We start from the raw sequence: 115,343 nt of genomic DNA on the forward strand, positions 1-115,343 counted from the left end.
ACCATAATGGAGCAGATTCATATTACGGAGCTAGAGGATTTAGAGGCCTGTTGAGAGTTTAATTTCCCCCAAAAAAAGCTTCCATCAGGAAAAAATTTCCTGATGGAAGCTTTTTTATTTATCGATTAAGAAACACGCTTGTAAATATAAGCATCATTTTCAATTCGGTCTAAACTTACTTTGTCACCAATCTTCACGTCTTCCTCGATTCGTGTGGTAACTTTAGCATTCGCTTCATCTAATTCGACTAACACTACATTATAGGGAGCAATATCTGCAAATTCAGCTGGAGCGATATGAATTTTGGTAAAACTATAAACCGTCCCTGAATCAGATACTTCTTTTTCTTCAAATTCAGATTTCCCACATTCTGAACAGAAATATTTTTTCGTAATAGATTCATTGCCACAACAAGAGTAAATTTTCATGAATTACACCCTTTCTAAAATATGGACAGTTGAGTACGAACCTGTTCCACCCAAATTTTGTGCCAAAGCGAGACGTGGCGTTTTCTCTAATTGATTTGCCGCATTCCCTCGCAATTGACGAACCAATTGATAGATTTGTGCGATTCCCGTTGCGCCAATTGGATGACCTCGAGACAGTAACCCACCACTCGTATTGACAGGCTTATCCCCCGTCACTTGCGTGCGTCCTTCTTCTACGGCTTTCCAACCTTCTAATGGATTAAAAAATCCAAGTTCTTCTGTGGCGATAATCTCAGTCATTGAGAAGCAGTCGTGAATTTCTACTACGTCAATATCTTCTGGCCCTACCCCGGCTTTCTCGTAAGCAAGACGCCCTGATTCGCCAATTGCTGGTAACGACAACAAATTAGTAGCATCTTGCATTTTAGTTGGTCCTGAAACTTGTGATGATGCTTTTACATAAATCGGAGATTTTTTACGTGAAATGACAATAGCAGACGCACCATCAGTCATGGGTGAACAATCAAACAAACCGAGTGGATCTGTAATCATACGCGCTCCCATTATTTCCTCCAGCGTCGCAGGTTTAACAAATTGAGCGAGTGGATTGTTTACTGCATTTTGACGATTTTTTAATGCTACACGTGCTAAATGCTCTTTAGATGCACCCGTTTCATGGAAATAGCGATTTGCTAAAACCCCAAAAAATCCTGGGAATGTTAGACCCGCATATTTTTCATTGGTCGTTGTATCCATCGCCGCATTGATTGCCTGTGTGACATCTGGTGTAGTAGCGTGCTTCATCTTTTCAACACCTGCTACTAATACCGTTTCATATTCTCCACTCATAATGCCTAGCAATCCTTGGCGGAAAGCAATACCACCTGAAGCACAAGCTCCTTCGACTTTTGTTGAAGGAATGTAACCAAGTCCTAACTCATTTGCAACAATAGCACCTAAAATCTCTTGGTTGGCAATGCTGCCCCCCATAAAATTACCAACAAATACAGCATCTATTTTCGGACGTCCTGCATCGATCAAAGCTTCAGCACTTGCTTCTAATAACAACTCTTTCAATGAAGACGTTAATGTACCAAATTTCGTCATGCCAATACCATGAACATAAACGTTCGTCATTGGCTCACCTCCGTGTGTTGTGTTTTCATTTCACGTTTCAGAATTTTTCCATACGAACTTTTCGGCAATTCCTCGACAACAAATACTTCTTTAGGTTTTTTGAAACTTGCTAAATTTTCTTTACACAAGTCAATCAAGCTCTCCACCGTTACTTCTTCTCTGCCATTTGGGACGACAAAAGCAACGATGTTTTCTCCCCATTTATCATCAGGAACGCCGACTACACAGGTTTCTTTAACCCCTGCATGTAGATTCAATACTTCTTCCACTTCGCGCGGATAGATATTAACTCCACCAGAAATAATGACATCTTTTTTGCGGTCAACAATATACACATATCCTGCTTCGTCACGTCTTCCAAGATCTCCTGTATGCAACCATCCATCTCTTAATGTCTCATTTGTTGCCTTCTCATTGTTCCAATAACCTTGCATAACAAGTGAACCTTTTGCAATAATTTCGCCCACTTCGCCATATGGTACTTCATTGTTTTCATCGTCTACAATTTTCACATCGACAAAGACGCCAATCCGGCCACATGAATCCAGACGTTTATGAATTTCATTACGTGGCATCATGGTGATGCACATCGGTGCTTCTACTTGGCCATATGTCTCCACAAAAATATTCCCCGCTTTGTCTAAAGCTTCTTGTAGTTTGCTCGCAGCTATTGGCGAACCTGCCATATTGATTGATTTGACTGTCGCCAATTTTGAAGCGTCAAAATTAGGATGCTGAATCATTAAATTGACCATGGTCGGCACTAAAAACAACACTGAGATTTTATCTTCAACCAGTCCGTCTAAAAATTCTTCTGGCTCAAATTTGTTATATACCACTTGTGTTAGACCGAATAGCCAAGCCACATGACTTAAAAAGTTTGCACCATGCGTTAGAGGTGCAACGTGACCAATGACATCGTTATAATCAACTTCACAAACTTGAGCTAATGACAGTGCACCTGCAATGATATTGCGATGTGATAACATAACCCCTTTTGGATTGCCCGTAGTACCTGAAGTATACATAATCGCAAACAAATCATCTTCTGCTACTTGTTCAGTAAAAGACTGCCCTTCATACTGAGCAACTGTTCTTTCAAAATCTTTGCCCATATATAAAAGGGGCACGCCAGTTTCGATTGTATCCAGAAGGTCTTTTTCACCGATTAATAGGCTAAGATCCGAATCGTGAATCATATACTTTAATTCTTTTGGATGCAACCGGTAATTTAAGGGCACTTTAACAAGTCCTGCTAATGAGACAGCAATATCCAATTCGATATGTTCTATACGATTTGACATCAAAATCCCAATACGGTCTCCTTTTTTAAACCCAGCTTCATGAAAATATGCAGCCAATGAATTAGCTCGAGCTAAAAATTCCTTATAAGTGAATGAGCGATTATCATCTTTCACTGCTATTTTTCCCGGATATGCATGTGCCGACTTTACTGCTAACTGGCCTAAAGTTTCCATTTATAAGACACTCCTTTTCGAAAATTGAAATACAGGTAAACCCCAATGAGAATCGATGCCACGTTCCATCTCAACTCCATGTACCGGCAATATCACATACTCTAACGTTACTGCTACCGGATTTTCACCACTCAAAAAATGGCCTCCATCGATCCGGCGATCGCAATCAATCATCATTCCATGAAAATGGACATCGAGCTCTCTGTTTTCTCCGTATCCAACAAATCCAGATCCAGATAGCAATTCAACCGGAGAAGTAGATTGAACTCGTTCCGAATAGCGAAGCGTATCCTTTTCGTCTCCTCGTTCAATTTGAACGTATGTTGCTTGTTGAAGCGAGCCAAAACATTGGAAGTGTGCCGATTCTACGTTGTAATGTCGACATACTTCTTTTATCCCCTCGAGCAAATCAACACCCTTCATCAATCGACCTGCAATTCGATGGGTTTTCTCATCATAGACAGCTTGGATGCGTGGGTTATCCAATGCTAATCCCTCCATCAACTTTAAGTACTTGTGAAGTTGTATAGCTCGCCTCTTTTGCAGCAAAATACATAACAGCGTTTGCAATATCACGCGAATCGCCCATACGGTCAATCACCTGTTGGCTCGTGTCATATGGTACGCCTGCCGTAATACCAGTCAACGTTGCCCCCGGAGCCACAGAATTACAAGTAATTCCGTATTTCCCGACTTCTTTTGCTACCCATTTTGTAAATGCGATCACTCCGCCTTTTGATGCTGAATAGGCAGGACCTGAACGGCCATTTTTTTCTCCACCCGATACCACGCCACCATTAAGTCCTGACACCGAACTAATGTTGATAATGCGTCCATATCCGCCTTCTTTCATATGCGGATAAACAACGGCTTGCGTAAACAAGAAAGTCGCTTTTAAATTTGTATCCATATCCCGATTCCACATTTCGATCGTCATATCTTCTAAATCTAAACGGCTACACGTACCTGCGTTATTTACTAATACATGGATTTCATTGTACTTTTCAATGGTTCGATTGATAACAGCTTTAACAAAATCAGCTTCTCTAATATCGCCTAGACATTCCAAATACTCTGCTTCATCCAGTAAAGCAATTGTTTTCTCACAGGAATTCAAATCCACTAAAACAACACGAGCACCTTCTTTTGCCATTTCAATCGCTACCGCTTGTCCAATCCCACTTGCTGCACCTGTTATAATGGCTACCTCATTTTGCATTTTCAATTAATACATCCCCCTATTTCACATTTAGTAAGTCTGGTAAGAATGTTGAGATTTGCGGTATATATGTAACGAGCATTAATACAATAACCGCTGCAATGATGAATGGTAAAACTCCTCGTGATATCTCTACAATACTAGTATCCGATATTCCAGCAGCAACATAGAGATTCAACCCTACAGGAGGTGTAAACAATCCGATTGCTAAGTTGACCGTCATGATGACACCAAATACAGTCGGATCTACTTCTAAAAAGATGATGATTGGCAGTAATATTGGCACAAAAATATAATAAGCAGAAATTGCATCGATAAAAGCACCTGCTATTAATAACACGACGTTTATTAGCAATAAGATTAAAATCGGATTGCTAGTTAACCCTAAAATGCCTTCTGAGATATCTCGTGCAATTTGCTCAGTTGTCACAATATAAGCAAATACAGATGCCGCACTAACAATAATCATCACGACCGCTGTCTGTACTGCTGCTTCGATAAAGATGCGATACATTTTCTTGAATGTATCTTGTCGGTTAATGATCATACCAACAAGCAAGCCGTAAACAACTGCAACTACTGCTGCTTCAGTTGGTGTGAAGAACCCTCCATAAATACCACCTAAAATAATAACCGGGATCATGAGTCCAGGAAATGCACCAACAAAAGCAGCCCATTGCTCTTTCCCTGTCGCTTTCCGGATTTCTACGCCTTCTGGCAATACAAACTCTCCGCGCTTTTCTTGTCGAGATCGCACGATAAGTGCTGCGATAACGAATGCTGCTCCCATTAAAATACCCGGCACGACACCTGCCATAAATAACCGATTAATTGTTACAGGAATTTGATCTCCAGCTACAACTGCAAAGACAATAAACGCGATACTCGGTGGAATAACAATCCCTATCGCACCAGAACTTGCAACCAACGCCCCTGCTGTTTCCTTTTTATAACCATTTTTGATCATGGAAGGAATCAAGATTCCTCCGATAGCGGCTACAGTTGCAGGACCGGACCCTGATATCGCTGCAAAGAAGACAGCAACAATTACGGTCACTAGAACAATTCCGCTTTTCCGATGCCCCACCAATGTTTGCGCAAAATCAATAAGTCGCTTAGAAATTCCAACATGTTCCATAATGACGCCCGCTAAAATAAAAAATGGAATCGCAAGCAATGTAAATTTGGCAACGCTTGTATACATAATGTCCGTAACCATTTCTAAACCAAAAATACCACTTGAGGAGACGAGCACAATAATAGAAGAAACACCGAGTGATATTGCAATCGGCACTCGCAAAAACACAAGCAAGAAGAATAGACCAAATAATACTAAAGCGATCATATCGTTTCATCTCCTTTACTACGCGAGTTCATCTCTAACTTCATTTCTTCTATAAACACTTGAATCGTCCTAATTACACAAAGGAAAGCACCAATTGGGAGTGCAGAAGATAATATCCATTGAGGCCAACCTAAAGAAGGAGTTTTTTGACCTATATTCATTTGGAACAATACCATTTGAAGGCCATACCAAAGCAAGACACCAAATAAGAACAAACTCATTAATGAAGAAAAGACAATAAATACTTTTCTAAATAGTGGATTCATATGATCAAAGATTAATGTGAATCCAAGATGTCCAAAACGTCGAACACCCACAGCCGTTCCAACAAAAGTGAGCAATACAAATAAATTAATCGTAATTTCTTCAGTGAATGAAAGAGATATACTAGCCACATTTCGTGAAACAATATTTGAGAATGCGATTATGGTCATTGTTAAAAAGGTGAGGAATAAAATGCCTTCTTCAACATAATTCAAGATCTTCAATAGAGTAGCCTCCCCGTACCTTAACTTTATAACGAGTAGTAGGGCCTCTTCAGTTGATTTTAAAGAAGCCCCATACTGTCATAAATTCATAGATTTCCTATCTTTTCAGCATTGAAAATCGACTGTTGCATAAAGTTAAGCTTTACTCACCTTGGAATGCTTCTAGTAAATCTGCACCCCAGATATCTGTGTATTTATCATAGATTGGACTTGCTGCTTCTTTAAACTGAGCGATTTCATCTGCTGTTGGTGTGTAAATTTGCATACCTGCTGCTTCAAGATCTGCAATTTGCTTTTCTTCTTTTTCACGAGCAATTTTAACTTGATATTCTGCTGCTTCTTTACCTAAACGATCAAACAACTCTTGATCTTCTGCACTCATGGAATCATAAAGTTTTTTGTTCATCCCAAGTACAAGTGGGTCGTATGAGTAGTTCCAAAGCGTCATGTAATCTTGAACTTCTTGCAATTTAGAAGATGAAATAACATCGACTGGATTTTCTTGTCCATCGATTGTTCCTTGTTGAAGTGCTGTAAACACTTCAGAGAACGTCATCGTTTGTGGATCAGTTCCCAATTCGCGGTAAAGATCGGTATACATTGTGATACCAGGAATACGGATTTTCAGACCTTTTAAATCTTCTGGATTTTTGATTTCTCTTTTACTGTTTGTTAATTGACGGAAACCATTTTGACCGTAACCAAGGGCTTGAACGCCTTTTTCTGCTAAAATTTCTTTAAACATCTCTCCGCCTTCTCCAGCGAATACAGGATCTACTTCGTCTACACCTGAAAATAAGAATGGCGCACTCGCTACACCAAAACGTTCATCTAAAATCGAGTAAATAATCGTTGAGTTAAACGTCAAATCAATCGAGCCTTTTGCTAAACTTTCAACCGCTTTACCGGAATCGCCACCTGATAATTGCTCGTTGCCAAACAATTCCAGATTAATACGTCCATCTGATTCTTCAGCAAGATCTTCTTTAAGTTTTTCGGCTGCTTCATACCAAGTCGAAGACTCAGAAACCGTTACGGACATTTTTAAGTCATATTCTTTCCCGTCAGATTTCTCACTGCTTTCCGCCTCGTTAGAACCACATGCTCCTAATACCAATGCTGCTGATAAACCAAGTACTGCCATGCTCATTTTTTTCTTCAACATTCTCTCCACCCCTTAGTTTTGGTTTTTATGAATCGCGTCATATAAAAAATCAACTATGTGCATTGCTTGCATCTCATCTTCCAATCCTTCTCGCTGAATGCCTACTTGCATTTGCATCAAGCATCCCGGATTAGAGGTCACAATCTTGGCCGGTTGTAGCTCTCTCACTCCTTTCATTTTCAAGTCAAGTATTTTTTTCGCCATTTCCGGTTGCAGTATATTGTAAATACCTGCAGATCCACAACAGCTTCCTGCATCAATCAATTCTTTATATTCAAAACCTGGCGCATCTTGTAAAAGAGACCTAGGCTCTAAAAACACTTTATTGACGTTGCGCAAATGGCACGAGTCTTGATAGGTGACAATTGCTTGACTCTCTACTTGAATTTCTTTTAATCGATTGTTCAAGCCCAACTTTACTAACAATGAAGAAATATCGATCATTCTTTCTGAGAAACGCTTTGATTTTTCAGCATATGCGGAGTCCGATTGTAAGTGTTTCTCGTATTCACTCAAGAAAGCACCACAACCACCTGCATTATTGACGATATAATCATAGCTGTCTGAATCAAATGCATCGACATTTGCTCTTGCATTGCGCAACCCTTTTTCGAGTTCTCCGCTATGGCCATGCAAAGCACCACAACATTGCTGTTCTTTCGGAATTACAACATTAGCACCCAGCCACTCCAACAGCTCGATGGTTTTCCGGTTGGTTTCTTGAAAAAGGGTATCCATTAAACACCCTGCAAAGAACGCAACCGTGGTCGTTTTCGGTTTTAAAGCAACTTTTCTTTTTTTCTTTGTCTCAATAGTTGGCAAAACGCCTTCCATTTCTTTCATAAAGGGTGGGAAAAGATTTAAAAACCCAATTTTTCGTGTTGCCTTTTGCAGTCCACTTTTTTGATAAAATTGAACAAGTTTCACTGCGCCCGCCATTTTCTTTTGATCTGCAAACACGCCATCAAAAGTCGATGTCCGAATTGCTTTTTCTGCAATTGTTTTAGGTTTTACTTGCTCTACTGCAACACGAGTTTCTTCAAGCAATACACCATATTGCACTCCAGCAGGACAAGCTGGTTCACAGGCTCGACATCCAAGACACATATCAAACGACTCTTCAACTGAACCATCCCACACCACATCACCGTCGCGCATTCCTTTCATTAATGCAATACGACCCCGTGGCGAATGGATTTCATCTTTGTTCGTCACTAAATATGTCGGACAGGCTGGCAAACAAAAACCACAACGCATGCAATCCATCAAATACTCTTCATCTACATTTTCAATAAACGATTGCTGCATCCGTTGCTGCAATTCAGTTACCACCATGAATCACCAGCCTTTTCTTTGTTTCTTTTGCAAAAATTTTGCCCGGGTTCATAATGTTTTTAGGATCAATCGATTGCTTGATGTTACGCATCAATGCCATACCAGATGCACCCAGTTTCCATTCAAGATAAGGAGATTTCATTTCTCCGACACCATGCTCACCTGTTATGGTTCCACCCAGATCGATAGCTACTTGGAATATTTCATCTAAAGCTTTTTCTACTCGTTCCATTTCTTCTTTATCTCGTACATCTGTCAAACAAGTAGGGTGTAAGTTGCCATCCCCAGCATGACCGAATGTACTAATTTGAACATCGTATTTCAATGCAATTTCTTGTATTGCTTTGACCATTTTTGCGATTTCAGAACGCGGAACCGTCGCATCTTCCAAAATGGTTGTTGGACGTTTTCTCGATAAAGCAGATAGCGCAGCTCTTCTTCCAGTTTTCAAAACATCTGACTCTTCTTCTGAAGCGGCCAGAATAGCTGACGTCGCTCCATTTTCTTTCGCTATCGCAATCATTTTCTGTATATCTTCTTCAACTTGCTTTTCGCTACCATCTTGCTCCATCAGCAACATGGCTTCCGCTTCACGAGGTAACCCAATTTCCATAAAGTCCTCTACAGCTCCGATAGTCCCTTTATCCATAAATTCAAGCGTTACAGGAATAATTCTATTTGCGATGATTGCTGAGACCGTTTTTGCAGCCTCTTCTAATGAGTTGAAATAAGCAATTCCGGTTTTCTTTGCGACGGGCAGTGGGATCAACTTCAACGTGATTTCCGTAATTACGCCAAGCGTTCCTTCAGAACCTACTAAAAGTGATAATAAATCATATCCTGCAACGTCTTTAGCCAACTTCCCGCCTATCTTCATCACTTCACCATCTGGCGTAACAATAGTAAGCGCTTTCACATAATCCTTAGTAACACCATATTTTAGTCCTCGTAATCCTCCTGAATTCTCACTGACATTGCCACCTATCGTTGAAATTTTCATAGAGCTTGGATCTGGAGGATAAAATAAGCCATTTTTTTCTACATAGATACTTACATCTTGTGTAATAGCTCCAGGCTGAGTGGTAATCGTCAAATTTTCCTGGTCTAATTCTAAAATTTCACTCATGTTGTTAAACAACAGCACCACTCCGCCTCGAGATGGTACAGTACCTGCAGCCAAATTTGTTCCTGAGCCTCTAGGGACAATTGGAATTTGTTCTTTTGCACAAAATTTGACAATTTCTGCAACCTCTTCCGTATTTCTAGGTGACAGTACCAAATCAGGCATTGCTTGAAAATTTGCTGTTGCATCATAAGAATAAGCAAGCAAGTGAGCTTGCGAATGTTTCACATTCTCTTCTCCAACTATTGATACGAAAGAGTTTTTTGTCTTCAACTCCATTTTTTTTCACCGCTTTCATGTAAACTCTTTCAATAATTATAGTATTCAAACTGTTCTAACATCTATGTTCTTTGAAACAAATTCGAATATTAATTCACTTTGTTTTTTGTATAAAAGACTAAATGACCCTCTGAAAGTCAGAGAGTCATTTTTTCCGGTAGAGACGAATCGCTGTATATACAATTACTAAATCATTCATATCATGTAAATTTACGCTTAATATATTTTGGATTTTGTTTATCCGGTAGATTAAGGTATTTTTATGAATATGTAGTTCGTCTGCTAAATCTTGAAGTGAGCTTTTGCGCTTTAACCAAGCCTCTAAAGTTAACATTAACTCTTCTTCTTCTACTAAAGGTTCGATTGTGCGTTTCAAAAACTCTTTCTGCACTTCTTCTCGAACCGAATAATAAAGCAATTCCAGTTTCAGATCTTCCTCGAACACTATTTTCCCTTGCCTTTCAGAAACTGCAAGCGCGGTTTCTGCTTGGCTAAAGGAGTCTTTTAACTGGTGAAAGTGATTAAAATTCCCTATGCCAATCGGTAATTTTTGGCGTATCTTTTTTTGGATTCTTAATGATAAATTCGTTAAACCATCCACCATTTGTTCTTTTTTAATATCCGGCATTAAGAGCACTAACTTCTCCATACCCCAACGGATAATCTTCAGTTCAGGATGAATGGTTTGGATCTTCAACAAGCTTTCGACATCCGTAATTTCAAGTTGTTGATATGTTTGGATAACAGCGATTCGCCGGTAAAGAGAACTGTCGATATTGATCATGCGTGCTCTGTCTTGAATAACTTCTGCAGAAGAATCCGTTGTGACCAAATCAAAGAAAAAGAATTCAATTTCGCGTATATCACGCTCTTTTTCCTCTCTTGAAATAGAATCCGTAATAAACAGCTCTACAACTTTCCTTACTAACTTTGCATATTGTTCTACTTCCGGTGGTTTACCGGTAATGCCAAGAACGCCAATGGGTGCTCCTGAAACAATGATTGGCATAACGATACCGGGACGCACTCCGCGTAACTTATTACACAATTCTTCAGTAAGATGGAGTTCCTGCTGATTTCTCATTGAAATCGCAGCTCCTTCATGAAAAGAATTTAACCGATTGGAATCGGTGCTTGCGATGATAAAACCATTTTTATCTGTTACTATCACATTTTTGTCCATTAAAGAAGTGAGTTCTTCTACAATTTTAGAACTCAATGATTCCAAATCAAACAAATTCACCACCCCTAATCAATTAATATAAAATATTTCACGAATTTTTTTAATTCTTTATTAGCTTAACAGATTTTAAAAGTTTTCTTTTTTTATAAATTTGACAGAATAATTAAACATTAATGAGTATAATGAGTTCTATTAGCATAATTCGACTGAAAGGAAGAATAGATCCATGTCCCTTATTACATTCATTTCTAGCAAATTGCCTTTTCTTATTTTATTTGTTTCAGTGGCCACTTATTTTTCTCCTATCCATTGGCAAGTCTCATCGTGGGTTCCCAGTCTACTGCTAGGAGCTGTAATATTCTTTGCTGGATTATCGATGAATATAGAAGCCTTTAAAGACATTAGAAAAAAGACAAAAGAATTACTGGTGATTACCGGGTTAAAATGGACGCTCACTGTATCGGTGTCGGTTGCATTAGCTCATCTCTTTTTTGCATCTAAACCTGAAATTGCTGCCGGTCTTATTTTGGCTGGGACTGTTCCAAGTGCAACAGCCGCAACTGTCTATACTTTTCTAGCAGGTGGGAATGCGTCACTTGTTGTCGCTGCATCATTAATTGATGTCGCAATCAGTCCAATTGTAACGCCTCTTGCTATGCTTGGCTTATCTAGCGAACAAGTAGCCATCTCCTTTTTTGACCTTCTCGTCTCATTTTTTTTAATTGTCGTATTGCCTATGGCGCTTGGCTTATGGATTCAAAAAGGCATTCCAAAGCTAAAATCCTATACAGGCCCTGCCACTAAACTTGGAACTTCTTTAGCGTTATTAGTGATTGTCCATACGATTATCGGAAGTGGAAAAGTAGCCATCACTTCTGAACTAGCTTCTATTCCACTCATTGCAATGGCTACGTTCATTCAAGTTACGGTGCCAATGGCAGCTGCATATTTTATTGCGAAAGCGTTAAAAATGAACGAGCAAGATGCACGTGCTGCATTGTTTCAAGTAGGGCTTTGCAATACTGCACTTGCGGCAATTCTTGCTTACAAATTTATTGGAGAACTCGGGGTGATCGCACCTATTTTTAATATGATTTTTAATTTATCGATTGGCGCGATGATTGCAAATCGCTTCAGTCAACTGGATAATTCCATAAAAAAAAGAAATTACTTAAAATTGCAAAATGATTAATATATTTTCCAACATAAAAAAGCATCCTGACAAGCGATACAATCGCTTGTCAGGATGCTTTACTTTTGTAACTTATTTAGTTTCTTCTAAAAAACTGCTTTGGTAACTATAGTCAGACGGGTCAATCGGAGTGAATCCGATTGGCGTATAAAATCTCAGCAAATCACCATTGACCAGTTGGTCTGACAGCTCTAATTCGAAATTAGACTGTTTTTGCAACTGTTCTGCTTGTTCAATTTGTTCATCTTCAACTGGCAATCCAGTTTTTGGATTGTAATAATTCTCACCAATTGAATAGATGTCTGGACTCACGTAATCACCGTTTCTGAATGTTACCAATTCCTCGTGATCTTCAGACAATAAGTCTGCACCAAATTGAACGTAATTTTCCGTTTCAACACCAAGCAAATGCAATACTGTCGGCAGCAAATCGATTTGACCACCATAAGTATGGTCGATGCCGCCTTCCATGCCTGGTACATGGATAAACAACGGAACTCGTTGAAGATTGGCATTTTCAACTGGCGTGATTTCTTTTGAAAGAATTTGCTCCATCGCTTGATTGTGGTTATCGGAAATCCCGTAATGATCACCGTATAAAACGACCATTGTGTTGTCAGCTAATCCAGACTCTTCTAATTGCGTAAAGAACTGCTCGATTGCTTCATCTGCATAACGTGCTGTTTGGAAATAGTTATCGACACTTGGGTCACCCGTTGTCGCTTTGTCAATCGTCGCTAAGTCTTCATCCATGTGATAAGGGAAATGATGCGACACCGTCAACAATTTCGTGTAAAACGGTTCTGGTAATTGTTCTAATAAAGTACCTGATTGCTCAAAGAAAGGCTTATCCATAACGCCGTACTCTGCCATGTCTTCTTCTGTCAGGTCGTGATAAGACTCAATGTCGAAGAAATAATCATACCCAAAAGACTTATAGATTTCAGAACGATTCCAAAACGTTCCGTTATTGCCATGGAATACAGCAGAAGTGTAACCTTTGTCTTTCAAAATCGCAGGAGCCGCTTGATACGTGTTTCTGCCTTTTGTAATAAAAGCTGAACCTTTTGGCAAGCCAAATAACGAGTTTTCTAACATAAATTCGGCATCTGATGTTTTTCCTTGTGCCGTTTGATGAAAGAAGTTATCGAAATACAACGTGTTTTGGTCTTGAGTTAAAGCATTTAAAAACGGTGTTACTTCTTGTCCATCCAATTCATAATCCAATAGGAATGTCTGGAACGACTCTAAATGCAGATAAATAACGTTCATGTCTTCCGCAATTCCAAAGTAATTCTCATTCGGTTTTGCATAATTGGATTTTGTATAGTTCAATACTTCTGTTTTGTCATCGCTATCAGCCAATACTCGTTGAGAAGAGGCTTTCAAGGTTTCTACCGTGTCATAAAGAGCGTAATTGTACATGCCCAAATATTTCACAATATAGTTTCGATCAAAGCCACGCGTTAATAACTGCGGACGATCTTTTTCCGCTAATGCTAAGTTAAAAAACGAAATAGCCAATGCAATAGTAATAACCGGTAAAATAACTCTTGTTTTAAAGTTTCTCGATTCTTTTTTAAGTTTTTTCGAGAATACAAGAACGATTAAAAAAATTACATCGACAAAGAACAAGACATCTGTCGGTTGGATTAAAGTAACTACACTGCCGCCTAAATCACCGAAATTTTGTGTTTGAAACAGTGTTGGCAATGTGATAAAGTCACTGAAAAATCGGTAATACACAACGTTCGCATACAACATAACGGACATTAATGTGTAAATAAACAAGAGTGACCAGTATTTTCGTGCGCCTTTAAAGAAGAACGATAAGCTTAATAGTAACAAAGCAGAGCCGAGCGGATTGATAAACAACAGCATTTCCTGAAGCGTACTGTCAACATCCAATTTAAATTGTGTTTTTTGAGATACGTATGTCTTTATCCAAAGCATAGCAACTGCTAAAGCAAATAATGGTACGTACTTATTCGTGGTTTTTTTATTGTCAGTTTTAATCTTTCTCATATTACACCTTCTCATAGTTGGTCTTCACAAGGACTTTGGGACATTGAAGTAAACTTTTGAACCCAATAGTGTACGTAAACTTATTGTAAAAATTATGACAAGCTCTATTTTACTCTAATACACTAGAAAATGACAGTTTGGTGTTTTTTCAGAATATTCTTTTAATATTAAAGTTAATAAATTTTCATTATTGATATCCTGCAAAACAGCTGCTCTTACAGCGGGCGTCTCCGTTAGTTTGCTTCATATCTTTTGCTCTAATTAATAAAAGCAGACGCAACGGAATAGTTACGCCTGCTATTTATACATTTTGCTCTTCCATGGCTTTACGCCACTTCACAACTTCGCGCGCTTCGATTTGTTTTTCTACTATTTCGTCCCAACTGCTCGTCATTAAATTCCAAACACGTGAGAAAAAAATGTCTTGCTTGTCGTCATATAACTGAAACTCAACACACGAAATGTATTTTGTCTTTTGCTCTATACAGCTCGTTATGCCGGTAATAATCGTTTGGAAGCTTTCTTCCCCACCATTAACACCTTCTTTAAATAAGAGCTGTTCGATTCGTTCTTTGTTCAAACTGCCTTTGATGGGATAACGGTAAAGCGCAAGCGCTTCGTCTGCTTCTTCCGAAGAATCTTTTAGTGCCAAACGATACTCATTATGAATAGCATTATACGAAATTACCGTTTGACCGCCTTCCATTTCTTCATCAAAAATACCTTTTTCCAAATAATCATGGCCTTTTGGTGTCAGCTTATAACCCGTCTTTCCCAATCCGATTAAACCAATGCGCTGCATTTTATAGATCAAGTCGCTAATAAACAACTCTTCTACAAACAGCATTTCTGATAAATTGGCGGCTCGTCGAATATCAGCTTCTTGAAAAGCGAGCAGCAGCATCTTCATCAAAATATCCATTTTTAATCGTTTGACCTGATCAAATCCAACATCATACAAAACAATCGGCAGCTTCCAAAGCTGTTCGTTAACGATGGAGACATCCGGATTGCTCGTTATCGTCGCACGTAATTCCGTTCGTAAATTGTCCACATCGTCACCCTTTACTGTTTTCTAATGCTTTCAAGCCGTTTTTCTTTTTCACAACTTCTACTACATGCTTGTACATTTTGCGTGTTTCCGCCTGTTTCGCTTGTTTGGTGAACATGTCTGAACTGCCGACAAGCACCAACAACTCTTTTGCACGCGATAACGCTACGTTTAAGCGGCGGTAGTCTTTCGCAAAACCGATATCGCCATGTTTGTTTTGGTTATTGCGCACCATGCTCAGTATGATAATATCGCGTTCGCTTCCTTGGAAGCGGTCAACCGTTCCTGTTCGAACCGTCAAATGTGGCAAGCGCAATTCTTGATCGAGCATGCGTTGAAGTCGCTTGACTTGTTCGCCGTAAAAGCTAATAACACCAATGCTTTTTTGCTCATCTGAAGCAATTCGCCCTGCTCGTTTTGCTTCAGCTGTCGCATCATTTAACTCGACCAATAAAGTACGAATTTCTTGAAGTTCAGTTGCGTTGTATAAGCTTTTTCCGCCGCTCATGCGTTCTTCAAAATAAGCTGGTTCATTTGGCAAATCAAGCCACATCAAGTGATTGTCTCGTTTTACAATCGGTGATTCTAATAAATGATCGCGCTCTCTATCCGAGTCCACAATGCCACATTGCAATTGGTCGTTTTCCAACCGGTAAAACGGTGAAATAGTTTCCATAATGTCTTCATGCATGCGGTATTGAATAGCTAGCATGGTTTTATTGGCAGCTGGCAAGTTTTTATACAAGCGCTCAAATAGCGACTCTTCTAATAGCTTTTCAAGTTCTTTCTTTTCTTCAAAGCCATTATCTTCGGCAATCATTTCTTGAAGTGTTTCTTCTAATGTGTCGTTGCCGAGAAGTGGTGGCAGTTGATGATGATCACCTACCAGAATGACTTTCTGCCCTTTTAACATTGGCAATAATAGTTCTGGTGGTGTAGCTTTTGACACTTCGTCAATAATGACCACATCAAACTCTGGGTAGTTGTCGATAAAATCTTTGCGCGCTGAAGCCACACATGTTGTCCCAATAACATTGGCGTGTTTAATATACAATTTGCGAATTTCATCCAAATCGTGCTCGTTTGCAGTCTCCAATAAATCCAACCATTTTTTCTGTATGGATTGTAATAAAGGCAAGTTCTTCATTTCTTGTTTAAGCGATTCTTTAGTAAACGATAAACTAGCCAATTGTTTCGTCGTTTCCTCTAATTGATGCTCAGGATTTGAAGTTAAAATCTCTGCTAAAGCTGAAAGTTGTTGTTCATAATTCGCTATCGCCAGTTCAACTTGTCCGATTTCAGCTTCTACTTTAGCCCATTGAGTAATAATAGATTCGAACAACGCACGTTTTTGTTTGAGTTTAACTTGCTGATCCGCTATGCGCTGCTTGGTTTGGTCAAACAAAGCTTTGTCTTTTTGAAGCTTTTCAAGTTGCCCTTTAGACTCGCGAATCGCATCGTTAATGTCAGCCGGTAGATCAGCTGCATTTGGCAATTGCCGGTAGCGCATTTCGAGTGGTGCCATATCTTCTTGTTGTTTTTCTTGTTTTTCTAACCATTTTGCGTCCCAAACCCGATACTGCTCTTGCTGTTTAACAAGTTCCTCACACAAAGTTTTCTTTAAGTCGCTAAAAGCGCGTTTCGACTCTGCAATATACACATCGACCGCTTTAAACTTCGCGCCTCTTCTCCATAAATCATTTTGTCTTCTATATAAGCCAATCAGCCCTTTTTGCAAAACGATTGGATTGCTCCGCTGTTCACCTTTTAATATCGCTCTCAACTTCTCTAAATATTCGTCAATTTCTGCAGAGCTATACGCTTCTGCTTTTAACAAGGCTAGCTCTTTTAAATTGGCAACCGAAATATCAACAGAAGTCAGCAGTTTTTCAATATACAAAATTGCTGGAGAAACACGCTCGTTGTATTCGTTGAGTTTGGTCCAGTCTGCCATGTTTTCACGATTGGCTTCTAGTCGGTTGATCAAATACGTAATCGATGCCGTTTCTTCAACGCGTTCTTCTTTTATCACGTCCAACAAGCCATCGATTTTTTTGATGCTGTCCATATTAGCAACCGCTATTTTTTTCTGTTCCATAATATCCGCCATTTGATCACGTTTTTCTGTGATGGCTTCTAGTTCTTGTCTTTTCACTTCTAAATCTTGCTCTAATCGTTCTCGTCCAAGCGCACGCTGAAGCTGTTGAATCGCACCTTGAATTTTCTGTTCTTGCACGAGCCACTCGGTGCCTCTTGCTTCTTCGATAAAGACAGCATCTTGTTGAAGTGCATTTTCAAGTGTTTCGATTTCTTTTTCTATTGCTTGTTTTTCTTGTTCCACTTTATCGTGCTCACGCTTTAATGCAGATCGTTTTGCTCGTTCTTGTTCGAGCTGTTTTTGAATCACTTGTTGTGTTTTTACTGCTCTTTTTTTCTCTTCTACTGCAATTACCAAACTTTCGTATACCGGCTGAAGTTTTTCTGTAGCTTGTTCATTATGTGTTAGTTCTTTTTTTAATTCGGGTTCGCGTTTTTCGCGCATTTCGTATTGTGCCGATACTTCTGCTAACGTATGGTCTTTCCAATATTGGCCAACATTTTCTTCGATAAACTTCTTACCTTCTTCTTCGATGCTTTCCGTGCGGCCCACCCGTAAAATCCGAATGTCTTTATTGGCAAGCAAACGTCCAAGTGCATTATCGACGGCCAAATTTGACTGTGAAGCAACCAGTGTTCGCAATCCTTTTTTGGCGTTTTGCAGACAGATTTCCGAAATAACTGTGGTTTTCCCTGTACCTGGTGGTCCTTGTATCACATATAAATCCTCTGCTGCTATCGCACCTGACACCGCTTTTTGCTGAAACTCGTTTAGTCGGTTATGAAAAGATAATTTTTCTAATGGCTGAAGCGGCTTAACGGGAGGTTTTTCTTCAAATAAAAGCCGGTCCAGATTCGGGTTTACAGCAAGTCCTTTTTCCAAGTTAGCAAACCCTTGACGAAGCCGTCTTATTTGGCTTAAAGCCGCAAAATTACTAAAGACCACTTCTTTTTTATCGAGTGACAAGCCGTTTTCACGAAGCTGCTTGACCATATAGTTTTGGAGTTCTATTTCTACCGTTCGGTTTGCCGCATTAATAACGGTGCCAACGTCTCCAGAAACTCCAGTCAATCGCACCGTTAAGTTTTTTAACGATTTCCATTCTGTATCTTTTAGCTGGCAGCCTTTTAATGTGATGCGACTGAAATCATGGCTAAACGACAAACTCGAATAAGCGGTTTTGATGTCTGGAATATCCATACCGCGTTCTTGAATTTTCAAATAGCCTTCCCAACTGCCAATCCGTTTTTTCACGTAATCGGAACTTTCTTTAGCAGGTGTCATCCGGTTAATCATATTAATCAATGAAATTGATGCCGCTTCACGTGACCGATCAAACAGCATATATTCTTCGCGCTGCCAGTTTGTGCCGAGCGCTTGATAGGATTTTCGCTGTGTTAAATTTGTGATCAACAAATTGTGATTCGTAAAAACACCGTGTAAAACAAACGATGCTTCCGCTTCCTTTCCCGTTAACCACACATTTTCCGACTTGTCCAAAATCAGCGCAACCGAAAGCTCGCCATCCGCATTAGAAGGATAACGTTCGATAAACACCTTAAACGCTTTGTCCGCAACAAAAAATGAGCGTTCGCTGATGCCGAACACGCCCATTTTTTCCATTGCCGTCTTGGTTAGTCGTACCGATGTTTTATATGTCGCTGAATGTTGTTTACTCATGTAATCACCTGTTCTTTGGAGCTGAAGAAATTTCAAACCGATGCTTTTCACCTGATCTGTTTTCATCTAATCATATCATCGATTTGAAGATATGGGGTTTTAAAGTTGTGAAATTTACAGGAAAGACTTTTGTTTATAGATGCTGAATTTTTAAAGCGAATAAAAACGTCGCTGAAGGATGATTTTCCAGGAGCGACGCCAATAGGTTAAAGGATAATAAGATATTAAATTTTAAATTTATGACTCACTTCCCCGCCCCATTTCAATTCAACACTTTCATCTTTTAACTCATACAAACTGATTAAAATCTCATCCATATTACCGGCACGAATTTGATGATAGAATGAATTCACAGAAATTAAAATCGGAATATTCGATACAAAAATAGTGATGTCAGTCGCATTTGATTCTGAAGATCCCATATTTTCCAATGCAATGATTCAAACGTGGTATTTAGAAACTGTTTCAGAAGGAACGCGTGTTACGCTTATTTGCGAAAACGTTCCTAAAGGCATACGTAAAGAAGACCATGATATAGGATTAAATTCTACGCTTGAAAATCTTGCTCGGTTTATTGAACGGTGAAGCAACTTCATTTATTGCTATTAAAAAGCCGTTTTTATGGATTAGAGATCCATAAAAACGGCTTTTGTGTTATTCGTATCTCGCACGAACAACATCTCTAACTTATCGTTGAATGTCACACGTGTTGGGCGAAACTTTTCTAAGGACCTCGCCGTTACTTTCAAACGTCATAACATTCATAATCGCAAATGCTCCTGATGGTAAGTTCTTAAATGTGACCGAATCGAAATTTTCTTGTGTTTCAGTGTCGAACCATCCACCATGCTTCCCATCCTCAATTCCATGAGGAGTTACATTGGCAAAAGCAGAAGGCATGTCGAACTTGTTCCAGATGTGAAAGCGTACACCGTCCCAGTGATAAAGTACAGGTGTCCACGTAACCACATCCATCTCTGTATCCGACATCGATGTTATATGTTTTGGCGGATATGCTTTCACGACATATTGACCTAGATCATCGTTGTATTCACATGCAATTTCGTGCATGGAATAATCAGAAGAATGGTCTTTTGAAGCTTGGGCCAAAACTGTTGACATTGAAACACTTCCGATGACAATGGACGACAACAGCAGAAAAAAGAGACTTTTTCTGATGCGCTTCATTCGTTTTCACCTTCCTGAATATATTTTTCCTCAGAGGGCAAATAGACAGGATGGTTGAAAAAATGGAGCGAACATGGCAGTCCTCCTTCCTTGGGCTTGGCGGGCAATGAACAGACAAACAGAATTCACTGGATGCAGTATCTGGATGTTGGAACTGGTGTCTTGTTTGCCGCCAGAGGAATGTTTATGTGTATGGAACACTAAAAGGATTGACTATTTTCTGAAAAAAAATCAATTTTATTCTAAGTTTATTAGTATGTATCCATTTTCAATAAAATTATTATATACCATTTATATGGCAATGTCAAATTATTATCTAAATTTTCTGAATTAATCAAATTATTATCTTTTTATGTAGAAACTCGCCGAGAATAGGAAGTTAATTTTACAGATTTATTTAATTTGAACTTTTTATATGCTCTTATCAAATAAAATATTGCGCTAAACTTTTGGGCTCTATATACTTTATTAAATGGATATTTTAAGGAGCTGAACTGATGGAAAATCTATTTCGAGGAAGTCGTTTCATATTGGGCATTATGGGCTTGATTGCGATTATTGTTCAAATGACACATGGATTACGCTATAACGGTCTAATCCTCAGTAATTTTTTTAGCTTCTTCACAATTCAAAGTAATATTTTAATTGTAGCCGTGTTAGTAATCGGGGCTATCGTCTCAACTAAACAATTTTATTCTCCACAATTCCAATTAGTTCGAGGGGCAGTAACAACTTACATCATGACAACAGGAATCGTTTATTTTCTATTCCTGCGTGGCATGGAAGCGGAACTCCAAACGACCATTCCATGGGTAAATTTTATTTTGCATACACTACTGCCTTTGTATGCATTATTTGATTGGCTATCGGCCCCTTCACGAAACCTTATTTCTTTTCGACGCATGTGGTTATGGATTCTCTATCCACTCGCTTACTTAGTTTACACGTTAGTTCGTGGTCCGCTGGTGGATTGGTATCCGTATCCATTTTTAGATCCACGAATTAGTGGGTATGGCCAAGTACTCATCAGCTCAATTTTTATAACTATACTTATTCTCCTTTGTTCCTTAATCGTTATAGGAAGTCGAAAACTGCGTTCATCATCTGCTGCACCTGCTGAAGTCGAATAAAATAGAGTGCTCTATTTAATGAAAGCCCTATTGCCTCCTCATTTTCGGGAGACAGTAGGGCTTTTAATTGTTCGTACCAAGAGGCTTTATAATAGATTCAATTCTACGAATGGATTAAAGCTTTACATACCCTGTCCAAAGAGAGCATTTATTGATAGGAATTCATCTCACTTAACATATAAAATGAAACCAAGGAGTGATTGAGAATAGAAGGAAGTGCCTATCATCTATTTGAACACACATGAAAAAGACAGCAAAGGAATTGTGGTCCCGTTAAACTTAGTATTTCTCCTTTAGTATACTTATTCTAGCTTTTTATTAAATGAGACCTTGTGCAATTCGACAAGCTTTTAACAAACTATACTCCACTTTGTTCAGTCGTCTTTTTAAAAATGTTTGCCATTCCAACTCTTGACCGCTCCCCTTTTCCGTTAACGCAAGCAAACTTACGTCCTTCAACAGTGGAAGAATAGGCTGGTTCATCGCTAAATCTTGATCGAATTTGTCTCCACTCACATAATTAAGTGGAATAAGCTCATGAGAAATCGCAAGCATTGAGTCGTTGAATATTTTGGCAGAACTGTCACTCCAGTTTTTGTTGCGAATAGTTGCATTGAGTCGAACGCCTAAACCCTCGAGCAATGCAGCCCGTTCAATCGCTAAGGTCAAGTCCAGTCGATCACCTGCAATAATTTGGTAGTTTTCCAAAGCCTCCCCGATTTCACGTGCGCCGGCCGCATGATTTAAAGGCAAGACTTTCCTCGTACAGGCGTCATGGATTACTGACACATAAATTTGGCAGTCACGCCGCAGATTAATGGGATCAAGTTTGTCGAGAGTATCTTCAGTCGTGTGCCACCACCATCCAAAGCCCCCGGATTTGATGCCTCCGAACAGCCGGACGAGTGTCTCCGAAGCCACATCGTCACTTAAAGGCTGTTCCGACATTCCCATGAATAGTGCCGGTACGCCTGTTCCCCAGAATGATTGATCACCGCCTCTGCCAAAGCGCTTGCCGATAAAGTCTTCTCCCGTCAGCGCTTTGACGAACGAACCCCCATAATCCTTGGTTTCCACCATACAATTGCTTTCGCCAAGAATCACAGCACCTTTCCCACCAAGCGAGTCGGCGTATACATGCAACAAACAATTTTCATGTAAGTCTTCCCAATGCATGTCATTATAGTAGGTAGATCCGGAATACCGGCCATGTGAATGTCCCGACCAAAAAGCAAGTCTTAGCGTACGGCGAAGAGGTATCTCATATTCTGATAGCACCCTTGCAACTTCAAGCATCGTCGCATTGGCGCTTCCGTTATCCATAGCCCCATAATGCCAAGAGTCAATATGTCCACTAAACAAAATAAACTTCTCCGGCTCCGTTATCCCTTTAAAGTCCGCAATCAGTGTCGGGATTTTTCGCCATCCGGTATCGACAATTGTTTTCAGCCAGACTTTGACCGGTTCCATGGAATGCTCCAATTGATCAAGTAAAATACTCCCTTCATTTTCCGTGATTGATAGTACAGGAATTTTTGGGAACTCTTTTTTCGTTTCTGGCGTTGGATTGCCCCATACACGCGATACTGTCATTTCATGGGTGATTGAACCATTAATAAAAATAGCTGCAAGACTCCCGGCTTTTTCTAAAATTTCAACTGCTCCAGGCGTAGCAATACCATCTGTCAAAACAATTTTCCCTGCGGCCTCCAAAGTAGATCTTAAAGATTTTATGTAGACCAAATCTCCTTGTAAACCTTGAGTACCGGTTGTAACCGACATCGAGTGAGTGATACATGGCAGACTAGTGCTACCTACTTTCAGTTCAGCGGATACCGGTAAACTAATAAATCCATCCTGGAATGTCAATTTAGTTTCTGCCCCAAAATTATCGAGCACGTTTTTAGCGTATTCGAAGGCTCTCAACTCTTCCGCCGAGCCCGATAGTCGTATTTCTTTTGAAATCTCCGCAGTGTGTGCCATCAGTTGGTCAGCAGAAACAGCGTCAAGCAAGTTTTTTTGAATTTCATTGAAATCTGTAATCATACAAACACTCCTTTTTTTGAGCAATACGCCTCTAATTAAATTAAAAAATCTTCTTTTAGCGTCTTTACTTGCTCAAAGGGCTGAAATTTTTCACCAATCATTGCACTGACTGCATCGATGAAGGTATTGGTTGTATGGGGTGTATCATAAAGAGTTTCAAAAAACTCTGACCGTTGCTGTTTTGGAACGGAATCGTAGGCTTTGCCGACCATCCAACGTCCATAATAATAGGAAGGATAATACGTTTTTTGAATAGGATCGGAAAAGAAACGATAGCAATTATTCGCTTCTATTTCCCCAAGTAACCCTTCCTGCATCATATAAGCAACCGATTCTTCTTTGCTCATTTCCCCTGTATTGAACATGTAACAGGCATTTGTCATGGCCATGCGCTGCATATCAATCCAGTCACGTGCCAGTTTGTACTGCTCTTTTTGTTTAGAAGATACTTTTTCTGTCTCTTCTTCGTCCCGATCCCAGCCTAAGAAGTGAAGCGCACTCTCTGGTCCACCTTCAAATAGGGCATTGGTCGGTGAATTGATGAGGTAATAGGATGCTTCAAGTGGCAATTTCTCTTGCTGAAAAAGATAATCCCATCGACAGTAAAATGCTTGATGGCCTGGATAACCCTCATGTGTCATAATTTGCGCAAGTACTGGTTCCGTCCATGGTCTATCAATGTTGAACGTCAAGTTCCCTCGGAAATCACCGGTGTATTTAGAATAGCCGCTCCAAAATACGCCGCGAGTGGCCTTGATATAATCGATGCCATCCTGTTTTGGAAGCTCAATGATGCGTTTTAATGTACCAATCTTACTTTTTTCTTTCATTGATTCTGCAACCTCTATCACTTTGTCCGGTGGTATCAATGTATCGTTTAGCCAACTCTCCGCTTTTTCTCTCAAGTTTCCTCTATAGCCAAGATTAGTCAAACCTTGTTCCACGAGTTCCCTATGCTCTTTCATCGTTTCTTCTGGAATGAGCGTGGCAGGCAATTCTTGAATATTTGCGATATATTCAGCGTATGGCAAATCGTCGCCTTGTAGACTGCGCACGAAATATCCATAAGAGTTGAGCATTGAGCGGAGATACCTTCCTGGATGGCCTTCAAGTCCCTTGATTTCTTTTTCTACTTCCTCAACTTTTCGTCCGATGGCATCTAAATTAGCAATCGATGGTTTGATTTTGCTATAGCTTGCCGTTGCTACTTCTGTTCCATGCATCGACTTAGCCTGTTCATTTAAACTTAAGACGATATCAACGATCGCATCGCCTACCGGTTGTGGAGTCCAACGTAAAGTCATTCCCTTATCCCCTTTCTAGTTTCTGTTCAATTTCCCATAGTGTGTCGATATCTTGAAGCACCAAGTCCAGCATCATGCTATACAACCGTTCGCCTTTTTCAGCCGTTGCTTCTTCTGCATTACCTGAGAAGGCTTCTGGATATAAGGTAGCGCCACCATTCTTAAAACGAAATCGCTTCGCTAGAGGGATTTCATGGCTGCCTACTCCTTCAGTGAAAGCATACTTTTCGTTAATCGCTAGTACGAGTGAAGTTTCGTCTTCACCGGCATGTCCCGGATTCAGTGCAATCTTTTTAATGTCTTCTCGGTAATCGATGTACCAGTTGATTGTCAGTGTTCGCACACCGATGTCTGCAAGCTTTTCCGTCACAATATCGAGGCTCGAAATATTGCCTCCATGACCGTTAAATAAAATGATATTCTCAAACCCATTTTGATAAAAGCCTTTGCAAATTTCAAATACATAATTGCCGAATGCATTCGCCGAAATATCAATAGTCCCAGGAAATGGTGCGAGTCCCCAAGAGTGACCGTATGACACTTCGGGCGCCATCAAAATCCGATTGCCTCTTTCTTTTTCCAAACGACGGACAAACTCACGTGGGATTAATACATCCGTTCCGAGTGCGCAATGTGGTCCGTGTGCCTCGATCATACCGATCGGTAACAGCACAGTGTTCACTGTTTTCTGCATTTCTTTGAAATCTTTTAAGTTTATTGTCATCATATCCATGAATCGTATTTCCTCCTTTCAAGTCAACTTGCGTTCAAGTAATTCTGCAATCAATGCTGCCCGATATGGCAGATTTTTAAGTAAGACATGCTCATTTACAGCATGGGCACCATCACCCATCGGTCCAAGTCCATCAATCGTTGGAATGCCAAGTGTCGCGGTAAAATTTCCGTCACTAGCCCCTCCAGAACCGCCGTTTTGGAGTACATAACCATGTCCAGCAGCAATTTCTTTGAGCTCGCTAAACAAAGTTAATACTTCTTTGGTCTCCTCCATAGGATAACGATTAATATTGCCCGTAATATCGATGACAGCTCTTGGAATAAAAGATAAACAGCTACGTATAGCAGCATCAAGCATTTGACCTTGCGCTTTTGTCGTGAAGCGTACATCAATCATAGCTTCTGCATGATCAGCTACTACATTCGTTCGTGTACCTCCAGAAATCGTTCCTATATTAATAGAAATTCCCGCTTCGCGATTATCTAATTTTTTAATTTCCTGCAATTGAAGCACAAGTTCATCAATGGCACTGACGCCTTCCCACGGATTAATACCCGCGTGCACCGCTGTACCAGTGACTTCAATTTTGAAAATTCCGATCCCCTTGCGAAAGGTTTTTACAGCCCCAGAATTGGAGATGCTCGATTCAGGCACCAACACAAGTTCGCTTTTTCTTGCTTCTTCCTCAATCAGCGCACGTGAATGCAAACTACCGATTTCTTCATCTGAAGTCACTAAGAAGACAATTTTTTTATTTAAGTCGACACCTGTACTCTTTAACGCTTTCAATGCCCATAATGTAACGGTCAGTCCGCCTTTCATATCAAATACACCAGGTCCATAAAGGATTCCATCTTCTTCGTGCAACGGGATAGCTGCTTGATCCCACACTGTATCGTAATGACCAATAATCAATATTTGTTCCTGTCCGGAGCCTATCGAAAAGCGGTACTGATTGCCAACAGATTCTTTTTCAATTTTTTCTATTTGTCCTCCGACCAGTTCCTCAAACAAATCAGCCAATACTTGACCGCAACGATCGGATAGCAGTTTGTTGCGTGAAGGTGACTCCGCTTCGACCAGACGAATTAATGTTTCTTTCATCTCTCTTTTATGCTGTTCCAAATATCCAAAAATAGTTTGCATCATCTAAACTCCTTTTCTGATTAACGGAGGCAGTTTCATAGTCCTCAGCTGCTCAAGCTGAGAGGCCGCCTGCAAAAGCTCAATATCTTGAAAATGCGGTGCGGTGAGCTGCATTCCGATTGGCAACCCATTCTCAGTGAACCCCATATTGATCGTAACTGCTGGATGTCCTGAAATATTAAATGGTCCTGTAAAAACCATTTCGTTTTCTTCCGTACTGCCGATAACTGGATCCTCAGCGGGTGCTACAAACGCCACCGTTGGCATCAATAAAAGGTCAATCGTTTTAAATACTGACGTTACATCCTGAGTATATTTTCTTGAATTACGCAGACCGTCTAGATAATCGACCGCTTTCTTCTCCATCCCTATTTCAATTTGATGGTAGGTCCTCGCTGCGTAATCTGTTTTTCGATTAAGCCATTGCTTATGAATTTGTGCCGCTTCTGGAAGCAAGACATCCATAATGATATCTTCTGTTCGCTCCCAATCTTGTATGGTGATTTCTTCTATTTCCCAGCCGATTGACTTTACGTGTTTAAGTGTTTTTTCGTAAACGCTACGAACATCCGGCGTAAGACCTGCGAGTTGTCGCTCAGGTAGAATACCGACACGCTTACTGATAGGTACATAGAAGTTTTCAATGTCAACTTCTCTAAGCTTTCCTGAGAGTGAATACGGATCTTCCGGGTCAAATCCTGAAATTGCTTCGAGCACGATTGCAGTATCAAGCGCATTTCGGGCTATAGGGCCTGCATGATCCAGCGACCATGATAGTGGAAAGACGCCGTGCGTACTGACAAGTCCACGTGTCGGTTTTAATCCAACCACGCCACAATAAGAAGCAGGAATTCGAATTGACCCCCCCGTATCAGTACCCAACGAGAAAAAACCGATACCGCTCGCGACTGCTGCTGACGAGCCGCTTGAAGAACCTCCTGAAGTTTTTGAAAGATCCCATGGATTATTTGTCTTGCCAAAATCTGGATGGACAATGCCATAAGCGAATTCCAGCATATTATTCTTACCAATCATCACAGCACCATTTGTTAAGAGCTTATTGACAGCGGTAGCATTAAAGTTCGGCTTGAAATTTTTGAGAATATTTGAAGCGCAGGTAGTCCGAATACCTTTCGTATAAAACAAATCTTTTACAGAAAAAGGAATTCCCATCAGTAAATGAACAGGTTCATGCGTTAAAAAGCATTTTTCCGCTATTTTTGCCTGTTGAAGTGCTTCTTTTTCAGTAAGCGAAATAAAAGCATTTAACTTAGGTTCGATTTTTAGCTGTCGCTCAAAAGTAGCTTTCGCAATTTCAACCGGTGATACTTCAGTTTTCCGGTAAAGCTTAGCGAGTTCTGTAAGCGATATATCCAATAAATGATCCATAGCTACGCCCCCACTGCGAGTAATGGATCATTTTTATTGATAGCAAGTGAACTGACAAGAAAAAGCACAATACCTGATGAATTCGAATATATTTTTCTGATGGTATCACCAAATTCATCTGCCAACTGTCCAAGCAATTGTCCTTCTTCTACTTGATCTCCGATTTCAATTTCTGGATACCAAAGGCATTGCAAATCAGAGCGATACCATTCGAAAACGGTGAGATATGTCGAATCTATATTGGACACATTCCCTTCCAATACACCTAATAATATGAGGATATTCTGCACACCTTCTTGCAACATTTGGGACTGTTCTTTACTGAGGATTCCTTGCTGTCCTGCTTCAGCGATAATTGCTGGAATTCCTTGTTCCGCAGCGCAACTATATGTAGAACCTGGTACCTGTCCATCACTACCAATTACATATTTAATATCAAAACGAGAAGCCATCTCTTTAGAAATTTTAAGAACTCTTTCATTTTCTGTCACATGGTAAATTGTAAAAGGCACTAGCGATTCAATCATGTCGCCTCCATGAAGGTCGATGACATAATCTACTTTTTTAAAAACCATTTCATTAAGCCAGTATGCTAAGCGTTCTGCATCCGTTCCATGTTGGTCTCCCGGAAACATGCGGTTCAGATTTTTTTGATCTTTAGGATGCACATAAATGCTGCGAGCATAAAATGAGGAAGGATTAGCAATTGGGAGGACCACTACTTTTCCTTTCATACGCTTAGGATCTAATAAAGCACCGATTTTCAATGCAGCATCAATAGAGGTGTACTCACAGCCATGAATACCACCCATAACAAGCACAGATGGTCCTTCACGGGAACCGTTAATCAAAAATGTTGGTAGCTTTTCGCCGAGTGTTGGCAGTTCCAAATGTCCTTTTATTTTTTCTCCCCTGGTAGCGAATAAATTGCCGATTCCCCATTTATTGCACATCAATTTCTTCCCCCATTCTGTAGATTTGCTGTACAAGATGATGATGTTCTAGATTCTAAAAAAGAGGGAAGCAACTGTGTCTCCACAGCGGCTCCCATTCCTTTTACTCTTCTTTTGTGATTTTATGGAACGGCACGTACCAAGAATTCATTGGGTTCAGTTCATACCCTTTGACCCATGTGCGCATAGGAGCTTCTAGTTTTGGCTGCGCGACAAAGATATATGGAACTTCTTCAGCCATAATATTCTGGATTTCCATATAATTTTTTTCCCGAAGTGCTTCATCCGTTGAAGTACGAGCTTCTTCTAGCAAGCTATCAACTTTACTATTTTCGTAGAATGCTAGATTAAATCCAGGGCCCTTGCTTGATGAATGAGCAAAATACCAAAGGTTATAGTCTGGATCTGGATAATCTGGCGTCCAAGAGACAAGCCCAAAATCATGTTTCCCACTCGTTACCAAGTCCAGGAAAGTCGGCCATGCATATGTTTTAATATTTAGTGTTACTCCAACTTTTTCAAGGTCAGATTGCAGCAAGAGCGCGGTATTGCTTCGCACTTCGCTATCGTCTGAAATAGCTATTTCAAGCGTCAAGCCGGATTCATGTCCCGCTTCTTTTAATAGCTCTTTCGCTTTATCAAGATCATATTCATAAAGCTTAGCTTCCTCGCTAAATCCAAACATTCCTTTAGGAACTGCTCCACCAATGCGCTCTGCCTGATCTAAGTAAACACTCTCAAGAAGTGCGTCATAATTGATACTATGAGCAATCGCTTGGCGTACTTTCACATCGGCGAGTGCACCTTTTTCTGTGTTCATTGGCATATAGTCAATTTGATAGCCATCCGACTCAACTACTTCTATACCTTCTGTATCCCGCATCTGTCCGAGTACTTCGGGTGAAATGACCGTATTATCGATCAAATCGATTTCTCCTTTTTCTAGCATAAGGCGTGCAGTAGAAGCTTCTGTGATAAATCGAATGTTGACAGTTTCCATCGTCGGCGCTTCTCCCCAATAATCAGGGTTCGCTTTCATCACCATCGTTTCGCCACGATCCCAGCTCTCTAAGACATATGGCCCTGAACCCATTTCCGTTTCAGCAAGAACACTTTCTCCCAGATCATCTCCGTGATCTTCTTCTAGAGCTGGATTGATGATATTCCCAAAAGCTGTTCCCAACGTACTTATAAATGGTGCGAACGGTTCTTTCAGTGTGATTTTTATCGTATAATCATCAATGATTTCAAAACTGTCTTTATCAATAACTTTGCTAAAAATTCCTGCAGCAGATTTCCCAACATCAATAGCTCGAGTAAATGAATACTGCACAGCTTCAGCTGTCACTGGAGAACCATCGTGGAATTTTGCATCTTCAACGAGATGGAATGTATATTCAAGTCCGTTTTCAGAAATATCCCAGCTCTCTGCAAGCATGGGTGTCGGTTCAGTTGATGATCCTTCATATGTTACAAGGCGATCATACATAAGGTAAATGACGCGGAATGTCGTATTTGCCGCTGACCCATGAGGATCGAGTCCCGGAATATCCTGGTTGGTAGCAAAATTGAAGACGTCAGCATCGAAGTTCTCATTTGGTTCTGCAGCTGTTCCTTCTGGTGAATCCGTTCCTTCTGCTTCTTCACTATAATTTTGGCAGCCTGCTAGAACTAACACAGCAATAATGAGGAATAAAAACAATTTTGACCACTGATTTTTGAAATTCACTGTATTTCCTCCTTTAGTTTTGGTATTGATTACCGAAAGCCTATTAACAAACAATCTCTATCCCCCTTTCAATGAGTTAGGCATAGATTTAGCGCTGTTTTGGATCCAGCAAATCATTCAAACCATCTCCAAGTAAGTTAAATCCTAGTACAGTCAATAGAATGGCAATACCAGGGAATGTCGCAGCCCACCAGGCTTCACGCAGTATTTCACGACTATTCGAAAGCATAGCACCCCATTCAGGTGAAGGTGGCTGCGCGCCAAGACCAATAAAACTCAGTCCAGCAGCTGCTAAAATTACAAACCCAAGATCAAGAGATGCTTGGATAGTAGCTGGTGCAATCGAGTTTGGAATGACTTCCTTGAATAGAATCCGGAATGGATTTGCGCCGAGCGCTCGTGAGGCTTCAATGAATTCCGCATGTTTAATTGATAATACTGACGAACGAACAATTCTTGTGTACCAAGGCCACCAAGTAGCGGCAAGCGCCAACATAACATTTTCAATGGACGGCCCAAGTGCAGCTGCTATCGACATTGCTAAAATGATACCTGGAAAAGATAAAAAAATATCCGTGATTCTCATAATCACTTGGTCAATTCGCCCTCCCATATATCCGGCAATTGCACCAAGTATTGTACCTACTGGAAATGCTATCAATACTACTAAGAGACCAATACGTAATGATATTCTCGTACCGTATACGATTCGGCTAAAAATATCCCGTCCGACTTCATCAGTGCCAAAAAAATGCTCAACACTCGGCGCTTCGAGTTTGCTTACCAAATCCACTTCGGTTGGACTGTGAGTAGCAATCACGGGAGCAAATAAAGCAGCGATTAATATACCTAAAACAATGAAGAGCCCGAGCACGGTCAATGGGCTTCTGAAGATTCTTCGTGCCAACTCAACCACTCCTCCCTAGCTATGTTTCAATCTTGGATCAATGAAGAAATATAATGTATCTACAATCAAATTAACAATAATGAACATGACTGCAATCAACATTGTCACACCCATAACAGCTGGAAAATCTAAATAATTGATGGCGTTCACCGCGTACTGACCTAACCCTGGCCAAGAAAAAACAGCTTCCACAAGAATACTGCCCCCAAGAGCATGTCCAAATGCCATACCGAGAAGCGTAATGACTGGCATAATACCGTTACGAAGTGCATGCCCATAGAGCACTCGGTTTTCAGGAGCTCCTTTTGCAAAAGCTGTGCGGATATAATCACTTTGTAATACAGTCAACATACTCGATCTAGTCATTCGAGTTATCATACCGACTGTCACTGCAGCAAGTGTAATTCCTGGCAAAATCAGGTGCATAAAAGCGGAATAAAACACGGACCAGTTCCCTGCTAATAGAGCATCCACGGTGTACATTCCCGTGACATATTCTGGAGGTGACATGCCTCCATCCAATCGCCCAGAACCCGGAAGCACACCGAGCTTCAAGTAAAAGAATAGCAACAATAATAATCCAAGCCAGAACGCCGGCATAGCTACTCCAATCAGGGCGAAAATCCTGGTAAATTGGTCAGCAATCCTATCTTTCCTACTGGCACTGATTACTCCGAAAGGAACTCCGATGATTAAAGTGATGAACATTGCAAACATAGTCAGTTCAATCGTAGCCGGCGAGTATCTCAATAAATCATCTACAACCGGCCGTTGCGAATAAGTGCTTTTCCCAAGATCACCTTGACCAATCCCACTCATATACCTTCCGTACTGCACATATAATGGATCGTTTAATCCCATATCTTCGCGTAACGCTTCAAGCCCATCCGGAGTCGCTTTTGGTCCTAATATCAGACGGGCTGGATCCCCAGGAATTGTGTTGGAAATAGCGAAGGTCAAGATACTGATACCAATCAAAATTGGAATCATTAACAGTAATCGTTTACCGATAAATCGTAACGCGTCCACTGGGCTGTCCCCCTTTAGTAGCTTTTTTGTTAACTTTTCTTTCTAAACATGAATGCAAGCTGCAAAATGACCTGATTCTTTTTCTTCTAGCGGAGGAATGATTTCCCTACATTCTTTTGTAGCCATTGGACAGCGCGTATGGAATGTGCAGCCAGTTGGTGGATTGGATGGACTTGGTAAATCCCCCTCGAGAATAACCCGGTTTTTGACGTGTGTCGGATCTGGAACTGGCAATGCTGATAAAAGCGCTCTCGTATATGGGTGGATAGGTGTATCGTAGACTTTTGCAACATCAGCAATTTCGACTACTTTTCCCAGGTACATAACGGCTACCTTATCTGAAATATGCTGGACCACCGATAAATCATGCGAAATGAACATATAGCTTAAATTCCGTTCCTGTTGGAGATCAAGCATCAAGTTTAATACTTGTGACTGTACCGAGACATCAAGCGCAGAAACTGGTTCATCCGCAATAATCAGCTTTGGGTTCAATGCCATTGCTCGAGCGATGCCAATACGTTGTCGCTGTCCCCCCGAAAACTCATGTGGATAATTGCTCAGTTGTTCTTTGCGAAGCCCAATCTTTCCGGAAAGATCTTCAATTAATTCTTTGCGTTCTATTTTGTTACCTATGTTATGGATAATGAGTGGTGCCTCTAGAATCTGACGCACTGTCCGTCTTGGGTTCAGAGAAGCATAGGGATCCTGAAAAACAATTTGCATCTCTTTACGTAACTCTTTCATCTCTTTTGCAGATACCCCCACGATTTCTTTACCTTTAAATTTAATGCTTCCTTCGGTCGGCTCCACTAACCTCAAAATCGAGCGACCAAGACTTGATTTTCCGCATCCCGATTCACCGACTATGCCGAGTGTCTTTCCTTCTTCAATCGTTAGTGAAACTCCGTCTACAGCTTTAACAACCGTCTTATTACCTGCAAAGCCCTTTTTAGTTGTGAAGTGCTGCTTCAAGTTCGTGACTTCGAGTAGTGGCATTCTCATTACCCTCCTTTTCATCATAAAGCCAGCAAGCTGTTTGATGACTTTTCTGTATTTGAATCATCTCAGGTGTGACACTCCGACAAATTTCCATAACATGTGGGCAACGATCAGCAAACCTACAACCTGTTGGCATACTTCCAGGTGTTGGGACAGTCCCTGGAATCGATCCGAGCTTTTCTTTCCGTCTTCCAAGCTTTGGTATTGATGCTAAAAGTCCTTGAGTATAAGGATGTTTGGGATTTCCAAACAATTCAATAACTGGTGCTTCTTCTACAATTTTCCCAGCATACATAACAATTACTCGATCGCAAACTTCTGCAACAACTCCCATGTCATGGGTAATCATAACGATTCCCATTTCCGTTTCTCGTTTAATTTCATTCATTAATTCTAAAATCTGAGCCTGAACTGTGACATCTAATGCAGTTGTCGGTTCATCGCAAATTAAAAGTTGCGGTTCACAAGCCATCGCGATGGCAATCATTATCCGTTGACGCATTCCACCTGAGAGTTGATGCGGATATTCATCGATTAGTTCTTCAGCTCTTGGCAATCCAACTGCATTTAGAAGTTGCAGAACTCGCTCTCTGCGTTCTTTTTTATTTTTTTTAGTATGCAAAATAAGCGATTCTTCGACTTGGACCCCAACTGTTTGAAGCGGATTAAGCGACGTTAACGGATCTTGGAAAATCATTGACATTTGATTACCTCTGATTTTTTCCAATTTACGTTTTGAGACTTTGGAAATGTTTTTTTGCTGTAAAACCACATCTCCTTCAAGCCGCGCTTTCTCAGGCAAAAGTTGCATTAGCGACAATGCTGTCATGCTTTTTCCACATCCTGACTCCCCAACAATTCCAAGTGTTTCTCCTTGTTCTATATAAAACGAAATATCATCTAGTATTTTCGAGTATTTGCCTGCTCGCTTTAAGGACAACGACATGTGTTTAACTTCCAGTAACATTCTTACACCGCCCTTCAGTCTTTTCTTGATACTCCTTTTGATAAGTCCTTTAGTGCTACCGTGTAATGGTCTGAAAATGCTTTTTTGATTTTTTTCTTATCACCCGTGCGAAGCGCATCAAGTAGAATTCGATGATTATAAACTACTTGCTCCACTCGCATTGGTACTTGGTTAGCGATAGTCAGATACATGACTCCCACTTGCGTGTCCAAATTTTTGTGGATATTAATTAATCGGTTATGTTTCGAAGCTGTGACGATTTTTCCGTGAAATAAAATATCACACTGTACCTGACGTTCAATGTCATGATTTTGCATAGCTTCGGTAAATTCTTCGATATAATTTTCAAGTTCTGATAAGTCTTGACTGGTTAAATGAGGGAGTGCCAGTTGGGCTGCCTCTCCTTCAATCAATGCTCGCAAGGTATATATTTCAAATGCATCCTGATCGGAAAGCGTAGCAACAAATGTACCTTTATTGGTTTCATGCTTAATAAGTCCTTCATTTTGCAGTATTTTTAACGCTTCTCGGATTGGGCCACGCGATATGTTGAATTTTTCAGCCAACTGAACTTGATTAATCCAATCACCCGCCTTCAACTCACCATTCAAAATCATTTTCCGTATAATTTTTGAGACATCGTCTGATAACGTTCTTTGATCGAGGATAATCATCTCTTTCACTCCTATATTCTTCTTATCTTATGAGGCAAAGATTCGTATATTTTCTGCAGTTCATAGAGATTTTGCCAACTCATTTGCCGACTCCCACTCTCAATTTCTTTAATGGCTTTTACAAGAGCTGTTAAAAGCGGCATTGCCACCTTGTGGTTTTTACCAATATCAAGAATAGGTACGAGTTGTGCATCTACTTCCGTCTCACGTTTTCTAATGGCTAAATCGCGCCAAATCCCACTTTTAGTTTTCTTATTTATCGCCATACGCTCGGCTAGTCTACTCAATTGAGCATCTAGTTTTTTATTATCTCGGCCTTCTTTCGGGTATATCAAAGCAGGCTCCCAATCATCAAATCCGAGTGGTATGATTTCTTCTTTATCTGCTACTTCAAGAATTTCGGAACATAATTCCATTAACATTTCGCGAAGATCATGCTTTTCAACAACAGCCGCCATGGTTTCATCTACTAAAGCCGTTGCATAAAGTAAGCCTGCGTAAGACATTTTCCCCCAAAGGAATCCCCAAATATTATCGGTTACCTGTGCTGGTCCCCAAACCTGTAATTTGTTTTTCAAAGCTGTGACTCGTTCAGATACTTGGCCGTCAAGTTCGCCCAAATAAAGTGAGGCCACACCTCCATAAAGAATCTTTCCAGGTTCAAGATAATCTGCAGAGAAATTGACAAAACATCCTATCGTACGTTCTGCACCAACTATTTTTGAAATTTCTCTTTCGCATAAACCATTTTGAAATGAAACCACTTGTGAAGTCGAAGTTAAGAGAGGCAAAAAAGGCGAAAGTGCTTTTTCTGTATGCTGGGCTTTGACACAAAGGAAAACAATATCTAATGATTGATTCTTTTCAATCAGTTGAGTTGGGGTATAAGCAGTACTTTTCACTGTGAATGTTTCGTCAGGTCCTTCAATCGTGAGACCAGCTAAATTAATCTTGTTGACATGATCTTGAGCCGTATCGCAAAAGACTACTTCTTCTCCTGCTCGAGCTAGATAAGTTCCAAGAACTCCTCCTATAGCACCTGCACCGATTATCGTAATAGCCATCACATGTTCCTCCTAGAAAAGTTGTAGCCCACCGTCGGCTGAAATAATTTGACCGCTCACATAACGTGCGAAATCTGAAGCAAAAAAAAGTACAGGATAAGCAATATCTTCTGGAGTGCCAAGTCGTTTTACCGAAATCGAATCAATCAACTGATTCTGCTGTTCTTTAGACATTGCTTCCCACTGTCGCTCCGTCGATGGATTTGATAGGACAAAACCAGGTGCTACATTGTTTACAGTAATGCCGAAGCTACCGAGTTCGCGCGCCATCTGTCGAGTCAATCCAATTTGTCCGGCTTTAGCGCTGGTATAGGCTTGAATGCCGGTAAGACTACTACTTCTTCCAGCACCACTTGAAATATTAACAATACGGCCATATGCTGCTTTTTTCATATGAGGAGCGAATGTACGAATCATGTAGAAAGTTGTCGTCAAATTAATATCGATTACATTCTTCCAATCATCATCTGAAATATTCTCAATCACTTGATGCACTTGTCCTGCAACTCCTCCCGTCACATTAACGAGAATATCTATTTTCCCAGAATTTCTAATCACTTGTTCTCCTAAATCTTTAACAGCTTCAGAGTCAGTAATATCACAAGTATAAAGTGCGATTTCACCAGCGGAACCACTGTCTTTGATTGCCTGTTCTACTTCACTTCTGGTTTCTTCGAGTGCTTCTTTGAGGATGTCAACTGCCACTACGCGTGCACCTCGAACAGCAAATTCTTTACAGATAGCTCGTCCGATACCGTGGGCAGCTCCAGTAATAACTGCAACTCGATTTTCAAAAGTTAACTGTAAACTGTTAACACTTTGCACTTGTCTCACTCCTCTTTCTTGTTTTTTTCAGTATAGTATCAAAAATATTTAATTGCAACAATATTTAGAATTTTTAGTTTAAATATATTTTAACACCTCATTTTATGCTCGTTCTTACAAAATGAAATGAATTGATTATCAATTTACAAGAAAGAAAAAGCGTTGCGATTGGATAAGTATCCAATCGCAACGCTTTAACAAACTTTTATCGGAACTAAGAACTGGCACTTTAAAATGGACAAGCCCAATTTTGATGTTCATTTAAATTCTTCCTAACAGTCTACTGCGTAGCTGCCAAGCAATATGTGCACTTTCCTCAAGATCTTCAAATGCATAGAAAGCTTCCATCATTGTGCTAGATTTCCAAAGCTTTCAACAAGTGAAACAGCATCTTCGCTTTTCTCGAAATCTGGAATGACATAAACGGTGAATCGCTTGTTTCTGTTTGAAAACTTTTGTAGATTATCATATCAATTCAAATTGAATTTCTGCTTTACTCTTTTAACAATGTCAGCTTCTTTACTTTGAATGAATTGATTTCCTAACTGTTTCACCAAGCTATTGATTTCTTTTGTCATTTCTTTTTTCAATTCTTTCTTCATGAGTAATTGATTAATTAATTGACCATCTGCTGCAAATTCTCTACCTACCAACTCATCTAAAGATATGCTATACAAATCAGCCAACTTCACTAGCAACTTTAATGATGGTTCTGTAGTGCCGAGTTCAAATCTTCCATAAATCACTTTAGTAATTTTTAAATGCTCTGCAACGAGCTGATGAGACAACTTATTTTGTAAGCGCAGTGACTTTAAGTTCTCGGTTAATTTTGTCATGAAGTATCCCCTTAAGTTAATTTGATAGTTTAGTTACAAATTCTTTTAAATAATCAATAAGACCCAACTAATGATTCAATAGTATCATATTTTTAATTGCATATTAACTAAAATTTTACTTTTTTTCAAAATTTAATTCGAAACAAAAACACCGCTCTCTGGAATCTAAATCCAGAAAGCGGTGTTTGCATTTCTCTATACGTTTCAAGCTTTGATCAAACAAGAATTGTCCATAAAACCATCGTGAAAACAATTGTCGTCACCCCTTGCAACAACGTTGCCATTGTTTGAGCTTTGTATGCGTCTGTGACTTTCATTCCGCTGAATTGGGTAATGACCCAGAAAAAGCTATCGTTGACATGACTCACTGTCATCGCACCAGCACCGATTGCCATGACGACAAGCGCCAATGGGACAGCGCCTTCAATGCCAAGTGTCGGTAAAAGTGGAGCCATGAGTGTTGATGTGATAACGAGTGCTGCTGTTGAAGAACCTTGAGCGGTTTTTAATGCCGCTGCGATGGCAAATGGTATTAGCAGGAACATCGATCCTCCTGCTAATGCTGTCATATCCATGCCAGCTATCAAATCAGCTACTCCTGAATTAGTAATTACGCGTCCAAATGCGCCACCCGCACCTGTGATCAATAAAATCGGTGCTGCACTTACTATTCCTTCACCAATCCAGCCAGTCAAGGATTCTTCATTCCATTTTGGAAGTAATAAGAATGCTGCCAAAACACCAAACAATAAAGCTACGGTTGGTGAACCTAAAAATCTCACCGTGTTTGTGAGTCCTCCGTCACCGCCAAGAATGCCGGCAGTAGACCCCGCTCCAATTAACAAAAGCGGTAAAGCAATCGGTAAGAACGCTTTAAAAGTTGAAGGCATTTTCCCGAACGATTTGATGACTTCTTCGTAAGTCAAATCGCCTTCTTCTACAGTATCGTCAGGAACAACGATTTTCGAAGCCACTTTCACAGCCCAGATATAACCGACAATTGCTGCAGGAATCGCTACAATTAACCCGATTAAAATAATTGTACCTAGGTAATTTTCAGCTCCGATGTTACCTGCCGCTGCGATTGGGCCTGGTGTTGGTGGCACCAATGTATGCGTTGCATATAGACCAGTCGCAAGTGCTACTGACATCGATGCCATAGAAACTTTCGCTCGTTTTGCTAAAGCTTTTCGTAAACTTGATAAAATAACAAACCCAGAATCACAAAATACCGGAATCGAAACGATGAAGCCGATAATCGTCATTGCCAGTTGCGGCCGTTTCTCACCAATCAAACGCAGAACTACTTCTGCCATCCGATAAGCAGCACCGGACTTCTCTAAAATCACACCAATAATTGTACCGGAGACAATGACAATCCCGATATTGGTCATCAATCCGCCAAAGCCTTCATTGACGCTTAGTACAACGTCAGCTAGCGGCATACCAGATGCGATTCCCATAAAGAAGGCACCAAATAACAACGACAAGAATGGATGAACTTTGAATACGGCCGTTAACAACACGACCAAGACAACACTTAAAGCAATAATGAAAAATAACATCCTAGCACCCCTTTTGTTTTTCTAGATAAGCTTTGACGACTGTTTGTGTTTTTATTTTTAGCTGATTGTAAGCATCAGCAATGGCTCTGTCTTTTGATACTTGCTCACCGACAATTGAATGGATTTCCGTAAAGTAAGGCGAAAGCAAGTTCAAACTTTCCGATTCGACCATTCCGGATATTAATATGACCGGCTTGCCTGCCTCTTTCCCAACTTCAGCAATGCCAAAAGGCGTCTTACCAGACAAGGTTTGGTGATCGCTTTTTCCTTCTCCGGTGACAATCAGATCAACTGTCTCTATCTGAGACTTAAAAGCAATTGCTTCTAGCACAACATCAACACCGCGTTGCATGTCACCTGCGAAAAAAGCTTGCATCGCTCCACCAGCACCTCCTGCAGCACCGGCTCCATTTTTATGATGAAGCGCAATGCCAGTTAACCGCTCAACCACATCTGCAAAATTTTTCAAATTGACATCGAGCTGCTGAACCTCTTCAAGAGAAGCGCCTTTTTGTGGACCAAATACCGCTGAAGCGCCTTGTTCGCCGACCAATGTATTTTCCACATCACAAGCGATTAAAAATGTACTTTCCAAAATCCGGTGATCAAAACTAGAGACATCTAGTTCAGTAAGTCTGCCGAGTGCCCCACCACCGCGCGGCAATTTTTGTCCTACCTGGTCAAAGAACCTCATACCAAGCGCTTCAAGCATACCGGCACCGCCATCATTGGTGGCGCTACCGCCAAGTCCAATAATAAACGTTCGAAAACCAGCATCCAATGCTCGGCTGATCAATTCCCCAGTACCGAATGATGAAGCAGTCAGTGGATCTTGTTCATGCTCTTTCAGCAGTGTTAAACCCGACGCTTCCGCAATTTCAATAACGCAGGTTTTACCATCGCCCAGGATGCCGTAGCTGGCGATAACTTTTCTTCCAATCGGATCTTCAACTTCATGGGGTACTAATTCACCCCCGGTCGCTTCGACCATCGCAATCATGGTTCCTTCGCCCCCATCTGCCGCAGGCAACAACACCATTTCCACTTCTTGGTCTAATTGTTGAATCCCTTCAGCCATAGCCTGTGCAGCTTTCATCGCTGACAAACTGCCTTTAAATGAATCTGGTGCTGCTATGATTTTCAATTGCTAAACCTCCCTGCCACATTAATAAAGCGCTTACACGAAATTATAATGAAAAAGAAACAGATATACATTATACTAACGGTATAGATTTTTCACTAAATATTTAGAATATATATACAAAGAGGAGCATTTATGATTACAAAGCAGCTAGCAGAAGAAATTGTAGCGCAAACCATGATTCGCTTGAATCGTAATTTGAACGTTATGGATATCAATGGCATGATTTTGGCGTCAGGAGAAGCAGAAAGGATTGAAAAAATTCATGAAGCTGCGGCACAAGTGGCGACTACAGGTGAAGCTTTATGGGTAACAGAAGAAGATTTAGCGGCGTGGCATGGGGTTAAGGCGGGTGTCAATATGCCGATCTTTTTCCAAGAAAAACTAGTTGGTGTCATCGGTATCACCGGTAATCCCGAAGAGCTAAAAGAAATTTCAACGCTAGTTCAATTGACAACAGAAATGATGGTCCATCAATCCCTCGTTACTTCTCACATTGAATGGAACCGTAAGCGCAATGAATTGATTTTCGATGAACTGACAAGTGGCAACCCTTTATCAGCTGCTGTTCATGAACGAATTTCGCAAATGGAAATCGACAGTACAACGTCATTTGTTACGCTACTATTTGAATTGAAAAAATCGTCGTCTTCACGCAGAATCATTGAACAGCTCGAAAGCCACTTTAAAGACCAAACTGTGGTAACAGGCCATTCGCAACTCCATGAAATTTTTCTTTTAGTTAAAAGTGATGAGTCCGCCAAACTAGAGAAGAAATTGTCTAGCTTACTCTATATCCTGCAACAAACCGGTTCTATTCGAATTGGTGTAGGTGTCGCCGTCGATAGTATTTTTGACGTCCGCAATTCATACCTAGCCGCTCGAAACGCTTTGGATTTCGGTAAACCCGATCAGCCTTTGATTTACTTTAAAGATGTAGAATTGATGGCGCTACTAAAACGCAATCCCACAGCGGAACTCAACAAGTTTACCAACAGAATATTAGCCGGACTCAACGATTCCTTATGTCAAACATTGATAATGTACTTTAAATGCAATAAAAACAGTGCTGAAACTGCATCTTGCTTGAACATTCATCGCCATACTTTAAGCTACCGTTTAAAGAAAATCCACGACGTGACAGGGTTGAATCCGTCTGACTTCCAGGATGCTGTCGTAATACACTTAGCATTAACTTTACGCGATTGAATCTGCACCCTGTATCAAGGGCAGATGGATGTAACCTTTTTCGCAGTGTCCTCTAAACTAAAAAAAGACCAGGGCTTGAAGATTATGATTATGTATATTCATGAAAAGACCAGTTTCGAAATTTGGCTAGTTGGTAGAAATCAAGATATTCAAAATGAATACCGACAGTTATTTAAAGAAAATGATGCAAATAAAAACACGCTATCCCCTACCGCAGATGGGGTTCGTTCAATTATAGAAATCAGTCTGGATGAACACCCTGATTTTCACCAACCAAAAGGGTTAACGAAACAAATAGATGAGCGTGTAACACGCTTTATCAAAGATATCGAGAAACTTGTAGGTTAGTCGCTAACTTGTCGGATTTCAGTTATGCAGCCATACAAAAGAACCAGCCAGCTTAGTTCCCAATTCGGAGCGCATTTTCTTTATTTTGCAGCACACTTAAAATACTCAAGGCCGCAAGAAGACTCGTTTTCGGATTACTCGGCATCGGGTTGTTTTCAACTTTTAGTTCCATCCGGCCAAAATCCCCTTCTGCTTCGATGGTGTGAGAATTTTGTGTAACGGCCGGATCGACAATAACCCGTACATTGGTTTGTTCAACACCGATTCCGGCAATCGCTAGGACTAACGCCACGTTGACGTTCTTTGGAAACTTTTCAACTGCTTGATACGCAGAACCTTCAAATACCACTTTTTCTTCTTCTGATTCTATTCCAAGAGATGCTGGAGACTTCCGTGTCGTAATCTGAACTTGTTTTAAGCCACCAGCCGCTTTAGCCGATTGTAAAATGTCTAATCCACCAATCGCACCTGAAGGCAAGAATACGGTCGTGCCTAAAGAAGTTGCTAACTCGATGACTCTATCTAAAAATGCAGTTTCTTTAAATACGCCGATGCTGCTAACAACGAGGTCTTTCTTATGAGCGACCACATCCTCCACGTAAAGACTAGCCGCTTCAATCGTTGATGCTTCTACAACAATATCGAGTGGTGTATTTAAAAACTCTTGGATATCTGTATAAAAATCAACGCAAAACTGCTTGCTCAAACGCGGTCCTACTTCTTTGTTGCGCCCGAACACAGCAATTACTTTACCGTCGGCTAAATGATTAACGTTTATTTGTTCCAATAAATACGCAGCGATATTCCCTGTTCCAATGATTCCGATATTCATAATAATCCTCCTCACGTAACTCGATGATTTAGACTTTGTTTCTTAAATTGTAAGCTATTCAGTGATACTTATACAGCTCTTCAATATTACACGAGACAAATGAATTTCGAGGTTTCCTGATTAATTCTATTTATTTAGGGAAACTAAGAACTATAGAAACAAATTTTATTTGAGGAGGAAGAAAAATTGAGTAAAACAGCAATTATTACAGGTGGCGGCAGCGGTCTTGGCCAAACTACAGCTTTTTATTTAGCAGAAGAAGGTGTCAACGTCTCCGTTGTCGACATTAGTGAAGAAGGCGGTAATGAAACCGTCGAAAAACTAAAAGAAAAAGGCGTCGATGCCATTTTCATTAAAGCAGATGTCTCAAAAGTTGAAGACGTCAAAAACTATGTAGACAAAACACTTGAGCATTTCGGCTCAATTGATTATTTCTTCAATAATGCAGGGATTTCCGGTAGCGGAAAAAAATTCTTAGAAACAGATATTAAAGAAATCGAACAAATTGTCGGTATTAACTTACTTGGTGCTTTATACGGTTTACGTTATGTCGGAGAAGCGATGTTGAAAAATGGCGGAGGCTCAATTGTAAATACAGCTTCGAGCGCAGGCGTCATTGGGCAAGCTTCTGTTGTGACGTATGGTGCTACGAAACACGGTATCGTTGGAATGACGAAAAGTCTTGTGGCAGAGTATGCTAAAGATGGTCTTCGTGTCAATGCGATTGCACCTGGTCCGATTCAAACGCCAATGGTTAAAAAGTTCTTTGAAGACAATCCAGATATGAAAGAAAGTGCTGAAGCTGGGATTCCACAAAAACGCTTAGGACAACCAGAAGATGTAGCAGAACTTGTTACGTTCTTACTGACAAAAGCAGATTACATCAACGGTGAAACGGTTCGCATCGATGGTGGATTCACAAATACAAAATAAAATGATTTCTAAAGGTAGCTAGGGAATCCCTAGCTACCTTTTTTACCTCATACAAAAAGCCGCCCAACATATGGACGGCTAATCACTATTTACTCTACTTTGATATTTTTACCAGGATTCAATAGATTGGCAGGATCTAAAGCGACTTTAATTTTTTCCATGACATCAAAAGCACCGCCGTGTTCTTGACGCTGATATTTTTGCTTACCAATGCCCACACCATGCTCCCCTGTACACGTACCGCCTCTTTCAAGTGCGTACAACACAATACGTTCGTTGAACTCCTGTGATTTTTCTACTTCTTCTTGATTGTTCATATCGATCATAATGAGTGCATGGTAATTGCCATCGCCAACATGTCCCAGAACTCCGCCAGGCAATCCTAATTCTAATAGGTTTTCACGGGCATGTTCTACTGCTCCAGCCAGTTCTGAAATTGGCAAACAAACATCCGTTACCATCATTTTTTTACCGGGATGCGCATGGATATACGCATAAGCTAACGTATGACGTGCTTCCCACAGACGATTCCGTGCTGCTGTATCCGTTTCAAATTCTACTTCTGTGCAGCCATGCCCTTGAACAATTTCTTGCGTAAACTCAACGTCTTGTTGCAACCCGGCTTCGTTGCCGTGAAACTCTAAAAATAGAGTTGGCTTTTCAAGATAAGCCGTATCGTTATATTTATTAACTTGTCTCATCGATTCCTCATCCAATAGTTCGACACGTGCAATCGGAATGCCCGCTTGCAAAATAGATACAACCGCTTCTACCGCATCTTTCACGGTTTCAAACGATGCACGTGCCGCTGTGATAAATTCAGGAATACCGTAAACGCGCAGCGTCATTTCAGTAAAGCATCCGAGCGTTCCTTCAGAACCCACAAACAAGCCGTTTAAATGAAGACCCGATGAAGATTTTGCAGCCTTGCTACCGGTATGAATGACGTTCCCATCAGCCAATACCACTTCTAAATCACGTACTTGGTCGCGCATAACGCCGTATCTTACTGTCGTCGTGCCGCTCGCATTTGTCGCAACCATCCCACCGAGTGTAGCATCTGCTCCAGGATCCACTGTGAAAAACAACCCATACTTTTTTAACTCTTTATTCAGTTGCGTGCGCGTGACTCCAGGCTGTACTCTCACTAAAAAATCTTCTTCATAAACGTCTAATACTTTATTCATCAAGGAGAAATCAATCGTCATTCCACCATTTTGTGGGATGACATGGCCTTCTAAACTTGAACCCAGACCAAACGGAATAACCGGAATTTGATGTTGTGCAGATACTTTCATAATCGCTGAAACTTGTTCTGTTGTTTCAGGAAAAACTACGATATCAGGTAACTTCATCTGATGATACGACTCGTCTTGGCCGTGTAGTTCTTTAATCGTTTCGTTAACGCTGATTTGTTCAACGGTTAAATGCTCTTTCAAACTTTCTAAAATTGTTGCTTGATTTACTACTGCCATATGGATTCGCTCCCTTTTTTGCGTTTCATTGTAAAATTGGTCCGACCAATTAACCCAATTATACATAATAATCAGAATTGCGTAGCTCTACTTGTTGAATAAAACGACAAAGACCATCTTCGAAATCGATTGATTTCATCAAATGGTCTTTGTTAATATCATATGTTAGAAGTACAGATAGCTAATCCAATTGAATAACCCAGCAAGGCCGTACATGACGATTGACACGACGATTACTCCAGCTACAAAGTAACCAAAAAGTTTTAATAAATCGAAAATCGCACCCATTAAATCATCCATGAAGCTCATCGATTTGCCCCTTTCTGAATCTTCTTTTATTCATTATACTACTACATAAGTTGATTAAAAAATACTATTTTGGAGGTAACTGGTAATGAAAGAAAAACAAGAGGTTTTAGACAAAGGTCCTTTTTTTCATGGAACTAAAGCAGTACTGCAGATTGGTGATTTATTAGAACCTCAAAATCAATCAAATTTTCAAGACAAAAAATCCAATCATATTTATTTTACCGCTTCCTTAGACGCGGCCAAATGGGGAGCAGAACTGGCGACAGCACACTCTAAAGAACGTATTTACATTGTTGAACCTTTAGGTGAATTCGAAGATGATCCAAACTTAACCAATAAACGATTTCCCGGTAACCCAACACGGTCGTACAGATCGACTTCTCCATTAAAAGTTGTTGCTGAGTTGGGCTCTTGGCAACGACATACTGAGGAAGAAATTAACTACATGCTTACCTCTTTAAAAGCTTTGCACGCACAAGGAAAAAACGTCATTTAGATTAATCCTAAAAAAGATTTAGACAACTTGTGGTAAACTGACAAAAAACATGGGGGGCGATGAGATGGAGACAGATCAATTAACGATTACCACCAAGTGGCAAGGCGACTTTGTTTTCTCAGCTGTTGGACAAGGAGGCCATTCGCTGACAATGGATGCTCATCAAGGTGTTGGAAATGATCAAGGTTTATTGCCAATGCAGGCTTTGCTCGGATCACTTGCAGGTTGTGTCGGAATGGATGTCATCATGATTTTGCGTTCTCAAATGAAAAACATCCGTTCCTTAGAAATCGTCACTGAAGGACTCAAACGACAAGATCCACCAAAAGAATTTTTGTCACTTTTAGTTACATTTTTCGTTGCAGGTGAAATTGCTAAAGAAAAAGTGCTGCATGCTATCGAAGTCAGTGGCGAAAAGTATTGTCCTGTTGCTCATTCGCTCAAAGCTGAAGTTAATTACCGTCTCATATTAAATGAAAAAGAAGTCGTCGCTGACTAGCGAGGGCTTCTTTTCATGAAATTTGCATAAAAAAAGATTGCTAACGCTCGCTCCGTTAGCAATCTCAAACTATTCATTTCCTCTCCGCTTGATCACGTTTCACAATCTTATCACTCACTTGTTGCCCACTCAATGTCACCATTGGCATACCGCCACCTGGATTCACTGTGCCCCCGACAAAGTACAGATTGTCGTATAGTTCGCTTTGCTTTTTATGCTTAAAGCCACCATTTTTCTTCTTATCGGAAACCGTGCCATATATCGCACCGCGGTCTGAACCGTAAACGCGTTCGATGTCATGTGGCGTCCAAACATCCCGTGTAACAATATTGTCTCGAAGGCCATGCATGCCCATGCGTTCTAGTTTTTCGAGAACAATTTCTTCAAACTTCAAATAATCTTCTGGTGTAAATGGATTGTCTTGGATATAAGGAATGTGCGGCAAAATCTTAATGTTTTCGTACCCTTCTGGTGCTTGTGTCGGATCGGTTTTATTGACGTTGACTAAGTAAATGGTTGGATCATCTGGCAACTCGTGTTTTTCGAACACTTTTTCCATTTGTTCATGCAAATTTTCCGAGAAGAAAAAGTTATGATGATTTAAAAATGAATAGGTTTTCTTGACACCCAGATGCAGTACAAGACCAGAGCTTGCAGGTTCGTATTTTTTCTTTAAATCTGCAACAAAGGTTTCGTCTGCGGCCACCATTTTTTTATAAAACGGAATTACTTCCATATTTGATACATAATAATCGGCCTTTTTAAATGAACCATCTTCTAGTTCAATGCCAACGATTTTGTCGTCTTCGCTTGTTAACGCACGGATGACACCCATACCCGTGTGGAGGTTAACTCCGATTTCTTCTGCTAGTTTTGTTAAGCCTTCCGCTAGTTTATGCGTCCCACCTTTTACATACCAACAGCCTTGCGCGTGCTGCATGTAAATCATCATATTCAATACGGCAGGCGCACTATAAGGAGAAGAACCGACATACTTTACATAATAAGAAAGCATATCACGTAAATGAGGATTACTAATGCGCTTAGAAATGGCGCTATACATGGTGGACGTCAAGTCAAAGCCAGTTAATGTCGCCAAAATACCGTTTTGTGCAACTGCCTCAGCTGGTGACTCAAAGCCTTCTTTTAAATAACTATGTTCAGTCGTTTTGTAAATTTTCTGCGCGTATTTTAATAACGCATAATACTCTTTCATGTCTTTGCGAGAAAGAGCAGGATTTTCCCGCTCCATCAAATCAAGATCATGATACAAATCGAGGACCGTTCCATCGGGGAAGAATGAGCGCCACTCGCGGTTCAGTCGCTGAATTTGCACATAATCCTCCATTCGTTTGCCGCTCCCTTGGAACAACTTATCGAAAATATGCGGCATTGTTAAAATAGACGGACCGAGATCAAACCCGAACCCATCTTGTTCTAGACGATTTACTTTGCCCCCAATATGATCATTTTTTTCATACAAAGAAACCTCGTAACCTTGTTGCGCAAGAGAAATCGCTGCGGACAAGCCGCCAAGTCCTCCTCCAATTACGATTACGGATTTTTGTGAATTACTCATATATGTACCGCCCTTCTTCTCCTAATTGTTTTATCTTTAATACCTATAATTGTTCCGGTAAAATTTATGCGGAGATTGAGACGTCAACTTACTAACTCCATTACTTACTAGATTCTTCAAAACATCGACATACTCCTTTTATTTCCCTATCTACTGATTATAAAAACTTACTTTATATAGTATTTGTATCATTTTTATAAAGGCTTAATTCTGGAAAATAATATTAATAATAAAAACTTTATTTTCCCTGAACTTTTTCCGCTTTGCTATGTCTAATATATAACTAGAGAGAGGTGTTTACTGTGGACGAAACAACTATCGCCCAAAAAGCGATAAAAGGCGATGAAGAAGCATTTATCGATTTACTGCATATACATAAAGAATCGTTACTTCGAACGGCTTTTGCTTTTCTTAAAAACGAACACGATGTACTCGAAGCTTTACAAGAAACGACTTATCGAGCTTTCAAGAAAATCCATACATTAAAAGAACCTAGTTACGCAAAAACTTGGCTGATTCGCATTATGATTAACTACTGCCAAGATCAACTAAAAAAAGACAAACGACTTGTCCGGAGCGGAAACGAGATCGATTCTTCTGTTTCCGATAATTTAACACAAATTGAATTACAGGAAGCTTTGAGTGCGTTATCGCCCAATGACCAAAAATTAATTCATATGAAATATTTTCAAGATATCAAAATTAAAGAGATAGCAGCTATCGAAAAAATTCCTGAAGGTACGGTAAAATCACGCCTGCATAAAACCTTGCGAATGCTCCGCAAATATTTTGAAGACAAAGGAGAGATTGACCATGTATGAAAAAGAAGAACAGAAATTATATGATTTCAAAAATCATTTAAAACAGGTCCCTCTTCCTATGACTCAAGCTGACAACGCAATTATGCAAGGACTTGAACGAGCCAAGCGAGAAAAAATGCAAACCCGTGCGAAACGGAAACAAACACTATGGAGTATGGCCGCAGTTGCACTGTTAATTCTTACACTGGTCACGACCATTCGAGTGTCTCCTACTTTCGCAAGCGCCGTAGCATCCATTCCAGGAATGGACAAGTTCGTAGAGTTAATTCAAAACGACAAAGGACTTACTGCTATATTTAAAAATGACTACTACCAACCAATTGGCGAAACTCAAACGATTGGACATACTACCCTGACAATTGATGGAGTCATTTTAGACGAATCCGGAATGAATATCTTCTACACAATAGAATCACCTATAGAAATAAATAATATTTCCATTGAAAATCTCGTTTTACTAAATCAACACGAACTCGATTCAACAAGCGTTTCGTATAGTTCTCCATTGCCAGAAGAAGAGTCTCCTAAAATCTATACAGATATTATTAAATATACGTTTGAAGAACCGAAGAACTTTGAAGATTTATCATTCACACTTGAATTGAAAACTACTTTAAACGATAACCAGTTCGACTTTTCCGTGCCGTTTATAATTCCTGAAAATACGAAGCCAAGCATCACTTATGAAATGGAGAAAGAAGTTGAAGTAGATGGCCAAAAAATTTTCATTGAACAGGTCACGATTCACCCCCTTCGTGTTGGTGTGAAAATTTCATTTGATCCAACTAATACTAAAAAAATCCTACAATTTGAAGACATGCGACTTGAAGACGAAAATGGGGAAATCTGGAGTTCAGCCACAAATGGAATTTCATCTTCTAATCTTACTGAAGATGGAGAAGTCATATATTATTTGCAAAGTAATTATTTCGAAAAGCCGAAACAATTGTATTTGCGAATAGATAAAATCCAAGCGGTTGATCAAGAAGATTCTTATTTCATAGTCGATACCGATCAACACATATTGCTCCATAGTCCAAAAGACGGCAGACTAGCGCTAACTGATTCGAACCGTTCGGGATTTAAAATGACTTTAAAAATGGATCTTGCTGAAGAACTTCCCTATGGAATTGACCGGCAAATTACAGATGCCAATGGCGAACTCATTGATACACGTTATTCAGGAATATCTGACGTATATGAAGGAAAAAAATTCATGGATATTGGCATTGAAGACAACGGGTATATAAATCCTTTGAAAGTTGATTTGTTCGCTTATCCGAATTACCTCAAAGGCACCGTAAAGATCGAAATCCCAACAAAATAGCAGCATGTACATGACAGGGACTAATGTGGGTCCCTGTCTTTTGTTACCTTTAAGACTTTTGTTCTCTAGCCAAAAAAACTGTTCTTTCCTATTAAATGGTTTCATCCCTTAAGCAGAAGGGAAAAGTTGAATACAGCAACATACACAGGGAGGGATTGGATGAAAGTATTCGTATTTGGTGGCGGCGGAGATGTTGGTGAGTATTTGTTACGGAAGCTCGCTGCTGAAAACCATGAAGCCATCACGATTGCAGAAACGGAAAACCGAGCAGAAGAACTCAAAATGATTGGTGCTTCCCGCGTATATGTCTCGAACGATTATGATTTTATAGAAGCAGTTTCAGGATGCGAAGCAATAATTTATGTAGCCGGTGCCAATCCGAGAGCGGGAGAAAACAGAAATGTGCTTGTCGATAAAGAAGCGGTTGCTCGTGCGATGGAAGAAGCACGCAAACAAGGTATTGAACGGGTAGTTTACTTGAGCCCCGCTCGTGTAGACGAATCCGCAAAATCCCAAGAAACAGGTGACAAGAAAATGCCTGAAGAACTTATCAAGCAGGATGTCTTTACTTATACCATCGTCTATTCGAGCCGTGGGGTTCACAAACCAGGAAAAGGCATGATTGATGTCATTACTTCTCCAAGCAAAAAGGTTATGGAAATTCCTTATGAAGATGTCGCTGCTGTACTAGTTGAATCCCTTACCAACAAAGCTACATACAATAAAACACTGAAAGTGGCATCTGGAAATACCTCAATCGAAAATGCATTAAAAAACATATAATAAACTAAAAAAGGTGGATTTTATGGGAAAAATAACGAAATACTTACCATCGGCATTAGTGGGATCGACAATCGCGGCTCCACTTGCTTACATTGCGTATATTTATCAAAAAGATAATCATCAAAAGCAGCATGCCGTTCTTCGCAATTTTCCGTTACTCGGACGGGTTCGTTATATGGCTGAACATGTCGGGCCGGAGCTACGCCAATATTTATTTTCTGGTGACAATGAAGGTCTACCTTTCTCACGTATGCAATACCAGGATATCGTCAAAGCCGGCAAATACAATGAACGTTTAATTGGATTTGGATCTAGTCGCAATTTTGCAGAAGACGGGTTCTATATCCGCAATTCACTATTCCCAAAATTGCGGACAGAATTGAAAGTCGACAACAGTCAAAAAGTAACGACTTATCAATATGTCATTGACAACGAAGGCTTAATGTCTCGAAAAGAGCATCGCGAAGAAGTTCTTACTGACCCGTATTATTTGCGCGATGAAGATGCAGTTGTGCTCGGTGAGGGCTATTGCAGACAACCGTTCCGCATAAAAGGACAAGTAGGCATGTCCGCCATGAGCTACGGCGCATTAGGTGAAAATGCCATCACAGCATTATCAAAAGGACTCGGCATTGCAGGTGGTACATGGATGAATACCGGGGAAGGTGGAATTTCAGATCATCACTTAGCTGGTGACACAGATTTGATCATGCAAATTGGTCCCGGTCTTTTTGGTGTTCGGACACCAGGCGGCGAGTTTTCGTGGGAAGCGTTCAAAGAAAAAGCTGATATGGAAAAAGTAAAAGCTTTTGAAGTGAAACTCGCACAAGGTGCGAAAACACGGGGTGGCCATTTAGAAGGACAAAAAGTAACCGAAGAAATTGCGCGTATTCGGTTGATTGAACCGGGTAAAACTGTAAACAGTCCAAACCGCTTCACGGAATACGATTCATTTGAAAAGCTTTTTGGCTTTATTGAAGAAATGCGTGAAATTGGTGGCAAACCGGTTGGCATGAAAATTGTTGTCGGGGATGTTGAAGGACTTGAGGAAATGGTACAAATCATGAAAGACAGTGGCAAGGGTCCTGACTTTATCACCATTGACGGCGGTGAAGGCGGAACTGGCGCGACCTATCAAGAACTTGCTGATTCAGTCGGGTTGCCCATCTTGACTGCCCTGCCAATTGTCGATGAATTACTTCGTCAATATGGTGTGCGTGACCGTGTGAAGTTGATTGCTTCCGGTAAACTCATCACACCGGATAAAATAGCTATTGCCCTTTCAATGGGGGCAGACCTTGTGAATATTGCGCGAGGCTTTATGATTAGTGTTGGCTGCATCATGGCGGGAGTTTGTCATACAAATACTTGTCCTGTTGGAGTCGCAACAACTGATCCTGACTTACAAGACGGTTTAGTAGTTGGCGAGAAAATGTACCGTGTTGCCAATTACGTTATGTCGCTCCGGGCGGGGTTATTTAACGTGGCAGCGGCTGCAGGTGTCGAATCTCCGACCATGCTCGAACGAAAACATTTAACACATAAAGATATTCAAGGACGTATTTCTTCGGTTGGCAGTATGCTTCACAAAATCGAACAAGAAGAACGGGAAGAAAAAGACGTGGAAGATTTACCGGTAAAAAACTAATTCCCATTAAAAGCAGTGAGACGACTCAATATGCCTCACTGCTTTTTGAATGCTCTAGCTGTGTAATTGTTTCAAGTGAATAGTTCATCGATCGCTCTACTAGCGGTTAAATTTAGCTATTTTTTCTTGAATAAAAATGTTTTTAATTATACACCTATGGGTATAATTAAAATTGTTCCTCGTCCTTATAAGACTGCAGTAAAGGAATTTCGTTAATACTATACTAAACACAAAATTAAAGTGATCAAAAAGATTTATGGAAAAAGGAGAAAAGCTAATGACTGAGGCATTGCAAAGTTCAGAAGAGATCAAAACGTACTTTCTGCAAAATCAAATAGCATTTGAAGAAAAATTATTAGAGGAAGCCGTCACAGTAAAAGACAAGATCAATGAAATTTTAACTGTCGGCAATATTGATCTTGTAACCAATGCTCATAAAGTTGTCAGGTACATTATCGATGGACAGGAAGAGGATCTTAAATTATTTGCAAAACACGAAGGAATTGCATGGGCTACGCATTCGATCGAGCTATCATTCAAATTAGAATGGATTCAAGCGATTCGTCGTACGCTTTGGACGTTCCTTCAACAATACGACCAAGCTGTACCTAGTGAAGTAGCATTCGACTTTTTTGCTATGGAAAAAGACATTAATACACGAGTTGATACCTTCTTAAATACGTTCTTTATCAGCTATTCGACGTACAAAGACTCGCTGATTTTGGCCCATCGACAACTTGTGGAAAACTTGTCTGTTCCGATTATTCCTATTAGTACATCGGTCTCTATTTTGCCATTAATCGGTTCTGTTGATTCGTTCCGAGCAGGAATTATCGAAGAAAAAGTTTTGACCGAAGTTAGTGTCTCTCGCATTCAAACATTGATCTTAGACTTGTCTGGAATCGTAGAAATGGAGCCTGAAGTCATTCACCACATCATGAAAATTATCGATGGTTCTTCCATGATGGGTTGCCAATCGATCATCACTGGGCTACGTGCAGAAGTCGTTCGAAAAATGGTAGCACTAGGGTTATTGTTTGATCCGAAGACCAAAACACTTGGAACATTGCAGCAAGCATTGAAAGAATACTTGATTGTATAAACCCTATAATAGAGAAAAACCGCCATTTGGAGTTAGTTATCCAGATTGCGGTTTTTCATTTTTTATAAAAGTTTTTTCTTAATTTCTTCAAATTCTTCAGTTGTGATTTCCCCTTTCGCTAGCCTGCTTTTAGCTATTTCCATTGCATCTGCACTTGAATCTTTCCGTGAACTAGGAAAATTATTGTTCGTGTTATTATTATTGTTGTTTTTCATAAAGAAGTATAGTGCAAAGCCGATGATTGCTACTATTAGAATTATCACCCAAAGTCCTCCTCCCATTCCCATGCCCCAGCCGATTCCCCAATCTGGTCCCATCATTGCTTTCAACCTCCCTTATTTAATTGTCTCTTATCATACTTAATGTACACCTTTAACATGCAGATTGTGTGAAGTTTGGCTCCGTTGCGACATAAAAAACCGCGAGTTGGATTTATCCAACTCGCGGTTCCTGATTTATAATCGCTTATATTTTTGGTGTCAGTATATCGATATAGTTTTCCAATGCTTCGGCAGGCAATGGTTTACTGTAATAATATCCTTGGATGTTAAAGCAATTTTTAGCCATTAGAAAGTCTAGTTGTTCTGCTGTTTCTACGCCTTCCGCAATAACATTCAAGTTGAGGTTTTGAGCCAGCGTGATAATGGTACTTGTAATAGCGGCATTGTCTTTATCCGTCAAAATATCAAACATGAACGATCTGTCTATCTTTAACGTATCAATCGGGAAGTTTTTCAAATACCCTAACGACGAATACCCTGTTCCAAAATCATCCAATGCTATTTTAATACCTAATGCTTTTATTTCTCTCATTTTCTCCAAAGTTACATGTGTATTTTTGAAAATTTGATTTTCAGTCAGTTCAATATTCAAAAATTCTGGAGCGATTCCTGTTTCCACTAAAATACTTTCAATCATTGGGATCAAGTCGTCTTCTTCAAACTGCCTTCCAGATAAATTCACGGAAACTGACATATCCGAATTTCCTTGCACGTGTAGTTTTTTCAACTGTTTACATGCGTTTAAAAGAACCCATTTGCCAATCGGCACGATTAAACCTGTCTCTTCTGCAACCGGGATAAATTCAATTGGTGAGACCATACCTCTTGTCGGATGATTCCACCTAAGCAATGCTTCTGCTCCAATAATGCGATTGGTTTTACTGTCTACTTGTGGCTGATAATGAAGGCTCAGTTCATCGTTCTCAAGTGCTTTGTATAAAGCATTTTCCAAGTAAATGCTTTCCATGCTCCAGTCACTCATTTCACTTTTGAAGAAATGATGGTACGTACCGGATTTTTCTTTCGATTTGTACATCGCGGCGTCTGCATTTTTGATCAATACTTCAGCCGTATTGCCGTGCTCTGGGAACACACTAATCCCGATACTTGTTTTGATGTACACTTCATTTCCTTTTAAGGAGAATGGTTCTGTAAATGACGCAATTAAATTATCTACAAGATTTAATACTTCTTGATTGTTGTCATAGCCTGGCAAGACGATTGTAAATTCATCGCCTCCTTGACGCGAGACAAATGCATCTGCCGGTACACTCCGTCTTATGCGATTTGCAACGTTCTTCAATAACATATCTCCATAACTATGCCCGAAGCTATCGTTTATAATTTTAAAGCGATCAAGATCCAAGTATAGTACCGCCACTTTTTGTCCTGATACTTTTGCTTTTTCTGTTTTTTGTTTTAAATAATCCTCTAACAAAATTCGGTTTGGCAAGTCTGTTAAGTGATCATAATAAGCTAAATGACTGATTTCCTTTTCCAGTTGCTTTCTCTTTGTAATGTCTCTGAACGTAACAACTTCACCGATGACCTGTTTGTTTTCTTTTATTGAAGAAACGACGTATTCTACAGAGAAATTATCGCCACTCTTTTTCAGAAACTTTAAGTCTTCTTCTAAAGAAACCGAAGTGATGATTAAGTCTTGGTTTTCAGGCAAAATATTTTTGTAAGATTGTCCGATTAATTCACCATTTTTGTAACCCAATATCGATTCTGCCGCTCGGTTACAAAATGTGATCTTATTATCCAAATCAAAACCAAAAATGCCTTCATCTACTGAATTCAAAATCAGTTCTTTTTCACGACTAAGACTCTCTAACTCTGTTACTACTGTTTTCAGTTCATCGTTTTTCAAAACAACTTCTGACGTTCTTTGTTCGATAATCATTTCTTGCTTTTCCATATATAGCAAGTTTGATAGTGTCGAAGCAGTAGCCTCTGTAATAGATTGAGCAAGTTCAATATCTGAATCACACAAAGTCTCATTGTTTTCCTCAAAACTGACAAGAACGAGTGCTCCTAATACTTCACCCATTGATACAAAAGGAAGCATGAGCATGCCTGTAATTCCAAATTCTTTACAAACCTCTTGATTGACTCTGTCGTCTTTTGTGACGTCCCGAATACAAATGGGCTTTTTAGCAGTGACCACTGCGCCGAACACGCGATCATTCGACAGATCAAACTGCAGCTCCTCGTGCTTTTCTAACCATTCTTCTTCAGCCCATTCACTTTTCGCACTCATATTGGTCGGTTTGATTTTTTCACCTGCGATAGGGTCTAATAAATGAACAGCAATGTTATCGTTTTTCAGCACGGTACCGACATAATGGAAACATTTTTCCATTAATTCAGACATAGATGCAGTCATAGACAAATCGCGCGTCAAATCTAACAGCAATTGCTTTTCAGCCAGAATACTTTCTTTTCGTTGAAGGTTCTTTACATTTCGAATCGCTACGCCCGCCATGTTGACATAGGCTTCTACTGTTTGTATTTCATCTGCAGTCAAATCCATCGGAATCCCGTAGTCAAATAGGAAAACAAGTCCGAACAATTCCCCTTCATATGAAATTGGAAGAGCTAGCAGCGATTTGATGCCAAACCCCGCCACCGCTCTTGGGTCGGGACGATTGTCTTTAGACGTGTCTGCTATATAAATCGTTTGTTGAGTTTCGATTACTTCTTTTGCTAATAAATCATACTCTGTATCCACCACATGCATATCAAGCGTCATGCCATTAATAACGGCTGGTTTCCCCACATATCCCCGGAAATTCCCGTCTTCTTGCGGCAAGTAAATTCCGACAGAGTCACATCGTACGACTTCTTCGGATATGGCCGTAATGACATGTTCTAGCAATGGGCGCAATTCAAAGTTTGTGTTGATCAATTTCGTTATATGGGCCAACCGGGAATACCTGGTTTGTTCAATTTCCATTAACAAAGCCTCCATTCATTGACCTATCGATTTATTAGCTTAAAAAAGATGAAAATTTGATCATCGATTCTCTAACAAAACAGTTAGGTATATTAATTTTTATTATCGTTAGTCTATTTTCTCCTATAAAAGAAATGGATAAATGGTTATTCATGTATATTATTTCACAACTTTATTTTATCATTAATATCGGTATAAACCCTTTAAAAGTTAATAAAAAATTGATATATTCTTACCTGTTTCCTGTAGCTACTTAAATCCTAACTTGCTCTGTATTGAGAAAACACAAAAAAATCGCTCCAGCAATAGCTTGAGCGAATTCTTTATGAGACATACACTAGTTTCTACGATGTCTTGCCCTGAATTTTTTATACATTATTATTGGCTAACTCGAACGATGTAATGAAAATTATCGATGTTCCAACAGAAGTTATCCATAAAATGATTCACCTAGACTTGTCATTTGACCCACTTGGTATTTTATTGCAAACACTTAAATCATATTTAGTTATGTGATTACCACAAATTTTTACAAATAAAAAAACGCGATTTGGATTTATGCACCCAAATCGCGTTTTTTGATAATCAGTTTCCCATCATCTCTTTAAAGTTCTTGCTATGAGATGAACCACCAGTACCATGCATTTTTTTGTAAAGTACCCGTAATTGGCTGTTGTTTAAATCTGGATGCATTTTCTTCATGAAGGGTTTCATCTGGCCGAAATTCATGTGGCCAGTACCCATCATTTCATGCATCTGTTCCATAGTCATGCCTTCATGCTGCATAGCGGTTTCTACATTACCTTTTGCAGATGCTGATGTCATGTACAGACCATTTCCGCCTCCTACAATCAAGACTGCTGCTAATACGCCACTAATTATCGTCTTTTTCATTACGCTCTCTCCTTTTATAAAATCCTTTTTTTAATTTCTTCAAATTCTGCATTAGTTATTTCGCCTCTAGCTAGTCTTTTTTTTGCTATTTCCATTGCATCTGTGCCGGAGTCTTTCTGCGAACTATTAAAACCGTTGTTGTTGTTCTTCATAAAGTAGTAAATGGCGAAGCCGATAAGTACAACTAACCCTGCTATCAACTAACTCCCTCCTCCCATTCCCCAACCCATACCCCACCCTGGTCCCATCATTTCTTTCTACCTCCATTCTGTTGAGCTCTTGTATATTTCTGCACTTTAAATGTACTCTCTGTACATGCAGAATGTGTGGAGTGATGTTGAATTTCCAAAAACCATCATGAACCTTCATATAAAAGATCTCCACATGTTTTCCAATTTAAGCCGACTTCTATAGCCCACAACTTAGAAACGCAGCCTTAAGTTGTCGTTTAATTGAATAGCCTATGATAGTAATTAGAATATTCAGATTAAAAAGAGGATTTAAGATAGTTTTGAAGAATTATAGTAACGACGCGAAAAAAACCTTAGGAGGAATTCGTATGACCTTAAAATACAAACGTATTTTGGTGGCTATTGATGGTTCACAGGAAGCAGAATGGGCATTTAAAAAATCTATTGAAATTGCTAAAAGAAATGAGGCTGCACTGAATCTAATCTATGTAGTGGATACGCGTTCCTATTCGGCCATGACAAAGAGCGTGCCAGACCCGGAGGACCGGATTTTTGATCACGGAAAAGAACTTTTAAACAACTATAAAAAAGATGCCTTAGCAGCGGGAATCGCTAGTATACATGTCTATGTTGTCCCTGGCTCTCCTGACAAGGTCATATCGCGCGACTATGCAAAACGCTTGGATATTGACCTAATAGTGTGTGGAGCCCAAGGACTAAATGCAATTGAGCAATATATCTTGGGCAGTGTGTCTCAACATATTGTAAGCAGTAGTCCTTGCGATGTTTTAGTTGTACGTCGAGAGCAAAAAACAGAAGAGTAAAAGAGATGTTAAAAAAGGCCAGTTGACTTGTCTTACAAGTCAACTGGCCTTCACTATTTTTCATGTTCTATTTTAAATTTAGCATAGCGGAAATCTAGTTTTATCACCCATTTTTCCAAACTATTCACTTTCACTAATGTCTTTTAAGTTTTGCAATGTTTGTTCTATAGAATTGGCCATCAACTTCTTAATATAAAGTGTATTCACTAATTTTTCAATAATGTTGCCGTTTAGATTATAGTCCATTTCAAAATGGAGTTCGGTGCCACCTTCTTTCGGATAATAACGCCATGTTTGCCTCGCATCAAGTGCTCCTGTAACAAGGCAACGCCAAACATAGCTATCTCCTACAGCCGCATTTTCTTCCACGAGGACATGAACTGCTAACCCTCTTCCGAAAAAGAAATACTTTAAATCCATACTCGTTCCTTTTGCGCCTGACCCAAGAAGGTTTTCTGCTTCAGATAACCCTGCATACCATTGATACCAATAATTCGGATTTGTTGCGAATTGATAGACTTCTCCTATCCCCCGATCAATATAAATGGACTTTTTTAAATTCCACATTTCGCGTCCTCCTTCCATATAAAATCGTTAATTGACGGGCGATAATTCGAACGTACTTTACTTTCTTTCTAATATAACATGTTCTCTATTATAATAGACTGACTTTTCTGATAAATTAAGATTATTTTACTAGCTTTCGTTTCTAAGCTCTATAATGTTAGAATAATAAAAAAATACAAAAAGGCTGGTGAGTTCTGATTGAAAAAGATAACTGCTAAGCATCATAGTGCTCAACTCTTCATGATGGTCATTTCGTTAATAGGCTGGTCTCTTGTAGGTTATGCATTGTTTCATTTGCCAGCTATTGAAAAACCGTTTGAATTATTAATGCTTCTTAGTTTTATCTTCATTTGCGAACATTATCCGATGCCATTTCGAAAAGGAAACTCTTCTCTAACCTTTCCAATCGTCTTTTTAACCTATCTCATTTATGGCATCGAAATGACGATTGTTCTTTATTTTTTAGGAGTACTTCTAACCACTTGGATTTATCGTAGACCGCTGCGCATCATTTTCTTCAATCCCGCTCAACTGGTTCTTAGTTTTATGGGCGCACATTGGTTTCAAAGCATGTTTATGCCTTTGTTTAGCGGTCCTGACATATCGATGAATTACATTTCTTTGTTTGTCTTTATTGCTCTTTTCTATATTATTAACAACCTGATTATTGATATCGTTTTGCTTCTTCGTCCTGAAAAATATACGGTTGCAATTTGGGCAGAAAAAGGCAGAGGCGAACTTTTCAGTTTTGGCATTTCCTTAGTCTATGGTTTTCTTCTTTATTACTTAGGAGGCCAAAATCGAGGCGAAGTGGATATTTTTTCTTACTTCTTCTTCTTGTCTCCTTTGATCTTTTTGGCAATTATCAGTTCAACCATTTTGAGGCTGCGTGCAGACAAGCAACGCTTGAAAGCCTTGTTTCATTTTTCATCCGAATTAAACAAATCTATCCCGACAAAAGAATGGGATAAAGACATAAAGCTTTTGTTGAGTGATGTGGTATTTTACGAAGAAAGCTTTTTGTTTACAAAAGATGATCAAGACAATTGGCATTTGACCTTCTCAGAAGGTAGCCGTGAAGATGTAAACGAAACACTCCAGAGTGAAGACTTTTCAAAATTAGAACAAATTCGGTCTACACAAGTTTTTAACAAACAAGATCTTGATCAAGCGCCGCTATCTCGATGCTTTGATAAAAACATGCAAGTTGCGGTATATGCTCCTTTGATTTTAGATAACGAGTTGATCGGCTGTCTTATCTTAACGAAGATCCGCACCAATAGTTTTGTGGTCGAAGACGTTCACTCGATTTCGACTATTTCAAACCAATTGGCAATTTTTTTGAAAACTCAATTGCTTTTTAGTGAAAAAGAACAGCGTATTTTGCTTGAAGAACGCAATCGGATTGCACATGATATTCACGACGGCATTGCACAAACCTTGGCTGGTGCCGTTATGAAATTTGACAGTGCGGCTCGTAAAATCCCTTCTCACCCACAAGAAGCTCAACAAATGATCAACGATAGCAATAACACGTTACGCGAAGGCTTGAAAGAAATCCGTGATTCGATTTATGCATTGCGTCCTCATCCGACTGAAAATCTCAGTTTGGATTTGGCCATTCAAAAAAAGATTGCTGAAATTAAGAAAAATCACAATAACGGCCTTCAAATTTCCTTTGATAAACGCGGTGTTCAAACACGCTTGAGTTTATTAACGGAAAAAGTCATTTACTCGATTACGCAAGAAAGCATACAAAACTGTATTAAACATGCGCAAGCAAGCTCGTTAAATATTTTATTGAGCTATCAAAAAGAACAAATTTTTCTAAAGATTAAAGATGATGGTGTTGGATTTTCATTGTATGAAGCAATGACGATGGCCATGAAAGAACCCCATTATGGAATTTTGCAAATGAACGAAGATGCCGCTAAAGTGGGTGCCACACTTCAAATTGAAAGCAGCGAAACAAAAGGCACAGAAATCATCGTACGAATACCGAAGATGGGGTTTGAAGGGGGATTATTAGAATGATTCAAGTATTATTGGTTGATGATCACGCAATTTTACGCGATGGGTTAAAAACATTAATCGCGCAAGAAGAAGATATGGAAGTGATTGGTGAAGCAACGGGCAGTACGCAATTGATCGACATGCTGCCAAGCGTTTCGCCAGATATTATTATGATGGATATTAACATGCCACAAATGAATGGCATTGAACTGACTCGCTGGGTTAAAAGCAATTATCCTTCGATTAAAGTAATCGTCTTGACGATGTACAATAACGATGAATATTTCATGGCTGCCATTCGAGAAGGTGCCGATGGTTACTTGCTAAAAGACTCTCCTTCTAAAGATGTGATTGATGCCATTCGGACAGTCGCTGGCGGTGAATCGGTGATTCCACCAGGCATGACCAAGAAATTATTATCTATGCATAAACAAGAAAACAACCAAGAAGACAAAACCTTAACACCTCGTGAAATGGAAGTATTACTCGTTTTAGTTGAAGGACTATCAAATAAAGATATCGCGACTCGGCTGTATATTAGCGATAAAACGGTAAAAATCCACGTCAGCAATATATTCAAGAAGTTTGACGTGAAAAGCCGCTCGCAAGCGATTATCTTTGCCGTCCAAAACAATTTAGTGCCGTTAAGATAACAATTTTTTAAAAGGCGTATACCTCTACTACTTAAGTAGTAGAGGTATACGCCTTTTTATGTAGGAAGAAATACGTCTCGCGATGAATGGCGTTAACCCGCAATAAATGAAATCATTATAAGAAGAAAAATTCTGAAAATACTAGGAGGATAACCATGAAGAGATTATTGATCGTTATCAGCGCACTTTGTTTAGCACTTGGTCTTGCATTCAATCCTTTTTCATTAAACCAAACTTCAGCTAATACAGAAGGAGTTATCATCGACCAAAAACTGCAAAACTTATTACAAAATCGATTAACACCGATCGAAGTAATCATTACATTCAAAAACAGCGACAGCAATCTTCAAGTACTTGAAAGCTTAGGCATTTCAAATGCGCAACTGTTTCAAAGCTTACCAATGGCAGGAGCATCTGTAACACCGGCTCAAGTAACGAAATTAGCCGAGTCAGCAGATATTCTTTCTATTTATTACAACGCACCGCTTCAATATGAAAACGAAACTTCTACTTCTGTAACTGGCGTTGACCAAGTTCGTGAAGATCCAGAATTCCGAGCTGCTAATGGCGGAATGCCGATTACTGGTAAAAACATCGGCGTTGTCATCAATGACAGCGGTGTTGACGGCACGCATAAAGATCATCAGCTTGGTAAAAACCTTGTACAAAATGTTATGGCGAATATTAACTTAAATAGCACAGTCGGTTTAGTACCGGTTGCATACCTTGAAAATATTCCGAATACAGATTCTACTTCTGGACATGGAACACACGTTACCGGTATTGTTGGCGGAACTGGTGCAATGTCTGGTGGTAAGTACGAAGGCGTTGCACCTGGTGCAAACTTAATCGGATACGGTTCAGGCGCTGGAATTGCAATCATGGACACAATCGGAGGATTTGACTACGCCCTAACGCATCAAACAGAATATAATATTCGCGTCATCACTAACTCATGGGGTGACACGAGCGACTCAAATACAGATTTCGACCCGAATCACCCAATCAATATTGCAACTAAAAAATTATACGATCGCGGCATTACAACTGTTTTCTCTGCAGGAAATGCTGGTTCTGGAGCATCAACCATTTCTGGTAACTATAAAAAAGCACCTTGGGTTGTGACAGTAGCTGCTGGAGATTCTTCTAAAAATCTAGCTAGCTTCTCATCACGTGGCGTTAAAGATAAAGGTGGCACTGTCGTTATTGACGGCGAAACGTTTACTTGGGGAGATCGCCCGACAATCACTGCTCCAGGCGTTGATATCGTTTCAACGCGCGTTTTCACACCACTATCAGCGTTAAGTGCTGATAAAGATGCAACAGGAATTTCACCGGCACATTTGCCGTATTACACAACATTCAGCGGAACATCGATGGCTGCTCCACATGCAGCAGGCATCATTGCATTAATGCTCGAAGTAGATCCTACTCTATCCCCTGCTGAAATTAAAGAATTGATGCAACAAACAGCTACAACAATGCCAGGATATGAAACATGGGAAGTTGGCGCAGGTTACGTAAACGCGTATGCAGCAATCCAAGCGATTAAAGCAGAGGATCTTGCTCCAGCAACTCTTGTTCCAACGAAAAAAAAAAGTAAAAAATAAAAAATAAGTTTTGACCGCCCCCTATTTATATAGGGGGTATTTTTTTGCCCTTCTACGCCATTGGTAGTAATTTGCCTAGGACCTTCGGGAACGGAAAATACAACCTCTGCGTAATAGGCAAGCTATAGTAAAAAGATGATAATTAAATTAAGATTTTTCAAACTATTGAGAAAAGGAGAATGATGAAATGAAAAAGATTTTGTTGATCGTTACGATGTTGTTCTTGATCTTCCCAGCTTTCTCTACCGCTAATGCAAACAGCTCGCAGTCAACTACTACTGCACAGGTAGATGAAAAAGTCTGGTCGGCTCTTTCCAAAGGAGCGACAGAAGTTATTGTTACATTCCGAGGAGATCAAAAACCCACAGAGGCTCAGCTTGATCTGCTGGAAGGGTTAGGAATTAAATCCGCCATTAGTATGCAGAGCCTCCCAATTGTGGGTGCTTTCGCAACAAAACAACAAATCGAAGAACTAGCGCAAAACCCTGAAGTACAATCTGTTTTCTTAAACGAAAAACTTGAGTATTTCAATGCTGATGCCAACATGATTACGGGCGTTGATAAAGCACAAAATGATAATAACTTCAGAAAACAAAATGGTGGATTACCGGTTTCTGGTGATGGTATCGGAGTGGTTGTCAATGACAGCGGCGTTGATGGCACACATAAAGACCATGAACTTGGTAGAAATCTTGTACAAAACGTTTTAGGATCAACAAATCTTCAAAGCATCACAGGCATTCTTCCCGTTTCTTATACAGAAGACGTTCCAAACACTGACACAAACTCTGGACACGGTACTCACGTAGCTGGAACTGTTGGCGGTACTGGCGCAATGTCTGGTGGTAAATACGAAGGAGCCGCTCCTGGCGCTGACTTGATCGGCTATGGTTCTGGTGGTGCATTATTCGTCCTTGATGGTATCGGAGGTTTCGATTACGCGATTACGCATCAAACAGAATACAATATCCGTGTGATCACAAACTCATGGGGTTCTGGTGGAGATTTTGTACCAACTCACCCGATCAACTTAGCTAGTAAAAAAGCGTATGACCGCGGAATCGTTGTTTTATTCGCCGCTGGTAACGCAGGTCCTGGTTCAGATACACACAATCCATATGCAAAAGCTCCTTGGGTCATTTCAGTTGGAGCTGGTGAAAAAGATGGTACGCTTGCTGACTTTTCTTCTCGCGGAACAAAAGATGTAGGTGGCACATTTGACCTTCACGGAAAAACTTGGTCTTGGAAAGACGAACCTTCTATCGTTGCTCCTGGCGTTGATATTGTATCAACAAGAACGGTTTCTCCAGTTACATCATTAGCAGCAGAAAAAGATGCGACAACACTTGAACCAGCACATCTTCCTTATTACACGACGATGAGCGGAACTTCAATGGCAACACCGCACGTAGCAGGAATCACAGCATTACTGTTAGAAGCAGATCCAACACTTTCACCTGACGAAGTAAAATCACTTCTTCAAAACACGGCGACAAACATGCCAGGTTATGAAACATGGGAAGTTGGCGCTGGCTATGTAAATGCTTATGCAGCACTCGATTCAATTTTCAACAACAAAACATATGGTGCAACATTAAACAGCGAAAAAACATTTAATGCGAACGTTTCAGAACAAACAAAACGCGAAGATTTCTCAGTTGATTATGTAGTAGCTAAAAGTACACAACATAACTTTTCTGTAGAACAAGGCGTTTCGATCTTGTCTGCAAAAGTAAATGCAGAAGGTCTTCTTGGAGAAACAGGTAACCCAGTAAACTTGGTCCTAATTTCTCCAGACGGCACAGAATACAGCTCAGGTATTAGTTTATTGTTTGCGACAACTTATGACCGTACTGTTATTGTTAACAACCCAGTTCCGGGTCAATGGAAAGCAGAAGTCCGCGGCTTACGCGGCAATGATGCAAATCCGGTTGGCCTTGCATTTCCGGAAACAGTAGAAGGCGTTCTTTCGTTCACAAAAGTAAATGGCATCACTGGACTAACTGATATCGCGGGTCACGCTGCAGAACCAGCAATCGCGATGGGCGTCAAAAACCATTTATTCGATTCTAACTCTCAAGGGAAATTTAGACCTGATGCTAAACTAACTCGTGCAGATCTTGCTACTTACTTAGTAATGGGTGCTGAAATTCGTCAAAGCCTTCCTGGAACAGCAAGCTTTAACGACATTTCTTCTGACTTCACTCCATTTGCAGAAGCCGTTACAGCTAAAGGATCAGCTTTCCGTGATTATGCTCAATTCGCTAATGGCGTTATGAAAGCAAAAGCAAGCGGTAAATTCGATCCGACAGGGAGCGTAACAAAAGCTGAACTTGCTTACTCATTAGTTCAAAGTTTAGGTTTGCAAAAACAAGCAGAATCTTTCTCAGGCAACGTAACCGTTCAATATAAAGATGAACGTATTGCGATTAAAGACCAAGACAGCATCCCTGCTGACTTGAAAGCATATGTTCAACTTGCACTAGACCTTAACATCTTAAACGCTCAGTTCTCAGTTACTCAAGGTAAATATGATCTTGTACCAACAGTACAAGCAACATTTAACCCTAGTGAGCAAGTATTACGCGGTGATTTCGCGGTAGCATTTAGCCGCCACCACGAAGCATTCTTCACAAACTAATCAACAAAACCCCGTAGTTGCCAAACTGGCAGCTGCGGGGTTTTTGCTGTTCTTGAGTGCAAACACTACTTTAAAAATTGCGTTACCTCTTCACTATTTTCTACATGCGCTTGGATAAGCTCTTTTAGTTTTTCTTCACTCTCAATTTCTCTTAAGTTTACTTTGTACCAGCCTTCTAGTTCTTCTCTCGTTAGTTTAAACTCTTCGACACCATCCACTGTTTCAAACTTCAGCATGACCCAGTCCACATTTTGGATTAACGTAAATAAATAAGAAGCGTTATTAATAACGGTTTCATGTAGATCGATAGCTGATTCTGACCAATCATAGTCGACAATGATTCCATAAGGTTGTTCTTTCGTTTGAAGTTCGATTCCTCGAAAATAGTCAGCTCCTTGCAAGTGGATCACCGTATTCACCACTGCATTATTATCCCCTACATACGAATCTTTATAGTTAAATAAATCATCAAATGAATTGTCTGCCTTGAAATTACAGGCACTTAATAAAGTCAGGACCACTAACAAAACCAAAGCTTTCTTCAGTCGATTCAATTTCCCTCTCCCTTTTTATTCTTCTCCATTACTTTAACGATTCAAGCCTTCTGGAGTTTCATTGTGTGCAAACCAAATCAAAAACCGTTAGAGAAAAATGGTGAATTTTTCTCTAACGGTTTTATAGTTAAGACGTATATAGTTTTTAATATGGGCTTAGAGCTGTAAATGTGAATGGTACGTTTGCTCCACTGTACAATCCAACATAGACGTAAGCAGTGCCACCAGGAATGACTCCTGTTTCATCAGCTCCAGAAGTAGCAACTGATCCGATGACTTCAAAGTTCTTGTTATAGAAATAAACGTCATAATCGTAGTCACTTTCTGCTGAGCTTGTCAGGTTAAATGTATGAATTCCGTCTCCGTATGGCGAAGGCAACGTCACTACGTAACCGTCCAAACCTTGTGTCGTCGGAGTTGGATTTTGGGTAGTCACAAATTCATTTTCCGTTACCGCAAGGGTCGCACCCACATCAGCTAAGTTGCCGATGCCTGTTCCAGCATTTCCTGCTGTGACTGTCCCTGTAGCTACAAATGGCTCTTCAGGCTCTAGCACAAGCGGCGAAATTTTTGTTTTGCCTGGTCCGAATGCTTGCAGTTCAGCTACTTGAATATAGCCAGCTGCATTGTTTTGTGCGTTTTTCACAACCAGTTTCAAGTATTTCGCTTCTACTGTTTTTTCTAGTTCGTATTCTTTGTAGTGTAAATCAGGTGTAGCTGGACGTGGAATCGAAGCTGTAAATTCACTGTCTACAATCTCCGTCCACGTTTCCCCGTCTATAGAAGAAAGTACCGTAAAGTCTTTGATTGTCGCAAATCTTCCTTTGGAGATGTCTTTAAAGGCACTGACGTTGACGCTAGACACTTTAACCGCTTTATCCGTTGCCAAATCAACAACAAATTCTGCGCCTGTAAAGCCGCCTTCTTGAGCTTCAGATGCGTATACACTCGCTTCTGTATCATCAATGGCCATTTTCACTTGGTTGCTGTCAGACTCACTAGACACGCTCGTAACTGCTGCACCATTTGATGAAGAGGCAACATTTGGTTCTAACGAAATTTTCAGTGCTTTGTTTTTACCTGTATCAATTTCAACATCTTTTAGTGTGCGTGAACCAAAGCCTTTTGCTTGGATGGTGATGTCGTAAGTCCCTGCTAGCATCGGAACGCCAAATGCGCCTTTTTCTGCTGTTTTCGTAACGGCACTTGTTCTAGCTTCATATTCACCAATAATGATGCGAACATCTTCAACTGGTTTATTCGTAGCGGCGTTAATAATCTTGCCGGCGAACAAACCATTTTTGTCATTTATCGGATGGTTATAAGCAGGTGTTGGGTCGGTATCGTTGCCGCCATTTGAAGCTGCATTAAATCCTAACCCGCGACTTGCAAAGGCTGCCCACAATGTGTCGTAATGTTTCCCGCCGTAACGTTCTGTATCGGCCGCAATGATGGCATCGCGCATATCTACCATTGACGGATTGGGAGCAGAAATTGGCATCGCATCGATGACCAATTGCTCAACAACTTTCTCACCTGCTTCTTTGCCAAGTGACGCTAGCAAATCTTCTCTAACTTTCCAAAGAATCGCAGCCCAAATTTCTCCGTCTGCGTGAACTTCAGGTCCGATAATATCAAAGCCGATATCACCGTATTGCAATGGGCTATCTTCTAACGCCCAGCTGCGAATTCCACGTTCTTCGTTGCCTGTTACGTAAGCACCAACAACCGCTTTGTCTTGCAAGTTATTTTTGATCAAGTAATGCATCGCAAACCAATCTCCCCAAGCTTCACCCATCGAACCTGCCTGGTGGCTGCCAAGAGACTCTCCGCCTGCGACTAAGCGTGTAGACAATGCGTGAGAATATTCATGATAAATAATTCCTGCATCGTAATCGCCGTCTGCATATTCACCTTCAAACGCGCCTGCAATCGGCTCCCATAAGAACATCCCGCTCCATGCCGGCAGCCCGTCTGGTAAGGTCAGCATATAAGCGTTATCGCGACCCGTGTAGGTTGGTTCCCCGCCTGACGCCGCTCCTGCTTGAACCAATCCCATAATGGCATCGCCCTCAGAGCCGCCTTTGCCAAAGTTTGTTGTTTGAAGATTTCCTGCCCCTTCAACCCATCCAAGTTTATAGAAATAATCATGGAACAAATTGTGGTGATAAAATAGATTCGTTGTTGCACTGTTGACGTCTTCTGCATAAGAAGGCGGCAATGCTTGCCCCTTACTCTTTTGCCAAGCATTTAAGAATGGGTATTTAAATTGTCCTAATGGATTAACCGGTCGAACCGCTTGATCGGCTGGCGCTAAAAAGTTACTCCAGTTGGCAAACGAATTTGCATTGTTCCCAAGTGTCGTAACGCCAAGTTCACTTGTCGGAAGTAACCAGCCATTTGGTGAAGCAGCAGCGTCACCTTTAAAGGATTTATTGACCATCGTCCCACCTTTAGATGACCCCGGATAGTTTTCAAAAATCGCACCTTCGGGATTTAAATGTTGAACAAGTGAACGTTCGTATAGCCGTTCTCCTGTTTTTGCATCAATAATCACTTCTGCACCTTCTTGAAGTTCTTCGATATACAAGACGCGGTAAACCGGTCTCATTTCATCGCCTTTCGAAAATACCGCTTTTTTGACGTATTGTTTTGTCGGTAATACATTGTTCCCGTCAAACACTTTCCAACCATTTGCTTGTCCTGCTGCTTTAGCTGTATACGATAAATTTGGTTGTTCTAATGAAATGACTTTGTTTAATGCATCTGCTTCGGATAACGCAAAGTCATTTACAAAAGATTTTGCTTTCGACAAATTGCCTGTTACGGATAATATCTGTCCCGATTTATTGACCGCGACAATTACGCGTCCACCAAAAATTGACTCGATTCCGTCAAATGATTGTTGGAATGTAACAGGTTGAAGACCTGTGCCAGGCACTTTATAATTGCGAATTACTTTTAAGGAATCGATATCTTTTTCAGCTAATCCAAAAACTTCAGCGTTGGCTTTTAACCAGCCGCGCGCAATTGTCTCTGCAGAACCTGAAGATGGAGCTGTTAAATACCCTTTATCTTTTACGATGGATGAAGGTGTACCAAACATTTTGTTCCACTGAACTTTGGTTCCGCTTCCAATGGAATCGATTAATTTATTGGTTGCTAGTAATTGTTTGCTCGTAGGGATTACGCCACTCAGCACATTTCGAGCGTCATACAATTGTTCATGTGATTGTGTTTCCAAAACACTTGTTGAAGCGATCGGTCCTGAAATCTCCATGGCATTTGTGGTAAAAGGAATTAATAAGGAACTTGCTAAGACAGCCGAACCCAATACAGAAAATACTTTTTCCTTCTTCTTCATCATAAATCCCCATTTCTCCATTATAATCGTGACACTTTGTACTTGTTCTTCACTATAAGGTAAAGTCCTACCCAATAGTTGATAAACACTGACTAAGCAGTAGTAAGACTGTTACAAGGTAGTAGCGAGGAATAGACTATTGGTAGTAGGCTTAGTGGATAGTTAGAGAAAGTCGAGTTTAAACAAGAAAAAACCGCCTATCTCGGTTGAGAGAAGAGCGGTTGAGCTTCTAAGGATTACTTTTGGTATTCGTTTTTCACTGTTCCAACAAGTAGCCCGATTACTTGACCTTTAAATTGATCTGAAACTGATTTGCCGGATGGGTCTTTGTAATACAGAAGGTTTGTTTCTTCAATATAAGTAAAGCCCATATCTAGAAATTTGTTCTTTAAAGCTGCTGGCATTTGGTCACTGCCTGTCAGTTCTTTAAAGTAAGACGTTGTTGCAATCGACACGTCTACATCGTCAAGGCTAGATTTTAACATGAATAAATCCTTGTCACTTTTTATAATCCATTGTCCTTTAGAGTGGATGGCTATTTGCAAGTATTCCAAACCAGAGATTCCTTCCAAGTTCACGCCGTAAATACCATTAATCAGCACTCGGCTCGCTACTCCAGTAAGTGAATAATCATGTTGTTTTATATAGAGGTCCATTACTTCGTTTTTCATCATGCTCATAATCTGCTCGTCTTTTACTTTAGATGTCGGTGCTTCTCCCAAAGAAACTCGCAAGCTTTTCATAATGTCATCCGAATATACGGTCAGTTTGCTGCCATAATTCATTTCTGAAACCGTGTTCAAATTAATCGAAAAGACTTCTTTTACTGCTCGACGAACTTCGTTGCCTTTTAGCTTTTCACCAAATGATGCCAAGTAGTAATCCATGACTTGCGTTTTCGGCAATTTGTTGATGGCGCTATCTTTTTGCGTAGATTTTGCGTCTTCTCCTAAATCAACGCGTACCGCTTCCATCACTTTTTTCGAGTACTTGGTCTCTTGTTTGTTTTGCTGCATTTGTTCCGTTTCTGGCTTAGCGCTTGTCGATGTTTCTTGTGCAAAGACATTACCGGCTGCCCCTGTAAATAAAACGCTTGTTACGATAGTCGATAACATTAATTTTTTAACTTGGATTTTCAACTGGTTTCCTCTTTCTGTTCGTTAAATTTTGTCTTTGATTAGTAGAGTGATCTTACAAAGTTCTTACGCCTCTCACTACTCATCCATATTGTTCGCTTCTTCTGTATCGCGAACGTTTTTTTGCACCGTTACAACAGCAAACAAACTCAAGACAAACGAAATGCCGTAAAAGCCTTTTTCGCTCAGCGTGATACTGCCGGCATTAAACAAACCAATCGCCATAAGTGCGATTGCAGAAATGAGTGCAAACCAGCTAATGCCGTAATACAAATTGGTAACGCGGATTCCTTCGTCGCGGTCTCTTACCGCTTTTTGCAGCGACACAGCAGAATAAAGCCCAAGAATCATGACTGTAATATAATAGCCTTTTTCGTTTAACTCCATTCCCGCATTATATAAACCGATCAAATACGTTGATACCCCGATGAGCAACGCTCCCCAAGATGCACCTTTAAACGCACCAGTCGGTTCTCCGAGCCTACGTTTTTCTACCGTTTTCTTCGCGAATACGTCTTCTTCTCTATCATCTAACATATACATATCCCCTGTCTTATCATATTGCGGATTTCTCTCTTTTTGCACCGCTGTCTCAATTTTACAAAAATATTTTATTACGATTATTCTACCATATATGGGAGAGAGCAGAACGATTGTTTTTGAATACATTATTTGAAAGAGCAATGAGGAACCAGTTAAAAAGCCGCCAAACAGAATAACTTCTGCTAGCGGCTTTTACTTGTTTCATTTTTCAGCTTAAATAGAAGCGTGGAGCGATTCGAAAAAAACTACCTATCCTTACCACTTGGAATCGATACTTGAAATAACGATCCTTGTCCTGAGGCACTTTCCACCCAAATCGTTCCGCCGTGTGCGTCGACAATCCATTTGCCGATTGCTAAACCAAGTCCATGTCCACCTTCTTTTCGCGTCCGTGCTTTATCTGCTCGGTAAAAGCGATTGAAAATATGATCCTGGTCTGCAGCTGCAATGCCAATGCCAGTATCACGTACGGCAAGCAGTAAAGAATCGCTACGCATTTGCAATGTGACAGCGACACTGCCGCCTTCTGGTGTGTAATTAATCGCGTTGTCGAGAAGAATTGATAGCAACTGAACTAGTTTATCGCAATCTGCATATACATTTACTTCGGCAGGTGCTTCTAGTGTTAAATCGATTTTTTTAGCAGTAGCTCTTGCCTTGAAAGATTCTATTAACTGTTCGCTCGCTGGAGTTAAGTTGCACCAGTTACGAATCAGCGCATTGGCATCTGGTGAATCCGCCTGTGCTAGTGTCAACAAATCACTAACCAATACGGTCATTCGACGAACCTCATGTTTTAACCCATCCAAAATACGCCCGGTAAAAGAGTCTTTTTCTTCCCGCTCCATTTCAAGCACTTCTATAGAAGACAAAATAGTACTCAGCGGTGTCCGCAACTCGTGTGATGCGTTCGCCACCAATTCACGTTGCTGGTTGTAACTCCGCTGAACCGGAACGAGTGCCCGTTTTGACATGATATAACTAAGCACAATTCCGATACCAATAAAGAGAACAGCTAGCCCACTAAGTACGATGACGGTCCAACGGAAAATCCGTGTGATATTGGAAATGTCGAGACCGATATACATCGTACCGACAACGTCTCCGTCAACCTTGACCGGACGTGCTAAAGCGAGAACAGTAAAATCAAAATTTTGGAACTCACTAAAGTCAGGATTTTCCGTTGGGATCGTAATAGTCTCTTGTTTAATTTCTGTTTCGTTAGGCGTCCAACTAGAAATAAGGTCCAAATACAATGACTGTAGCTGTTCAATGCCTTCATTAGATACTACAAGCTCGCCATCTGATGTTTGTACGTAATAAAACAATTGATTTTCTGCTAGAAATTGCTGACGCGGTAATCTTCGCGCAGGAGCAGCCGGACCAAAGGTTTCTCTGCGAAGCTCCGTTATTTCTTGTTCGGCAAGCTGTCGGAGTTCCTGCTCTTGTTCAGTAAAAACGACTTGGTACAAGATGAATAACACAATTGCTACAAAGAGGATTAAAAAGACGGAAAAAATGCCGCTGTAAAACAAGGTTAAACGTTTATGCGTTGCACGAAAGACATCTGTCGTTTTTTTAGCCTGCTTTGATCTTTTTTTACGCTTCAATTTTATACCCCACCCCGCGAACCGCTTTGATAAAATCTTCTTTGCTGGTGCGGTTAATTTTCTTCCTTAATAACTTCACCGTAGCATCAATCGTTTTTAAAGACACTTCGGCATCAAGTCCCCATATACGGTCGAGTATCAATTCGCGGGTCAGCACTTGTCCACGATTTACTACAAGCAATTCGAATAACTGAAACTCACGCGGTGTAAGTAAAATTTCTTCTTTTTGATAGTAGAGCGTATGACTTGTTCGATTTAACAACAACTCGCCAAGCATCACCGTTTCTTCTCGTATTGGTGTACGCGTGCGCCGCGTTAGCGCATTGAGCCGCGCCCATAATTCTTCAATTTCAAACGGCTTGACGATATAATCATCCGCTCCGGCATCAAGCCCTTCTACTCGGTCCGGTACAGCCCCTTTGGCCGTCAACATTAATACCGCACCGCTATAACCTGCTTCACGTAAATGCCGACAAACCGAAACGCCATCGCCATTTGGCATCATCCAGTCGAGAATGACAACATCATAAAAAGAGGCTTGTGCATAAGCAATGGCATCTTCACCTTCTGTTACCCAGTCGACGACAGAAGCTCCTTTTTTCTTTAATAAATGAACGATCAGTTCACCAAGGCGTTCATCATCTTCAGCTAATAGCACTTTCATGTGAATACCCCTCTCTCAAAAATCCCTTTTTATCTTTTTTAAAAATAACACACCTTAATGAAAAACAAATGAAAATTCTTTTTCAATTTCACTAAACTTTCACTAACCCTCTTTATAGTAAGCAGTGTAAGGCATCACATCAAAACTTAGGAGGAATCGTAAATGAATAAAAAATTTAGTTTATTAATCGCTTCAAGTGCATTATCAATTGGAGTTGTGGGATCTGCAGTGGGTCCCGTATTTGCATCAGAAACAACAGAGGCTTTAACAGAAAACGCAACTGAACAAAGTGCTACAGCTGTTTCAAAGGATAAAGAAGAGCGCCGTAGTCCTTTTGCCGATTTGGATGACGAAACAAAAGATCAAGCTAAAGCAATCCTAGATGAACTCCAAGACGACGCCATTACAAAAGAAGAAGCTCAAACTCAGCTCCAAGCACTTGGCATTGAACTACCTGAGATGGGCGAACTTCAAGGGAAAGGCAATCGCCACGGCAATCCATTCGCAGATTTAGATGAGGAAACACAAACTCAAGCTAAAGCGATCATGGACGAACTAAAAGATGGCACGTTAACAAAAGAAGAAGCGCAAACTCAGCTCCAAGCACTTGGTATTGAACTACCTGAGATGGGCGAACGTCAAGGGAAAGGTAATCGCCACGGCAATCCATTCGCAGATTTAGATGAGGAAACACAAACTCAGGCTAAAGCGATCATGGACGAACTAAAAGATGGCACGTTAACGAATGAAGAAGCTCAGGCTCAACTTGAAGCACTTGGAATTGAAGCGCCTGAATTGAAAGGAGATCGTTTCGCAGACTTGGATGAAGAAACACGCACACAAGTCGAAGCGATTCTCGATCAAGTTAAAGAAGGTACGTTGACGAAAGAAGAAGCGCAGACTCAGCTTGAAGCATTTGATGTCGAACTTCCTAAACAACGCGGTGGGGCTAAAAAGCACCGTGGAGAACGCGATAATACAGCTGACGAAAATTCTGACGAAGGCTTGTAAAAAATAAGAAAAATCGGTACCTTTGGGTGCCGATTTTTTTATGGAAATATGGTTTGCGATTTTACGTTATGAAAGTATAGCTAGAAAAATCGATTGAATTCTCTTACTGAACTACTTTGCTTAGTAACTCCTTCTCTTCCGAAACATTCTTCAGTCTCTTTAAATTGTTAAAAGCTAACCAAAGATATATAATCCAAGTAGTCTGACAATTAGAAAATGAGGAGGATTAGCGTGAACAAAACGGCTGTAGAAACTTTATTTGTTAATCATTTCGTTGATGGTATTTTGGATCCAGAAAAAGAGATGTTAGGACCTGTGAAAGACGGAGGATATATTATTGCAAATACGGCTCCTGGCTGTTGGGGACCGATGATGACGCCAAGCATCAAAGGCGGACATGAAGTAACAAAACCTGTTTATGTCGAAGGTGCAGAACCGGGTGATGCCATTGCGATTCGAATTCAGGCAATCACCGTAACTTCCCAAGCAACAGCGTCTGGAAACGACCAAATGATAGAAGATCGTGCAGATGGCGATGGTTATGTGGCAGCGAAATGTCCAGAATGCGGAACAAAGAACCCAGAAACCGTTATCAAAGGTATTGGCATCGAAGCCATCCGCTGTGCGAATTGCGGTGCAGATGCCTCTCCCTTTATTTTCACGAATGGCTATACCATGTTCTTTGGTGAAAATGGCGATGTTGGCCTCACTTTGCCACAAGGCGCAGCGGAAACGATTGCAGAAGCTGGCCGATTTTACATGAAGACTCCTGAAGCATCTATTCAAAATCCAGTCGTCACGTTTGCACCGCATGACCTTGTTGGCACGATGGCGCGTATGCGTCCCTTCCTCGGCCAATTAGGCACGACGCCATCACGGCCAACGCCAGATTCCCATAATGCTGGAGATTTTGGTTCGTTCTTGGTCGGCGCCACTCATGACTATAAGAGCACTCAAGAAGAATTGGAAACCCACCGTACGGATGGTCATTTGGATGTTAACCGCGTGCGTGCTGGCGCTATCCTTATTTGCCCAGTTAAAGTCGCAGGTGGTGGCATTTATCTTGGAGATATGCACGCCATGCAAGGGGATGGTGAAATTGCAGGGCATACAACTGACGTTTCAGGAATTACCCACCTTCAAGTTCATGTTCTCAAAGGCTTGAACATTAAAGGACCGATTTTGCTGCCAAATGTCGAGGATTTGCCATATACCGCAAAACCATTCACAGCTGAAGAAAAAAGATCCGCTCAGCAAATTGCGGACAATTGGAACGTTGCCAAAATAGAAGAATCCTATCCCGTTTCCTTTATCGGGTCCGGCCCAAACTTAAATGACGCTACCGATAACGGCTTAAAACGCGCTGCTGACTTTTTCGGCGTGACCATCCCGGAAATCATGAATCGCTCAACGATTACGGGCGCGATTGAAATCGGGCGCCACCCAGGCGTAGTGACGGTAACATTCCTCGCCCCAGAACCGTATTTAACGAAAACTGGCTTACTTGATCTGGTCAAAACTCAATACGGATAATACAAAAAAACCGTCACTCCAGAAAAGGAGTGACGGTTTTTTGATCACTTGTGAACGTTAATTCTCTCTGTAATCTAGTCTGCTTTAGTTATTACTTAATCTTTATTTTTCTACAACTTCACCTTTAAAAGCTGCTTGGTAAATCGTGAAAATGTCTTCTCTCTCTAATGGCATTGGACTTCTTGCTAAAATTCTCTTTTGCTTAATGCCATCATCCGCAAGACTATCCAAAGCATCTTCTTGAATGCCGAATTCTTTTAATGACAATGGAATTCCTACATCGGCCACTAGCTTTTTCAGCTCTTCAATGCATTTTAAAGAAGCTTCTTCTTGAGACAACTGATTCGAACTAAAGCCCATCGCTTCTAAAATATCTTTCATTCTTTTTTCGCAGCTTTGGCGAATATAGCCCATGACGTACGGCAATAGAACAGCATTCGATTCACCATGTGAAATGTGGAATTGCCCGCCTAAAGGATAGGCTAATGCATGAACACCTGCTACGCCCGCATTGAAAAACGATAAGCCGGCCAAATAACTTCCATAGCTCATATCCGTACGCGCTTCTTTATTTTCTCCATCTGCTACAGCCGTTCGGATAGAGCCGCTAATTAAACGGATTGCTTGCAAGGCAAGTGCATCAGTCACCGGGTTCGCATTTTTAGACACATAGGCTTCAATTGCATGCGTTAACGCATCGATCCCAGTAGCAGCTGTTACTTTTGGTGGCAACGATGTCGTTAATGCCGGATCCACTATGGCTACGTCAGGTAATAGATAGTCGTGAGTTACCACATCTTTCGAGGATTCCAATGATAGCACCGAAATATTGGTCACTTCTGATCCTGTTCCAGATGTTGTGGGGATCAATATTTTCGGTATGCCTTTATGAGTTAACGTACGACTCCCTGTTAAGTTCAAGTAGTCAGCAACTTTCCCTTCATGTGTTGCGAGAACTCCGGCCAATTTAGCTAAATCCAGCGCACTTCCTCCGCCTAACCCAATCACCAAATCAAATTTATGTTCTCTCGTGAAAGCGACTAGTTTCTCTCCTACTTCTAATGGAGGCTCCGGAACCACTTCTGTATAAACACTTGTTTTCCACCCTTGTGCTTGAAGCGGCTCAATAATTTTATTGGTCATCCCCAATTCTTCTAGAAGTGGATCTGTCACTATTAAAATATTGCTGGCATTTAAGCGAGTAACCTCACTTACTAGATGCTCTAATGAATCCCAACCAGTATAACTGATCGGAACAAACGTAATTTTGTTTGACACTCTAAACACTCCTTTTCAAATATCTTACGTGTAAAAGGATTTTTTAAGATTGATTCCAAATGACGAGTTTCATCTCAGTCATTTCTTCAATCGTGTACTTCAGTCCTTCTTTACCATTACCACTTTCTTTCACTCCACCATATGGCATTTGATCCACACGGAAAGTTGGAATGTCATTGATGAGTACGCCGCCCACTTGCAGCTTTTTAGATGCATTGAACGCAGTCTTAATATCATTGGTGAAAATAGCAGCTTGTAAGCCGTAATCGGAATTGTTGATTTCACTTATGCCTTGTTCAACCGATTGGATTGGGTTGACGATTACAACAGGCGCAAACACTTCTTGGCACGAAACTTTTGAGTCTGCAGAAACTTGTGTAAGTATAGTTGGTTGGAATACTTCATCTTCAACTTTTCCTCCAATAACTAACTTGGCCCCTTCAGCAACAGCTTCTTGTACCCACGTTTCAGCTCGTTGTTGTTCTTCTTTAGAAATCATAGCTGAAATTTCTGTTGTTGGATCCAGTGGATCTCCAACTTTCAGTTTTGTCGTTGCTTCTTTAAAGCGAGTGAGAAACTCTTCGATTAAGCTCTCCATTATATAAATCCGCTGCAACGAAATGCACACTTGTCCTTGGTTTGAAAAAGATCCGATTACAACCTTTTCAATCACCGTATCCATGTCTACACCTTCGTCAATAATAAGCCCTGAATTTGAACCAAGTTCTAAAGCTACTTTTTTCAATCCAGCTTTGTCTCGAATGCCTTTACCCACAGCCGGGCTCCCTGTAAAAGTAACCATCTTCACTTTTTCACTTTCAACTAAAACGTCGCCAACCGCTTTCCCACTGCCCGTCACCAAATTAAAAGCACCTTTTGGTAAATCTGTTTGGTCCAATAACTCTGCCAGTAAAAAAGCAGATAACGGTGTTTGAGAAGCTGGTTTTAAAACCATCGTATTTCCTGAGGCAATAGCCGGTCCAATTTTATGCGCAACTAAATTTTGTGGAAAGTTAAAAGGTGTTATAGCAGCGACAACGCCTACCGGTTCGCGCAGCGTATAGGCTAAGCGATTGCTTCCGCCTTTTGCTGCATCCATCGGAACCATTTCGCCAGTTAAGCGCTTTGCTTCTTCTGCTGCGAATTTATACGTTTCAATCGTACGATCCACTTCGCCTAATGCATATTTTAGTGGCTTTGAGGATTCTAATGAAATAAGTTTTGCCGCTCTTTCTCTATGCTCAATAAATAGTAAAACCAATTGTTCAAGAATTTCTGCCCGTTGATACGCCGTTAAATTTGCCATTTCTTCACTAGCGTTTGCAGCAGCATCAATAGCATGTTCTACATCTTCTTTTGACGCTTTTGGAATGTCTCCAATTTTTTCATTTGAATATGGTGAAAACAACTCAACATAGTCAGTGGTCTCTACCCATTGCTTATCAATATATAGATTCTTTTTCATGCGGTACATCCTTTCTTTTATAAAACAGAAGTTTCTTCTTTAACTTGTGAAGGTAAATCTTTCGTAAACGTTTTGTCTGTCTCATTCTTAAAGAAGTCTTTACCGTAGATTAATAAGCACAAGACGATTCCTATCGCAAAGGCCCAAGCTGCTCCTTTGATGACCAAAACCGCTCCGATAATCCCTGCGATCCCTAAGTCACTTTGGCTTCTTGCTTCTAAAATACCAACTTTCACACTGACATACCCTTGAATAAGAAGCGTTAAAGCAAGTGCTACACCTAGAATCGGTTGAACTAAACTAACAATCGGTAATAAGAGTAACCCGGTATTAGTTCCCCAACGGAATGAACCAGCACCACCAATAAAGGAATCCATCGCTTTTCTTCCGTCTTTAAATCGTTGAACAAGTACCACTTGCATAGCAGCCCATAACGGACCTGCCATTGTAACATCGGGTCCAAGGATACTCATTGCAGAGTTTCTTGTTCCAAAAATCAAATGCGCACGATTCGCATTGTAATCAATTTTTTCGTCTTCACGAGATAAATCTGCTTCTTTTACTAAAGCTTTTGTTTGCAATACGTCACCAAACAATACGATATACGCTGCAAAAACAGTTGGAATACCTGTTATAAACAGCATTAATGGTGGGAAGCCTAAACCGAAAACGGTGTAACCTGTCCATAAACCGATGAAATCGGGAGAACTAATTCCCCATTCAATGGCTGGCCAAGCAGCTTCACCAAACAGTGGTGCAATAACAATTGCGATAATAATGATTGGGAAAATGCCGAGCTTGCCGATTGTTCCCCAGAAATTATTCGTCAATTTAAGCTTGGTAAAATGTTTAGAGAAAAGTAAATAAAAACCGATTCCTACTGCAATCGAAATCGTCCATGGGTACGTTTCAAAACGACCACCTACTTCGAAAATAGAAGCAACTGCCGCAAAACCTGCGCCTAATATAATGCCTGATCTAATCGCAGATGGAATACTTGATACTACTTTTGAAGCTAATCCTGTAGATCCTAAGAAAATGGCAAACAACCCTAAGGTTAATTGAAATGCGATTAAAGCATGTACCCTTTCTGGACCTTCTGGAAATTGAAGACAGTACAGCATAATGAGTGGAATGGCTGGTGTAATCCATCCTGGAATAGTTGGATCACCTAGAAGATGATGCAATAAATAAAAGACGCCATTTAACATAACAATCGCTAAAGCAACTTCAAATGACATTCCAAGTAATTCTATTAATAACGGAATGGCTGCTAAATCTACCGCACACATCAATAACCCTTGAACATAATCTGGCCATTCGAACCGGTAATGAATAAACGGCAAACGAATTTTAAAAGGACCAGCTGGAATATACGGCGATTCTTCACCAAACTTTCGATTTTTCCATTTCATAACATATCCCCTATCTCTTTGTTAGTATCGTTATTTACAAATCCCCTTAATCCCCTGCAGAAAATGGAAGCGTAACCATTTATGATTAAAAAAATGGTTACGTAACCATTTAACTTAAAAAAGAATTCATACCTCCTTTTTCTTTTTAATTATTGTCTTTCTTTCAAATAGTCTAACAGCTTCTGTTATTTGAACACAAGGTTTATTTTTTTGTTGGATCATCTTAATAAGCTTTTCAATCGCAATTCTACCTAGATCAATTGGTGAAGAAATACCGACAGTCGTTAAATTAATCGAAGCATGTTGCCCAATTTTCACGTTATCAATTCCAATAATGCTAATGTCTTCAGGTACTTTATAACCTGCTGAAATATAAAAATCCATCATTTGTATGGCAATCGCATCTGTCGCCGCGCAAATTGCAGTGGGCTTTTCTGAAAGCTCTTCTAACTTCAAGAAAGTTTGATACAAATTTTCTTTACTTGTATTTCCGATGAATATTTTTTCTGGATTTATTGCCGCATTATTTTTTTGAAATGCTTTTAAAAACCCATCATAACGGCCTTTAAAAGTGCTCATTTCTGTCGGACCACCTATCCAGCAAACTTCTCTATGATTAAGTGAAAATAAATAATCCGTCGCCAAAAAGCCTGCTTGTTCGTTATCCATCTCTACGAAATTTTTATTGCTTTCGTGTTTTCTGTTGTACAAAATAAACGGAATTCCTGATTTCTCTAACTTCGCAAAAACTGGATCTTCCAATAACACCGATGACAAAATGATGCCATCCACTTTTTTTTCAAAAATAGAGTTATAAATCTCCTCTATATTTTCATCATTGGAGAAATGGACGTTTATTTTAAATCCATTTTCATTTGCATAATTAACAATGGATGTGGTCGTTTCAACAAAAAAAGGATTGTACAAAGGCCCTGAAATAAGCGCGATGGTATCGCTCTTTTTTTGTACAAGAGACCGCGCATTGCCATCTGGTATATAATTCAATTCATCAATTGCGGCCATTACTTTTCTATATGTCGGCTCTTTTACTAAATTAGGTGTATTTACCACGCGTGACACTGTCGTTTGTGAAACACCCGCATACTTTGCCACATCTTTTGACGATACCATTTAGACTCTCCGACCTTTCTCTACAAATTCTACCTAACTTTTACTTTATATGTATTACTTAAAGCTAGTTGATTTCCAAGAGATTTTCAACTTAAATCGAATTTTCTTTTTCTCGTTTATATTTTATAAATAATAATAATAATAGTTGTGCCTTTACTCAAGATAAAAAAATGCAGCACTTTGCGATAGATCATCACAAAGTGCTGCATGTAGTAATTATGAAATTTCATGTGCTGCTAGACAGTCTTTAACTTAAAGACCTCTCGCCGTGCTACCAAGTCCGCCGTGTTTGTCCGGTATTCTTGGTAATGCTGAGAAGCAACATGACTTTCTAACGCCTCTTGGTCTTTCCACGTTTCGTGAAGGACAAAGGTGTCATCTTCAATCGATTGATGGAGAACATAGTTTACACAACCCGCTTCTGCTCGGGAAGCTTCGAGAACTTTGTTCAATTCCGTCAATAATTGATGTTCCATGTTTTCTTTTGGCTCTAGAATCGCAGTAATGACGATTGATTCCATCATTTAGTTGTCCTTGTTGTTTCTTTTATCTAACGCTTTAACCAATTCGTCTGCTAATTCTTCAGCAGAAAACGGGTCACGCCCAGTTACCAGTTGCTCATTGCCCCATACCACTTTATTTTCAGCGCTATAATTAGCTACTTCGTTCATTTTTCCTTCTAAGCTGAATGGCAGAATAGCAGGAAGGCCTTCAGGTTCAACCGCTTCTGGATAGCCCGTTACGTCTAAGCCATCAATGATGCTCTTGCCATCTGGACGCATCGTCCAAATTAGTGGAGCCGGTCCGTGGCAGACAGCTGAAACGATGTTTCCGTTGTCGTAAACCGTATTGATAATGTTACGCAGCTCTTCACTTTCAGCCAAGTCATACATAGCGCCGTGGCCTCCAACGATGAATACTACGTCGTACTCTTTTGCATTAACATCCGAAAGAGCTGTTGTGTTGTCTGCTAATCCTGATTCATACAGTTTTTTGTATTTGCCTTCAGGATCATAATCTTCGCTGATGCTGACTTTATCAAGTGTTGGTTTGCCGCCTAGTGGTGAAGCTAGATCCATTTGATGTCCTGCTTTTTCTAAAATCTCCATCGGTGCAAATAACTCTTCGGCCCACCAGCCAGTTTCATAATTATTTTCTGTATCTTTGTGTCCACTTGATAATACTGCTAATACTTTTGCCATGTTCTGTTTCCTCCTCTGATTGATAAATCATCCTAATATTAGTTGTTCCCGAATGTTTTTGCATTTAAACAAACTGACTAGAGGGACAACTTATTTATATCAATCGTTTTGGAATAAAATAAAAACCGCTTAGAGGAGTAGTAATTCCTTTGAGCGGTGATATAGATGGTTTGGTTTACACCTTATATTGGTTGTATTTATGTGTCTTTAATAATCGTCGTCGAAACCTAGAAAAATGAAAATCATAAATTCATTTAGCTTTTTTGCATCTCATTTCACATTTCAACTTCATAATTGATAGATCCATCTTCGAGTTGATTATAAGAAATGTCTTCACTGTCTAAAAGTTCTCGCAATGCATTATTTTTTATTTCTAAAAGTGCATTTTGCCGCTCAATAATTCCGGTAAGCTCAGCATATTTTACATTTGATTCTTCTGTTTTCAGCACGTTTGTTAGTTGATAAGCTAATTTAAATTGTTCATCAAGATATGAAGTGTATTGTAAAAACCTAGCATCTTCTGTTTTCATACTCTTTTGCAATTGAAACAGATTCTTTTGTGCCTCTTCAATATGGAACGGCGTTAAGGTTTTTGCATTATATTGATTCACCAGCGCTACTGCTTCAGTAGTTAAGTTCATTTCAATCTCTGTACTCGCTTGAATAAATTCGTGAACTTCTACCTGATTTGCTGACATTAGATTGGGTAATCCATTTCCCGGCCATACCCAAGTAGACAGTGCGAACACATTCCACAAAAGCACGATTAGGCTAATTCCACCTCCAATTTGTAGAAATGGTTTTTTAAATCGCTTTTTTGGCTTTTCACTTGTAAAACGCTGATCCCTATAGCTATAAACATCTTTTTTACGAGCATCTCCCCGTTCCAATTCTTTCATGTGTTTACGAAATTGCTTTTGTCGATTGTTTAGCATCTGATTCTCCCACTCTTTTAGATAGGTAAATTATATCAAATAAATCCCTTAATTATGATAAATTAACTAAAGATTTTTAAGTATCTCCTTTTATTCAGATGACTAAAATCTCTAATAGAATAAAAAAATTACCGAAGATTGACCATAACTCACTCACACAAATAGGCGTTTGCCTTTATCGACATTCCAATTTATGCCACAATGGAGAAAGACACTTTAAGGAGGAACTATGACATGGCAGATTTAAATGCAATGATGGCCTGGACGTTTACGCAAGAAATTGACGTACCAGATTCAGTGAGCGACTTATTGATTGCTGGAGAAAAAGCACAAATCGCATACAAGACGATTCGCGACACAGCGGTAGTAACGAATAAACGGATTATTATTTCCGACAAACAAGGGATAACGGGAAAAAAAGTCGAGGTTTACACGATTCCATTCAAATCGATTATTATGTATTCTTCCGAAAATGGCGGTACATTCGATCTAAACACCGAACTCGAACTTTGGACAACGGCCGGAAAATTTAAATTGAACTTGAACAAGAAAGTGGATATTCGCAAACTAGACAAAGTTATTGCAGAAGCAATTTTATAGTACATTCAAAAGGCGTTGGAATGATTCTCTTCCAACGCCTTTTTTTCTTTCGATAACCGACAGGTATTTCCCCATCACTATTTACTTCTAGCATAAAACCACAACTAAATAGCCCCCCTGCTTTTACCTAAAAAAATGCAAAACCCATACTAGCGAAGGCGCGCAAACGGGGTGGGCGAAGCTAGAAGACAGGTGTTTTTCCTGGCTTCTGGCGGGAGCCATCCCCAAAGCGTCCGAAGCGTTTTTCACAACAAAAAACTGCTCCAGCCTTGTTAAACACAACTAACAAGGGTAGAGCAGTTTAAGCTGATGGAATGATTCTATTCCACCACGTTTTTTTCTTTTGATAATCAACACGTAATTCGTCATCGCTTTTTCCTTTTAGCATAAAACCATAACTAAATAGAAACAAAGCCCCTGCTACTTCCTAAAAGAATAAAAACCTCACACCAGCGAAGGCGCGTCAACGGGCGAGGCGGAGCCATGCCCAAAGCGTCCAGAGCGATTCTTTTACAACAAAAAACTGCATCACCATTGTTAGACACAACTAACAATGGTGATGCAGTTTTTATTGATGAATAATTTCTTAATTTACATCCGCAAGCTAATACCAGGTCCGATTGGAAGCCCCGTCAATGCGAAGATGATCATCATGATAACCCACACGCCGAAGAAAATCAGGCTGTATGGCAACATCAACGAAATCAATGTACCAAGTCCTGCTTTTTTATCGTATTCGCGCATAAAGGCGAGAACAATCAAAATATACGGATTTAGTGGTGTGATAATATTCGTTGAAGAATCCGCAATACGGAACGCCAATTGAACAAATGCTGGATGATAATCGAGCAGCATGAACATCGGGATAAAGATCGGCGCCATCAACGCCCATTGCGCAGAACCACTAAAAATCAGGAGATTCAATACTGCAGCAAGAATACTGAAAGCGACCATGACCGGCAAGCCTGTCATATTAATACTTGTCAGGAATTCTGCACTGTTAACAGCCAACCAAATGCCTAAATTACTCCAATTGAAGTAACTAATAAACTGGGCTGCCGCAAAAATAAGTACGATATAGCCTGACATGTCTTTGATGGCATCCCCCATATAAGCAGGAACATCTTTAGATTCCGTAATTTTCTTCACTGTGACGCCGTAAGCGACAGCAACCGTGATAAAGAAGAAAAGAATAATCGGCACAATGCCGGATAAGAACGGTGAAGGAATGATGCCGCCTTCTTCATTTCGAACAGGAGAACCTGGGAAAAACACTAATAATGCGATCAAACCAATATAGATAGCTGCCGCGATTAAGGCATTTAACAACCCTTTGTTTTCTTGCTTTGTCACGGGTTCGAACGATTTATCCATTCTACCTGTATACTGGCCGAGGCGCGGTTCGATCAATCTCTCTGTGATGATTGCCCCAACAATTGCCATGATAATAACGGAAGCGCTCATAAAATACCAGTTATCAACTGGCGTTACAACAAACGTCTCATCAATCGTTCGTGCAGCTTCCGTCGAAATCCCGGATAGCAATGCATCTGTTCCCGTGATCAACATGTTCGCTGTAAATCCAGCGCCTGTTCCAGCAAATCCAGCTGCAAGACCTGCAAGCGGATGTCTGCCTACCGAGACAAAGACCATCGCAGCAAGCGGGGGAACTAAGATAAATGCGGCATCCGATGCCAAGTTACCCATAATCCCTGTAAAGATCACCGCGTATGTAATCAATGATTTTGGTGCATTCAAGATGGATTTCTTAATAGCTGTTTCCATTAATCCAACACGTTCAGCCAAACCAATACCGAGCATCATGACAAGCACAAGACCAAGTGGTGCAAAGCCAGTAAAGTTATTGATGGTTTCTGCCAGAATATAGCGAATTCCTTCTCCTGAGACGATGCTTCGTATCGCCATTTCTTCACCGGTTCCTGGGTGGATGACGGTCGTACCAAGCGAACTAACTAACCATGAGAGTAAAACAACAAACACTGCTAAGTATACAAAGATAAAGAATGGATCGGGTAAGCGGTTACCCCACTTTTCAATAAAGTTCAAAAACCCTTTTTTGCCTTGTTCTTCTATCGGTGATGTCATTCCCATTCCTCCTCTTTTAGTTCTCTGAGCCAAACAGTAAGCGGTATAATTTCCGCGGACGCCCTCTTCGGCCAGATTCTTCTCCCGAAACTTCTGCTACGCCAACACTTTCAAGTTCTGTCAAAATTCTGCGCGCATTGCGTTCGGTGCTGTTCATCCATTGCGATAATTCCAGTGCCGTGATTTCTTCTTTTGCATAATGGTGAGACAGCGATTCGATACGTGCGACCACGGTTTGGCTAATCGCTGCGTCTTTTAGCGCTTCCTGCCATTTTGCTTCACTGCTGCGACGGCTATAGTGAAGCTCATTTCCTAGTGAATTGATCTCTGTCACTTTTCCACCTTCGTCAATATTGATGACAACACCGTTCTCTTTTTCTCGGGTATAGTCTAATGCCAACCTGACGTTTTGTTCGGAGTCTGTGACTGTTCTGCCGTATCCCACACCAATGCGGACGTGCATATTGCTGTTGGCAAAGATTTCTTCTTGTAACTCTTTCAAGTGGTGGAACTTGCCATATAGCTCTAATTCACCTCGCGTGGTATAGATGAAATAAATCCCATTCCCCATACTCACTTTTGAGCCTTTTACTTCTTCGGCAAAATCGATGAGCACGCGATTGGTTGCGAGTTCCTGCCGTTCAATTTTGAAAGGTGTCTTGCGTTGTTGAGCTTGGCTCGGGTACATGATTTCGATGCCAATCATCGCCAATTGCTTCATCCGGTAAAGATCCGACAAGCTCCTTTCTTTAATAACTGAAATTGCTCGATGCGCTGCCAGTTCCGATACGCTGATCCGATAAACCGGCACGCCTCTTTTCTTTAAGTCATTATAAGTGGCATTAAGACAAGTTAGAGCTGCCTGTATTTCACCTGAACGATAAAGTGCCTCGTGATAATCGACCAACTCTTCTGCTGGAATATAGCCAAGTTCCGGAGCGGTATGAATTTTCATTTTTTCCAAATCGAAGTCTTTCAGCATTTTTAATACTTCTCTGCGTGGAACCGAATCGACGCTAATGCTGGACAATACCACGCCTTCTTGCATAATCGCGTCTAGCATTGTCCCAAGTAGACTCGACCCGTGCAGCAAAATATAATCCGCGTGGTCGGCATCGATCAACTGTTCTTTTAATGCGAAATGATAAGGCGCAGGACCTGAAAAAAGCCAATGCCCAATACGTGCTGAATTTTCATTAATAATCTCTTTTGTTTCTTCGGTCTGCTCGTAAATGAACGGAATCAGTTCGATGCCGTCTAAACTGCCGGCCGCTTTCATCGTTTCATTGACCGAGTCTTTTGGCCCGATTAACCCAACTTTAACGATTTCTGTCATATCGTCGTTGCCTCCATCATATACCGGGCTAAAAGCTCCGAGCCCATCTTCAAATCTTCAGCTGTTGCATATTCATCTGGATGATGACTCAAGCCGTCTTTGCAAGGGATAAACAGCAATCCGCTTGGCCATACTTGCGCCATGTTCATCACGTCATGTCCTGCACCGCTATCCATATGGTGTGACAAATAAGCTTCTTGGTTACCCGCATCAACTAACTGCCGGGCTACCTTTTCATCAAGCAAAACAGATGGATTATCGACTAATACTTCAATAGAGATAGCTACGCCCGTCGCTTGTTCAATACGGTTTGCTTCACTTCGAATCGCGTCTGCCATTTTCTTTTTCAAAAGATCATCGACGCTGCGGATATCCACTCCGGCAATAACGGTTTGCGGAATCACATTCATCGAGTTTGGAGAAGACGTCAATGTACTGACTGTCGCCACTAGCGGTTTCTCGTACACATCATTGAGTTGAAGTGCAGTATCTTGAACAAATGAAATAAAAGGAGCGGCTGCCGCTAAAGCGTCTTGTCTTCGGTCCATCGGCGTCGTACCCGTATGTCCTGCTTTGCCATTAAACGTAACGGCTAAGCGAATCGGACAAGCCACACCTTTAACGATTCCATAATTTTTTTCATGCTCGTTTATATGCATGCCTTGTTCGATATGCAGTTCGACAAAGCTTTTTAGTTCCTCTTTTGAACGTTTTGCTTTAGCCAACTCTTCCCAGTCAAAGCCTTGACTTTTAACAGCTTCCGCAAGTGTCGTGCCGTGTTGATCGACAAGTGTTCCAATAGAAAGATCCAACAATCCGCTCATCGCTTTACTGCCAATTGTCGATACGCCGAATCGCGAAGATTCCTCCGAACGGAAACAAATCACTTCGATCGGCCGCTTTGGTTTATAATCGGCTTCTTTCAGCAATTTAACTGCACCGAGGCCACATACAACGCCCGCTCCTCCGTCAAATGCACCACCGTTTGGCACCGTATCCAGATGAGACCCGGTCGCTACAGCCGCACTTTCGCCGCCTGGAACTTCCCACCGCGCGATGATATTTCCTGCCGCGTCTATTTTTACAGCCAAGCCTAGCTCTTTCGCGATGTCTTTAAAAACTTCCATGGCGCTTGTTTCTTCCGATGTATAGCCTTCTCGCGTAAATCCTTCTGATCTAACCAATGCATTAGTCATATTCATCCGCTGTAAATGTTCAATTAGCCAGCTAAGCACGTAACCCGTCCTCCTTTAGCAAATAATCCGTTGTACGTATTATCGTTTCCAATCCAGCCAGCAACGCCTGTTCCTCATAATCGAAACAAGGATGATGATGACCGGCAGGTAACGGACTTGCAAAAATCATAAATGTCGCTTTCCCACCTTGTTCGCGGACGCGCTCGATCATATACGTAACATCTTCTGAAGCTCCTACTTCCAGATGCGGAACAATCTTCAAGCTTGTTGACGATGCACATGCTCGTTCTACGACTTTCGCGAAATCATGATCCGCAGCTGTCGAAACCGATCTTCCCATGTGTTCAAGTTCTAGCTCGACATCATATAATGCAGCACTTGCCTGTAAAATACGCGTTGCATTTTCTTGCATGTAAGCATCCAAATTATTGGTCTCACCGCGCGTCTCGATTTCCATCAACGCTTTGTCTGCGATAACATTGCGTCCGGCTCCTGCGTGCAACGTGCCAACATTGATACGTGTGATTCCGTCTTTATGGTTTGCAATGCTATGTAGATGCAATGCAGCAGATGCGGCAGCGAGCAAGGCGTTGCGACCTTCATTGGGCTCTAATCCGGAATGCGCCGACTTGCCGATGAATTTTGCATTGATTTTGGAACTGGCCAAAAATTTTGACGTGGTCGCAGCGACTGTTCCCGACGGTAAATTATGAATACCGACATGACCGCTCATAAAATAATCAATGTGATCAAGCCACCCTTTATCAACAATCGCTTTTGCACCGCGGCCACCTTCTTCTGCAGGTTGGAACAAAATTGTGTACTTGCCGCTTAAGCTGTCTTTTTTCTTCGACAAATAATTCGCGAGTCCAAGTCCAATTGCCGCGTGACCATCGTGACCGCAAGCATGCATCATTCCCGCAATTTGAGAACGAAACTCTTGTTGTGCTGGCACATGGTCAACACAACCTGCTTCTTCTATTGGCAATGCGTCTATATCAAAACGATAAGCAAAGTTCGGTCCCGGTCGTCCTGTATCGAGTACAGCTGCAAATCCAGTATGTCCGCCTTTCATCTTTTCAAGAAACTCAGCTGGCACGCCTTTTTGGAGCGCTCGCTGTTCATTTTCTGCGAGCATTGGATCACACGGTACACCCATGCGTTCTTCGCTCGTTAAAAAGTCCGTTCCATAAAAAAGGGAAAATCCTTTTCCTGCTAATTGTTCGCTCAACTCATAAGTGGTTACATATTCCGCAAAGCCGATTTCAGGATACTGATGTCGCTTGCGTCGTTGTTCAATCACGTACGGCTCAATCTCTTCCATGAATTGTTCAATGGAATTTGCCATTTCTGTTCCTCCTATTTGTTCAATTCGGCTAGCACATCAAGCGCTGCTTGGGCCATCAACTCTGTCCCAATCGACAAAGCTTGTTCATCGATCATAAAGCCAGGGTCGTGGAGCGGTTTTTGATGTTCTCCGACCGAAGTGCCTAACCAGTAATAAACCCCTTCATACTTTTTCAAGAAACGGCCAAAATCTTCTCCAGCCATACTGCCGATCACTTCTGGTGTACCGACATCACCTAATTGATGTTTTGCCGATTTCCGAACTACTTCAGCCCAACGTTTTGTATTAATCGTTGCTGGGTAACCATCCGAATAGTCGATTTCACACGAACCGCCCATCATTTCCGCAGCTCCTTGAACCACTTCATGGAAACGTTTTTTCAAAAGTTTCTTGGTGTCGTCTGAAAGAGAGCGAATCGTTCCTTCGAGCACTACCGTGTCCGCTACCACATTGTAACGATAGCCTCCTGTGATTTTTCCAATCGTGATCACGCCTGAATCCATCGGGTTCGCGTTCCGGCTAACAATCGTTTGGATGGCAGACATGACTTGGTTGGCGATAATAATCGCATCGACGGTTTGATGAGGCATCGATGCGTGTCCCCCTGCTCCATAGATTGTCACTTGGAAACGGTCAGAGTTGCCCATGATGGCTCCGTCTATAACACCAACTTGCCCAGCCGGTAGACCTGGCCAAACATGTTGCGCGATTAAAACATCCGGTTGATACGTATCAAAAACACCATCTGCCATCATTTGCTCCGAACCACCTGTTGGTGCATTTTCTTCAGCCGGCTGAAAAATTAATAACACAGTTCCAGCAATATCGGCTTTCTGGTCTTGCAGTAATTTGCCGACTCCGAGCAACATGGCCGTATGCGCATCATGCCCACATGCATGCATTTTGCCATCGACTTTAGACTTGAACGGCACATCTGCTTTTTCTAAAATCGGTAAGGCATCGATATCGGCACGCAATCCAACCGTTTTTCCTGGCTTGCCGCCTTGGATCACACCGAGGACACCTGTTTTTGCATATCCAGTGGAATATGAGATGCCGTATTCATCAAGTTTCGCTTGTATTTTTCGAGAAGTTTCTGTTTCTTCGCCACTCAATTCAGGGTTCTCATGAAGATCCCGTCTAAATGCGCGAATCTCTTCGAACAACTCTTGTGTTTGCTTTTTCAACACTGTCACCTGCTTTTCTATTTAAGGAAATAGACCTTAATCATTCCGTTAATAAAGAGTGTACACTATTTCACCAATAAAGCGCTACTTTAATTTTGATTGTTCTGAATATAAATTCAATAAAAAAGCAGCTCCGCTGTTACGCGGAGCTACTTTTGGTGGTGTGAAAAATTTTTTTGGGTATTGAGTTTTAAGATTATGCTAATTTCGCATATGCACTATGAAACCAATTTACTTCACGTTATCAGTTGCTCTTTGAACTAACACTTTCGAAATAATCTTCCCAAGATTGATGGGCTCTCCCTGTAGCATCAGCGTAATGGCTTGGGTTATTCGACTTGCCGTCTTTAATGCCTTGATAGATTCCGGTTACGACTGTGCCGATAAATTCACCCAACTCAGCGATTCGTTCTTCTTTAAATTTCTCTACACTGATGGCTGTATAAGTTAAATGTGTATCGAACGCATTGCCCAAGTAGTCCGCTAACTCGTACTGCGTAATGGCTTCACCGTGAAGGTTGTATATTTTCGAATTATGCTGATCTTCTACCAGCATTTTTGCGTAAGCATAAGCCAGTTCCGTTCTTGTCGTGTAGCCACATTTGCTATCGCCTGCGCAATTTCGAATGCCGCCTTCTTGGATATAAGAGTCAATGTATTCTACATCGGGCTCGATATAAATTCCATTACGTCCAATCACCCAGTCTAGTCCGCTATCGATTACATCTTGTTCAGTTTGTCGATTACTTTGAACAATCGGCGAAAAGGCTGTCCCTTCTTCTGCTCCTTGTATGCTGGTGTAGACAATTTTCTTTACTCCGCTGTTTTTAGCCGCTTTAATAACATTGCGATGTTGGGGTATACGTTTGTCAGGTGCATCCATACCGGAAACGAGTAACAATACATCTATTCCTTCAAGTGATTTCTCTAATGCTTGTTGATCCTCGTAATCGCCTGGTCGCACTTCAATACCTAAATGTGCTGCTTTTTCAGGTGTTCTCGCTAGTCCAATCACTTCATCTTTTGACAGCAAAGATACAGTTGCTTCTACTATTGCTTCACCCAATTTACCATTTGCGGCCGTTACTGCTATTTTCATCCACTCGTCCTCCTCTATATCTCTTCTCACTTATACTTCTTCGCTCATTAGTTTCATCCCAAGTATAAACTATTTTGAATGGATGTTTTATCAGAGGCTCTTTTCACTTTTTCAAGCGATAAAGAGAAAATTGATTGCTAGTTAAGTGAACAAGATACGCATAGCAAGTATAAAATGTGTTGCTGTACATAAGAAATTGGATGATATACTGGACCATAGGAGAAAAATTACAGAAAGGAGCTGATGGATAAAAAATGCGTTCTTTTCACTTTAATGGCAGCCGAATTTTCAAAACCGGGATCGCCATCTTTTTAACAGCCATTATTTGTGAATGGTTTGGTTGGCCACCTGTTTTTGCGGTAATCACCGCAATTGTAACGATTGAACCCACAGTTAGCGACTCGATTAAAAAGGGACTCGTTCGGTTCCCAGCATCCGCGATTGGCTCTGCATTCGCTGTCCTCTTTATTACATTCTTTGGGAATTCCCCGATTACCTATACTCTCGCTGCAGTTGCAACGATTTTAGCTTGTTATAAACTTAATCTGCATGCTGGTTTACTCGTTGCCACATTAACATCTGTCGCGATGGTCGAAGTAATCCATGAACATATTTTGGTCTCATTCTTTATTCGTTTAGGGACAACTACCATTGGATTGCTAGTGTCCACCGCTGTAAATATGCTGGTATTCCCGCCTAACTACCGGAAAGATATTTTGAGAAGTATTCAAAGCATTGGGGAACGAGCCGGTAATATGTTGGAACAGACATTTCAGACCATCCTTTTTGACAGTGACGCGAACCGTCAAAAAGAGCAGTTGATTGTAAAAGAACTTGTTACGGAAATTAGAAAGACCGAGAAACTAATCCATTTCCAGCGTGACGAATCCAGTTTGTATCCGTGGGTTCGCGAGCGAGAAGCCGAACTTCAAATGGCGGAAAAGCAATTGCTCTTCTTACATAACTTAGAATTTCATTTAGATACTTTACTTTATATCCCGCTGCATAAGCTGATGTGGACAACCGCTGAGCGAGAAGTTATTATGCATGCCGTAACTGAACTGGCGAACGACTTGAAACACTCAATCGACTACGATCACGAAAAGCATCAATGCCAATTAAAAAATATTACTGATCTGTTTTGGGACAACAGCAAAGGCATCACAGCAAGCGACGCCATGCGCCCTACTGAATTCCCACCCGAATTCACCATTCTTTATGAGCTGATCACGATTTATGATTTAGTAGATAAGTTTTTTGATCCGGGGAGTGTGAAAGTCGCGCAGGAGGCGAAGAAATAATTGCAAGATTGCCCTCTATGTCGCAAACACTTATAACTTTTTATTTTACAGATAAACAGGTTAAAGCCATCTTATTAAGCGAAATAAATAGGAGCAGCGCCAGGGAATAACTGGCACTGCTCCTTTCTAGTTTATCTTTTCCGCTCTATCCACCATTTACTTTTTGGCGTTATTTTTAACAAGCACTTTCAAACCTTGGCCCATATCGGAAGCCAGTACGTAATTGCGATCCACGAATACACCCCAGACATTTGCCTTGTCAGGCGTATATTGGCCGATTTGTTTCGGGTTGGCTGGATCGGTGATATCCACTGTATAAACTCCGCCCGCATAATGGCTCAAGTAAAGCGTATTGCCATGCACTTTCGGATCGTGCACCGTATTGTTAAACGTCGGACCATCTTCAACTTTTTCGGTCAGGTCTGTTTTGAATTCACTCAATAAAACAGGATTCGCTTTATCTTTGATATCAAAGATTCGCGTATAGCCATAGGATTCCTCGTATCCCGGGCGCACAGGCGAAGAGACTTCCCGAGTTTCAATCAGCACATTGCCGCCTTTGGCCAAAGCTGCTGAATGGGCTGAACCTTGCTGATTGGATGCATAATCCGTGCTGCTCAAATAGACCGGGTTTTCCGGGTCTGTAATATCAAAGATGATGGTGCCGAGGTCCCACATGGAGACATAAGCGTATTGCGCATTATTGTCGGTGATAACACTGTGATTGAACACAGGACGAGTTTTGCCATCCGGCGAGTTCCAGTGATAGCCATTAAAGTCGGCTGGTACTTCATCTAGAATCCGTGGATCGAATTCCCACAGTGTTTCCGGTTCTGCCGGATTGGAAACATCGACAATCGTAAAGTCTTTGTATTCGCCTTGACTGTAATAATCAGCGTATGGATTGGAAGCCAGCACAAGAGCTTTGTTTCCTTGCATTGTCAAAGTAAGTTCATGGGTACCGCGCGTGTTTTCGTAGGTTTCCCAGTAGCCAAGCTTTTTAGGATTGGTTGGATCGGTCACATCATATAGTAAGAATCCGCCGGACGTATCTTTCGCATTGCGGTTCAGCTGCTGGACACTCACGACAGCCAGGTCGCCTTTAAAGTCGGGAGTGTTAATACTTTTAACAATGACTTTTTCCTGCCACGTATTTTCTACGTCGTCGTTTGCAAAGACCGCAACTTCCACCGGATTGGCAGGGTTTTTCAAATCAAAAACTCGGACGCCACCGTTGCCCCCATTGGCTGTATGCGTGCCGACGTAGGCATAGCCTTTATGGGCGAAAACATCAGCTGTATTGTTCTGCACACCATCAATCTCTTTTAACTGAGCTGCGCCAGCTTCCCTCAGGAATGAAAGATTTTTAGATCCTTCCACCTTCGCTTCGCTTAGATTTGCAATTTCTTCATTGGAAAATACCCCCTGCTCTCCTTTTGACACACCTGAACTATCAATTTCATCGTGCGCAAAAACAGTAGGAACCACTGATAGTGCCAGTACTGAAGCAAGCATTACATGGGCAAACGACTTTTTAATCACCAATATATTTCCTCCTTTTGGAAAATTAATCTTATTTCTATTTTATTCTATTAAATGGAAATCATTAAAACAACTACGGAATACGAAATAATTTGAATATTTTAAAAAATAAATCAAATGATACAGCCTCTATGAGGACTACTGAACTACCATATGTTTTTTGCATTGGTCCATTGGTTGGCATATATATTGTATTTCACAGGAACGGCAAAATTCAGGAAACACTTTCAGATGCACAGACTAGCGAGTTAGGTGAACTAGAAGATTCTATTTACATAAAAAAAGACGCATATTTAAATGCGACTTTTTCATATAGATAACTACTCCATATTAGCTTTTCTTCACGCTATAAACCTTCCTACTCGGCAGCTCCAAGCAATTCAATTGCCCGCCGTAAACCGCGCCCCCGTCAATTCCGATAATGCGATTGTCACCGAAATAAACATCGTAATTTTCTGACCCTCGAAGTACAAACGTTGGCGTATGGCCAAAGATCACCGTCTTATTTCCTGAATACCCTTGGTGAAATTCCTGGCGAATCCATAGTAAGAGATAAGGGTCCGTCTCGTGAGGCGGGACCCCCGGTTGAACGCCCGCATGAACAAAAATATAATCACCGGTTTCATAGTAGTAATCCATTGTCTTAATAAACTCCACGTGTTCACCAAAAATTTCTGATACTGAGAGTGTTGTATTTTTTATGGAGGGATCATAGCTATGCAATGTAGCCAGTCCTCCGTTCCGCACCCAATTTTCTTTCGCACCAGGTTTCTCGGCTGCAGCCTCTAGCATCATTTGGTCATGATTGCCCCGCAAGACAATAGCTCCTTGTTTTTTCAATTCCATGACGCGGTCCAATACCTCTTTTGAATTCGGCCCCCGGTCTACATAATCTCCTAGTAAAACTAGTTGATCTACTGCGGCGTCATACTCTATTTTCTCCAATAGCTCATTAAACAATTCGAGCTCTCCGTGAATATCACTAATCGCCAAAAGTCGTTTCACCAGACACACCCCTTCGCTTTCGATTTTTCCCTATACGCGAAAATTTTCTCGCTAAAAAGGCAGACAAAACTAGTTGGTGTCTTTCACTTTCAGTTCTTCCGTGTGTAAAAAAGACTCATTCCACTGAATGAGCCTGCATCATTATCAAAATTACCGAATTCATCGGGCAATTGTTATTCACTCAAGCTCTTAAAATTCTTCATGCGTAGCCGGGTCCATATCAAACAATCGACCATCTGGGCGGGACAACTCCGAAATTGCGATCATGTCAGTTTCACTTAATTCAAAATCGAAAATGGCCAAGTTTTCCCGTTGCCGCTCGGGTGAGGTGGAACGTGGAATAGAGACAGAGCCGATTTGGTATTGCCAGCGCAGCACGACTTGGGCAATGGTCTTGTTGTGGGCTTCGGCAATTGTGTTAATGGCCTCGTTCGTCAAGATATCTTTCGCCTTTGCAATCGGGCTCCATGACTGTGTTTGAATTCCGTGATCTGCGTGCACTTTGCGCTGGTGCGCTTGGTTAAAAAACGGATGCAATTCTACTTGGTTTAAGCTCGGTGTCACCCCAGTCTCATTAATAATGCGCTCTAAGTGCTCCGGTAGAAAATTGCTGACACCAATCGACCGGACGAGCCCCCATTTTTGCGCATCAATCAACGCCTGCCATGCTTCCACATAGGTGTCTTGATTCGGCATCGGCCAGTGGATCAAGTAGAGATCAAAATAATCCAGCTGAGAACGGAACAGCGATTCTTGAATTGCCACTAAGGCTTTTTCGTATGTGTGATAACGTCCCGGCAGCTTGGATGTCACCCATAGCTCTTCACGCCCAATGCCGCTGCGTCGTATGCCTTCCCCGACCGCACCTTCATTTTCGTAATTGTACGCCGTATCAATCAACCGGTACCCGGCGTTGATCCCGCTGCTGACTGCGTTCGCTCCTGCATTTCCCCACAGTCCGTATGTACCCAGTCCAATAACCGGCAAAGTCGTTCCATCGTTCAAGGTCACTTCTGGAATTGATTTCCCCATCTACTTCCACTCCTCTCACTTCTATTTTCAGATTACTCTTACATCTCTCTAAACTCAAACGATTGGGTTTCGGATTCGTGGCGCAAATCCCCTGAAACAAAATTCACTTTAAATTCCATTTCAGCAGCACACTATACTTTATTTAAAATTATGAATTGATGTACAATTAACGACAGTACATCATTATAGCGAGGAGCCTACATATGGAAACAAGCACATTCAAATTAATCGAAACAACAATTGAAGACATTCAACAAGCTTTTCATGCCAATAAACTCACTTCCGTGGAATTGGTTCAAGCTTATCTCGACCGGATCGAAGCATTCGACCAGAATGGCCCAAAAATCAATTCCGTCCTGACAATCAATCCGGACGCGCTAGAAATTGCAGCAGAACTAGACGAAAAGCGCGGGCAGAATAACCAAGGTCCACTGTACGGCATCCCGATCTTGCTAAAAGACAATATCGAAACCGCGGACCCGATGCCGACAACAGCTGGCGCAATTGCACTCGAACACAATTTCGCGAAAGAAGATGCATTTGTTGCCAAGCAATTGCTAAACGCGGGCGCCATCATTCTCGGCAAAGTAAACTTGAGCGAATGGGCGTATTTCATGTCGCAAGACGGCCCGAGCGGTTACAGTTCACTCGGCGGACAAGTGCTGAACCCTTACGGCGTTGGTGTCTTTAAAGCAGAAGACGTCGGTGGTTCGAGTTCAGGGACAGGCGCAGCGATTGCCTCGAATTTTGCCGTGGTTGGTGTCGGAACCGAAACATCCGGCTCGATTTTAAGTCCGGCAAGTGCCAATTCGATTGTCGGCATCAAGCCAACAGTTGGCCTCATTAGTCGCTCGCGTATCATCCCAATCGCTGAAAGTCAGGATACCGCAGGACCAATGGCGCGTACTGTGACAGATGCCGCGATTTTGCTCGGAGCTATGACAGGCGTCGACAAACAAGACCCAGCAACACAAAAGAGTGCAGGACAAGCACTAACTGATTATACGCCGCACCTAAAAAAAGACGGTTTGAGCGGCGCCCGCGTTGGCGTCGACCTAAGCTTCTTGAACAACGAAGCACCAGAAGAACGTACCATTATGGACGCGGCAATCGAACAAATCAAAGCACTTGGCGCTACAGTTGTTGAAGTGACGATTCCTAAATCATCATTTGAATCAGACGTCTTATGGTATGAATTTAAGCGAAACGTTAACGATTATTTGCGCACTACGCCTGCCAAAGTGCCGGTCAAGTCACTCGCTGATGTTATTGAATTTAATGAAGAAGACCCAGAGCGTCGCATGAAATTCGGACAGGCTGAACTGAAAAAAGCACAAAAGTTAAGCGACGATCCAAACGACTCGACTTATTTAGAACACCGCGAAACTGATTTACGAACTTCTACGTCAGAAGGATTGGATCTCGTTATGCAAGAACACCAACTCGATGCGTTGTTATTCCAAAACAACCGTGGTGCCGCTATGCCCGCAAAAGCAGGCTATCCGTCCATCACTGTGCCGGCTGGCTACGCGAGCAGCGGGCATCCCGTTGGTGTCACGTTCAGCGCTCAAGCTTTTAGCGAAGCTCGCTTGATTGAGTTGGCTTACTCTTATGAACAAGCGACTATGAAACGAAAAGCACCGGATCTAGAATCTTACTAAATTTAGTTAAGACAGTTAAAACACCCTTTATTGAAACGTCAGCATGGAGATGCCGACCGCTCAACAGAGGGTGTTTTTCTGTATCGTTTCAACTATTCGTTTTCCGCGCGCACGTAGGCATAAGCTTTATCATCTTCCTCCACTTCGACCAGCAATTCGGACGGAATCTCTTTTTCTGCCAGTTGTTGCTGGCTGATTTTCTTGGGAGCCAGTTCCTTTAAGCTCTCCAAATTGCGGTATTTCAAGGCCTTGATGCCAAAATTAATCTTCACTCTATAGTTTTCTTCGATGCTTGTCACTTTTTCTTCGATAGCTTCGATAATGGAATGATTCTCTACAACAATCGCTGCCAAGGCTCGTGATTTAACGTCCACTTCCTCGTAGTTTCGGATAGTCCGGAGATACGGCTCGTAGCATTCCTCAATAAACTGCACATTGAGCAGCACAAGCTCTTGCTTGGCATTAAACTGCCCGACGAGCTGCTCGTACTCTTTTTTCACGGGGGCTTCTCCCCATTTCCGTAGCGTTTCGTGTTCTTTCAAGCTTTTGATGTTCGCAGCGATCGCCTTCAAGTCTTTCATCAATACGTTCAAATCTTGCAAGGTAGCCGTATAAAACCCCTCAATTTCTGCATCTTCCACACCGCCAAGCGTAATGCCGTTTCGGCGGAACCGCTCGATGACTTCCTTGAAATAGCCGAAGCGCGCCTCGATCCGTCCTGCAAAATCATTTTCCCGGTGCTGAATCAAAGCTTCGAGCTTCTGCTCCATGCTTTTCAAAGAGCTTTGGATTTCGATGAGCTGTTGCTGGCCAACAACCGTCGTCAACAAGTTCACGCTGGCGTGCGCCAAGAGCGCTGGATTTATACGCTTCACGAGAATCGCTTGTTCATAAATTCCTTTCACGCCATCTTTTTTCACTGCCGGCACATATCCTTTGCCATCTATCCGCCCAATCAACTTCATACTCTTATCTTTCAGACCCTTCACTACTTCCGGGCTGAACTCCACACGGTACGTCCGGCTTTGGTGGAGCACTACCGCCCCGTCTTTTAGGGTCTGGGTGATAATCGGAATCATATTCATGGGAAGCTCGATTTTCTTGTAGCCGCTTTTGACGATTTCGTCGATATCCACTTCCGATACTTTTGGGTCTAAATGGCTGTCGTCATCTTCTGGCGCTGGTTCCGCCGCTTCCAGTTCTTCTGGAGTTTCTTCAACGTGCGGTTCTTCTATTTGCGTTAAGGCCTGCCTATCTTTTCTAATGTATATTAAGACGGCAACCAGCAAAGTCAGTATCACTGCAATCGAGATAAAAATGTATTCCACGAGCTTTCCCTCACTTCTTTCTCGAGTTTCACTTTCCAGGGAGCGGCACAATTCCTAAACACTTTATATCCCTAAATAACCCCGAATAGCTCTAGCTAAAACATTGATTTTAGAGATCTCCTCATGAATGTATTATAAATTGTAGTGTATTGTCAAAATCGTATAGAATTGTTTCTTTCCCAGGGATGCGATTTTTCATTGACAAGATAAAACAGATTGGATAAGATTACTTCAACAGAATAACCGTAAAATTTAAACTGGTAACCAGGTGCAGTTTCAGGCTTAAGCAGGCAGTTAATAAGTTTCTTATTGATTGGATGAAGAAGTGTGGGGAATCATTGGTTAAAAGCATGGTAGGACGGGATATTTTTATATCTGCATTTATTGCAGGTGTAGAAGTATGCCGTTTTTCTTTATTAGGGGGAACAATAGATGGAGCATAGTAAATGGACAAAAGGATCTTTGGAGGCAGAGATCAGCAAAACATTGACACAATGGGAAAAAGATTTTTTAGGCAGAGGCTCTGTTTCGGTAAAAACAGATATTCTCCGGGATATGCTGGTCATTTCGTTAAGCGGCGTTTTGACACCTGCTGAGTATAAATTATGTAGTGCCAAAGAAGGTTTGTTGGCTGTTAAAAGAATGCGGTCGGATTTAGTCGAATCCGGTCGCCAGTTTTTAGGGAACATCATACAAGAACTGACGGGCGAAGAAGTGAAAAGCTTCCATACCGATATTAGCACCCACACCGGAGAACGCATCATGGTATTTCGGCTTTCCGGAAATCTGCAGGAAAAATTACAATAAACATATATGGGAGACCTTCAGAACAAGGCAACTTGGGCTGCAGGTAAACCGGTACCATTCAATTGGCGATGACATCATTCATCATCGCCTGTTGAATGGTACCGGTTTTTTTATGAAGAAATCTGTACCATACAATCGATTTATAAGGAGAACTGATGAGCATGTACGATATTATGATTCAAAATTTATTGTCCCCTGTTGTTTTATTTTTTGTACTGGGGGTCATTGCCGCTTTAGTTAAATCTGATTTGAAATTCCCCGCCGGCTTAAGTGAGGCCCTAAGCATCTACTTGTTGGTGGCTATCGGCATTAAAGGCGGCATGGAGCTGTCTCATTACGAACTCCACACCGTCATTAAACCGATTGCAGGAACTTTGCTGCTGGGCATCACCATTCCGGTATTTGTATTGGTTGTCCTTCTAGCGATGAAAATGGATCTCCATAATTCCATCGGACTTGCTGCCACATATGGTTCTGTCAGCATTGTTACATACGGAGCTGCTATCTCCTTCCTTGAAAAGAAAGAAATCGGCTATGAAGGCTTTATGAATGCATTGGTGGTTTTATTGGAAAGTCCGGCTATCATCATTTCCCTGCTGCTATTGCGGATTCTAAATAAAACCGATTCGGGAGATCTATTAGAAGCTCCAGGCACCCCCAAAAAATTCGGCCTGAATTTTGCTTCCGTCATGAATCTATTTGACAAAGAAGTGCTGCGTGACAGCTTGTTGGGCAAAAGTGTCTTGCTCTTGATGGGCAGTCTGATTATTGGCTGGCTGGTCGGACAGAATGCTGAATCCATTGTCAAACCGCTGTTTATCGATCTTTACGGAAGCATATTAATACTTTTCTTATTAAATATGGGGTTAATCGCAGGAGAGCGTCTCCCTGAAATCAGCAAGCATGGCTGGAAAATACTCTTATTCGGTCTATGTGTGCCACTGATTGGCGGAAGTGCAGGTGTTCTAGTTGGCAATTGGGTCGGTCTATCTCTTGGAGGCGTGGTCCTAATGGGTGTGCTGGCGGGAAGCTCTTCCTATATCGCTGCACCAGCAGCTTTGCGCGCATCCGTTCCAGAGGCAAATCCATCCATTTATCTTGGCCTGTCTCTCGGCGTTACCTTCCCATTCAATTTAATCGTTGGAATCCCTTTCTACTTTGCTTTAGCACAATTCACTCATTAACTTCAAAAAGATCAATTTATACAAATGAATAAAATGAAAAAGCTACACCTGCGCTATTGATTTAGCAGGTGTAGCAATGCATGAACTATAAGTTGTTTTATTTTGTCGAAGACGTTTAGAATTGTGTTTTGTCAGGGAGACGAGTTTAAATGTCAGTGTTCATCATGAGCGTCAGTAATTTCTCGCATTAAGTCAATCCAGTCTTCTCTTTTAAAATTATAATAGGCTAACTCGATTTTTCTTAAAACCAGGTGAAGACTGTCAAATTTCTCATCAGAGCGGAACCGCCACCAGCTTTTTACTGTAGGCGCCTTTGTCCCGGGTGGATAATACGTTAACGTGCCTTCAGGGTTTATAATTTTTTCCAACTTGTCAGCATCCAAGTACCCGTGTGGAAAATCGATATAAAGACCAAGGGATAATTTATGAGGTTTAATCGTTCCAATTTTATGCGTGGATTCCTCATCCGTCTTTTCAAGTGAGTCACTCCAAAGAACCGGTTTATCACTGATGATTAAAAGCTGTTCGTCTATACCGTTTTCAATTTTACAATTCGGGAGATTCTCAAATACTTCGAGTATTTCTTTCAATTTTTGTTCTACTAATCCGTCCATTATGCCACTCCTTTAAATTTACTAGCTTATTTTATTGGGACATAGGATGTTTCTTTTCTGTCGATTGGGTCTTCAGCATTCTGCAGATTTTCTCAGATACCTCTACTATACTAGAAGTTCAGATTTACTTTTCAGGAATGAAACTTTAATCCCTAAAAAACAAGCTTATTAAAGTTTCGTTTACCACGGAACGGAACAAGCTACGTTATTACTACTTTAGCAGCTTCTAATGAGAAATTCTTTCTCTGCTCTTCGGTAATCATAAATATTTCAAAAGAATAGTCGTTGGTGGAAATTGCATAAAGATCTTTAAAAGTAAATACAAAAATGTAATCAAACTTTCGATTACTCTTTTTGCTTTCTTTAATATGCTTAATTAGATCAATAACTTCATACTCTTCCTCACCCTCCGCATAAAGAAATAAATTATTTTCTTTAAAGATTTTGTAATTACCATCATTAAGTTTATTTAACTTGTTGTTAAAAGCTTCTATAGATTGATTTACCCCGCCCCAAAAGGCTTCTGGCAAAATGAATTTTATAATTCCTTCATTATTTGTATCGAGTCTTATCTTATGTTTTTTTAATTGGTCCTTCTTTTTCGAAGTTACCTCACTTATATGCTTATTATATAAGGATGAAAATTGAGCAACTCCATATCTCAGTCGCTGCTTCATTGTTTCCGTCACTTCTACACCAATATGTTTATTATAATTCTGGATATCTGGCTTGTCTGCCAAAGAACTTTCTAAATACTTTTCTGAATAAATAGCTAAGAGAACTTGCCTTGCATATTCTTCTCGGAACTTCGTTTCAGTTGACCCTCTAATTTCAGTCACCTTCTATTCTTACTATAATAAACTAATCATTTTCACTAGTTTCCAACGCACGGATAATAACAGTTCCAAGCTGGCGCGTATTATGTGGGTTGCCGTTTCCATTCACATTTGGGATTGACAGTAACTCCGCAATCTTCCTTAGAACCGGTTTCACCACTTGATGTTTCCGGTCTCCTTCATATACTTCAATTCCGCCACTTTCAAGTTCTTTAATCAAATAATCGTTATATCGCGCTTCTTTTGAAACGTTTATCTGCTCGTCACTGCGGACTTTCTCGTCAGCCTTGAATAGCTTCGACATCGCGATGAGGAGTTTTCCATCCGACCGTGCCGTCATTAATTGTTTTGCTTCGGCAAGTGGCGCATCTAACAAAATCTCAAGTTCCATTTCTTCCTGATTGAACCTCAAGATGATGACGCGGTCTGCTAAATCCAATGTATTCGGATTAAACACGACAAACCCAGTGCTCCCGATCCTTGCGGTGGTCTTCACCGAGATCCGCTCGTTGTCTTTCGTCACCACGTCATAGCCTCGTTCGTTGACCATACCCGCCATATTTCCATTCGTGTACATAGCGACATACAGTTCACCCATGCGACCGATTAAATGGCGCAACTCCCGTGGATCCGCTCCCCAGCTGATTTCACGTTCGAGCCAGCTCATCGCTTCCCCGAGTGATTGAATGATTTGCATTTGTGTCAGTGCCATTTCAATTCCCCCTGATCATCCGATTTCTCCATTCTGATCAAATCAATAATTCTTAGCACTTCCTGTAGCTTCGGCTCTTCATACAATTTTAGCATTATCTCAGCTTCTAGGCTTTCATCCTGCCAATCATTAATCCCTTTAGTATTTTTGAAGAGCTGGATATATTTCGCGGTTTTTGTTTCTAATACATAAGCGCGATTTCCCAAGTAATAATACCTCTAATCTAGTTTATGTATTTGAACTAAATGTCGTTATTGGATTTATTAAATTCGAACTCTATATTTATTTAGTATACCTAATTTGAATAACAACTCCTTGCACACACTCGCATCGATCGCTTCCATGAGAGCGATGCGGCTTCCAAACAATTTATACAGATGAACAAAAAGACTATCCACAAAATGTTGATTTAGCTAGTGTGGCTATGTATAAATTATAAATCGTAGTGTAATGTCAAAATTGTTTAGAATTATTTTTAGCACTAGATAACGACACTAATCTTTCAAATGCTGCTGATAGAATAGAATTGTGCCTGTCATTTCTGGAGAATGGTATCGATTCTGGCGAAAAAAGTATACTGTAAGTAAGTTCTCTATTTAAATAAAAGTTATAAAAATGAATACTTCTTCCATTTAGTAGTAATATATAAGTAATATTACAATTTACTAATACGTTGTTTAATATTTTTTCTAATTCTATTAACCAGGAGGATTTTAATGGCTAAAATACCAGTAAAATTAGTATATGATGTAGCAAAGACACATGGTCCTAAAGCAATCAAATTGGCACTAGCAAATAAAGAATTAATGAACGAGGTATTACCTGCTATTGGCAAAGGCGCGGAAAAAATAAAAGAATATCAGGCTAATAGAAAAGATAAAAAAGAAGAAAACAATAGTGATCAATTCAGGAAAATAAATATTAAAGATTATAAAAAGAATGATTTAAGCAAACTTAATAATTTAAACAGAATCCAGCTAATTAAACACAAGCATGAAATCGAAACCTTTATCTCTCAGATTAGCCATAAAGAAAAACAGGAACTGGCTATTAAGAAACCAATCTATTCTAAGAACATAAAGGAATGGAACTCATTGCTGGTTCAGATAGAAAATCAAATTGCTGTAATGGACTATCATGAGTACTTAAATATTTATAATAACCACGAATATGAAAGCACTTATTTTAAAGGTTTCGAACGAAAAGTGTTGAGCTTTAAAAAGATTATTGAAGAAGATTCAAATGAAACTCTCTATCATTTTATTCAGGCACAAACGAACAGAGATTTAGCAACTATTGAGCAAGACTTTTCATAGTAAATCAATTCAATTAGGAATCAAAATCAACTCTGTATTAGTTGTTATTAGAATTATTGATGTACTTATCAATAGAATATTACACGAAACGCCGCTTTAAGAAAATCCCTTCTCTCTAAGCGGCGTTTTGTGTAATATACAATTTTATGATTTCATTTCATTAATAATACTTTGAAGACCTGACAAATTACCTTTTCCTAAAGTTGCGTAATAATTTATGTGTTTTTGTACAGCATTCAATGCATTTAGATAATAACGTTCACCAAAGTCTTTTCGAATATTCTCTAGTAAAAACTTGTTTGTGTCGTTATTAAATGCCCGCTTGTATTCTTCCCCATCCATCATAGCCAAAAATATTGTAATGAAAGCTTGAGCAGATCCTTCATTCATTCCTGATAATCGATTAATCTCGATTTTCCCTTCAGTTCTTGTCAATTGGCGCGAATACACTTTTATAGCCACTTTATACGCTTCTTTAGTCATTGTCATCGTAATTTTCATCGATACCCTCCTCATGGTTCTAGTTACCATTTCCGAAAAAATGCTTCTAAGTTCATCCAACTCTTTTCGCTAGTAAGATTTCTATGAGCTCATCACGGTTTACCAACTTCACTTTATTGCTTCGCGCTAGTTCTGCAGCTGCTTTTGTAAAGAAACTGTTTGTGACAACCCAGGCTTCATTAGCCCCGTAATGTAGCTTCGCCGCCGAAATTTCCTGCACAGCTTTGATCCCAACATTGCTTTTATATCGCTTTGCTTGCACAGCAATCTTTTGCTGGCCTTTTTCTAGAATTAGATCTGCCCCGTAATCTCCAGTATAAGGTGTTTTTTTAACGCTATAACCTTCAGTTATGTAACGCAAGCGTAAAAATTCTTCAAACTCTGCCCCTGACATCGCGTCCACCTGCAACATCCCTGACTCACTCAATCTCTTCTTTTTCTTATGTTGGATTGTCTTGGCGACTATCAACATACTTAGAAAGCAAAAGACGAAGACAGTAATGGTCGCTGCAATAGATTGTGTGTAAACATACGTAACTGCGCTGCTAAATATCATAATTCCAGACAAAAACTCCGTTAAATTGTCTTTCTTCTTCTTTCTTGCCATGGTTTACCGCCCTTCGATACAAATGTACTAAGTATTTTGTATTAATTTCTTATGCCTTACGTTCAGCTACTTATAGCACTTATTTCATAATGTATCTCTTCTTTTTATATATTTTTAAAATCCAGCTTGTCCAATCCTTCAAATACTTTAGAACGTACATCCTCAGGAGATTTCACATCAAACAGTGGAATATCCACAGCCTCCAATTTTTCAAAACCGGAATGCTTCTTCTTCAAATTACCTCCAGATAAGATAGACCATTTATTTTCATTGTGGGTGATATCAAAATCATCTTCATAGAACGGCGTATAGAATGTCCAATGATCAGATACTGCTGGCAAGCGCTGCCAAAAGGATTGGTCAAACTGGTAGCGAATAATGGATAACATCGGCAAGTTTTCTCCATCGTCATTTGTTAAATCCACCATTACGCCATACCATGGCAAGTCCCGAATCTCTTCTATGCTGCTAGGTACGGTTTCTGCTTTTACATAGAGCTTGATGAAGTTTGTTATCAGCCAGCCATGTGTATCCGTATCGGATTTATACCGCATGAATCTCGGAGTGATTGTGACATACCCCTGTTCTTCTCCCACACGATCGAGCTCTTGAAAGAGAATATTCAAATTCTCGTATGTTTCCTTCAATAAATTTGCTGCTTGTATAATATGTTCGCCTTTATTTTGAACCATAGACATACGCTTCTTCCCCCTGTTCAAATTTTAGTTCTGGCCAAGACCATATTCCCTTGTTCTGTACTTTCTCGTTTTGATATTGATATGGCAAATGTTGAATTGCTTTATCAATATAGACATCATTTAGAAACCCAGTAAAACGCTTCAAGCCTTTCACTTCCAATAATGCTTCCGCATCCTCAAGAATTAGCTTTTGAGTTTCACCCTGTGCAGTTTTTTTCATGTTTCCGATTTTTGTATGTAGGTCTTCCCAATTTGCGAATCCCATCGTGACATCTGGTGAGATTTTGTATCTAATATCATATTGTTTCTGGACTGTATTTCGAATGGGAAATGGAGCTAAGAAAATAAGATAGCCTTTTCGTTTACCTGTCCGTTTTTTCAATCATGCAAGAGTATTTGGAAAGTTGATGATGACTCTTGTCGTAATCCAATACCTCTCCGTAGTCATCTTCTGAAGAAATGCCGCTTTTATATTTCACTTCAATACCTACAAGAAAACTTTCAAACTCCAGCAATAAATCAATTTCACCTTTTACGTGTTGCGGCCAGAAATTATACGTAACTTCGAAGCCTTTTTGCGCAGCCAAAAACATTTGCCAAGTTTTTTGATGCTCTTCATCAGTAAACTCAACTTGCTCTAATATGCCTTGCAATCCTTGCTCAAATGGCAAATACCGCAGCGCTCCAAAAAAGTCTCCAGTCAATTTATCTTCTAGTCGATCAGTCAAATTGCTCCCTGAAGCAGAAATCTTTCCTTTGATCTCACTAATCATTCGCATCTCTTCTTTCAGTTTAAATTCACGTATTAATTCCCATCATCTTCATTCTATTTAGTAAGTATATGAGCATTTTTAACCAACTCAATTAATAAGTAAATAGTATCATATTAGAAAACCAAAATATAGACTTGTTTCCATTTTAATACAAATAAATATCTTGAAACCTTGATAATAGCTACATATGCTATAAATAATTCATAGGCTCAAATCACAAAAATACATATCGAAAAAAGATGATTTATCACTATTCCACTTCGTTTATACGATCGCTCAAAATGAAAAAACTACACTCGCAATGTTGGCTTAGCAAGTGTAGTTACACAGCGACACAATTTAAATCTAATCCACTACTCTCCATAACTTGTACGAATAAAAATCATTAAGACAAAAGAAAGGATTTCGATACGCCAGACTGCTATACTCCTCAATGAGCAAACTTGCAGGGAAAGAAAGGAAGTTATCAAAATGAAACTAAGTGTCTTAGACCAAGCGCCTGTTACGACTGGAAACACAGCGGAAGCAGCGATACAAAATGCGGTGGAACTTGCGGTTCTTGCCGACTCTTTAGGCTACAGCCGGATGTGGATGGCTGAACATCATGGCTCCAGCGCATTTTCCAGCTCCGCACCTGAAGTCACGGCCGCATACTTGAGTGCCAAAACAACGAATATTCGCATCGGTACAGGCGGTGTGATGATGATGCATTATTCACCGTTAAAACTGGCAGAAGTCTTTAAAACATTGGCTGCACTTGCGCCAGGCCGGATCGATTTCGGCGTTGGTCGCGCGCCCGGTGGTGACCATAGCGCCATGTACGCTTTGGCTCAAGGACGCCGCCCGATGACTGACGACATGTACGGAAAATTCGACACCGCATTAAAACTGATCAACGACGAAATACCGGAAGAGACACTGTACAATAAAACCATTGCGGCTCCGACACATATTCAGTTGCCAGAAGCGTGGTTACTCGGTTCAAGTGGCAACAGCGCATTAGAAGCAGGACGTATGGGCGTCGGCTATTCATTCGCCCAGTTTTTCAATGGTGGCATGACGAAAGACATTTTAGCTTCTTACCGTGCAAATTTTAAACCGTCTGCGTTTATGGAAAAACCCGAAATTTCGGTATCGTATTTAGTGACAACAGCTGAAACGGCCGAAGAAGCAGAATACGAAGCATTGCCACAAGACATTTCACGCCTCATGTTGATGAAAGGTCGGATCATGCCTCTCATGACACCCGAAGAGGCACAAAATTCCGCGTTAACTGAAATGGACCGCATGCAAATCAAGGAAAGCCGTAACATCCATTTAGTCGGTTCCGCCAAAGACGTCGCCGATCAATTGCAGCGAGAACAAATGCAATATAGTTTTGAAGAAGCCATGATCTGCAGCATTCCGCATTCCCAGGAAAAACGATTGGCTGCTTATCAACTATTAGCAGAGCAATTACTGTAACTGATGAATTTCATAAATAGGCAAATGAAAGCCGGATCGGTTCGGTCAACCGATCCGGCTTTTTCTTCATTATATTATTGCTTCTACTCAATCTTCCCCAACTCATCCAACAACGCGGTCCGTTTCGGATACATAAACTTCAGTTCTTTAATCAGCCCTGTTGCCGCCTCAGCTCCAAGTGCTTGTTGGAAACCCTTAATTTTTTGGCATGCACTCCAATAGGCTTTTCGGTTGGAAGCTTGTTCGATCACTCGGTAAATATAGCTTGTATAAATCTCGTTCACTTCGTGCGGGTAATCATTTAGTAAATGCGGGTGCAGATGTTCGATGGCAGCGACATCTTTCTGGCAATAATCGAGCAGTTCACCAAACCTCTTTTCATCAATCAAAATGCCAAGGTAAAGTGGACGACATCGTGGATGCATTTTCATTTCCTCAAGCATCTCTTCCATTTTTTTCGGCCATTCTTCCACAGCCACCAAACTTCTCAACTTATAATAATATTCTTCTTCCCCATCCACCGCGAATTGGAAGCTGAGGTTAATCATCTCCGCTGTGTTGCCCATTCCCTCATAGGCTCGAAAGCGCAGCTTTTTCCATTCATGCACCAACCCAGGTAGTTTCATATCTAGTTGTTCTGACTCGGTACACAACTGGATTGCTTTCTCGTATTGACCAGCATCTAGCGCTTGCTGGACCTGCGCTTTACGAACTTCGGGATAACGACCATGCTCCACGTAAAACGATTCAATCGCTTGCTGGTCCTCGGCCTGTTGTAAAACTACGAACTGGCACATACGGAACCGCTCTTCGGTATATGAATACGACTTACTTTGCATTTCCTTACTGCTAATCACGTTTTCAATAAAATCATAGAACTTATCCGCGAAATCGCCTTTGTCATTCCATTGCAATACAGATACCAGCAAATCACCCGCAGCGTCTGTAATATCTTTTTCTAAACTCGAAAGGATATGCGGATAAAGCAGCTTGAGCATACCATCCACAGTTGAATCGTCGAGTCTTCCCGGCCAGTCTGCTAGCGTTTCGTTAATCTTCTCCAGACTTTCATAAACGGCAGAACTAATTTCGCCAGCTGAGTCATCTGCCCTTAACAACATTTCGCTACATTCCTCGATAACGATCAAACTGAGGCGAATCATTTTCTCAGCATCTTGCTCTATCTGCAAGCTATCTACATACTCTTGAACTTCCTCTGCCCCTTCAATCGCCTGACTTGCCCGGTCCCATTCGATAAATCCGCTACGACTCGCACGGTTAGCCGACTTCTGAATAATACGACGTGCCCTTTGTTCATCCATACCGCTTGCATTCGAAAATTTCTCTGTTAAATAAAGATTTACTGCTGGCTGCTTTTGTATCAACTCTTCTAAGATTTCTAGCAGCTCTGCTTTTTTCAATGCTTTTAACTGCACTAACACATCCGTGTTAGTCGAACTATTTTCTTTTTTAACTTCACGAATCGCGAGACACACCGCGACTTCATGCTTGCACAGTGAATCTGATTCAAATGGGCACGTACAAGAAGTCCACGCCACGGACTCCTCACCCGACAGCTTGACCATCACTTCATAATCTTGGGTACCCGCTACAAACGCATGCCAGCGATTCGGCGCATCTTCCGCCAGCTCTTTCACAAAATCTCTCTCAAAATAATCCAAGCCGCGCTTGTAAAGCACTGCCGGCACATAGGTTTTTAAATTATTTAAGTTCATGAGAATTCCCCCTGCGTCGATTATAACCTGAAGAGGATTGGGGTTGCAGGAAGTTCTTTTCGGAGTAGCCGAATAATTTATCATAAATAATAAGACTAATAATATTCCTGAAACTTATTTCCAGCAGCTCCCTGATCGCCCCTGTGCATCACACAACTTATATGAATGAACAAATATAAATAGCCACATCCACAACATTGATGCAGCAGGTGTGGCAATCTATAGGATATAAATGGTCGTATATTGTCAATATCATTTAAAATTATTTCTTACAAAGGGAAGCGGGTTGATCATGTCTCTCGTTTTTCGATAAGTTTCCAGACAATCATAATTACTGGAAGCACAGCGATAATAAACAAAAAGAAGGGAAAAAATATCGCTGTCAAACACAAGATAGAAGTAAACGTCAGCAGGTTCCGTGGCTGATTTTTGACTTCGATCAAACCCATCAAACCCAGCATAATCAAGCTAAAAAAGCTGATGAATCCTACGACTAGCTCTAAGCTTAATCCAATCGTATGTTCATAACTTTCGTTCGGGTAAATCCAATCGTAAGCTAAATGCGCGAAAAACAAATCTATGATTAACAAAAGAAGGCCGCTCGTTTGGAAAAATACTTTGCTTTTAATCGACTTACTCTTCTTGAACAATATGATTAATGCGATGTTGCCAAGAATTATTACACTCCAATTAATAAATAGAAATGGCCAAGGATTCAATTTCCGTCTCCCCCTGCAATGGTTATAAAAGGTAATTTAAATAAGAATACCATATTAAAATTCCATAAAATGCATTTTTTCAATTTGTAACACGCTTGATTTCAGGCATAACGTGGCCATGTATAGAGTATAAATTATCGTGTATTGTTAGAATCGGTTAGAATTGTTTCGCTCCTAGGGACGAGATTCTTAATCAGGGATGTAGAGTATTGTAAAATATGGTAGGGTTAAATAATTATAGGAGGTTTTTTTATGAGAAAGATTCTTTTTGCTTCTCCCTTCATAATTCTAGCAGCTGTAGCAATCTTAATTGTTTTAGTGAACATGGAGGAAAGCGAACCTGAGAGTACCGTTTATGCAGGTGAGCCTGAAAAACAAGAAGTCACTCGTCAGGATAGAGAAAAATATAGACGAAATGACTCAACAAATCCTACTAGCAGATTCTATCAAGTAGAAGGCATTCCAGAAGTAAATTTCGAAGAATTTATTGAAGTCATGAAAGAAAACCTAACTGCTAATCGCGGTCTCAAAGGCCATCTGTTATGGGTAGTTATGTACATCAATGAATTTAAAGATGAAATTGTGGATTTAGGAATGTACTCAGAATTCAAGGAACTTCAAGAAACCGCTTTTGAATTAGTAGTCATTGATAATGGATTTAGTAAAGAAGAAGAGGAAGTTCATCTTGACGAATACGAAAAGAAAGTTAATGACATCTATGCAGAACTGAAAACAGCTAACTTAAAAGAAGACGCCGAGTAAACCTGTGATCTCAGAGTGTTCCTGTGTGGCTTACAATTTATAGTCTAATTTCGCTGTCCGCAGTTCTATGGGTCCACCAAGTCATTTCAATCATACCACCTTTATACCTATAATCTGCACAGGCAACAAAAAAGAAGCCGGCAATCATGAATTCTCATGATTGCCGGCTTCTTTAATATTGTTAAGCGCCTTAAGCTAATAACATCAACATAAGGTTAGCTGCTTTTAGAGAACAATAACTTATTCCCCTGCTGCAGTAATCTTGTAAATCTTACCACCATCAGTGATGGAGATAAGCGCGCCATCCTCGGTGACAAGAATATCACGGAAGCGTTCGTTTTCATCCGTTAACAGACGTTCTTCTCCAACGATCATGTCATCTTCAATAATGACACGTACAATATAGCTCGGCGCTAAAGCTCCGATGAATAAGTTGTTTTCCCACTCAGGAATTGCGTCGTTATCATAGAATGCCATACCACTTGGAGCACTTGTTGGATCCCAATAATATCGTGGTTCCACAAAACCTTGCGCCTCATGTTCTGAAATGCCATCATTGATTAATTCGCCCGTGTACTCGATACCATAAGAAACAATTGGCCATCCGTAGTTATTACTCGGTTCAATAATATTCAGTTCATCCCCAGCTTGTGGACCGAATTCAACAATCCATAAGTCTCCTGTTGCAGGGTTGTAATCTATACCTTGAATATTACGGTGACCGTAGCTGTAAATACCATCTAGTGCTTCTTCATCTTCGACAAATGGATTCGACTCTACTGGTTCTCCGTCTTGTGTAATGTGAATGACTTTACCTAGATAAGCATCCAAGTCTTGTGCACGTTCACGAATTGGATCATCTGAACGCTCACCCGTTGTTAAGAATAGATTGCCTTCCTCATCAAAGATAATACGTCCACCATAGTGTAGTGTACCTTCATATGCTGGTGTTGCTTGGAAGATAACTTCAAAATTTTCAAGTGAGGTTTCATCTTCTGATAACATACCTTTACCAACAGCAGTTAAAGTGCCACCTTCAACATCTTGAGAAAACGTCATAAAGACTAATCGGGATTCGTCAAAATCAGGTGCAACCGCTACATCAAGTAAACCACCTTGATCTTCATTATTTACTTCTGGTGTACCTTCGATTGGATCTGAAACAGAGCCATCTTCAACGT

Annotated in this window: 106 protein-coding genes (2 of these 106 cut by a window edge); 29 read left to right on the top strand and 77 right to left on the bottom strand. The window is 40.7% G+C overall.

Features of this window, described 5'->3' with window-relative positions; all coding sequences use genetic code 11:
- On the top strand, nucleotides 1-62 hold the end of the coding sequence (locus MLE13_RS08050; RefSeq protein WP_240749206.1) for a DUF4256 domain-containing protein. It extends 502 nt beyond the left edge of the window; 62 of the gene's 564 nt are visible here — the last part of the coding sequence; its start codon lies off the left edge, out of view; the stop codon is at nucleotides 60-62.
- 63 nt (nucleotides 63-125) lie between these two features.
- Here MLE13_RS08050 and MLE13_RS08055 read toward each other — a convergent pair whose 3' ends face one another.
- The 11 genes from MLE13_RS08055 to MLE13_RS08105 form a co-directional block, all read right to left on the bottom strand.
- The gene (locus MLE13_RS08055; protein ID WP_240749207.1) at nucleotides 126-428 is read right to left on the bottom strand and encodes a Zn-ribbon domain-containing OB-fold protein; all 303 of its coding nucleotides are present in this window, start codon (nucleotides 426-428) and stop codon (nucleotides 126-128) included.
- A 3-nt stretch (nucleotides 429-431) separates the two neighbouring features.
- The gene (locus tag MLE13_RS08060; RefSeq protein WP_240749208.1) at nucleotides 432-1,565 is read right to left on the bottom strand and encodes a thiolase C-terminal domain-containing protein; all 1,134 of its coding nucleotides are present in this window, start codon (nucleotides 1,563-1,565) and stop codon (nucleotides 432-434) included.
- The gene (locus MLE13_RS08065; protein WP_240749209.1) at nucleotides 1,562-3,043 is read right to left on the bottom strand and encodes a class I adenylate-forming enzyme family protein; all 1,482 of its coding nucleotides are present in this window, start codon (nucleotides 3,041-3,043) and stop codon (nucleotides 1,562-1,564) included. Before MLE13_RS08065 ends, MLE13_RS08060 begins: the two co-directional genes overlap by 4 nt.
- On the bottom strand, nucleotides 3,044-3,529 hold the full coding sequence (locus MLE13_RS08070; RefSeq protein ID WP_240749210.1) for a PPC domain-containing DNA-binding protein: 486 nt from the start codon (nucleotides 3,527-3,529) through the stop codon (nucleotides 3,044-3,046).
- The gene (locus MLE13_RS08075; RefSeq protein ID WP_240749211.1) at nucleotides 3,522-4,268 is read right to left on the bottom strand and encodes an SDR family NAD(P)-dependent oxidoreductase; all 747 of its coding nucleotides are present in this window, start codon (nucleotides 4,266-4,268) and stop codon (nucleotides 3,522-3,524) included. The genes MLE13_RS08070 and MLE13_RS08075 overlap by 8 nt, the downstream gene beginning before the upstream one ends.
- A gap of 13 nt (nucleotides 4,269-4,281) precedes the next feature.
- Nucleotides 4,282-5,607, bottom strand: coding sequence for a TRAP transporter large permease (locus MLE13_RS08080; protein WP_240749212.1), 1,326 nt, complete (start codon nucleotides 5,605-5,607; stop codon nucleotides 4,282-4,284).
- Entirely contained in the window at nucleotides 5,604-6,095 is a 492-nt protein-coding gene (locus tag MLE13_RS08085) for a TRAP transporter small permease (protein WP_240749213.1), read from the bottom strand. Before MLE13_RS08085 ends, MLE13_RS08080 begins: the two co-directional genes overlap by 4 nt.
- A gap of 142 nt (nucleotides 6,096-6,237) precedes the next feature.
- Entirely contained in the window at nucleotides 6,238-7,260 is a 1,023-nt protein-coding gene (locus MLE13_RS08090) for a DctP family TRAP transporter solute-binding subunit (RefSeq protein WP_240749214.1), read from the bottom strand.
- Between the two features lie 12 nt (nucleotides 7,261-7,272).
- The gene (locus tag MLE13_RS08095; protein ID WP_240749215.1) at nucleotides 7,273-8,595 is read right to left on the bottom strand and encodes a (Fe-S)-binding protein; all 1,323 of its coding nucleotides are present in this window, start codon (nucleotides 8,593-8,595) and stop codon (nucleotides 7,273-7,275) included.
- Entirely contained in the window at nucleotides 8,582-9,997 is a 1,416-nt protein-coding gene (locus tag MLE13_RS08100) for an FAD-binding oxidoreductase (protein WP_240749216.1), read from the bottom strand. Before MLE13_RS08100 ends, MLE13_RS08095 begins: the two co-directional genes overlap by 14 nt.
- Before the next feature lie 145 nt (nucleotides 9,998-10,142).
- Nucleotides 10,143-11,234 (bottom strand): CdaR family transcriptional regulator, encoded by a 1,092-nt coding sequence (locus tag MLE13_RS08105; RefSeq protein ID WP_240749217.1) that lies wholly within the window; start codon nucleotides 11,232-11,234, stop codon nucleotides 10,143-10,145.
- Nucleotides 11,235-11,406: 172 nt separating this feature from the next.
- On the opposite strand from MLE13_RS08105, the gene MLE13_RS08110 reads away from it, so the two are divergent.
- Complete coding sequence (locus tag MLE13_RS08110; protein WP_240749218.1) at nucleotides 11,407-12,372, top strand: bile acid:sodium symporter family protein; 966 nt, start codon at nucleotides 11,407-11,409, stop codon at nucleotides 12,370-12,372.
- Between the two features lie 72 nt (nucleotides 12,373-12,444).
- Here the strand turns inward: MLE13_RS08110 and MLE13_RS08115 are convergent, their stop codons facing one another.
- The 4 genes from MLE13_RS08115 to MLE13_RS08130 all read right to left on the bottom strand — a co-directional run bounded on the left by MLE13_RS08115 (nucleotide 12,445) and on the right by MLE13_RS08130 (nucleotide 19,648).
- Nucleotides 12,445-14,397, bottom strand: coding sequence for an LTA synthase family protein (locus MLE13_RS08115; protein WP_240749219.1), 1,953 nt, complete (start codon nucleotides 14,395-14,397; stop codon nucleotides 12,445-12,447).
- Nucleotides 14,398-14,698: 301 nt separating this feature from the next.
- Nucleotides 14,699-15,451 (bottom strand): hypothetical protein, encoded by a 753-nt coding sequence (locus MLE13_RS08120; protein WP_240749220.1) that lies wholly within the window; start codon nucleotides 15,449-15,451, stop codon nucleotides 14,699-14,701.
- A gap of 4 nt (nucleotides 15,452-15,455) precedes the next feature.
- Nucleotides 15,456-19,292: an AAA domain-containing protein gene (locus MLE13_RS08125; RefSeq protein WP_240749221.1), complete on the bottom strand. Its 3,837-nt coding sequence runs from the start codon at nucleotides 19,290-19,292 to the stop codon at nucleotides 15,456-15,458.
- 158 nt (nucleotides 19,293-19,450) lie between these two features.
- Nucleotides 19,451-19,648: a hypothetical protein gene (locus MLE13_RS08130; protein ID WP_240749222.1), complete on the bottom strand. Its 198-nt coding sequence runs from the start codon at nucleotides 19,646-19,648 to the stop codon at nucleotides 19,451-19,453.
- A 13-nt stretch (nucleotides 19,649-19,661) separates the two neighbouring features.
- Between MLE13_RS08130 and MLE13_RS08135 the strand changes: the two genes are divergently transcribed.
- On the top strand, nucleotides 19,662-19,811 hold the full coding sequence (locus MLE13_RS08135; RefSeq protein ID WP_240749223.1) for a hypothetical protein: 150 nt from the start codon (nucleotides 19,662-19,664) through the stop codon (nucleotides 19,809-19,811).
- Nucleotides 19,812-19,913: 102 nt separating this feature from the next.
- Here MLE13_RS08135 and MLE13_RS08140 read toward each other — a convergent pair whose 3' ends face one another.
- Nucleotides 19,914-20,348: a hypothetical protein gene (locus tag MLE13_RS08140; RefSeq protein WP_240749224.1), complete on the bottom strand. Its 435-nt coding sequence runs from the start codon at nucleotides 20,346-20,348 to the stop codon at nucleotides 19,914-19,916.
- A 563-nt stretch (nucleotides 20,349-20,911) separates the two neighbouring features.
- Between MLE13_RS08140 and MLE13_RS08145 the strand changes: the two genes are divergently transcribed.
- Complete coding sequence (locus MLE13_RS08145; protein WP_240749225.1) at nucleotides 20,912-21,544, top strand: Pr6Pr family membrane protein; 633 nt, start codon at nucleotides 20,912-20,914, stop codon at nucleotides 21,542-21,544.
- Between the two features lie 318 nt (nucleotides 21,545-21,862).
- On the opposite strand, the gene MLE13_RS08150 is transcribed toward MLE13_RS08145, so the two are convergent.
- From MLE13_RS08150 to MLE13_RS08230, 17 genes are all read right to left on the bottom strand, one after another.
- Complete coding sequence (locus MLE13_RS08150) at nucleotides 21,863-23,590, bottom strand: M28 family peptidase (protein ID WP_240749226.1); 1,728 nt, start codon at nucleotides 23,588-23,590, stop codon at nucleotides 21,863-21,865.
- A gap of 35 nt (nucleotides 23,591-23,625) precedes the next feature.
- A complete protein-coding gene (locus MLE13_RS08155) occupies nucleotides 23,626-24,894 on the bottom strand; it encodes a hypothetical protein (RefSeq protein ID WP_240749227.1) in 1,269 nt (422 codons plus the stop codon).
- Between the two features lie 4 nt (nucleotides 24,895-24,898).
- Nucleotides 24,899-25,627 (bottom strand): creatininase family protein, encoded by a 729-nt coding sequence (locus MLE13_RS08160; RefSeq protein WP_240749228.1) that lies wholly within the window; start codon nucleotides 25,625-25,627, stop codon nucleotides 24,899-24,901.
- 18 nt (nucleotides 25,628-25,645) lie between these two features.
- Entirely contained in the window at nucleotides 25,646-26,776 is a 1,131-nt protein-coding gene (locus MLE13_RS08165; RefSeq protein WP_240749229.1) for a M20 family metallopeptidase, read from the bottom strand.
- A gap of 3 nt (nucleotides 26,777-26,779) precedes the next feature.
- Nucleotides 26,780-28,165, bottom strand: a complete 1,386-nt coding sequence (locus MLE13_RS08170) for an amidase (protein ID WP_240749230.1) — start codon at nucleotides 28,163-28,165, stop codon at nucleotides 26,780-26,782.
- A gap of 2 nt (nucleotides 28,166-28,167) precedes the next feature.
- Nucleotides 28,168-29,118, bottom strand: coding sequence for a M14 family metallopeptidase (locus MLE13_RS08175; protein WP_240749231.1), 951 nt, complete (start codon nucleotides 29,116-29,118; stop codon nucleotides 28,168-28,170).
- Nucleotides 29,119-29,221: 103 nt separating this feature from the next.
- Entirely contained in the window at nucleotides 29,222-30,847 is a 1,626-nt protein-coding gene (locus tag MLE13_RS08180) for an ABC transporter substrate-binding protein (protein ID WP_240749232.1), read from the bottom strand.
- Between the two features lie 88 nt (nucleotides 30,848-30,935).
- Nucleotides 30,936-31,754, bottom strand: coding sequence for a nickel transporter permease (gene nikC / locus MLE13_RS08185; protein WP_240749233.1), 819 nt, complete (start codon nucleotides 31,752-31,754; stop codon nucleotides 30,936-30,938).
- Nucleotides 31,755-31,769: 15 nt separating this feature from the next.
- On the bottom strand, nucleotides 31,770-32,783 hold the full coding sequence (locus MLE13_RS08190) for an ABC transporter permease (RefSeq protein ID WP_240749234.1): 1,014 nt from the start codon (nucleotides 32,781-32,783) through the stop codon (nucleotides 31,770-31,772).
- A 42-nt stretch (nucleotides 32,784-32,825) separates the two neighbouring features.
- Nucleotides 32,826-33,788, bottom strand: a complete 963-nt coding sequence (locus MLE13_RS08195) for an ABC transporter ATP-binding protein (RefSeq protein ID WP_240749235.1) — start codon at nucleotides 33,786-33,788, stop codon at nucleotides 32,826-32,828.
- Nucleotides 33,736-34,752, bottom strand: coding sequence for an ABC transporter ATP-binding protein (locus tag MLE13_RS08200; protein ID WP_240749236.1), 1,017 nt, complete (start codon nucleotides 34,750-34,752; stop codon nucleotides 33,736-33,738). Before MLE13_RS08200 ends, MLE13_RS08195 begins: the two co-directional genes overlap by 53 nt.
- Before the next feature lie 14 nt (nucleotides 34,753-34,766).
- Nucleotides 34,767-35,426, bottom strand: coding sequence for a GntR family transcriptional regulator (locus tag MLE13_RS08205; RefSeq protein ID WP_240749237.1), 660 nt, complete (start codon nucleotides 35,424-35,426; stop codon nucleotides 34,767-34,769).
- Nucleotides 35,427-35,437: 11 nt separating this feature from the next.
- Nucleotides 35,438-36,490, bottom strand: coding sequence for a ketopantoate reductase family protein (locus tag MLE13_RS08210; RefSeq protein WP_240749238.1), 1,053 nt, complete (start codon nucleotides 36,488-36,490; stop codon nucleotides 35,438-35,440).
- A gap of 12 nt (nucleotides 36,491-36,502) precedes the next feature.
- Complete coding sequence (locus MLE13_RS08215) at nucleotides 36,503-37,315, bottom strand: SDR family NAD(P)-dependent oxidoreductase (protein WP_240749239.1); 813 nt, start codon at nucleotides 37,313-37,315, stop codon at nucleotides 36,503-36,505.
- Between the two features lie 470 nt (nucleotides 37,316-37,785).
- Nucleotides 37,786-38,151, bottom strand: coding sequence for a helix-turn-helix domain-containing protein (locus MLE13_RS08220; protein WP_240749240.1), 366 nt, complete (start codon nucleotides 38,149-38,151; stop codon nucleotides 37,786-37,788).
- Between the two features lie 215 nt (nucleotides 38,152-38,366).
- Entirely contained in the window at nucleotides 38,367-39,716 is a 1,350-nt protein-coding gene (locus MLE13_RS08225; protein WP_240749241.1) for a GntP family permease, read from the bottom strand.
- 1 nt (nucleotide 39,717) lies between these two features.
- Nucleotides 39,718-40,860 (bottom strand): glycerate kinase, encoded by a 1,143-nt coding sequence (locus tag MLE13_RS08230; RefSeq protein WP_240749242.1) that lies wholly within the window; start codon nucleotides 40,858-40,860, stop codon nucleotides 39,718-39,720.
- 132 nt (nucleotides 40,861-40,992) lie between these two features.
- On the opposite strand from MLE13_RS08230, the gene MLE13_RS08235 reads away from it, so the two are divergent.
- Both MLE13_RS08235 and MLE13_RS08240 read left to right on the top strand, forming a co-directional pair.
- Nucleotides 40,993-42,066: a CdaR family transcriptional regulator gene (locus MLE13_RS08235; protein ID WP_240749243.1), complete on the top strand. Its 1,074-nt coding sequence runs from the start codon at nucleotides 40,993-40,995 to the stop codon at nucleotides 42,064-42,066.
- A gap of 9 nt (nucleotides 42,067-42,075) precedes the next feature.
- Complete coding sequence (locus MLE13_RS08240; RefSeq protein ID WP_430905207.1) at nucleotides 42,076-42,414, top strand: DUF7000 family protein; 339 nt, start codon at nucleotides 42,076-42,078, stop codon at nucleotides 42,412-42,414.
- Between the two features lie 52 nt (nucleotides 42,415-42,466).
- Here the strand turns inward: MLE13_RS08240 and nadX are convergent, their stop codons facing one another.
- Nucleotides 42,467-43,246, bottom strand: coding sequence for an aspartate dehydrogenase (gene nadX / locus MLE13_RS08245; RefSeq protein ID WP_240749245.1), 780 nt, complete (start codon nucleotides 43,244-43,246; stop codon nucleotides 42,467-42,469).
- Nucleotides 43,247-43,432: 186 nt separating this feature from the next.
- Here nadX and MLE13_RS08250 point away from each other — a divergent pair, with 186 nt between their 5' ends.
- Complete coding sequence (locus tag MLE13_RS08250) at nucleotides 43,433-44,179, top strand: SDR family NAD(P)-dependent oxidoreductase (RefSeq protein ID WP_240749246.1); 747 nt, start codon at nucleotides 43,433-43,435, stop codon at nucleotides 44,177-44,179.
- Nucleotides 44,180-44,268: 89 nt separating this feature from the next.
- On the opposite strand, the gene MLE13_RS08255 is transcribed toward MLE13_RS08250, so the two are convergent.
- Nucleotides 44,269-45,654 (bottom strand): FAD-binding oxidoreductase, encoded by a 1,386-nt coding sequence (locus tag MLE13_RS08255; protein ID WP_240749247.1) that lies wholly within the window; start codon nucleotides 45,652-45,654, stop codon nucleotides 44,269-44,271.
- A gap of 165 nt (nucleotides 45,655-45,819) precedes the next feature.
- A complete protein-coding gene (locus MLE13_RS08260; protein ID WP_240749248.1) occupies nucleotides 45,820-45,963 on the bottom strand; it encodes a hypothetical protein in 144 nt (47 codons plus the stop codon).
- A gap of 85 nt (nucleotides 45,964-46,048) precedes the next feature.
- Between MLE13_RS08260 and arr the strand changes: the two genes are divergently transcribed.
- Both arr and MLE13_RS08270 read left to right on the top strand, forming a co-directional pair.
- Nucleotides 46,049-46,459, top strand: coding sequence for an NAD(+)--rifampin ADP-ribosyltransferase (gene arr / locus MLE13_RS08265; protein WP_240749249.1), 411 nt, complete (start codon nucleotides 46,049-46,051; stop codon nucleotides 46,457-46,459).
- 64 nt (nucleotides 46,460-46,523) lie between these two features.
- Nucleotides 46,524-46,958, top strand: a complete 435-nt coding sequence (locus tag MLE13_RS08270; RefSeq protein ID WP_240749250.1) for an OsmC family protein — start codon at nucleotides 46,524-46,526, stop codon at nucleotides 46,956-46,958.
- A gap of 73 nt (nucleotides 46,959-47,031) precedes the next feature.
- On the opposite strand, the gene MLE13_RS08275 is transcribed toward MLE13_RS08270, so the two are convergent.
- Nucleotides 47,032-48,537, bottom strand: coding sequence for a phytoene desaturase family protein (locus MLE13_RS08275; protein ID WP_240749251.1), 1,506 nt, complete (start codon nucleotides 48,535-48,537; stop codon nucleotides 47,032-47,034).
- Nucleotides 48,538-48,839: 302 nt separating this feature from the next.
- Here MLE13_RS08275 and MLE13_RS08280 point away from each other — a divergent pair, with 302 nt between their 5' ends.
- From MLE13_RS08280 to MLE13_RS08300, 5 genes are all read left to right on the top strand, one after another.
- Complete coding sequence (locus MLE13_RS08280; RefSeq protein WP_240749252.1) at nucleotides 48,840-49,358, top strand: sigma-70 family RNA polymerase sigma factor; 519 nt, start codon at nucleotides 48,840-48,842, stop codon at nucleotides 49,356-49,358.
- The gene (locus MLE13_RS08285; protein ID WP_240749253.1) at nucleotides 49,351-50,685 is read left to right on the top strand and encodes a DUF4179 domain-containing protein; all 1,335 of its coding nucleotides are present in this window, start codon (nucleotides 49,351-49,353) and stop codon (nucleotides 50,683-50,685) included. Before MLE13_RS08280 ends, MLE13_RS08285 begins: the two co-directional genes overlap by 8 nt.
- A 159-nt stretch (nucleotides 50,686-50,844) precedes the next feature.
- Nucleotides 50,845-51,468, top strand: coding sequence for an SDR family oxidoreductase (locus tag MLE13_RS08290; RefSeq protein WP_240749254.1), 624 nt, complete (start codon nucleotides 50,845-50,847; stop codon nucleotides 51,466-51,468).
- A gap of 22 nt (nucleotides 51,469-51,490) precedes the next feature.
- Nucleotides 51,491-53,116, top strand: a complete 1,626-nt coding sequence (locus tag MLE13_RS08295; protein WP_240749255.1) for an FMN-binding glutamate synthase family protein — start codon at nucleotides 51,491-51,493, stop codon at nucleotides 53,114-53,116.
- 277 nt (nucleotides 53,117-53,393) lie between these two features.
- Nucleotides 53,394-54,218, top strand: coding sequence for an STAS domain-containing protein (locus MLE13_RS08300; RefSeq protein ID WP_240749256.1), 825 nt, complete (start codon nucleotides 53,394-53,396; stop codon nucleotides 54,216-54,218).
- A 62-nt stretch (nucleotides 54,219-54,280) separates the two neighbouring features.
- On the opposite strand, the gene MLE13_RS08305 is transcribed toward MLE13_RS08300, so the two are convergent.
- The 4 genes from MLE13_RS08305 to MLE13_RS08320 all read right to left on the bottom strand — a co-directional run bounded on the left by MLE13_RS08305 (nucleotide 54,281) and on the right by MLE13_RS08320 (nucleotide 58,552).
- Nucleotides 54,281-54,538, bottom strand: coding sequence for an SHOCT domain-containing protein (locus MLE13_RS08305; protein WP_240749257.1), 258 nt, complete (start codon nucleotides 54,536-54,538; stop codon nucleotides 54,281-54,283).
- Between the two features lie 145 nt (nucleotides 54,539-54,683).
- Nucleotides 54,684-57,458 (bottom strand): bifunctional diguanylate cyclase/phosphodiesterase, encoded by a 2,775-nt coding sequence (locus MLE13_RS08310; RefSeq protein ID WP_240749258.1) that lies wholly within the window; start codon nucleotides 57,456-57,458, stop codon nucleotides 54,684-54,686.
- 585 nt (nucleotides 57,459-58,043) lie between these two features.
- Nucleotides 58,044-58,352, bottom strand: a complete 309-nt coding sequence (locus MLE13_RS08315; RefSeq protein WP_240749259.1) for a hypothetical protein — start codon at nucleotides 58,350-58,352, stop codon at nucleotides 58,044-58,046.
- A gap of 14 nt (nucleotides 58,353-58,366) precedes the next feature.
- Nucleotides 58,367-58,552 carry an SHOCT domain-containing protein gene (locus MLE13_RS08320; protein ID WP_240749260.1) on the bottom strand — a complete coding sequence of 62 codons (186 nt, stop codon included), beginning with the start codon at nucleotides 58,550-58,552 and terminating at the stop codon, nucleotides 58,367-58,369.
- 359 nt (nucleotides 58,553-58,911) lie between these two features.
- Between MLE13_RS08320 and MLE13_RS08325 the strand changes: the two genes are divergently transcribed.
- A complete protein-coding gene (locus MLE13_RS08325; RefSeq protein ID WP_240749261.1) occupies nucleotides 58,912-59,367 on the top strand; it encodes a universal stress protein in 456 nt (151 codons plus the stop codon).
- Between the two features lie 120 nt (nucleotides 59,368-59,487).
- Here the strand turns inward: MLE13_RS08325 and MLE13_RS08330 are convergent, their stop codons facing one another.
- Nucleotides 59,488-59,934 carry an SRPBCC family protein gene (locus tag MLE13_RS08330; RefSeq protein ID WP_240749262.1) on the bottom strand — a complete coding sequence of 149 codons (447 nt, stop codon included), beginning with the start codon at nucleotides 59,932-59,934 and terminating at the stop codon, nucleotides 59,488-59,490.
- A 198-nt stretch (nucleotides 59,935-60,132) separates the two neighbouring features.
- Between MLE13_RS08330 and MLE13_RS08335 the strand changes: the two genes are divergently transcribed.
- From MLE13_RS08335 to MLE13_RS08350, 4 genes are all read left to right on the top strand, one after another.
- Nucleotides 60,133-61,968: a sensor histidine kinase gene (locus MLE13_RS08335; protein WP_240749263.1), complete on the top strand. Its 1,836-nt coding sequence runs from the start codon at nucleotides 60,133-60,135 to the stop codon at nucleotides 61,966-61,968.
- Nucleotides 61,965-62,600, top strand: coding sequence for a response regulator (locus MLE13_RS08340; RefSeq protein WP_240749264.1), 636 nt, complete (start codon nucleotides 61,965-61,967; stop codon nucleotides 62,598-62,600). Before MLE13_RS08335 ends, MLE13_RS08340 begins: the two co-directional genes overlap by 4 nt.
- 155 nt (nucleotides 62,601-62,755) lie before the next feature.
- On the top strand, nucleotides 62,756-64,210 hold the full coding sequence (locus MLE13_RS08345) for a S8 family serine peptidase (RefSeq protein WP_240749265.1): 1,455 nt from the start codon (nucleotides 62,756-62,758) through the stop codon (nucleotides 64,208-64,210).
- A gap of 187 nt (nucleotides 64,211-64,397) precedes the next feature.
- The gene (locus MLE13_RS08350; protein ID WP_240749266.1) at nucleotides 64,398-66,851 is read left to right on the top strand and encodes a S8 family serine peptidase; all 2,454 of its coding nucleotides are present in this window, start codon (nucleotides 64,398-64,400) and stop codon (nucleotides 66,849-66,851) included.
- A 65-nt stretch (nucleotides 66,852-66,916) separates the two neighbouring features.
- Here the strand turns inward: MLE13_RS08350 and MLE13_RS08355 are convergent, their stop codons facing one another.
- From MLE13_RS08355 to MLE13_RS08380, 6 genes are all read right to left on the bottom strand, one after another.
- Nucleotides 66,917-67,405 (bottom strand): DUF4825 domain-containing protein, encoded by a 489-nt coding sequence (locus MLE13_RS08355; RefSeq protein ID WP_240749267.1) that lies wholly within the window; start codon nucleotides 67,403-67,405, stop codon nucleotides 66,917-66,919.
- Nucleotides 67,406-67,550: 145 nt separating this feature from the next.
- Nucleotides 67,551-70,769 carry a M36 family metallopeptidase gene (locus MLE13_RS08360; protein ID WP_240749268.1) on the bottom strand — a complete coding sequence of 1,073 codons (3,219 nt, stop codon included), beginning with the start codon at nucleotides 70,767-70,769 and terminating at the stop codon, nucleotides 67,551-67,553.
- A gap of 236 nt (nucleotides 70,770-71,005) precedes the next feature.
- A complete protein-coding gene (locus MLE13_RS08365; protein WP_240749269.1) occupies nucleotides 71,006-71,908 on the bottom strand; it encodes a hypothetical protein in 903 nt (300 codons plus the stop codon).
- A gap of 75 nt (nucleotides 71,909-71,983) precedes the next feature.
- Nucleotides 71,984-72,442 carry an inner membrane protein YiaA gene (yiaA, locus tag MLE13_RS08370; RefSeq protein ID WP_240749270.1) on the bottom strand — a complete coding sequence of 153 codons (459 nt, stop codon included), beginning with the start codon at nucleotides 72,440-72,442 and terminating at the stop codon, nucleotides 71,984-71,986.
- 251 nt (nucleotides 72,443-72,693) lie between these two features.
- On the bottom strand, nucleotides 72,694-74,058 hold the full coding sequence (locus MLE13_RS08375; protein ID WP_240749271.1) for a sensor histidine kinase: 1,365 nt from the start codon (nucleotides 74,056-74,058) through the stop codon (nucleotides 72,694-72,696).
- On the bottom strand, nucleotides 74,048-74,722 hold the full coding sequence (locus MLE13_RS08380; protein ID WP_240749272.1) for a response regulator transcription factor: 675 nt from the start codon (nucleotides 74,720-74,722) through the stop codon (nucleotides 74,048-74,050). The genes MLE13_RS08375 and MLE13_RS08380 overlap by 11 nt, the downstream gene beginning before the upstream one ends.
- A 162-nt stretch (nucleotides 74,723-74,884) precedes the next feature.
- Between MLE13_RS08380 and MLE13_RS08385 the strand changes: the two genes are divergently transcribed.
- Nucleotides 74,885-75,733 carry a hypothetical protein gene (locus tag MLE13_RS08385; protein ID WP_240749273.1) on the top strand — a complete coding sequence of 283 codons (849 nt, stop codon included), beginning with the start codon at nucleotides 74,885-74,887 and terminating at the stop codon, nucleotides 75,731-75,733.
- Between the two features lie 216 nt (nucleotides 75,734-75,949).
- A complete protein-coding gene (locus MLE13_RS08390) occupies nucleotides 75,950-77,266 on the top strand; it encodes an acetamidase/formamidase family protein (RefSeq protein ID WP_240749274.1) in 1,317 nt (438 codons plus the stop codon).
- A gap of 102 nt (nucleotides 77,267-77,368) precedes the next feature.
- On the opposite strand, the gene MLE13_RS08395 is transcribed toward MLE13_RS08390, so the two are convergent.
- From MLE13_RS08395 to MLE13_RS08425, 7 genes are all read right to left on the bottom strand, one after another.
- Entirely contained in the window at nucleotides 77,369-78,544 is a 1,176-nt protein-coding gene (locus MLE13_RS08395; protein ID WP_240749275.1) for an iron-containing alcohol dehydrogenase, read from the bottom strand.
- 43 nt (nucleotides 78,545-78,587) lie between these two features.
- On the bottom strand, nucleotides 78,588-80,009 hold the full coding sequence (locus MLE13_RS08400; protein ID WP_240749276.1) for an aldehyde dehydrogenase family protein: 1,422 nt from the start codon (nucleotides 80,007-80,009) through the stop codon (nucleotides 78,588-78,590).
- A gap of 17 nt (nucleotides 80,010-80,026) precedes the next feature.
- Entirely contained in the window at nucleotides 80,027-81,424 is a 1,398-nt protein-coding gene (locus MLE13_RS08405) for a DUF3360 domain-containing protein (RefSeq protein WP_240749277.1), read from the bottom strand.
- Between the two features lie 126 nt (nucleotides 81,425-81,550).
- Nucleotides 81,551-82,555, bottom strand: a complete 1,005-nt coding sequence (locus MLE13_RS08410) for a LacI family DNA-binding transcriptional regulator (protein ID WP_240749278.1) — start codon at nucleotides 82,553-82,555, stop codon at nucleotides 81,551-81,553.
- Between the two features lie 236 nt (nucleotides 82,556-82,791).
- Nucleotides 82,792-83,076 carry a putative quinol monooxygenase gene (locus MLE13_RS08415; RefSeq protein WP_240749279.1) on the bottom strand — a complete coding sequence of 95 codons (285 nt, stop codon included), beginning with the start codon at nucleotides 83,074-83,076 and terminating at the stop codon, nucleotides 82,792-82,794.
- 3 nt (nucleotides 83,077-83,079) lie between these two features.
- Nucleotides 83,080-83,757, bottom strand: coding sequence for a type 1 glutamine amidotransferase domain-containing protein (locus MLE13_RS08420; RefSeq protein WP_240749280.1), 678 nt, complete (start codon nucleotides 83,755-83,757; stop codon nucleotides 83,080-83,082).
- 275 nt (nucleotides 83,758-84,032) lie between these two features.
- A complete protein-coding gene (locus MLE13_RS08425; protein WP_240749281.1) occupies nucleotides 84,033-84,692 on the bottom strand; it encodes a hypothetical protein in 660 nt (219 codons plus the stop codon).
- Nucleotides 84,693-84,926: 234 nt separating this feature from the next.
- On the opposite strand from MLE13_RS08425, the gene MLE13_RS08430 reads away from it, so the two are divergent.
- A complete protein-coding gene (locus tag MLE13_RS08430) occupies nucleotides 84,927-85,292 on the top strand; it encodes a PH domain-containing protein (RefSeq protein ID WP_240749282.1) in 366 nt (121 codons plus the stop codon).
- Between the two features lie 591 nt (nucleotides 85,293-85,883).
- On the opposite strand, the gene MLE13_RS08435 is transcribed toward MLE13_RS08430, so the two are convergent.
- The 6 genes from MLE13_RS08435 to MLE13_RS08460 all read right to left on the bottom strand — a co-directional run bounded on the left by MLE13_RS08435 (nucleotide 85,884) and on the right by MLE13_RS08460 (nucleotide 93,564).
- Nucleotides 85,884-87,398: an AbgT family transporter gene (locus MLE13_RS08435; RefSeq protein ID WP_240749283.1), complete on the bottom strand. Its 1,515-nt coding sequence runs from the start codon at nucleotides 87,396-87,398 to the stop codon at nucleotides 85,884-85,886.
- A 16-nt stretch (nucleotides 87,399-87,414) separates the two neighbouring features.
- Entirely contained in the window at nucleotides 87,415-88,734 is a 1,320-nt protein-coding gene (locus MLE13_RS08440) for a hypothetical protein (RefSeq protein WP_240749284.1), read from the bottom strand.
- Nucleotides 88,731-89,969 carry a M20 family metallo-hydrolase gene (locus MLE13_RS08445; protein WP_240749285.1) on the bottom strand — a complete coding sequence of 413 codons (1,239 nt, stop codon included), beginning with the start codon at nucleotides 89,967-89,969 and terminating at the stop codon, nucleotides 88,731-88,733. The genes MLE13_RS08440 and MLE13_RS08445 overlap by 4 nt, the downstream gene beginning before the upstream one ends.
- Complete coding sequence (locus MLE13_RS08450; protein ID WP_240749286.1) at nucleotides 89,962-91,278, bottom strand: amidohydrolase; 1,317 nt, start codon at nucleotides 91,276-91,278, stop codon at nucleotides 89,962-89,964. Before MLE13_RS08450 ends, MLE13_RS08445 begins: the two co-directional genes overlap by 8 nt.
- An 11-nt stretch (nucleotides 91,279-91,289) precedes the next feature.
- A complete protein-coding gene (locus tag MLE13_RS08455; RefSeq protein ID WP_240749287.1) occupies nucleotides 91,290-92,465 on the bottom strand; it encodes a M20 metallopeptidase family protein in 1,176 nt (391 codons plus the stop codon).
- A 244-nt stretch (nucleotides 92,466-92,709) separates the two neighbouring features.
- Nucleotides 92,710-93,564, bottom strand: coding sequence for an SDR family oxidoreductase (locus tag MLE13_RS08460; RefSeq protein WP_240749288.1), 855 nt, complete (start codon nucleotides 93,562-93,564; stop codon nucleotides 92,710-92,712).
- A gap of 254 nt (nucleotides 93,565-93,818) precedes the next feature.
- Between MLE13_RS08460 and MLE13_RS08465 the strand changes: the two genes are divergently transcribed.
- Nucleotides 93,819-94,865 carry an aromatic acid exporter family protein gene (locus tag MLE13_RS08465; RefSeq protein ID WP_240749289.1) on the top strand — a complete coding sequence of 349 codons (1,047 nt, stop codon included), beginning with the start codon at nucleotides 93,819-93,821 and terminating at the stop codon, nucleotides 94,863-94,865.
- Nucleotides 94,866-95,021: 156 nt separating this feature from the next.
- Here MLE13_RS08465 and MLE13_RS08470 read toward each other — a convergent pair whose 3' ends face one another.
- From MLE13_RS08470 to MLE13_RS08480, 3 genes are all read right to left on the bottom strand, one after another.
- Nucleotides 95,022-96,407: an LVIVD repeat-containing protein gene (locus MLE13_RS08470; protein WP_430905208.1), complete on the bottom strand. Its 1,386-nt coding sequence runs from the start codon at nucleotides 96,405-96,407 to the stop codon at nucleotides 95,022-95,024.
- Nucleotides 96,408-96,737: 330 nt separating this feature from the next.
- The gene (locus tag MLE13_RS08475; protein ID WP_240749290.1) at nucleotides 96,738-97,412 is read right to left on the bottom strand and encodes a metallophosphoesterase family protein; all 675 of its coding nucleotides are present in this window, start codon (nucleotides 97,410-97,412) and stop codon (nucleotides 96,738-96,740) included.
- 189 nt (nucleotides 97,413-97,601) lie between these two features.
- Nucleotides 97,602-98,444, bottom strand: coding sequence for an aldo/keto reductase (locus MLE13_RS08480; RefSeq protein ID WP_240749291.1), 843 nt, complete (start codon nucleotides 98,442-98,444; stop codon nucleotides 97,602-97,604).
- Between the two features lie 203 nt (nucleotides 98,445-98,647).
- Between MLE13_RS08480 and MLE13_RS08485 the strand changes: the two genes are divergently transcribed.
- A complete protein-coding gene (locus MLE13_RS08485) occupies nucleotides 98,648-100,105 on the top strand; it encodes an amidase family protein (RefSeq protein ID WP_240749292.1) in 1,458 nt (485 codons plus the stop codon).
- A 92-nt stretch (nucleotides 100,106-100,197) separates the two neighbouring features.
- Here the strand turns inward: MLE13_RS08485 and MLE13_RS08490 are convergent, their stop codons facing one another.
- Nucleotides 100,198-101,433, bottom strand: a complete 1,236-nt coding sequence (locus MLE13_RS08490; protein ID WP_240749293.1) for a DUF1572 domain-containing protein — start codon at nucleotides 101,431-101,433, stop codon at nucleotides 100,198-100,200.
- Between the two features lie 432 nt (nucleotides 101,434-101,865).
- Here MLE13_RS08490 and MLE13_RS08495 point away from each other — a divergent pair, with 432 nt between their 5' ends.
- Both MLE13_RS08495 and MLE13_RS08500 read left to right on the top strand, forming a co-directional pair.
- Complete coding sequence (locus MLE13_RS08495) at nucleotides 101,866-102,240, top strand: DUF2294 domain-containing protein (RefSeq protein WP_240749294.1); 375 nt, start codon at nucleotides 101,866-101,868, stop codon at nucleotides 102,238-102,240.
- A 161-nt stretch (nucleotides 102,241-102,401) separates the two neighbouring features.
- Nucleotides 102,402-103,424 (top strand): sodium-dependent bicarbonate transport family permease, encoded by a 1,023-nt coding sequence (locus tag MLE13_RS08500; RefSeq protein WP_240749320.1) that lies wholly within the window; start codon nucleotides 102,402-102,404, stop codon nucleotides 103,422-103,424.
- A gap of 152 nt (nucleotides 103,425-103,576) precedes the next feature.
- On the opposite strand, the gene MLE13_RS08505 is transcribed toward MLE13_RS08500, so the two are convergent.
- From MLE13_RS08505 to MLE13_RS08520, 4 genes are all read right to left on the bottom strand, one after another.
- Nucleotides 103,577-104,038, bottom strand: a complete 462-nt coding sequence (locus tag MLE13_RS08505) for a hypothetical protein (protein ID WP_240749295.1) — start codon at nucleotides 104,036-104,038, stop codon at nucleotides 103,577-103,579.
- 200 nt (nucleotides 104,039-104,238) lie between these two features.
- A complete protein-coding gene (locus MLE13_RS08510; RefSeq protein ID WP_240749296.1) occupies nucleotides 104,239-104,877 on the bottom strand; it encodes a hypothetical protein in 639 nt (212 codons plus the stop codon).
- A gap of 22 nt (nucleotides 104,878-104,899) precedes the next feature.
- The gene (locus MLE13_RS08515; protein ID WP_240749297.1) at nucleotides 104,900-105,586 is read right to left on the bottom strand and encodes a DUF6998 domain-containing protein; all 687 of its coding nucleotides are present in this window, start codon (nucleotides 105,584-105,586) and stop codon (nucleotides 104,900-104,902) included.
- Nucleotides 105,577-105,792 (bottom strand): hypothetical protein, encoded by a 216-nt coding sequence (locus MLE13_RS08520; RefSeq protein ID WP_240749298.1) that lies wholly within the window; start codon nucleotides 105,790-105,792, stop codon nucleotides 105,577-105,579. Before MLE13_RS08520 ends, MLE13_RS08515 begins: the two co-directional genes overlap by 10 nt.
- Nucleotides 105,793-106,302: 510 nt before the next feature.
- Here MLE13_RS08520 and MLE13_RS08525 point away from each other — a divergent pair.
- Entirely contained in the window at nucleotides 106,303-106,902 is a 600-nt protein-coding gene (locus MLE13_RS08525) for a hypothetical protein (protein WP_240749299.1), read from the top strand.
- Between the two features lie 144 nt (nucleotides 106,903-107,046).
- Here the strand turns inward: MLE13_RS08525 and MLE13_RS08530 are convergent, their stop codons facing one another.
- From MLE13_RS08530 to MLE13_RS08550, 5 genes are all read right to left on the bottom strand, one after another.
- Complete coding sequence (locus tag MLE13_RS08530) at nucleotides 107,047-107,403, bottom strand: hypothetical protein (protein WP_240749300.1); 357 nt, start codon at nucleotides 107,401-107,403, stop codon at nucleotides 107,047-107,049.
- Nucleotides 107,404-107,455: 52 nt separating this feature from the next.
- Complete coding sequence (locus tag MLE13_RS08535; RefSeq protein WP_240749301.1) at nucleotides 107,456-108,010, bottom strand: restriction endonuclease; 555 nt, start codon at nucleotides 108,008-108,010, stop codon at nucleotides 107,456-107,458.
- 104 nt (nucleotides 108,011-108,114) lie between these two features.
- Entirely contained in the window at nucleotides 108,115-108,708 is a 594-nt protein-coding gene (locus MLE13_RS08540; RefSeq protein ID WP_240749302.1) for a hypothetical protein, read from the bottom strand.
- Entirely contained in the window at nucleotides 108,689-108,928 is a 240-nt protein-coding gene (locus MLE13_RS08545) for a hypothetical protein (protein WP_240749303.1), read from the bottom strand. The genes MLE13_RS08540 and MLE13_RS08545 overlap by 20 nt, the downstream gene beginning before the upstream one ends.
- Nucleotides 108,929-109,070: 142 nt before the next feature.
- Nucleotides 109,071-109,481 carry a hypothetical protein gene (locus tag MLE13_RS08550; RefSeq protein WP_240749304.1) on the bottom strand — a complete coding sequence of 137 codons (411 nt, stop codon included), beginning with the start codon at nucleotides 109,479-109,481 and terminating at the stop codon, nucleotides 109,071-109,073.
- Between the two features lie 471 nt (nucleotides 109,482-109,952).
- Here MLE13_RS08550 and MLE13_RS08555 point away from each other — a divergent pair, with 471 nt between their 5' ends.
- On the top strand, nucleotides 109,953-110,945 hold the full coding sequence (locus tag MLE13_RS08555) for an MsnO8 family LLM class oxidoreductase (protein WP_240749305.1): 993 nt from the start codon (nucleotides 109,953-109,955) through the stop codon (nucleotides 110,943-110,945).
- 83 nt (nucleotides 110,946-111,028) lie between these two features.
- Here the strand turns inward: MLE13_RS08555 and MLE13_RS08560 are convergent, their stop codons facing one another.
- Both MLE13_RS08560 and MLE13_RS08565 read right to left on the bottom strand, forming a co-directional pair.
- Entirely contained in the window at nucleotides 111,029-112,681 is a 1,653-nt protein-coding gene (locus MLE13_RS08560; RefSeq protein ID WP_240749306.1) for an SWIM zinc finger family protein, read from the bottom strand.
- A gap of 290 nt (nucleotides 112,682-112,971) precedes the next feature.
- Nucleotides 112,972-113,400 (bottom strand): hypothetical protein, encoded by a 429-nt coding sequence (locus MLE13_RS08565; RefSeq protein ID WP_240749307.1) that lies wholly within the window; start codon nucleotides 113,398-113,400, stop codon nucleotides 112,972-112,974.
- Between the two features lie 252 nt (nucleotides 113,401-113,652).
- Here MLE13_RS08565 and MLE13_RS08570 point away from each other — a divergent pair, with 252 nt between their 5' ends.
- Nucleotides 113,653-114,162 (top strand): hypothetical protein, encoded by a 510-nt coding sequence (locus tag MLE13_RS08570; RefSeq protein ID WP_240749308.1) that lies wholly within the window; start codon nucleotides 113,653-113,655, stop codon nucleotides 114,160-114,162.
- A gap of 240 nt (nucleotides 114,163-114,402) precedes the next feature.
- Here the strand turns inward: MLE13_RS08570 and MLE13_RS08575 are convergent, their stop codons facing one another.
- Nucleotides 114,403-115,343: the 3' portion of a PQQ-dependent sugar dehydrogenase gene (locus MLE13_RS08575; RefSeq protein WP_240749309.1), read on the bottom strand. 385 nt of this gene lie beyond the right edge of the window; 941 of the gene's 1,326 nt are visible here — the last part of the coding sequence; its start codon lies off the right edge, out of view — the gene reads right to left on this strand; the stop codon is at nucleotides 114,403-114,405.

It is taken from the genome of Planococcus halocryophilus, from assembly GCF_022489025.1.
In the GTDB taxonomy this organism is placed as follows: domain Bacteria; phylum Bacillota; class Bacilli; order Bacillales_A; family Planococcaceae; genus Planococcus; species Planococcus halocryophilus_A.

Excerpts from the sequence above, each read along its gene's own strand:
- MLE13_RS08145 (WP_240749225.1), top strand. The coding sequence starts at position 20,912 with ATGGAAAATCTATTTCGAGGAAGTCGTTTCATATTGGGCATTATGGGC.
- MLE13_RS08400 (WP_240749276.1), bottom strand. The coding sequence starts at position 80,009 with ATGAAAAAGAATCTATATATTGATAAGCAATGGGTAGAGACCACTGAC.
- MLE13_RS08225 (WP_240749241.1), bottom strand. The coding sequence starts at position 39,716 with ATGTTATTTTTCATTATTGCTTTAAGTGTTGTCTTGGTCGTGTTGTTA.
- MLE13_RS08155 (WP_240749227.1), bottom strand. The coding sequence starts at position 24,894 with ATGACTTTACGTTGGACTCCACAACCGGTAGGCGATGCGATCGTTGAT.
- MLE13_RS08495 (WP_240749294.1), top strand. The coding sequence starts at position 101,866 with ATGGAGCATAGTAAATGGACAAAAGGATCTTTGGAGGCAGAGATCAGC.
- MLE13_RS08350 (WP_240749266.1), top strand. The coding sequence starts at position 64,398 with ATGAAAAAGATTTTGTTGATCGTTACGATGTTGTTCTTGATCTTCCCA.
- MLE13_RS08315 (WP_240749259.1), bottom strand. The coding sequence starts at position 58,352 with ATGAAAAAGACGATAATTAGTGGCGTATTAGCAGCAGTCTTGATTGTA.
- MLE13_RS08325 (WP_240749261.1), top strand. The coding sequence starts at position 58,912 with ATGACCTTAAAATACAAACGTATTTTGGTGGCTATTGATGGTTCACAG.
- MLE13_RS08525 (WP_240749299.1), top strand. The coding sequence starts at position 106,303 with ATGGCTAAAATACCAGTAAAATTAGTATATGATGTAGCAAAGACACAT.
- MLE13_RS08140 (WP_240749224.1), bottom strand. The coding sequence starts at position 20,348 with ATGTCAACAGTTTTGGCCCAAGCTTCAAAAGACCATTCTTCTGATTAT.
- MLE13_RS08135 (WP_240749223.1), top strand. The coding sequence starts at position 19,662 with ATGATTCAAACGTGGTATTTAGAAACTGTTTCAGAAGGAACGCGTGTT.
- MLE13_RS08220 (WP_240749240.1), bottom strand. The coding sequence starts at position 38,151 with ATGACAAAATTAACCGAGAACTTAAAGTCACTGCGCTTACAAAATAAG.
- MLE13_RS08150 (WP_240749226.1), bottom strand. The coding sequence starts at position 23,590 with ATGATTACAGATTTCAATGAAATTCAAAAAAACTTGCTTGACGCTGTT.
- MLE13_RS08420 (WP_240749280.1), bottom strand. The coding sequence starts at position 83,757 with ATGGCAAAAGTATTAGCAGTATTATCAAGTGGACACAAAGATACAGAA.
- MLE13_RS08300 (WP_240749256.1), top strand. The coding sequence starts at position 53,394 with ATGACTGAGGCATTGCAAAGTTCAGAAGAGATCAAAACGTACTTTCTG.
- MLE13_RS08090 (WP_240749214.1), bottom strand. The coding sequence starts at position 7,260 with ATGTTGAAGAAAAAAATGAGCATGGCAGTACTTGGTTTATCAGCAGCA.
- MLE13_RS08125 (WP_240749221.1), bottom strand. The coding sequence starts at position 19,292 with ATGAAAACAGATCAGGTGAAAAGCATCGGTTTGAAATTTCTTCAGCTC.
- MLE13_RS08160 (WP_240749228.1), bottom strand. The coding sequence starts at position 25,627 with ATGGATATGATGACAATAAACTTAAAAGATTTCAAAGAAATGCAGAAA.
- MLE13_RS08055 (WP_240749207.1), bottom strand. The coding sequence starts at position 428 with ATGAAAATTTACTCTTGTTGTGGCAATGAATCTATTACGAAAAAATAT.
- MLE13_RS08175 (WP_240749231.1), bottom strand. The coding sequence starts at position 29,118 with ATGTGCAATAAATGGGGAATCGGCAATTTATTCGCTACCAGGGGAGAA.
- MLE13_RS08200 (WP_240749236.1), bottom strand. The coding sequence starts at position 34,752 with ATGTTACTGGAAGTTAAACACATGTCGTTGTCCTTAAAGCGAGCAGGC.
- MLE13_RS08270 (WP_240749250.1), top strand. The coding sequence starts at position 46,524 with ATGGAGACAGATCAATTAACGATTACCACCAAGTGGCAAGGCGACTTT.
- MLE13_RS08550 (WP_240749304.1), bottom strand. The coding sequence starts at position 109,481 with ATGATTAGTGAGATCAAAGGAAAGATTTCTGCTTCAGGGAGCAATTTG.
- MLE13_RS08080 (WP_240749212.1), bottom strand. The coding sequence starts at position 5,607 with ATGATCGCTTTAGTATTATTTGGTCTATTCTTCTTGCTTGTGTTTTTG.
- MLE13_RS08330 (WP_240749262.1), bottom strand. The coding sequence starts at position 59,934 with ATGTGGAATTTAAAAAAGTCCATTTATATTGATCGGGGGATAGGAGAA.
- MLE13_RS08165 (WP_240749229.1), bottom strand. The coding sequence starts at position 26,776 with ATGCAAACTATTTTTGGATATTTGGAACAGCATAAAAGAGAGATGAAA.
- MLE13_RS08170 (WP_240749230.1), bottom strand. The coding sequence starts at position 28,165 with ATGGATCATTTATTGGATATATCGCTTACAGAACTCGCTAAGCTTTAC.
- MLE13_RS08095 (WP_240749215.1), bottom strand. The coding sequence starts at position 8,595 with ATGGTGGTAACTGAATTGCAGCAACGGATGCAGCAATCGTTTATTGAA.
- MLE13_RS08195 (WP_240749235.1), bottom strand. The coding sequence starts at position 33,788 with ATGAGAATGCCACTACTCGAAGTCACGAACTTGAAGCAGCACTTCACA.
- MLE13_RS08060 (WP_240749208.1), bottom strand. The coding sequence starts at position 1,565 with ATGACGAACGTTTATGTTCATGGTATTGGCATGACGAAATTTGGTACA.
- MLE13_RS08345 (WP_240749265.1), top strand. The coding sequence starts at position 62,756 with ATGAAGAGATTATTGATCGTTATCAGCGCACTTTGTTTAGCACTTGGT.
- MLE13_RS08360 (WP_240749268.1), bottom strand. The coding sequence starts at position 70,769 with ATGAAGAAGAAGGAAAAAGTATTTTCTGTATTGGGTTCGGCTGTCTTA.
- MLE13_RS08405 (WP_240749277.1), bottom strand. The coding sequence starts at position 81,424 with ATGAAATGGAAAAATCGAAAGTTTGGTGAAGAATCGCCGTATATTCCA.
- MLE13_RS08480 (WP_240749291.1), bottom strand. The coding sequence starts at position 98,444 with ATGGGGAAATCAATTCCAGAAGTGACCTTGAACGATGGAACGACTTTG.
- MLE13_RS08390 (WP_240749274.1), top strand. The coding sequence starts at position 75,950 with ATGAGGAGGATTAGCGTGAACAAAACGGCTGTAGAAACTTTATTTGTT.
- yiaA (WP_240749270.1), bottom strand. The coding sequence starts at position 72,442 with ATGTTAGATGATAGAGAAGAAGACGTATTCGCGAAGAAAACGGTAGAA.
- MLE13_RS08540 (WP_240749302.1), bottom strand. The coding sequence starts at position 108,708 with ATGTCTATGGTTCAAAATAAAGGCGAACATATTATACAAGCAGCAAAT.
- MLE13_RS08130 (WP_240749222.1), bottom strand. The coding sequence starts at position 19,648 with ATGGGATCTTCAGAATCAAATGCGACTGACATCACTATTTTTGTATCG.
- MLE13_RS08110 (WP_240749218.1), top strand. The coding sequence starts at position 11,407 with ATGTCCCTTATTACATTCATTTCTAGCAAATTGCCTTTTCTTATTTTA.
- MLE13_RS08205 (WP_240749237.1), bottom strand. The coding sequence starts at position 35,426 with ATGATTATCCTCGATCAAAGAACGTTATCAGACGATGTCTCAAAAATT.
- MLE13_RS08305 (WP_240749257.1), bottom strand. The coding sequence starts at position 54,538 with ATGATGGGACCAGATTGGGGAATCGGCTGGGGCATGGGAATGGGAGGA.
- MLE13_RS08340 (WP_240749264.1), top strand. The coding sequence starts at position 61,965 with ATGATTCAAGTATTATTGGTTGATGATCACGCAATTTTACGCGATGGG.
- MLE13_RS08415 (WP_240749279.1), bottom strand. The coding sequence starts at position 83,076 with ATGGAATCAATCGTCATTACTGCGATTCTAGAGCCAAAAGAAAACATG.
- MLE13_RS08385 (WP_240749273.1), top strand. The coding sequence starts at position 74,885 with ATGAATAAAAAATTTAGTTTATTAATCGCTTCAAGTGCATTATCAATT.
- MLE13_RS08500 (WP_240749320.1), top strand. The coding sequence starts at position 102,402 with ATGTACGATATTATGATTCAAAATTTATTGTCCCCTGTTGTTTTATTT.
- MLE13_RS08440 (WP_240749284.1), bottom strand. The coding sequence starts at position 88,734 with ATGACAGAAATCGTTAAAGTTGGGTTAATCGGGCCAAAAGACTCGGTC.
- MLE13_RS08115 (WP_240749219.1), bottom strand. The coding sequence starts at position 14,397 with ATGAGAAAGATTAAAACTGACAATAAAAAAACCACGAATAAGTACGTA.
- MLE13_RS08380 (WP_240749272.1), bottom strand. The coding sequence starts at position 74,722 with ATGAAAGTGCTATTAGCTGAAGATGATGAACGCCTTGGTGAACTGATC.
- MLE13_RS08425 (WP_240749281.1), bottom strand. The coding sequence starts at position 84,692 with ATGCTAAACAATCGACAAAAGCAATTTCGTAAACACATGAAAGAATTG.
- MLE13_RS08260 (WP_240749248.1), bottom strand. The coding sequence starts at position 45,963 with ATGAGCTTCATGGATGATTTAATGGGTGCGATTTTCGATTTATTAAAA.
- MLE13_RS08235 (WP_240749243.1), top strand. The coding sequence starts at position 40,993 with ATGATTACAAAGCAGCTAGCAGAAGAAATTGTAGCGCAAACCATGATT.
- MLE13_RS08505 (WP_240749295.1), bottom strand. The coding sequence starts at position 104,038 with ATGGACGGATTAGTAGAACAAAAATTGAAAGAAATACTCGAAGTATTT.
- MLE13_RS08435 (WP_240749283.1), bottom strand. The coding sequence starts at position 87,398 with ATGACATCACCGATAGAAGAACAAGGCAAAAAAGGGTTTTTGAACTTT.
- MLE13_RS08310 (WP_240749258.1), bottom strand. The coding sequence starts at position 57,458 with ATGGAAATTGAACAAACCAGGTATTCCCGGTTGGCCCATATAACGAAA.
- MLE13_RS08065 (WP_240749209.1), bottom strand. The coding sequence starts at position 3,043 with ATGGAAACTTTAGGCCAGTTAGCAGTAAAGTCGGCACATGCATATCCG.
- MLE13_RS08430 (WP_240749282.1), top strand. The coding sequence starts at position 84,927 with ATGGCAGATTTAAATGCAATGATGGCCTGGACGTTTACGCAAGAAATT.
- MLE13_RS08515 (WP_240749297.1), bottom strand. The coding sequence starts at position 105,586 with ATGGCACTGACACAAATGCAAATCATTCAATCACTCGGGGAAGCGATG.
- MLE13_RS08275 (WP_240749251.1), bottom strand. The coding sequence starts at position 48,537 with ATGAGTAATTCACAAAAATCCGTAATCGTAATTGGAGGAGGACTTGGC.
- MLE13_RS08100 (WP_240749216.1), bottom strand. The coding sequence starts at position 9,997 with ATGGAGTTGAAGACAAAAAACTCTTTCGTATCAATAGTTGGAGAAGAG.
- MLE13_RS08285 (WP_240749253.1), top strand. The coding sequence starts at position 49,351 with ATGTATGAAAAAGAAGAACAGAAATTATATGATTTCAAAAATCATTTA.
- MLE13_RS08255 (WP_240749247.1), bottom strand. The coding sequence starts at position 45,654 with ATGGCAGTAGTAAATCAAGCAACAATTTTAGAAAGTTTGAAAGAGCAT.
- MLE13_RS08450 (WP_240749286.1), bottom strand. The coding sequence starts at position 91,278 with ATGGCAAATTCCATTGAACAATTCATGGAAGAGATTGAGCCGTACGTG.
- MLE13_RS08570 (WP_240749308.1), top strand. The coding sequence starts at position 113,653 with ATGAGAAAGATTCTTTTTGCTTCTCCCTTCATAATTCTAGCAGCTGTA.
- MLE13_RS08485 (WP_240749292.1), top strand. The coding sequence starts at position 98,648 with ATGGAAACAAGCACATTCAAATTAATCGAAACAACAATTGAAGACATT.
- MLE13_RS08290 (WP_240749254.1), top strand. The coding sequence starts at position 50,845 with ATGAAAGTATTCGTATTTGGTGGCGGCGGAGATGTTGGTGAGTATTTG.
- MLE13_RS08410 (WP_240749278.1), bottom strand. The coding sequence starts at position 82,555 with ATGGTATCGTCAAAAGATGTGGCAAAGTATGCGGGTGTTTCACAAACG.
- arr (WP_240749249.1), top strand. The coding sequence starts at position 46,049 with ATGAAAGAAAAACAAGAGGTTTTAGACAAAGGTCCTTTTTTTCATGGA.
- MLE13_RS08555 (WP_240749305.1), top strand. The coding sequence starts at position 109,953 with ATGAAACTAAGTGTCTTAGACCAAGCGCCTGTTACGACTGGAAACACA.
- MLE13_RS08210 (WP_240749238.1), bottom strand. The coding sequence starts at position 36,490 with ATGGCTATTACGATAATCGGTGCAGGTGCTATAGGAGGAGTTCTTGGA.
- MLE13_RS08535 (WP_240749301.1), bottom strand. The coding sequence starts at position 108,010 with ATGGCAAGAAAGAAGAAGAAAGACAATTTAACGGAGTTTTTGTCTGGA.
- MLE13_RS08560 (WP_240749306.1), bottom strand. The coding sequence starts at position 112,681 with ATGAACTTAAATAATTTAAAAACCTATGTGCCGGCAGTGCTTTACAAG.
- MLE13_RS08295 (WP_240749255.1), top strand. The coding sequence starts at position 51,491 with ATGGGAAAAATAACGAAATACTTACCATCGGCATTAGTGGGATCGACA.
- MLE13_RS08465 (WP_240749289.1), top strand. The coding sequence starts at position 93,819 with ATGCGTTCTTTTCACTTTAATGGCAGCCGAATTTTCAAAACCGGGATC.
- MLE13_RS08460 (WP_240749288.1), bottom strand. The coding sequence starts at position 93,564 with ATGAAAATAGCAGTAACGGCCGCAAATGGTAAATTGGGTGAAGCAATA.
- nadX (WP_240749245.1), bottom strand. The coding sequence starts at position 43,246 with ATGAATATCGGAATCATTGGAACAGGGAATATCGCTGCGTATTTATTG.
- MLE13_RS08545 (WP_240749303.1), bottom strand. The coding sequence starts at position 108,928 with ATGAAAAAAACTGCACAGGGTGAAACTCAAAAGCTAATTCTTGAGGAT.
- MLE13_RS08530 (WP_240749300.1), bottom strand. The coding sequence starts at position 107,403 with ATGAAAATTACGATGACAATGACTAAAGAAGCGTATAAAGTGGCTATA.